General features: G+C 60.9%; 107 protein-coding genes (1 of these 107 cut by a window edge). 51 read left to right on the top strand and 56 right to left on the bottom strand.

Annotation, left to right across the window (positions count from 1 at the left end):
- Positions 1 to 19: 19 nt before the first annotated feature.
- From ATI14_RS21245 to ATI14_RS21225, 5 genes are read right to left on the bottom strand one after another with little or no spacing between them, the layout of a single operon-like run.
- Positions 20 to 814: a hypothetical protein gene (locus ATI14_RS21245; protein ID WP_016969113.1), complete on the bottom strand. Its 795-nt coding sequence runs from the start codon at positions 812 to 814 to the stop codon at positions 20 to 22.
- A gap of 14 nt (positions 815 to 828) precedes the next feature.
- Entirely contained in the window at positions 829 to 1,977 is a 1,149-nt protein-coding gene (locus ATI14_RS21240; RefSeq protein WP_016969112.1) for an MFS transporter, read from the bottom strand.
- A 57-nt stretch (positions 1,978 to 2,034) separates the two neighbouring features.
- On the bottom strand, positions 2,035 to 2,832 hold the full coding sequence (locus tag ATI14_RS21235) for a hypothetical protein (RefSeq protein ID WP_016969111.1): 798 nt from the start codon (positions 2,830 to 2,832) through the stop codon (positions 2,035 to 2,037).
- On the bottom strand, positions 2,832 to 4,280 hold the full coding sequence (locus tag ATI14_RS21230) for a radical SAM protein (RefSeq protein ID WP_080520686.1): 1,449 nt from the start codon (positions 4,278 to 4,280) through the stop codon (positions 2,832 to 2,834). The genes ATI14_RS21235 and ATI14_RS21230 overlap by 1 nt, the downstream gene beginning before the upstream one ends.
- Positions 4,280 to 6,934 carry a glycosyltransferase gene (locus ATI14_RS21225; RefSeq protein ID WP_016969109.1) on the bottom strand — a complete coding sequence of 885 codons (2,655 nt, stop codon included), beginning with the start codon at positions 6,932 to 6,934 and terminating at the stop codon, positions 4,280 to 4,282. The genes ATI14_RS21230 and ATI14_RS21225 overlap by 1 nt, the downstream gene beginning before the upstream one ends.
- Positions 6,935 to 7,569: 635 nt before the next feature.
- On the opposite strand from ATI14_RS21225, the gene ATI14_RS21220 reads away from it, so the two are divergent.
- Positions 7,570 to 8,058, top strand: coding sequence for a DUF1289 domain-containing protein (locus tag ATI14_RS21220; RefSeq protein ID WP_026083357.1), 489 nt, complete (start codon positions 7,570 to 7,572; stop codon positions 8,056 to 8,058).
- Positions 8,059 to 8,180: 122 nt separating this feature from the next.
- Here the strand turns inward: ATI14_RS21220 and mdeB are convergent, their stop codons facing one another.
- Positions 8,181 to 10,859 (bottom strand): alpha-ketoglutarate dehydrogenase, encoded by a 2,679-nt coding sequence (gene mdeB / locus ATI14_RS21215; protein WP_031319433.1) that lies wholly within the window; start codon positions 10,857 to 10,859, stop codon positions 8,181 to 8,183.
- Between the two features lie 191 nt (positions 10,860 to 11,050).
- Between mdeB and ATI14_RS21210 the strand changes: the two genes are divergently transcribed.
- The 3 genes from ATI14_RS21210 (at position 11,051) to ATI14_RS21200 (ending at position 13,802) form a co-directional block, all read left to right on the top strand.
- The gene (locus tag ATI14_RS21210; RefSeq protein ID WP_080520687.1) at positions 11,051 to 11,980 is read left to right on the top strand and encodes a class I SAM-dependent methyltransferase; all 930 of its coding nucleotides are present in this window, start codon (positions 11,051 to 11,053) and stop codon (positions 11,978 to 11,980) included.
- A gap of 135 nt (positions 11,981 to 12,115) precedes the next feature.
- On the top strand, positions 12,116 to 12,832 hold the full coding sequence (gene pcsA, locus ATI14_RS21205) for a phosphatidylcholine synthase (protein ID WP_016969134.1): 717 nt from the start codon (positions 12,116 to 12,118) through the stop codon (positions 12,830 to 12,832).
- Positions 12,833 to 13,022: 190 nt separating this feature from the next.
- Positions 13,023 to 13,802: a TSUP family transporter gene (locus ATI14_RS21200; RefSeq protein WP_016969135.1), complete on the top strand. Its 780-nt coding sequence runs from the start codon at positions 13,023 to 13,025 to the stop codon at positions 13,800 to 13,802.
- Here ATI14_RS21200 and nudC read toward each other — a convergent pair.
- Positions 13,770 to 14,603: an NAD(+) diphosphatase gene (nudC, locus tag ATI14_RS21195; RefSeq protein ID WP_016969136.1), complete on the bottom strand. Its 834-nt coding sequence runs from the start codon at positions 14,601 to 14,603 to the stop codon at positions 13,770 to 13,772. The genes ATI14_RS21200 and nudC overlap by 33 nt on opposite strands.
- A 5-nt stretch (positions 14,604 to 14,608) precedes the next feature.
- Positions 14,609 to 15,421: a crotonase/enoyl-CoA hydratase family protein gene (locus tag ATI14_RS21190; RefSeq protein WP_016969137.1), complete on the bottom strand. Its 813-nt coding sequence runs from the start codon at positions 15,419 to 15,421 to the stop codon at positions 14,609 to 14,611.
- A 192-nt stretch (positions 15,422 to 15,613) separates the two neighbouring features.
- Here ATI14_RS21190 and ATI14_RS21185 point away from each other — a divergent pair, with 192 nt between their 5' ends.
- The 4 genes from ATI14_RS21185 (at position 15,614) to ATI14_RS21170 (ending at position 19,553) form a co-directional block, all read left to right on the top strand.
- Positions 15,614 to 16,882 carry a chloride channel protein gene (locus tag ATI14_RS21185; protein ID WP_016969138.1) on the top strand — a complete coding sequence of 423 codons (1,269 nt, stop codon included), beginning with the start codon at positions 15,614 to 15,616 and terminating at the stop codon, positions 16,880 to 16,882.
- Positions 16,883 to 16,943: 61 nt separating this feature from the next.
- A complete protein-coding gene (locus ATI14_RS21180; RefSeq protein WP_016969139.1) occupies positions 16,944 to 17,498 on the top strand; it encodes a UPF0149 family protein in 555 nt (184 codons plus the stop codon).
- 376 nt (positions 17,499 to 17,874) lie between these two features.
- Positions 17,875 to 19,131, top strand: coding sequence for a 3-phosphoshikimate 1-carboxyvinyltransferase (gene aroA / locus ATI14_RS21175; RefSeq protein WP_016969140.1), 1,257 nt, complete (start codon positions 17,875 to 17,877; stop codon positions 19,129 to 19,131).
- A gap of 32 nt (positions 19,132 to 19,163) precedes the next feature.
- Positions 19,164 to 19,553: a hypothetical protein gene (locus ATI14_RS21170; RefSeq protein ID WP_016969141.1), complete on the top strand. Its 390-nt coding sequence runs from the start codon at positions 19,164 to 19,166 to the stop codon at positions 19,551 to 19,553.
- A gap of 1 nt (position 19,554) precedes the next feature.
- Here the strand turns inward: ATI14_RS21170 and ATI14_RS21165 are convergent, their stop codons facing one another.
- Positions 19,555 to 20,154 (bottom strand): NAD(P)H-dependent oxidoreductase, encoded by a 600-nt coding sequence (locus ATI14_RS21165; RefSeq protein ID WP_016969142.1) that lies wholly within the window; start codon positions 20,152 to 20,154, stop codon positions 19,555 to 19,557.
- 84 nt (positions 20,155 to 20,238) lie between these two features.
- Here ATI14_RS21165 and ATI14_RS21160 point away from each other — a divergent pair, with 84 nt between their 5' ends.
- Both ATI14_RS21160 and ATI14_RS21155 read left to right on the top strand, forming a co-directional pair.
- Positions 20,239 to 20,841 carry a TetR/AcrR family transcriptional regulator gene (locus ATI14_RS21160; protein WP_016969143.1) on the top strand — a complete coding sequence of 201 codons (603 nt, stop codon included), beginning with the start codon at positions 20,239 to 20,241 and terminating at the stop codon, positions 20,839 to 20,841.
- A 110-nt stretch (positions 20,842 to 20,951) separates the two neighbouring features.
- Positions 20,952 to 21,323 carry a COG4315 family predicted lipoprotein gene (locus ATI14_RS21155; protein WP_016969144.1) on the top strand — a complete coding sequence of 124 codons (372 nt, stop codon included), beginning with the start codon at positions 20,952 to 20,954 and terminating at the stop codon, positions 21,321 to 21,323.
- Between the two features lie 201 nt (positions 21,324 to 21,524).
- Here the strand turns inward: ATI14_RS21155 and ATI14_RS21150 are convergent, their stop codons facing one another.
- Positions 21,525 to 22,196, bottom strand: coding sequence for a GNAT family N-acetyltransferase (locus tag ATI14_RS21150; protein WP_016969044.1), 672 nt, complete (start codon positions 22,194 to 22,196; stop codon positions 21,525 to 21,527).
- Between the two features lie 21 nt (positions 22,197 to 22,217).
- Positions 22,218 to 23,123, bottom strand: coding sequence for a LysR family transcriptional regulator (locus ATI14_RS21145; RefSeq protein WP_016969045.1), 906 nt, complete (start codon positions 23,121 to 23,123; stop codon positions 22,218 to 22,220).
- Between the two features lie 114 nt (positions 23,124 to 23,237).
- On the opposite strand from ATI14_RS21145, the gene ATI14_RS21140 reads away from it, so the two are divergent.
- The 3 genes from ATI14_RS21140 (at position 23,238) to ATI14_RS21130 (ending at position 27,712) form a co-directional block, all read left to right on the top strand.
- Complete coding sequence (locus ATI14_RS21140) at positions 23,238 to 24,452, top strand: MFS transporter (protein ID WP_031319409.1); 1,215 nt, start codon at positions 23,238 to 23,240, stop codon at positions 24,450 to 24,452.
- 81 nt (positions 24,453 to 24,533) lie between these two features.
- Positions 24,534 to 25,385, top strand: coding sequence for a CAP domain-containing protein (locus ATI14_RS21135; RefSeq protein ID WP_016969046.1), 852 nt, complete (start codon positions 24,534 to 24,536; stop codon positions 25,383 to 25,385).
- 140 nt (positions 25,386 to 25,525) lie between these two features.
- Positions 25,526 to 27,712, top strand: coding sequence for a GAF domain-containing hybrid sensor histidine kinase/response regulator (locus ATI14_RS21130; RefSeq protein ID WP_016969047.1), 2,187 nt, complete (start codon positions 25,526 to 25,528; stop codon positions 27,710 to 27,712).
- A 3-nt stretch (positions 27,713 to 27,715) separates the two neighbouring features.
- Here ATI14_RS21130 and ATI14_RS21125 read toward each other — a convergent pair whose 3' ends face one another.
- The 4 genes from ATI14_RS21125 to ATI14_RS21110 all read right to left on the bottom strand — a co-directional run bounded on the left by ATI14_RS21125 (position 27,716) and on the right by ATI14_RS21110 (position 36,644).
- Positions 27,716 to 28,882, bottom strand: a complete 1,167-nt coding sequence (locus ATI14_RS21125) for a GGDEF domain-containing protein (RefSeq protein ID WP_080520096.1) — start codon at positions 28,880 to 28,882, stop codon at positions 27,716 to 27,718.
- 51 nt (positions 28,883 to 28,933) lie between these two features.
- Positions 28,934 to 31,171, bottom strand: a complete 2,238-nt coding sequence (gene glgB, locus ATI14_RS21120; RefSeq protein WP_080520097.1) for a 1,4-alpha-glucan branching protein GlgB — start codon at positions 31,169 to 31,171, stop codon at positions 28,934 to 28,936.
- Entirely contained in the window at positions 31,168 to 34,515 is a 3,348-nt protein-coding gene (treS, locus tag ATI14_RS21115) for a maltose alpha-D-glucosyltransferase (RefSeq protein WP_080520098.1), read from the bottom strand. Before treS ends, glgB begins: the two co-directional genes overlap by 4 nt.
- A gap of 140 nt (positions 34,516 to 34,655) precedes the next feature.
- Complete coding sequence (locus tag ATI14_RS21110) at positions 34,656 to 36,644, bottom strand: alpha-1,4-glucan--maltose-1-phosphate maltosyltransferase (protein ID WP_016969051.1); 1,989 nt, start codon at positions 36,642 to 36,644, stop codon at positions 34,656 to 34,658.
- A gap of 204 nt (positions 36,645 to 36,848) precedes the next feature.
- On the opposite strand from ATI14_RS21110, the gene ATI14_RS31445 reads away from it, so the two are divergent.
- The gene (locus tag ATI14_RS31445) at positions 36,849 to 37,007 is read left to right on the top strand and encodes a hypothetical protein (RefSeq protein WP_016969052.1); all 159 of its coding nucleotides are present in this window, start codon (positions 36,849 to 36,851) and stop codon (positions 37,005 to 37,007) included.
- Positions 37,008 to 37,191: 184 nt separating this feature from the next.
- Positions 37,192 to 38,196: a hypothetical protein gene (locus tag ATI14_RS21105; protein ID WP_231124413.1), complete on the top strand. Its 1,005-nt coding sequence runs from the start codon at positions 37,192 to 37,194 to the stop codon at positions 38,194 to 38,196.
- Between the two features lie 57 nt (positions 38,197 to 38,253).
- Here ATI14_RS21105 and ATI14_RS21100 read toward each other — a convergent pair whose 3' ends face one another.
- Complete coding sequence (locus ATI14_RS21100) at positions 38,254 to 38,748, bottom strand: MgtC/SapB family protein (RefSeq protein WP_080520099.1); 495 nt, start codon at positions 38,746 to 38,748, stop codon at positions 38,254 to 38,256.
- Between the two features lie 120 nt (positions 38,749 to 38,868).
- On the opposite strand from ATI14_RS21100, the gene ATI14_RS21095 reads away from it, so the two are divergent.
- The 4 genes from ATI14_RS21095 (at position 38,869) to ATI14_RS21080 (ending at position 42,800) form a co-directional block, all read left to right on the top strand.
- Entirely contained in the window at positions 38,869 to 39,108 is a 240-nt protein-coding gene (locus ATI14_RS21095; protein ID WP_016969055.1) for a DUF3203 family protein, read from the top strand.
- Between the two features lie 184 nt (positions 39,109 to 39,292).
- Positions 39,293 to 40,702, top strand: a complete 1,410-nt coding sequence (ccoG, locus tag ATI14_RS21090) for a cytochrome c oxidase accessory protein CcoG (RefSeq protein ID WP_016969056.1) — start codon at positions 39,293 to 39,295, stop codon at positions 40,700 to 40,702.
- Between the two features lie 146 nt (positions 40,703 to 40,848).
- A complete protein-coding gene (gene mapR / locus ATI14_RS21085) occupies positions 40,849 to 42,258 on the top strand; it encodes a GntR family transcriptional regulator MpaR (protein ID WP_016969057.1) in 1,410 nt (469 codons plus the stop codon).
- An 86-nt stretch (positions 42,259 to 42,344) separates the two neighbouring features.
- Complete coding sequence (locus ATI14_RS21080; RefSeq protein ID WP_016969058.1) at positions 42,345 to 42,800, top strand: hypothetical protein; 456 nt, start codon at positions 42,345 to 42,347, stop codon at positions 42,798 to 42,800.
- 10 nt (positions 42,801 to 42,810) lie between these two features.
- Here the strand turns inward: ATI14_RS21080 and ATI14_RS21075 are convergent, their stop codons facing one another.
- The 4 genes from ATI14_RS21075 to ATI14_RS21060 form a co-directional block, all read right to left on the bottom strand.
- Positions 42,811 to 43,557 (bottom strand): SDR family oxidoreductase, encoded by a 747-nt coding sequence (locus ATI14_RS21075; RefSeq protein WP_016969059.1) that lies wholly within the window; start codon positions 43,555 to 43,557, stop codon positions 42,811 to 42,813.
- Between the two features lie 54 nt (positions 43,558 to 43,611).
- Complete coding sequence (locus ATI14_RS21070) at positions 43,612 to 45,708, bottom strand: putative bifunctional diguanylate cyclase/phosphodiesterase (protein WP_016969060.1); 2,097 nt, start codon at positions 45,706 to 45,708, stop codon at positions 43,612 to 43,614.
- 195 nt (positions 45,709 to 45,903) lie between these two features.
- A complete protein-coding gene (locus ATI14_RS21065) occupies positions 45,904 to 47,070 on the bottom strand; it encodes a lipase family protein (RefSeq protein WP_370590078.1) in 1,167 nt (388 codons plus the stop codon).
- A 3-nt stretch (positions 47,071 to 47,073) separates the two neighbouring features.
- Positions 47,074 to 47,661: an NUDIX domain-containing protein gene (locus ATI14_RS21060; protein WP_026083225.1), complete on the bottom strand. Its 588-nt coding sequence runs from the start codon at positions 47,659 to 47,661 to the stop codon at positions 47,074 to 47,076.
- A gap of 171 nt (positions 47,662 to 47,832) precedes the next feature.
- On the opposite strand from ATI14_RS21060, the gene ATI14_RS21055 reads away from it, so the two are divergent.
- Entirely contained in the window at positions 47,833 to 48,759 is a 927-nt protein-coding gene (locus ATI14_RS21055; RefSeq protein ID WP_016969063.1) for an alpha/beta hydrolase, read from the top strand.
- Positions 48,760 to 48,951: 192 nt separating this feature from the next.
- Here ATI14_RS21055 and ATI14_RS21050 read toward each other — a convergent pair whose 3' ends face one another.
- The gene (locus ATI14_RS21050) at positions 48,952 to 50,112 is read right to left on the bottom strand and encodes an alpha-hydroxy acid oxidase (RefSeq protein ID WP_016969064.1); all 1,161 of its coding nucleotides are present in this window, start codon (positions 50,110 to 50,112) and stop codon (positions 48,952 to 48,954) included.
- Positions 50,113 to 50,232: 120 nt separating this feature from the next.
- Here ATI14_RS21050 and ATI14_RS21045 point away from each other — a divergent pair, with 120 nt between their 5' ends.
- A complete protein-coding gene (locus tag ATI14_RS21045) occupies positions 50,233 to 51,015 on the top strand; it encodes a DeoR/GlpR family DNA-binding transcription regulator (RefSeq protein ID WP_016969065.1) in 783 nt (260 codons plus the stop codon).
- Here the strand turns inward: ATI14_RS21045 and ATI14_RS21040 are convergent.
- Genes ATI14_RS21040 through ATI14_RS21030 form a run of 3 tightly spaced genes read right to left on the bottom strand, consistent with a single transcriptional unit; the run spans position 50,983 to position 52,375 of the window.
- Positions 50,983 to 51,681: a DUF72 domain-containing protein gene (locus tag ATI14_RS21040; protein WP_016969066.1), complete on the bottom strand. Its 699-nt coding sequence runs from the start codon at positions 51,679 to 51,681 to the stop codon at positions 50,983 to 50,985. The two genes, ATI14_RS21045 and ATI14_RS21040, sit on opposite strands and share 33 nt — an antisense overlap.
- A gap of 35 nt (positions 51,682 to 51,716) precedes the next feature.
- Positions 51,717 to 52,148 carry a hypothetical protein gene (locus tag ATI14_RS21035; RefSeq protein ID WP_016969067.1) on the bottom strand — a complete coding sequence of 144 codons (432 nt, stop codon included), beginning with the start codon at positions 52,146 to 52,148 and terminating at the stop codon, positions 51,717 to 51,719.
- A gap of 2 nt (positions 52,149 to 52,150) precedes the next feature.
- Complete coding sequence (locus ATI14_RS21030) at positions 52,151 to 52,375, bottom strand: hypothetical protein (RefSeq protein ID WP_016969068.1); 225 nt, start codon at positions 52,373 to 52,375, stop codon at positions 52,151 to 52,153.
- 197 nt (positions 52,376 to 52,572) lie between these two features.
- Here ATI14_RS21030 and ATI14_RS21025 point away from each other — a divergent pair, with 197 nt between their 5' ends.
- Complete coding sequence (locus ATI14_RS21025; RefSeq protein ID WP_016969069.1) at positions 52,573 to 53,076, top strand: DUF4142 domain-containing protein; 504 nt, start codon at positions 52,573 to 52,575, stop codon at positions 53,074 to 53,076.
- Positions 53,077 to 53,105: 29 nt separating this feature from the next.
- Complete coding sequence (locus tag ATI14_RS21020; protein ID WP_016969070.1) at positions 53,106 to 53,666, top strand: type 1 glutamine amidotransferase domain-containing protein; 561 nt, start codon at positions 53,106 to 53,108, stop codon at positions 53,664 to 53,666.
- A 58-nt stretch (positions 53,667 to 53,724) separates the two neighbouring features.
- On the opposite strand, the gene ATI14_RS21015 is transcribed toward ATI14_RS21020, so the two are convergent.
- Positions 53,725 to 53,931 carry a PLDc N-terminal domain-containing protein gene (locus tag ATI14_RS21015; protein ID WP_016969071.1) on the bottom strand — a complete coding sequence of 69 codons (207 nt, stop codon included), beginning with the start codon at positions 53,929 to 53,931 and terminating at the stop codon, positions 53,725 to 53,727.
- 192 nt (positions 53,932 to 54,123) lie between these two features.
- Here ATI14_RS21015 and ATI14_RS21010 point away from each other — a divergent pair, with 192 nt between their 5' ends.
- Positions 54,124 to 54,411 (top strand): hypothetical protein, encoded by a 288-nt coding sequence (locus ATI14_RS21010; RefSeq protein WP_016969072.1) that lies wholly within the window; start codon positions 54,124 to 54,126, stop codon positions 54,409 to 54,411.
- A gap of 4 nt (positions 54,412 to 54,415) precedes the next feature.
- Here the strand turns inward: ATI14_RS21010 and ATI14_RS21005 are convergent, their stop codons facing one another.
- Positions 54,416 to 54,820: a winged helix-turn-helix transcriptional regulator gene (locus tag ATI14_RS21005; protein WP_016969073.1), complete on the bottom strand. Its 405-nt coding sequence runs from the start codon at positions 54,818 to 54,820 to the stop codon at positions 54,416 to 54,418.
- Positions 54,821 to 54,911: 91 nt separating this feature from the next.
- Here ATI14_RS21005 and ATI14_RS21000 point away from each other — a divergent pair, with 91 nt between their 5' ends.
- Positions 54,912 to 55,826 (top strand): aromatic alcohol reductase, encoded by a 915-nt coding sequence (locus ATI14_RS21000; RefSeq protein ID WP_016969074.1) that lies wholly within the window; start codon positions 54,912 to 54,914, stop codon positions 55,824 to 55,826.
- On the opposite strand, the gene ATI14_RS20995 is transcribed toward ATI14_RS21000, so the two are convergent.
- Together ATI14_RS20995 and ATI14_RS20990 are read right to left on the bottom strand one after the other, a co-directional pair.
- Positions 55,801 to 56,340 carry a putative natural product biosynthesis protein gene (locus ATI14_RS20995; RefSeq protein WP_016969075.1) on the bottom strand — a complete coding sequence of 180 codons (540 nt, stop codon included), beginning with the start codon at positions 56,338 to 56,340 and terminating at the stop codon, positions 55,801 to 55,803. The genes ATI14_RS21000 and ATI14_RS20995 overlap by 26 nt on opposite strands.
- A 63-nt stretch (positions 56,341 to 56,403) precedes the next feature.
- On the bottom strand, positions 56,404 to 56,787 hold the full coding sequence (locus ATI14_RS20990; protein ID WP_016969076.1) for a DUF2946 domain-containing protein: 384 nt from the start codon (positions 56,785 to 56,787) through the stop codon (positions 56,404 to 56,406).
- Positions 56,788 to 56,966: 179 nt separating this feature from the next.
- On the opposite strand from ATI14_RS20990, the gene ATI14_RS20985 reads away from it, so the two are divergent.
- Positions 56,967 to 57,575 (top strand): SCO family protein, encoded by a 609-nt coding sequence (locus ATI14_RS20985; RefSeq protein WP_016969077.1) that lies wholly within the window; start codon positions 56,967 to 56,969, stop codon positions 57,573 to 57,575.
- Complete coding sequence (locus tag ATI14_RS20980; protein ID WP_016969078.1) at positions 57,575 to 58,042, top strand: copper chaperone PCu(A)C; 468 nt, start codon at positions 57,575 to 57,577, stop codon at positions 58,040 to 58,042. Before ATI14_RS20985 ends, ATI14_RS20980 begins: the two co-directional genes overlap by 1 nt.
- A gap of 68 nt (positions 58,043 to 58,110) precedes the next feature.
- On the opposite strand, the gene ATI14_RS20975 is transcribed toward ATI14_RS20980, so the two are convergent.
- The gene (locus ATI14_RS20975) at positions 58,111 to 59,031 is read right to left on the bottom strand and encodes a LysR family transcriptional regulator (protein ID WP_016969079.1); all 921 of its coding nucleotides are present in this window, start codon (positions 59,029 to 59,031) and stop codon (positions 58,111 to 58,113) included.
- A gap of 203 nt (positions 59,032 to 59,234) precedes the next feature.
- Between ATI14_RS20975 and ATI14_RS20970 the strand changes: the two genes are divergently transcribed.
- On the top strand, positions 59,235 to 60,857 hold the full coding sequence (locus ATI14_RS20970) for an argininosuccinate lyase (protein WP_020372570.1): 1,623 nt from the start codon (positions 59,235 to 59,237) through the stop codon (positions 60,855 to 60,857).
- 136 nt (positions 60,858 to 60,993) lie between these two features.
- Here the strand turns inward: ATI14_RS20970 and ATI14_RS20965 are convergent, their stop codons facing one another.
- Positions 60,994 to 62,205, bottom strand: coding sequence for a cation:dicarboxylate symporter family transporter (locus ATI14_RS20965; protein ID WP_016969081.1), 1,212 nt, complete (start codon positions 62,203 to 62,205; stop codon positions 60,994 to 60,996).
- Positions 62,206 to 62,322: 117 nt separating this feature from the next.
- Here ATI14_RS20965 and ATI14_RS20960 point away from each other — a divergent pair, with 117 nt between their 5' ends.
- Positions 62,323 to 63,231, top strand: a complete 909-nt coding sequence (locus ATI14_RS20960) for a LysR family transcriptional regulator (protein ID WP_016969082.1) — start codon at positions 62,323 to 62,325, stop codon at positions 63,229 to 63,231.
- Between the two features lie 137 nt (positions 63,232 to 63,368).
- Here the strand turns inward: ATI14_RS20960 and ATI14_RS20955 are convergent, their stop codons facing one another.
- The gene (locus tag ATI14_RS20955; protein ID WP_016969083.1) at positions 63,369 to 63,803 is read right to left on the bottom strand and encodes a GNAT family N-acetyltransferase; all 435 of its coding nucleotides are present in this window, start codon (positions 63,801 to 63,803) and stop codon (positions 63,369 to 63,371) included.
- Between the two features lie 226 nt (positions 63,804 to 64,029).
- Here ATI14_RS20955 and ATI14_RS20950 point away from each other — a divergent pair, with 226 nt between their 5' ends.
- From ATI14_RS20950 to argE, 4 genes are read left to right on the top strand one after another with little or no spacing between them, the layout of a single operon-like run.
- Positions 64,030 to 65,319 (top strand): flavin-containing monooxygenase, encoded by a 1,290-nt coding sequence (locus ATI14_RS20950; RefSeq protein ID WP_016969084.1) that lies wholly within the window; start codon positions 64,030 to 64,032, stop codon positions 65,317 to 65,319.
- Between the two features lie 25 nt (positions 65,320 to 65,344).
- The gene (locus ATI14_RS20945) at positions 65,345 to 65,755 is read left to right on the top strand and encodes a RidA family protein (protein WP_016969085.1); all 411 of its coding nucleotides are present in this window, start codon (positions 65,345 to 65,347) and stop codon (positions 65,753 to 65,755) included.
- Between the two features lie 11 nt (positions 65,756 to 65,766).
- The gene (locus tag ATI14_RS20940) at positions 65,767 to 66,444 is read left to right on the top strand and encodes a DUF1028 domain-containing protein (RefSeq protein WP_016969086.1); all 678 of its coding nucleotides are present in this window, start codon (positions 65,767 to 65,769) and stop codon (positions 66,442 to 66,444) included.
- The gene (gene argE, locus ATI14_RS20935) at positions 66,441 to 67,586 is read left to right on the top strand and encodes an acetylornithine deacetylase (RefSeq protein ID WP_080520100.1); all 1,146 of its coding nucleotides are present in this window, start codon (positions 66,441 to 66,443) and stop codon (positions 67,584 to 67,586) included. The genes ATI14_RS20940 and argE overlap by 4 nt, the downstream gene beginning before the upstream one ends.
- A 125-nt stretch (positions 67,587 to 67,711) precedes the next feature.
- On the opposite strand, the gene ATI14_RS20930 is transcribed toward argE, so the two are convergent.
- A complete protein-coding gene (locus ATI14_RS20930) occupies positions 67,712 to 68,623 on the bottom strand; it encodes a LysR substrate-binding domain-containing protein (protein ID WP_016969088.1) in 912 nt (303 codons plus the stop codon).
- A 251-nt stretch (positions 68,624 to 68,874) separates the two neighbouring features.
- On the opposite strand from ATI14_RS20930, the gene ATI14_RS20925 reads away from it, so the two are divergent.
- From ATI14_RS20925 to ATI14_RS20915, 3 genes are all read left to right on the top strand, one after another.
- Positions 68,875 to 70,290, top strand: a complete 1,416-nt coding sequence (locus ATI14_RS20925) for a purine-cytosine permease family protein (protein WP_016969089.1) — start codon at positions 68,875 to 68,877, stop codon at positions 70,288 to 70,290.
- A 219-nt stretch (positions 70,291 to 70,509) separates the two neighbouring features.
- On the top strand, positions 70,510 to 71,250 hold the full coding sequence (locus tag ATI14_RS20920; RefSeq protein WP_016969090.1) for an SDR family NAD(P)-dependent oxidoreductase: 741 nt from the start codon (positions 70,510 to 70,512) through the stop codon (positions 71,248 to 71,250).
- 284 nt (positions 71,251 to 71,534) lie between these two features.
- Positions 71,535 to 72,155: a hypothetical protein gene (locus ATI14_RS20915; RefSeq protein WP_016969091.1), complete on the top strand. Its 621-nt coding sequence runs from the start codon at positions 71,535 to 71,537 to the stop codon at positions 72,153 to 72,155.
- Positions 72,156 to 72,222: 67 nt separating this feature from the next.
- Here the strand turns inward: ATI14_RS20915 and ATI14_RS20910 are convergent, their stop codons facing one another.
- Positions 72,223 to 73,116 (bottom strand): LysR family transcriptional regulator, encoded by an 894-nt coding sequence (locus ATI14_RS20910; RefSeq protein WP_177006185.1) that lies wholly within the window; start codon positions 73,114 to 73,116, stop codon positions 72,223 to 72,225.
- Positions 73,117 to 73,210: 94 nt separating this feature from the next.
- Between ATI14_RS20910 and ATI14_RS20905 the strand changes: the two genes are divergently transcribed.
- The gene (locus ATI14_RS20905; RefSeq protein WP_016969093.1) at positions 73,211 to 74,377 is read left to right on the top strand and encodes an MFS transporter; all 1,167 of its coding nucleotides are present in this window, start codon (positions 73,211 to 73,213) and stop codon (positions 74,375 to 74,377) included.
- A gap of 108 nt (positions 74,378 to 74,485) precedes the next feature.
- Here ATI14_RS20905 and ATI14_RS20900 read toward each other — a convergent pair whose 3' ends face one another.
- From ATI14_RS20900 to ATI14_RS20895, 3 genes are all read right to left on the bottom strand, one after another.
- The gene (locus ATI14_RS20900; protein WP_130886743.1) at positions 74,486 to 75,292 is read right to left on the bottom strand and encodes a hypothetical protein; all 807 of its coding nucleotides are present in this window, start codon (positions 75,290 to 75,292) and stop codon (positions 74,486 to 74,488) included.
- Between the two features lie 166 nt (positions 75,293 to 75,458).
- The gene (locus ATI14_RS31210; RefSeq protein ID WP_016969095.1) at positions 75,459 to 76,445 is read right to left on the bottom strand and encodes a hypothetical protein; all 987 of its coding nucleotides are present in this window, start codon (positions 76,443 to 76,445) and stop codon (positions 75,459 to 75,461) included.
- Positions 76,442 to 77,968 (bottom strand): AAA family ATPase, encoded by a 1,527-nt coding sequence (locus ATI14_RS20895; protein WP_031319415.1) that lies wholly within the window; start codon positions 77,966 to 77,968, stop codon positions 76,442 to 76,444. Before ATI14_RS20895 ends, ATI14_RS31210 begins: the two co-directional genes overlap by 4 nt.
- Before the next feature lie 403 nt (positions 77,969 to 78,371).
- On the opposite strand from ATI14_RS20895, the gene ATI14_RS20890 reads away from it, so the two are divergent.
- From ATI14_RS20890 to ATI14_RS20880, 3 genes are all read left to right on the top strand, one after another.
- Positions 78,372 to 78,665 (top strand): hypothetical protein, encoded by a 294-nt coding sequence (locus tag ATI14_RS20890; RefSeq protein ID WP_031319417.1) that lies wholly within the window; start codon positions 78,372 to 78,374, stop codon positions 78,663 to 78,665.
- 247 nt (positions 78,666 to 78,912) lie between these two features.
- Entirely contained in the window at positions 78,913 to 79,404 is a 492-nt protein-coding gene (locus tag ATI14_RS20885) for a GNAT family N-acetyltransferase (protein ID WP_031319419.1), read from the top strand.
- Positions 79,404 to 79,829: a GNAT family N-acetyltransferase gene (locus tag ATI14_RS20880; protein WP_016969100.1), complete on the top strand. Its 426-nt coding sequence runs from the start codon at positions 79,404 to 79,406 to the stop codon at positions 79,827 to 79,829. The genes ATI14_RS20885 and ATI14_RS20880 overlap by 1 nt, the downstream gene beginning before the upstream one ends.
- Here the strand turns inward: ATI14_RS20880 and ATI14_RS20875 are convergent.
- Complete coding sequence (locus ATI14_RS20875; protein WP_016969101.1) at positions 79,816 to 80,349, bottom strand: GNAT family N-acetyltransferase; 534 nt, start codon at positions 80,347 to 80,349, stop codon at positions 79,816 to 79,818. The genes ATI14_RS20880 and ATI14_RS20875 overlap by 14 nt on opposite strands.
- A 108-nt stretch (positions 80,350 to 80,457) precedes the next feature.
- On the opposite strand from ATI14_RS20875, the gene ATI14_RS20870 reads away from it, so the two are divergent.
- A complete protein-coding gene (locus tag ATI14_RS20870; protein ID WP_080520101.1) occupies positions 80,458 to 81,135 on the top strand; it encodes a class I SAM-dependent methyltransferase in 678 nt (225 codons plus the stop codon).
- Between the two features lie 50 nt (positions 81,136 to 81,185).
- Here ATI14_RS20870 and ATI14_RS20865 read toward each other — a convergent pair whose 3' ends face one another.
- Complete coding sequence (locus ATI14_RS20865; RefSeq protein ID WP_016969103.1) at positions 81,186 to 82,385, bottom strand: TPM domain-containing protein; 1,200 nt, start codon at positions 82,383 to 82,385, stop codon at positions 81,186 to 81,188.
- A 126-nt stretch (positions 82,386 to 82,511) separates the two neighbouring features.
- Between ATI14_RS20865 and ATI14_RS20860 the strand changes: the two genes are divergently transcribed.
- Positions 82,512 to 83,327: an alpha/beta fold hydrolase gene (locus ATI14_RS20860; protein ID WP_016969104.1), complete on the top strand. Its 816-nt coding sequence runs from the start codon at positions 82,512 to 82,514 to the stop codon at positions 83,325 to 83,327.
- On the top strand, positions 83,317 to 84,450 hold the full coding sequence (locus tag ATI14_RS20855; RefSeq protein ID WP_016969105.1) for a PAS domain-containing sensor histidine kinase: 1,134 nt from the start codon (positions 83,317 to 83,319) through the stop codon (positions 84,448 to 84,450). Before ATI14_RS20860 ends, ATI14_RS20855 begins: the two co-directional genes overlap by 11 nt.
- On the opposite strand, the gene dapF is transcribed toward ATI14_RS20855, so the two are convergent.
- Positions 84,447 to 85,250, bottom strand: coding sequence for a diaminopimelate epimerase (dapF, locus tag ATI14_RS20850; protein WP_016969106.1), 804 nt, complete (start codon positions 85,248 to 85,250; stop codon positions 84,447 to 84,449). The two genes, ATI14_RS20855 and dapF, sit on opposite strands and share 4 nt — an antisense overlap.
- A gap of 109 nt (positions 85,251 to 85,359) precedes the next feature.
- Here dapF and ATI14_RS20845 point away from each other — a divergent pair, with 109 nt between their 5' ends.
- A complete protein-coding gene (locus tag ATI14_RS20845; RefSeq protein WP_080520102.1) occupies positions 85,360 to 86,388 on the top strand; it encodes an alginate lyase family protein in 1,029 nt (342 codons plus the stop codon).
- A 153-nt stretch (positions 86,389 to 86,541) separates the two neighbouring features.
- Here the strand turns inward: ATI14_RS20845 and ATI14_RS20840 are convergent, their stop codons facing one another.
- The gene (locus ATI14_RS20840) at positions 86,542 to 88,122 is read right to left on the bottom strand and encodes a L,D-transpeptidase family protein (protein WP_016970325.1); all 1,581 of its coding nucleotides are present in this window, start codon (positions 88,120 to 88,122) and stop codon (positions 86,542 to 86,544) included.
- A 40-nt stretch (positions 88,123 to 88,162) separates the two neighbouring features.
- Between ATI14_RS20840 and ATI14_RS20835 the strand changes: the two genes are divergently transcribed.
- Both ATI14_RS20835 and ATI14_RS20830 read left to right on the top strand, forming a co-directional pair.
- Positions 88,163 to 88,876, top strand: a complete 714-nt coding sequence (locus ATI14_RS20835) for a murein L,D-transpeptidase catalytic domain family protein (protein WP_016970326.1) — start codon at positions 88,163 to 88,165, stop codon at positions 88,874 to 88,876.
- A 30-nt stretch (positions 88,877 to 88,906) separates the two neighbouring features.
- The gene (locus ATI14_RS20830) at positions 88,907 to 89,653 is read left to right on the top strand and encodes a creatininase family protein (RefSeq protein ID WP_016970327.1); all 747 of its coding nucleotides are present in this window, start codon (positions 88,907 to 88,909) and stop codon (positions 89,651 to 89,653) included.
- A gap of 132 nt (positions 89,654 to 89,785) precedes the next feature.
- Here the strand turns inward: ATI14_RS20830 and ATI14_RS20825 are convergent, their stop codons facing one another.
- Positions 89,786 to 90,127 (bottom strand): hypothetical protein, encoded by a 342-nt coding sequence (locus ATI14_RS20825; protein WP_016970328.1) that lies wholly within the window; start codon positions 90,125 to 90,127, stop codon positions 89,786 to 89,788.
- A 45-nt stretch (positions 90,128 to 90,172) separates the two neighbouring features.
- Entirely contained in the window at positions 90,173 to 90,817 is a 645-nt protein-coding gene (locus ATI14_RS20820; RefSeq protein ID WP_016970329.1) for a hypothetical protein, read from the bottom strand.
- 131 nt (positions 90,818 to 90,948) lie between these two features.
- On the opposite strand from ATI14_RS20820, the gene ATI14_RS20815 reads away from it, so the two are divergent.
- The gene (locus tag ATI14_RS20815) at positions 90,949 to 91,194 is read left to right on the top strand and encodes a hypothetical protein (RefSeq protein WP_016970330.1); all 246 of its coding nucleotides are present in this window, start codon (positions 90,949 to 90,951) and stop codon (positions 91,192 to 91,194) included.
- A 3-nt stretch (positions 91,195 to 91,197) separates the two neighbouring features.
- Here ATI14_RS20815 and yfcF read toward each other — a convergent pair whose 3' ends face one another.
- The 3 genes from yfcF to ATI14_RS20805 form a co-directional block, all read right to left on the bottom strand.
- On the bottom strand, positions 91,198 to 91,830 hold the full coding sequence (gene yfcF, locus ATI14_RS20810; protein WP_016970331.1) for a glutathione transferase: 633 nt from the start codon (positions 91,828 to 91,830) through the stop codon (positions 91,198 to 91,200).
- A gap of 204 nt (positions 91,831 to 92,034) precedes the next feature.
- Positions 92,035 to 92,925 carry a hypothetical protein gene (locus ATI14_RS31205; RefSeq protein ID WP_130886742.1) on the bottom strand — a complete coding sequence of 297 codons (891 nt, stop codon included), beginning with the start codon at positions 92,923 to 92,925 and terminating at the stop codon, positions 92,035 to 92,037.
- Between the two features lie 181 nt (positions 92,926 to 93,106).
- Entirely contained in the window at positions 93,107 to 93,649 is a 543-nt protein-coding gene (locus ATI14_RS20805) for a DUF924 family protein (RefSeq protein ID WP_042918283.1), read from the bottom strand.
- Between the two features lie 105 nt (positions 93,650 to 93,754).
- On the opposite strand from ATI14_RS20805, the gene ATI14_RS20800 reads away from it, so the two are divergent.
- Positions 93,755 to 94,816, top strand: a complete 1,062-nt coding sequence (locus ATI14_RS20800; protein ID WP_016970335.1) for a HoxN/HupN/NixA family nickel/cobalt transporter — start codon at positions 93,755 to 93,757, stop codon at positions 94,814 to 94,816.
- An 89-nt stretch (positions 94,817 to 94,905) separates the two neighbouring features.
- On the opposite strand, the gene ATI14_RS20795 is transcribed toward ATI14_RS20800, so the two are convergent.
- From ATI14_RS20795 to ATI14_RS20780, 4 genes are all read right to left on the bottom strand, one after another.
- Entirely contained in the window at positions 94,906 to 97,344 is a 2,439-nt protein-coding gene (locus ATI14_RS20795) for a TonB-dependent receptor (protein ID WP_016970336.1), read from the bottom strand.
- Between the two features lie 89 nt (positions 97,345 to 97,433).
- Positions 97,434 to 98,387 (bottom strand): FecR domain-containing protein, encoded by a 954-nt coding sequence (locus ATI14_RS20790; RefSeq protein ID WP_080520103.1) that lies wholly within the window; start codon positions 98,385 to 98,387, stop codon positions 97,434 to 97,436.
- Positions 98,384 to 98,881 carry a sigma-70 family RNA polymerase sigma factor gene (locus ATI14_RS20785; protein WP_016970341.1) on the bottom strand — a complete coding sequence of 166 codons (498 nt, stop codon included), beginning with the start codon at positions 98,879 to 98,881 and terminating at the stop codon, positions 98,384 to 98,386. The genes ATI14_RS20790 and ATI14_RS20785 overlap by 4 nt, the downstream gene beginning before the upstream one ends.
- A gap of 87 nt (positions 98,882 to 98,968) precedes the next feature.
- The gene (locus ATI14_RS20780) at positions 98,969 to 99,574 is read right to left on the bottom strand and encodes a LysE family translocator (protein ID WP_016970342.1); all 606 of its coding nucleotides are present in this window, start codon (positions 99,572 to 99,574) and stop codon (positions 98,969 to 98,971) included.
- A 142-nt stretch (positions 99,575 to 99,716) separates the two neighbouring features.
- Between ATI14_RS20780 and ATI14_RS20775 the strand changes: the two genes are divergently transcribed.
- The gene (locus tag ATI14_RS20775) at positions 99,717 to 101,360 is read left to right on the top strand and encodes a sensor domain-containing diguanylate cyclase (RefSeq protein ID WP_080520104.1); all 1,644 of its coding nucleotides are present in this window, start codon (positions 99,717 to 99,719) and stop codon (positions 101,358 to 101,360) included.
- A gap of 243 nt (positions 101,361 to 101,603) precedes the next feature.
- Here the strand turns inward: ATI14_RS20775 and ATI14_RS20770 are convergent, their stop codons facing one another.
- Genes ATI14_RS20770 through ATI14_RS20745 form a run of 6 tightly spaced genes read right to left on the bottom strand, consistent with a single transcriptional unit; the run spans position 101,604 to position 107,080 of the window.
- Positions 101,604 to 102,434, bottom strand: coding sequence for a phosphodiesterase (locus tag ATI14_RS20770; protein ID WP_031319659.1), 831 nt, complete (start codon positions 102,432 to 102,434; stop codon positions 101,604 to 101,606).
- A 9-nt stretch (positions 102,435 to 102,443) separates the two neighbouring features.
- Positions 102,444 to 103,475: an ABC transporter ATP-binding protein gene (locus ATI14_RS20765; RefSeq protein WP_016970346.1), complete on the bottom strand. Its 1,032-nt coding sequence runs from the start codon at positions 103,473 to 103,475 to the stop codon at positions 102,444 to 102,446.
- Positions 103,472 to 104,266, bottom strand: coding sequence for an ABC transporter permease (locus ATI14_RS20760; protein ID WP_016970347.1), 795 nt, complete (start codon positions 104,264 to 104,266; stop codon positions 103,472 to 103,474). Before ATI14_RS20760 ends, ATI14_RS20765 begins: the two co-directional genes overlap by 4 nt.
- Positions 104,263 to 105,072: an ABC transporter permease gene (locus tag ATI14_RS20755; RefSeq protein ID WP_016970348.1), complete on the bottom strand. Its 810-nt coding sequence runs from the start codon at positions 105,070 to 105,072 to the stop codon at positions 104,263 to 104,265. The genes ATI14_RS20760 and ATI14_RS20755 overlap by 4 nt, the downstream gene beginning before the upstream one ends.
- Positions 105,073 to 106,077, bottom strand: coding sequence for an ABC transporter substrate-binding protein (locus ATI14_RS20750; protein WP_016970349.1), 1,005 nt, complete (start codon positions 106,075 to 106,077; stop codon positions 105,073 to 105,075). It abuts the gene before it with no gap.
- Positions 106,061 to 107,080 (bottom strand): LacI family DNA-binding transcriptional regulator, encoded by a 1,020-nt coding sequence (locus ATI14_RS20745; RefSeq protein ID WP_016970350.1) that lies wholly within the window; start codon positions 107,078 to 107,080, stop codon positions 106,061 to 106,063. The genes ATI14_RS20750 and ATI14_RS20745 overlap by 17 nt, the downstream gene beginning before the upstream one ends.
- Positions 107,081 to 107,415: 335 nt before the next feature.
- Between ATI14_RS20745 and ATI14_RS20740 the strand changes: the two genes are divergently transcribed.
- Both ATI14_RS20740 and ATI14_RS20735 read left to right on the top strand, forming a co-directional pair.
- Positions 107,416 to 108,513, top strand: coding sequence for a carboxynorspermidine decarboxylase (locus tag ATI14_RS20740; RefSeq protein WP_016970508.1), 1,098 nt, complete (start codon positions 107,416 to 107,418; stop codon positions 108,511 to 108,513).
- Positions 108,514 to 108,541: 28 nt separating this feature from the next.
- Positions 108,542 to 109,786: a saccharopine dehydrogenase family protein gene (locus tag ATI14_RS20735; protein ID WP_016970507.1), complete on the top strand. Its 1,245-nt coding sequence runs from the start codon at positions 108,542 to 108,544 to the stop codon at positions 109,784 to 109,786.
- A 48-nt stretch (positions 109,787 to 109,834) separates the two neighbouring features.
- Here ATI14_RS20735 and ATI14_RS20730 read toward each other — a convergent pair whose 3' ends face one another.
- On the bottom strand, positions 109,835 to 112,517 hold the 3' portion of the coding sequence (locus tag ATI14_RS20730; protein WP_080520695.1) for an ATP-binding protein. Its footprint extends 623 nt past the window's final position; 2,683 of the gene's 3,306 nt are visible here — the last part of the coding sequence; its start codon lies beyond the right edge, outside the window — the gene reads right to left on this strand; it ends in the stop codon at positions 109,835 to 109,837.

Here is a 112,517-nt window from a genome sequence, read left to right as displayed (position 1 = left end):
CCCGCCTTCAGCAAAGCGATTACCCGTTGCCCGCAATGGTGATGTAGTCGGTGTAGATCTGCGGCGCCCCGGAAAACGACGCCAGCTCACGCCACTCGGCGTACATGCGCTCACTTTCCTGGTGCTCGCGCACAAACGTCACGGCTCTTTCGGTCGACACATCCAGCTCGGGGTGAAACGAGTTGAGCGACGCCAGGCTTTCGATTTCCAGCATGACCGCGTATTGGTCCAGACGGCTGCCGCCCAGGCCTTTAAGCATGTGGAATTTCCAACCCGGGTAATCGTCTATGCGGTGGACATTGTCGGTGATGAAGCGTTCAAAGGTTTGCGGCGTCACGCCCGAACGCAAGGCCAGGTTATGAATGCCCACCAGCCGCGCCACGGGCGCCTGGCCAGGCACGGCCCGGTAGTTGGGACCTTCCGGCAAGGAGCTGCGGGTGTTTTCGGCGACCAGCCCGTAATACGAAAAAATCGTCGGCCGCTCGGCATACGTCGAGTAGGTTTTCCATTCTTCGATCAACGCCTGCGCCTGTTGGTGTTCGTGCCAGAACACCTGCGCGTGGGCGGTCAGGTCGCCATTGTGGTCGATATACCGCGCGTAATCCTCTGCACTGGGGGCCTCGAACAGCATCAGGTATTGGTCCACGCGTTCGCCGCGCAGCCCCTTGAGCAAGGTCCACTGCCACCCCGGATACGCCGGAATACCCACGCCTTTTTCCCGCACGAAGTGTTCGAAGTCTTGCGCCGTGACGCCTTTTTTCAAGTTGAGACCAATGTAATTCAGGCTGAACACCGGACCGGATAATTGACTCATAAAAACTCCATTGATTAAGCACCGTACCGCGCAATACGGCGGGCGCAGGAAGCGATAAGCAGCATGATCACCACGCCGGCGCCAAACACGGCGCCCAGGCTTGAATGGTGAGCGATGAAACCGATCAGGGCCGGGCCACTCAACAGGCCCGTGTAACCGATCAGCGTGACGCCGGCCAGGGCGTAATCCGAGCGCACACCGGGCTGGTTGCCCGCGGCGGTAAACAGGATCGGCACGATGTTGGACAAGCCCGCGCCCGCCAGGATGAACCCGCCCAGTGCTACGCCCGGGCGGTCGACACTGACCAGCAGCAGAATGCCCGCCGCCGCGCACAGGCTACCGAGCACCAGCACGCGCTGGCGGCCCACGGCGTTGACCAGGCGGTCGCCGTACAAGCGGCCGAGGGCGACGGCAATGGAATACAAGGTGTAGCCAAAGCCTGCGTGGCTTTTTTCCATGTTGCGTTCGGCGTGCAAAAACACCGCAGACCAGTCGAGCATCGCGCCTTCAATCATGAAGATGAAAAAGCACAGCGCCGCCAGAAACAGCACGCCCGGGTGTGCCAGCGCCTGCAGCGTGCCTCCCGACTCACCGGCCACCGCCGCCCGTCTGGTCAGCAAGTGCGGGCTGGCCTGAAACACCACCAGCGCGATCAGCAACGCCACCAGCGAAATGGCCGGCAACGGCATCAAGCCGGCCCACAACAGCAGGCTCACGCCCCCTGCGCCGGCAACCCCGCCAATGCTGTAGAAGCCATGAAACCCGGACATCCGCGCCTGCCCGCTTTCGCGTTCGACAATCACCGCCTGGGCATTCATCGACACATCCAGCAGCCCGTTGACCGCCCCAAACACCAGCAAGGCCGCGGCAATCGCCACCGGTGAGGCGGCGTACATCATGAACGGCAGCACCAGGCAAAACACCACAGAGCACACCAGGATCAGCGTGCGGCAACCGAACCGGGCAATCGCTCGCCCGGTAAACGGCATGACCAGCATCGACCCGGCGGCGATGCAAAACAGCAGCAGGCCCAGGGTTGCATCGCTCACCTCCAGCCGGGTTTTGACAAACGGGATCAACGGCGCCCAGGACGCCATGCCCAACCCGGCGATGAAAAAGATGCTGCGTGTGGCGCGTTGCTGGCGAACATTTGAATCAAGCATTGCGGCAGATACATTCACAGGGCATTCACCTCCTTTGGCACCGAGCGCAGGGCCGGCTCAGCTCAGACTTTGCGCCACCGCCAGGTAGTCGGTGTAGATCTGCGGCGAGCCGGAAAACGACGCCAGTTGCTTCCACTCCTCGTACATCTGTTTGGTGTCGCGGTGGGCCCGGGCAAAGATCGCCGCCTCGTCGGTGGCGATATCCGGTTCGGGGTAAAACACGTCCAGCGCCGCCTGGCTGGCGATCTCCATGAACACTACATATTGGTCCAGGCGGTTGCCCCGCTCGCCCTTGAGCAAGCGGAATTTCCAGTCCGGGTAATCCTCGATGCGGTGGTGGTTTTGCGCGATGAACGTCTCGAACGTCTGCGGCTGCACGTCGGCGCGCAATGCCAGGTTATGCAAGCCGACCACCCGCGCCACCGGTTCCTTGCCGGGCCGGCCTTCATAACGCGGCCCGTCAGGCACCGTGCTTTTGGTGTTTTCCGCCAGCAGCCGATAGTCGGTGAACAACGTGGGCAGTTCGCTGTACGTGCCGTAGCGCTTCCATTCGCCGAGAATGTCCAGTGCCTCGGGGTGCTCGCGCCAGAACTGGCGAGCCAGCTCGGTCTTGTTCCCGTCGGCTTCCACGTAGCGATCCCGCTGCTCGGCGCTGTCGATCTCGAACAGCATCAGAAACTGCCCGGCCCGCTCACCGCGCAGGCCACGCAGCAAGGTCCAGCGCCAGCCGGGGTAGCACGGCAGGTATACGCCCTTGTGACGGACAAACTGCTCGAACTGCTCGGGCGTCACCCCCGCCTCATGGTCGATGGCCACGTAGTGCAGGCTGAACACCGGGGCTTTGGGTTGAGCCATCAGTGGCCTCCAGCGGCTTGGGTGTCGAATTGGGTATTGATGACCGCTTCGACCAGCGTCACGCCGTTGGGCTTCAGGTGCACGCGGTCGCCCTCCACGGTGACCAGGTCTTTCTCCACCAGCTTGTCGAGGGTGCGGCTGATGACCGGGTTGTCGAAGAAGCTGTTGCCGCCAAAGCGCTGTTTGAACACGGCGTCATCCACCGGGATCAGCGTGGACAAGGCCATCTTGAACGCGTTGACTTCCCGCGCGAGCGCCGACATGCCCCGGCTGTTATCGATAGGCAGGCGGTCTTCGTCCAGCGCCTGTTTGTACTTGGCATAGCCGGTAATGTTGATGGCTTCGGCGCGGGTGCACTTGGAGCTGCCACCCAGGCCGATCGCGACTTCCGGGTACTGCTTGTCAAGGTCGGTGATCAGGCCTTTCCACTTTTCCGGCTCACGCTGCTTCTGGTGAAAGTACATGGTGGGGTGTTCGCCATACCCGCCGTTCAGGTGCTCTTCGACCACTTCGCGCATCTGGTACTGCTTGCCCAGGCCCGGAAAGGTCATGTTGTTGATGTTGATCAGCCCCTTGCGTTGCCAATGGCTCTGTTTCTCGCCCGACACGCCCGTGCGGCTTTTCATGAATTCTTCCATGTGCAGCTTGGCGATCACCACGTGGGACAGCTCCAGCTCCAGGGTGCGCTGCATGTCATATTTCACGTCGTCCACGCTTTGCCCCAGCATGCCGTAGATAAGGTCGACACTGACCCACTCAAGGCCCAGCTCACGGGCGAAGTAGATGGTGTCCACGCATTCTTCGGCCGAGTGCATACGCCCGCAGGCGGTGATGATGCGGTCATCGAACGACTGGGCGCCGAAGCTGATCTTGGTAAACCCCAGCTCCTTGAGCAGCAGCAGGTATTCCTTGTTCAACGTGCCCGGCTCACCTTCAAACCGCATGGTGGCGACCGAGAAATTGAAGTGGCTGCGGTAGAACGCCATCAGCCTGCGCAATTCGGGGTCCGGCAACAGCGAAGGCGTGCCGCCGAAGATGTTGAATTCGCCGACTTCGGCGTGGGCCAGGCTCGGGACTTTTTCCAGCCACATCATGGCTTCCTTGATGTTGTAGTCCACCAGGTCCTTGAACACGATTTGCGAGGAGGCGGCCTTGGGGTTCAGGATCACCGTGGGGTACTGACAGAAATGGCAGCGGTAACGGCACGTGGGAATGTACGCCCACAGATGGATCTGTTTGGCCTGCCTGATTTCGTTGTCCATGTCCTGGAAAAACGACGGCAGCGGGTAGTCGGGGATGTCGCCGGGAAACACGTGGCAACCGAACGGGTCGTTGTACACATACTCCAGAAACGCGCTGTTATCCGGGTGCGCGAGGAAGTCGTAGACCCGTGGCGTCGGGTAGTTCGGGTCGATGTCGTTAAGTGATACAAGCGCTTCACTGGTCATCAGAACACCCCGCCGTTGGCAAAATAGTTATGGGCTTCACCCGACTCGCGGTCTTCGGCGAAGTAGTACACAAAACGTTCGAAGTCCTCGTCCTTGACCGTTTCGAAGCATTCCGGCAAGGGCGGCGCATAGCCGATGTCTTCGCCCACCGCGCGACGCAGCGCGCTGAAAATCTCGTCGCGAAACTCGAAATACAGGCGGTAACTGGGGGTTTTGTAGGCATGGATCGGCTTGAAGTCGATCACCCGCGAGCTGTGCTTGATTTCATGAATGCGCTGGTACATGCGGTCAGCCACCGGGCCGCCGAAGAAGTCACGCACGGCGGGGTTCTCCAGCAAAATCTGCGGATTGAGCAGGGCCGGCAAAGCGATGTTTTTCGGCACGAAATCCTTGATCGAGTAATGCCAGGCCTGCACCGACTGTTCCGGCGTGGTGTCGCTCAGCGTGGGGATTTGCTGTTCCACGTCCGGGCGCACGTCTTTCATGATGATGATGCCGTCCTGACCGTAGGCGTTGCCCGTGATCACCTCGTCCAGAATCGTATCCACACGGCGGCTGTTGATTTCGATACGCGAGTTGTGGGCATAGACCGGCTTGCCACCCCAGGCGATCACGCGGATGCCGAAGTCCCAGTCATCGGACAGGTGCTCCACGAAGCGCCCCTTGTCCAACTGGTAAAAAATCTCGATCCCGCCGACCTTGTCGTACAAGCCCCGCTCCACCGCGAAACCCTTGCCATCCGGGAAACCGCCGAACAGCGAGAAGGACACTTCACGGCAGCGCAGGGTTTTCTGGATCTCGTTGTACAGGTTCGGTCGATTTACGAAGGCGCTTTCGTTGTAGTAGTAATTACAGGTGCCCAGGTCGCCGTTGTCCTCGATCATTTTCAGGATCAACGCATGCAGCCAATAAGGGTCTACGGTGCAATCGGCATCCGCCGAGACGATGTAGTGCTTGTTCTCTTCACCGAGCCGTATGTCGCGGTTTCGCGAGCGCACGGAGGCGTAATCCATGCCGCGTTTACGGGCGGATGAAACCCCCTGGGTGGTTTCCTCAATCACAAAAATATCAAGTGAGGGGTTATTGGCCTTGAATGCATTGATTTTCTGGATGGAGTCGTCCGTCGAGTTATTGTCGACGAAGATCAACTCATACGTGGCATGGCTTATCAGGCCCGCCTCTGTTTTTTGATTGAACAAAGAGTCCAGCACACTTTCTATGCGGTCGCTTTCGTTATAAAGCGGCAGCACCACCGAGACAAACACGGAATCACGCATACTTTCTCCGGAAGAATTCAAGTCCAACATGCCCATTACGTTATTGGCGAGTGCCCGCCGCCCGATCGAGAAGTTGCGGCGCGCCACTTTCTCCATCAGCAACCTGTTATTCAACAATTGGTAAACTTCGTCGATAAAACCATCATCCGGCAGCCCGTCCTGTTCTTCAGTAATCGACATGATGGGCGCTTCAAAACCGTGTTGGCCGTACACCTCCTGATAATATTCATACCGTGTTGCGATATAACAGCGACGACTACTGATGGCTTCACCGACGGGATTACCGTAACTGTCATACCCCCAGGATGTTAAAAAAGACACCAGGTCGCAGGAGTAATAAAGGTCTTCAATACTGATGTCGGATTTATTCGAGCGAATCAGGTCATGGGATAACGAACCGATAAACTTGACGTAGGCTTCGACGTGCAGTTCCTTAACCTGTGCGTTCAACGCAGCGAAGAACGCCGGGTGTTCTTCAGGATCACCTGCCACCGCCAGATACACCCGGCGCGGGCTGCCGCTGTTGGCGAAGCGCTGGTTAAGCTTCTGCACCAGGTAGATATCCCGGTCCTGGCGTTTTTGCGGAATGATCCGGGTGGTGCGGGCAATCAGGATATCGGTGTCCCGGATATCCAGACGCTCCTTGATGTTGGTGTAGTGCTTCTGCCCACTGAAGTCATAGGTGTTTTTGCGCACCTTGACTTCCACTTCATGGTCGCACCAGGCTTCGAGCCGGTTTTTCAAATCGTTATTGAGTGTCACATAGGAGATGTGCCGCGAGCGCACCGGTTTGACCGCGTGGGTATAGGGCTCCGGCCCGTATTTCATGGCACTTTTTTCGCTGCTCCACATTAAATCGTGGTCACGCCAGATCACGAAGTTACCCAGACCCTGCTGGTTGCCGTAGGCCTCGATCGCCAGATAAAGCGCCTGGGTATAAATGATGTTTTCGGGCAGCGTGCCGTTTTCGACGATGACGTAGCGGATATTCAAGGCATCCCATTGCTGGATGATGCGCTGGGCCAGGGCCTGCGCCGAAACACGTATGGCACTGGCAAGCCGGTCTTTTTCGTCGGCGGAGGCGGGTGTTTTCTCGGCGATCAGCACCGCGTGGGAATGCTCGATGAAGTCGACGTTGTAATGAGGCGTGGCGTCGATATTCTCGATTCGCACCAACGTGAAGAGGTCTTTGTACAGGTCTATTTCGTAACTATAAGGCTTGTTGAAGTTGCCCTTGTCCAACTTGATGTCATACCCCAGATCGAGATAAAGCCGGACACCCTTCTGATCAAAACCCTTGGCGATCTTCAGTGCCTCAACAGTAATTCCCGATACCGCGACAGCATCAAATGATATAAATATCGCTCCGGCAGGCATAGCAATACTCTCCAAACCAATGTAGATGCATGGATGATCACGTATTCAAAAAGACTACTTGGACGACGCTAAACGTTCGCCATAAATAACAGAGCGCTGAATAACGCAGACGCCGAGCATGTTAATGCGGCGACCCAATACTTTTTTGCACTTGAAGACGCGCAAGCCAACGCTTGCGTATCGCGTCTTTCAACCGTTTGAGGTCATATGTCGATGTGTGCTTTTAGTCTTGTCATATTTATTGTTTAAAAGCCTCCCTGGTAACAATCTGTAGGAAAAAATACTCGTCTGTACCAGTGAAATCAAGGCTCTTGTCGTACAAGTTTTTTATTTTTTTAAGGGCTAATCAAAAGGGCGACATTTGCGACAGTTCCTGCGGTTATGCCCTTTAACTGCTAGCCTCAGGCCATTAATGGCATTGCGCCTAATAACCATAAGTTCGGTTTTTATTTCAGTATCCAATCAATAAACGCGTACGGCCCGGCGGCTCGGCCTGGCAGCATTGCTCTGCACGCAATCGTGCCGGCACGGGTGACACCCGGGTCAAAAAAACTCAGACTAGCGCTTCAGGAATGTGTCAAAGCCTTCGAAAAGCCCCCACCGGGGCCGTGTTGTTTCACCTGACGATGCTTTTTATGCCTAATCAAACCATCAAGACCCCCTGCGTCGGCCTGTGCTCCACCGTTTACGGTGACCTGGTGTGCCGCGGTTGCAAGCGCTATCACCATGAAGTGATCCAGTGGAATGGCTACAACGCCGAAGAGAAACAAGCCGTGTGGCTGCGCCTGGAGCAATTGCTGGTACAGGTGATGGCGAGCAAGCTGGAAGTGTTTGATCCGCACCTGCTACGCCAGCAACTGGAAGCCCGCAAAATTCGCTTTGTGCCGCATCAGTCGCCGTACTGCTGGGCTTATCAGTTGATCGCACGGGGTGCACGGGTGATATCCAAACTGGATGCTTATGGCCTGGCGTTGCTGCCCGAGTTTCGCGAGCGCCACCTGGCGGAGTTGCGCGATGCGATTGACCGGGAGTTTTTCCTGTTGTCGGAGGCGCATTACGAGCGGTACATCGCCCCGGGTTTCCTCAAGGAAGCTTTCGGCCCTGCCCTGATTGCCACCTTCTAAGCCACACCACAAAACCCATGTGGGAGCTGGCTTGCCGGCGATGGCGGTCTGTCATCCGATGCATCTGTAGCTGACCCACCGCTATCGCAGGCAAGCCAGCTCCCACCTTTGATCTCTGTTGCTCAGAAGATCCAGGACGGTTCACGCTCGGCCTGCAAGCCGTACTTCTCTACTGCCTGCTGGCACACCTCCCGCGCCAAACTCCCCTGCTCCACCAACGCCGTCAGCGCCGCCAGTACGATGTGATGGCGGTCCACCTCGAAGAAATCGCGCAACGCCGCCCGTGTATCACTGCGACCGAAGCCGTCGGTGCCGAGCACGGTGTAGCGGGAATCAATGTACGAACCAATCATCTGCGGCACCGCGCGCACGTAGTCAGACACCGCGATCACCGGCGCGCCCAGGGGCAGACAGGCGTTCACATGGCTCACGCGCGCCGCCTCCTGCGGGTGCAGGCGATTCCAGCGCTCCACCTCCCGCGCATCCCGCGCCAGTTCGCTGAAGCTGGTAACGCTGAACACCTCGCTCGCCACCTGCCAATCGTCGGCGAGCAACTGCGCTGCCGCTTGCGCTTCGCGCACCAGGGTGCCGGAGCCGAGCAGACGTACCCTGGCGTCGGCGACGCCTTCGAGGCGATACATACCCTTGATGACCGCCGCTTCAACGCCCGCGGGCAGGCTTGGCTGCGGGTAGTTTTCGTTCATCAGGGTCACGTAGTAGAACTCATCCACATCGTGTTCAAGCATCTGGCGCATGCCGTGGTCGAGGATCACCGCAAACTCGCCGGCGAATGCCGGATCGTAGGCGCGGCAATTGGGCACGGTGGCGGCCGTGAGGTGGCTGCTGCCGTCCTGATGCTGCAAGCCCTCGCCGCCCAGCGTGGTGCGCCCCGCCGTCGCGCCCAGCAGGAAACCCCGGGCGCGCTGGTCGGCGGCGGCCCAGATCAGGTCGCCGATCCGCTGGAAGCCAAACATCGAGTAATAGATGTAGAACGGCAACATGCGCAGGCCGTGCACCGAATAACTGGTGGCCGCCGCGACCCAGGAACTGATGGCGCTGGCCTCACTGATGCCTTCTTCAAGAATCTGCCCATCGGTGGCTTCGCGATAGCTGAGAATCGAGCCGATGTCTTCCGGCTCATAGCGCTGGCCGACGCTGGAATAGATGCCGATCTGCTTGAACAGGTTGGCCATGCCGAAAGTCCGCGCCTCGTCCGCCACAATCGGCACGATGCGCGGGCCCAGCGCCTTGTCCTTGAGCAGGTTGGTCAGCATGCGCACAAAGGCCATGGTGGTGGACATTTCCTTGCCGTCAGCGGCGGTGGCGAAACCGGCGTAGCCCGTGACAGGCGGCACGCTCACCGTTGCGGCGACCTGGCTGCGGCTCGGCACATAACCGCCCAGCGCGTTACGCCTTTTATGCAGGTAACGCAGCTCCTGGCTGTCGTCGGCGGGTTTGAAGAAGCTCAGGGATTCGGTCTGCTCATCGCTCAGCGGCAACTGGAAGCGGTTGCGGAAGGCAATCAGCGCTTCACGGTCGAGCTTCTTTTGCTGGTGCGTGGTCATCTTGCCCTGCCCGGCCTCACCCATGCCAAAGCCCTTCTTGGTCTGGGCCAGGATCACCGTGGGCTTGCCCTTGACCCGCCGCGCCGCGTGGTAGGCGGCGTGGATCTTGATCATGTCGTGGCCGCCACGCTTGAGGCGGTCGATTTGCTCATCGCTCATGCCTTCGACCAGCTTGGCCAGCGCCGCGTTTTGGCCGAAGAAATGCTCACGGTTATAGGCTCCGTCCTTGGCGGCAAAGGTCTGGAACTGACCGTCCACGGTGTTCGACAGGGTGTTGACCAGCGAGCCGTCGGCGTCTTTGGCCAGCAACGCATCCCAGTCCGAACCCCACACCAGCTTGATCACGTTCCAGCCGGCCCCGGCGAACAGCGCTTCCAGTTCGTCGATGATCCGCCCGTTGCCCCGTACCGGGCCGTCGAGACGTTGCAGGTTACAGTTGACCACCCAGGTCAGGTTGTCCAGGCCCTCACGGGCGGCCAGGGTCAGGGCCGACATGCTTTCCGGCTCGTCCATTTCACCGTCGCCGAACACACCCCAGACGTGGCGGTCGGCAGTGTCCAGCAGGTTGCGATGTTGCAGGTAACGCATGAAGCGCGCCTGGAAAATCGAGCTGATCGGGCCAATGCCCATGGAGCCGGTGGGGAACTGCCAGAAGTCCGGCATCAACCACGGGTGCGGGTAGCTGGAGAGACCGCGTGCGCCCACCTGAGGCCCGCCGATTTCCTGGCGATAATGGGAAAGGTCCTGCTCGCTCAGACGCCCTTCGAGGAACGCCCGTGCATAAATACCGGGCGCGGAATGCGGCTGATAGAACACCAGGTCACCGCCGAAGCTGTCATTGCGGGCGCGGAAAAAGTGGTTAAAGCCCACTTCGAACAAATCCGCCGCACTGGCGTAACTGGCGATATGCCCACCGAGCTCGCCATACGCCTGATTGGCGCGCACCACCATGGCCAGGGCATTCCAGCGCACCAGCGAGGCCAGACGCTCTTCGGTGGCCAGGTCACCGGGAAACGCCGGTTGCTGCTCGACGCTGATGCTATTGATATAAGGCGTGCCGTGGCGGGGTTTCCAGTCGATGTGCGGCGCGCTACCTTCGCGGGCCAGCAGGTCGAGGATTTGCCGCGCCCTGGCTGGCCCGGCGTTGGCCACCAGCGATGCCAGGGCGTCGCGCCACTCGTCCAGCTCTGCCTGGTCCATTGCTGTTTGATTCACTGCACTCGCGAAACCGTTCATGGGCACCTCCGGGCTTTTTTTCCAGTTTATGGCGGTGCCAAAGGATTTTTTGCCTGATATCAGGCGCAGTTTTCATGAATTTGAGCATGAATCACTGCAAAAGGTCTTTTCGCCAGCACGTTGTGCTTCGATGCCCACACAGTGCGCAACTGTGTTTAAAATGCCGCCCGCTCAATGACTGACGTTTAACGATGAACCCGGACGCCCTCGCCACCCTGCACGCCCACTTGCTCACCGTTCTGGCCAACCCGCCGGCCGAAACCCGCCGCCTGTTTCACGGCCGTGGTCGCTGCTGGCCGGGGCTGGAGCAGTTGACCGTAGACTGGTTGCAAGGCGTGGTGCTGGTCTCGCTCTTCAAGGAGCCCGAGCCTGCGCCGCTCGACGCCCTGAAACACCTGTTGCAAACCGGGTTCGGCGCTTACACCGTCGCCTTGCAACACCGCTACCTGCCGCAAAGCACCACCGAATGGCTGTGCGGTGAAGCCGTGGATGAGCTGACCATCACCGAAGGCGGCCTGCGTTACCTGATCGACCTGGGTAAAAAACAGAACAGCGGGCTGTTCCTCGACATGCGCTACGGCCGCAACTGGGTGCGTGAGCAGGCCGAGGGGCAACGCGTGCTTAACCTGTTCGCCTACACTTGCGGGTTCTCGGTGGCGGCGATTGAAGGCGGTGCCGACCACGTCGTGAACCTCGACATGGCCCGTGGCGCCCTGAGCCGGGGCCGCGACAACCATCGCCTGAACGGTCACGACCTGAGCAAGGTCAGCTTTCTGGGCCATGACCTGTTCAAGTCCTGGGCAAAAGTCACCAACAGCGGCCCTTATGATCTGGTGATCATCGACCCGCCGTCCTTCCAGAAAGGCAGTTTTTTGCTGACCAAGGACTATCAGCGCGTGCTGCGTCGCCTGCCGGATTTGCTCACCGCGCACGGCACAGTATTGGCCTGCATGAACGACCCGGCCTTCGGTGAAGACTTCCTGATTGACGGCGTCACCCGCGAAGCACCGGGCCTGCACTTTGTGGAGCGGCTGGAAAACCCGCCGGAATTTCCTGATATTGACCCGCAAAGCGGTTTGAAAGCCTTGGTGTTCCGTCAGGGCAGATGCCGAAACGCCTGACGCTTGCTACGCTAAGTGATACACCGGGGCGGTGAACCTTATTACCCCCTTCCCGGTCGATACCTGCATTCCCCGGCCAGACTCGACGGCGTTACGTTGTCGGCTGCCCCGTTTCACCTTTTTGGAGAACCGCCCGTGATATCGACCCTGCATGTAGCCAGACTCAAAGCCTGGGGCGCCCACGGCTTCACCGCCACCGGTGTGGTGCTGGCCTTCCTGGCCACCCTGGCGCTGCTGGAAAACTCGCCCAAGGCCTGCCTGTTGTGGCTGGGCCTGGCGCTGGTGGTCGATGGCGTCGACGGTTCCCTCGCGCGGCGGGTCAATGTCAGCACGGTCTTGCCCAGCTTCGACGGCTCGGTGCTGGACCTGGTGATCGACTACCTGACCTACGTGTTCATCCCTGCGCTGTTTATCTACCGCTATATCGACCTGCCGGACTTTACCCACCTGTTTACCGTGTCGGTGATCCTGGTGTCCTCGCTGTTCTGCTTCTGCAATGTGAACATGAAGAGCAAGGACAACTACTTCGTCGGCTTTCCGGCGGCATGGAATGTGGTCGCCTTGTGCGTGTACATCATCCAGCCTGAAGCCTGGGTAACGTTGGCAACCGTGATCGGCCTGGCGCTGCTGACCGTCACGCCAATGAAGTTTTTACACCCGTTTCGGGTCAAGCGCTTCATGCCGATCAACATCGCGGTGACCACCATCTGGTTGCTGTGCAGCTTTTTGATGGTGGTGGATTACCCGAATACCAACCCGTGGACATTTGGATTGTGGTCGCTGATGTCGGCGTATTTCCTGGGGATTTGTGTGTGGCGTACGGCGCTGGAGTGGCTGGGCACCCATAAATAAAATGTGGGAGCTGGCTTGCCTGCGATGCAGACAGCTCGGTATGTCAGTTGCACCGCAGTGATGCTATCGCAGGCAAGCCAGCTCCCACACAAGCCAGCTCCCACATTGGAACTCCATACAGCTGGCGAGTAAGATGGCGGCCTTTGGCGCAGCCCCTTCGCTGCGCACTCTGCCAATAATAAGCCTGCCCATGCCCTTCGAACTCAGCGTTGACCTCACCACCCTGGCCATCCTGGCCTTTGTCGCCTTTATCGCCGGTTTCATCGACGCCATCGCCGGCGGCGGCGGCCTGCTGACCACCCCGGCCCTGCTCACCGCAGGCATGCCACCGCACCTGGTACTGGGCACCAACAAACTGAGTTCCACCTTCGGCTCGGCCACCGCCAGTTTCACCTTCTATCGGCGCAAGCTGTTCCACCCGCGCCAATGGGTGCACGCCATCGTCGGCACGCTGATTGGTGCACTGAGTGGCGCAATCGTCGCCCATTACCTGCCCGCCGAAACCCTCAACAAAATGCTCCCGGTGATTGTCTTCGCCTGTGGCGTCTATCTGCTGTTCGGCGGCACGCCCAAGGCGCCGCTGGACGCCGAGGCACCGATCAAGAAGAAATGGCAATCCACCCAGGGCTTTGGCCTGGGCTTCTACGACGGCGTGGCGGGCCCCGGCACGGGCGCGTTCTGGACCGTCAGCACGATGCTGCTGCACCCCATCGACCTGGTCAAAGCCAGCGGCGTGGCGCGCAGCATGAACTTCGTCAGCAACGCGGGCGCGCTGACGGTGTTCATCATCAATGGTTCGGTGGACTGGATCGTCGGCCTGGCGATGGGCGTTTCGGTGATGTGTGGCGCGTTTTTTGGCGCACGCAGCGCTATCAGCGGCGGCGCCAAATTCATTCGCCCGGTGTTTATCACCGTAGTCCTCGGCCTGACCGTGCGCCTAGCCTGGCAGCACTGGTTCAGCGTGGCCTAAGCGGCGCGCCAAGTAGAGGTCGATCAGGTAACGCGCAATCGAACGTGACGCCGGCAACGGCGGCAGGTCGTGGATGTTGAACCACTGCGCGTCCTCGATCTCGTCGGCCTGGGGCACGATGTCGCCGCCGGCATATTCGGCGTGGAAGCCCAGCATCATCGAATGCGGGAACGGCCAGCACTGACTGCCCATGTACTGGATGTTCTTGACCTCCACCTGCACTTCTTCGCGCACTTCGCGAATCAGGCAGTCTTCGGCCGACTCACCCGGCTCGGCGAACCCGGCCAGGGTGCTGTAGACGCCAGTGACAAAACGCGGCGAGCGCGCCAGCAGGATTTCGTCGCCACGGGTCACCAGCACGATCATGCTCGGTGAAATCCGTGGGTAGCTGCGCAGGTCGCACGCCTGGCAATACATCGCACGCTCGCGCGGCACCTGGACCATGGCCTGGCCGCAACTGCCGCAGAACCGGTGTTCCCGCGCCCAGGTGCCGATCTGCGCCGCGTAGCCCAGCACTTTGTACAGCGTGTGGTCGCCTTGCAGCATGAAGGCGCGCAGGCCCTGCCAGCTGCAGCCTTCCACATGGGCGGCGGCGTCCAACTCCAGCAGGTACACCGGCTCGCCGTCGAGGTGGCCGATACCGTGCTCGGCGAACACCGGCAGGTCCTGGCGCTTGAGCCACTCCCTGGGGAACAGCGGGCCATTGGTGTCATGCAAAAAGCCTTCGCGGCTGCGGGCCACGGCCCAGCCGCCGGGGGCGTCGTTGTCCAGCAGCGTTGTGGTAATCCAGCCTGGGGTCATGTCAGTCAATCCACGAATTCGGGTTTCTGCTTGCTCATATGGGCCGCGATGGCCACGCGCAGGTCGTTGGATTGCAACATAGCCGAGTTCCAGGTGGCAACGTATTCCAGACCATCTTTGACCGTATGGTCACGCATGTAGCTGACCATGGCCTTGGTGCCGGTCACGGCAATCGGCGATTTGGCGGCGATTTCATGGGCGATTTCCATCACCCCGGCCAACAGGCTTTCCTGATCGGCATACACGCGATTGACCAGGCCGATGTTGCGCGCTTCCTCGGCACCAAATTGGCGGCCCGTGTAAGCCAGCTCACGCAGCATGCCGTCGCCGATAATGCGCGGCAGGCGTTGCAGGGTGCCGACGTCGGCGGCCATGCCGATATCGATTTCCTTGATCGAAAACTGCGCACCCTCGGCGGCGTAGCGCATGTCGCAGGCGCTGATCAGGTCGATGGCGCCGCCGATGCAATAGCCCTGAATCGCCGCCAGTACAGGTTTGCGGCAGCTGTCCACGGCGTTGAACGAAGCTTGCAGCTCAAGGATTTTGCGCCGCAGCAGGCGCGCGTTGCGGCCCACGTCCTTGCCGAACTCGTTGGCCACCGAAGCCAGCATCATCAGGTCAATGCCGGAAGAAAAATGCTTGCCGGCCCCGCTGAGCACCACGGCGCGTACGGCATCGGTGTCTTCGACCCACTGGAAGATGTCGATGATTTCGGTCCAGAACGCCGCGTTCATGGCGTTGATCTTTTCCGGGCGGTTGATCTGCACATGGGCAACGTTTCCGGTGAGTTCGACGACGAAGGCTTGGTATTCGGACATGGCAGTGTTCCCTGACTGGCGAGTGATAAGGCCAGAACTATAACAAGGGAGTGTGACGGCGCATCGGCCAAAAACGGGACTGGCAAACGTAATGAAATGTTGTGGGCGAAGGCTTCATGGGGCGCCGATACATTTCACGCCGGAGCCGCAACTTATCGGCTATACAATCAGGGCCATTGCCTGGAGCCGTTTATGCCGTCCACGTTTCGTTCATCGTTGATTCTGGCCCTGGTGGTCGTGCTGACCGGCGTCGGCGCAGGCCTGGGCGGGATGCTGCTGGCGTTGCTGCTGCATGGCATACAACATTTGGCTTACGGCTACAGCCTCGACAGCCTGGTCAGCCACGAAACCTTCCTGCTGGGTGTGACGGCGGCCGCGCCCGAACGGCGCTTGCTGGTGCTGGTGATCTGCGGGCTGGTGGCCGGGCTCGGCTGGTGGACGATTTATCGCTATGGGCGCCCGCTGGTGAGCATCAAGCAGGCGGTGTCGGAAAAGATGCCGATCATGCCGCCCAAGACCACCCTCGCCCACGCTGTGCTGCAAATCATCACCGTGGCCCTTGGCTCGCCACTGGGGCGTGAAGTGGCGCCACGGGAAGTCGGCGCGCTGGCCGCTACGTGGCTGTCGCAGCGCGCACGGCTGACGCCGCCGATGCATCGCCTGATCGTCGCCTGCGGCGCCGGTGCGGGCCTGGCTGCTGTTTATAATGTGCCCCTGGGCGGCGCGGTGTTTGTGCTGGAAGTGCTGGTGGGCGCGTTCAGTTGGCCGGCGGCGGTCATTGCCCTGGCGACGTCGGCGATCGGAGCGTCAGTGGCATGGATCGGCTTGGGCGCGGAATCGCAATACGTGGTGCCGCACTTTGTACTGAGCCCCAGGCTGATCGCCTGGGCCGTGGTGTGCGGGCCGGTGTTCGGCCTGGCGGCGTACGGGTTTACCCGCCTGATGGGTGCCGCCCGGGCAAATGCAGCGCGCGGCTGGCGCTTGCCGGTGCTGTCGTTGATCAACTTCACGCTCATCGGCGGGCTGGCCATGCTGCTGCCGCAAATCCTCGGCAACGGCAAAGGCCCGGCGCAATTGGGTTTCGACAATGAACTGACCATTGGCCTGGCCGCGTTGCTGCTGGTGGTGAAGGTGCTGATCACCGCCAGCAGCCTGCGTGCGGGGGCCGAGGGCGGCCTGCTCACGCCCGGGCTGGCCAACGGCGCACTGCTGGCGATCATCCTCGGCGGCGCCTGGAGCCTGGTGTGGCCGGGCATTCCGCTGGGCGCCTTTGCGATCATCGGCGCGGCGGCGTTCCTGGCCGCCAGCATGAGCATGCCGTTGACGGCGATTGTGCTGGTGGCCGAATTCACGCGTATCGACCATGACTTTCTGGTGCCGATCATCCTGGCGGTGGTGGGCTCGATGTGCGTGAGCAAGTGGTGCCAGAACCGGGAAAGTGCTGGAAAAAAACCGGCCTAAGTACCATCCTTCGCGCTTTAAGCCGCCCCACCAGCGGCGCTCGACGTTCAAAGGAACCGCCATGCACGCCCAACCCCTCGCCCCCGCCGATTACGAATTCATCGAAGACACCCTGCTCAAGTACGGCGACGACCATTCCGTGCTGAACCTGGCCGAACTCGACGGCTACTTCACCGCACTGGTCTCAAGCCCCGCGCAAGTGGATGTCGGCGAGTGGTTCCCGGGGATTTTCGGCGGGCAGAACCCGAACTGGGAAAGCGCCGACGAAGCCCAGCGCTTCCTGGAACTGTGCGTGCGCCACATGAACACCCTCGCCGCGCAACTGGCCACCGACGCGCAAGGCTTCAAGGCACGCTTCGATGACACCGAGCATCAGGGCCAGGTCGTCACACTCGCCGAAGAATGGTGCTTCGGCTACATCCGTGGCGCCGCCATCGGCAACTGGCCAGAGATGCCCACCGAACAGGCCGCGCAACTGGAGAAAATCTCCTGGTGCGCCGAACAGGACAACTTCGAACTGCCCACCGACCTGGATGTAAACGCCCATCAACAACGCGTCAGCGAAATCGAACCGGCAGCGCGAGCGCTGCATGATTACTGGTTGGCAAAACGATAATTAGGCTTTTGCCCTGGCTTTTGATCTTGATCTTGATCTCAGGCGCCCCGTTAAAACACGCTGGCCGGAATTCGGCAGGGATTTGGGGGCACACCGAGCGTGAGCGAGGTGCCGAGTGTTGGGGCAAGAGCGTTTTGGTTACTTTGCCGCTTTTGCAAAGTGACCCGCCGTAAGGGCGGAATCAATCTCAGCCATCACCAAAAAAACGGATATGTACCCCGACAGACCGCCATCGCAGGCAAGCCAGCTCCCACAATCAGGCCGGTGTACACCCAATAACCCACGCATTACCACCCCACGCTCGACAAGCACCGCCGCTTTGCCCGATTATTCGGGTCCGCCCGCCGATCGTGCCTTGAATCAGGAGCCCTGTACCTTGAGTTCGCAGAAAACCGTGACCGTTACACCGCCCAATTTCCCCCTCACAGGCAAGGTCGCACCCCCCGGCTCCAAATCCATTACCAACCGCGCCCTGTTGCTGGCGGCCCTGGCCAAGGGCACCAGCCGTTTGAGCGGTGCGCTGAAAAGCGACGACACCCGCCACATGTCAGTAGCCCTGCGCCAAATGGGCGTGACCATCGACGAGCCGGACGACACCACCTTCGTCGTGACCGGCTCCGGCAAGCTGCAACTGCCCGCACAGCCGCTGTTTCTCGGCAACGCCGGCACGGCCATGCGCTTTCTCACTGCGGCCGTGGCCACCGTGCAAGGCACCGTGGTGCTGACCGGCGACGACTACATGCAAAAGCGCCCGATCGGCCCGCTGCTGACCACCCTCGGCCAGAACGGCATTCAGGTCGACAGCCCGACCGGCTGCCCGCCCGTGACCGTACATGGCGTGGGCAAGGTGCAGGCCAAGCGTTTCGAGATTGACGGTGGCTTGTCCAGCCAGTACGTATCGGCCCTGCTGATGCTCGCTGCCTGCGGCGAGGCGCCGATTGAAGTGGCGCTGACCGGCAAGGACATCGGCGCCCGTGGCTACGTGGACCTGACCCTGGACTGCATGCGCGCCTTCGGTGCGCAGGTCGAAGCGGTTGACGACACCACCTGGCGCGTGGCGGCCACCGGCTACACCGCCCATGACTACCTGATCGAACCCGACGCCTCGGCCGCCACCTACCTGTGGGCCGCTGAAGTGCTGACCGGCGGGCACATCGACATCGGCGTCGCCGCGCAAGACTTCACCCAACCGGACGCCAAGGCCCAGGCCGTGATCGCGCAGTTCCCGAACATGCAAGCCACGGTGGTCGGCTCGCAGATGCAGGACGCCATCCCGACCCTGGCGGTACTCGCCGCGTTCAACAACACGCCGGTGCGTTTCACTGAGCTGGCGAACCTGCGCGTCAAGGAATGTGACCGCGTGCAAGCGCTGCATGACGGCCTCAATGAAATCCGCCCGGGCCTGGCAACCATTGAAGGCGATGACCTGCTGGTGGCAAGCGACCCGGCGCTGGCCGGCACCTCGTGCAGCGCGCTGATCGACACCCATGCCGATCATCGCATCGCCATGTGCTTTGCCCTGGCGGGGCTGAAAGTCTCGGGTATCCGCATTCAGGACCCGGACTGCGTAGCCAAGACCTACCCTGAGTACTGGAACGCCCTGGGCAGCCTCGGGGTTGCACTGAGCTACTGAACCACCAGCGCCGCGATGGGGAGGGAAAGCACATGACACTTCGCCAACCCTGCCCGCCCGGCGCTTGCGTCTGCGAACGCGAGCAACTGCTTGAAGCGCCTGGCGCGGATGTGCGCATCCTCGGGCTGACACGTCAGGAAGAAAAGCGCCTGCTCGACCGCCTTGAAGACCTCAAAAGCCTGCAAGACCTGGAACATATGCAACAGCGGATGTTCGACCAGTTGGGCATCCGCGTGCATATCGCGCCAGGCCACACCGAAGTCAGAAGCATGCGCGGCATTCAGATAGTGATCGACGAACTGCCAGGCATGTGCCGCAAGACCCGGCAATCGATCCCGGCCGCAATTCGCCGAGGCCTGGAAAAACGCCCGGAAATTGCCTACCGCCTGCTGGACGCCCACGACCTGTTTGGCCAGGGATGAACTATCCGGCCACCGCTTCGCTTTCAAACAGGCCCTGACCCAAGGCGTGCGCCGTGTGCAGATGCGCCTGCGCCGTGCCGCTTTCCGAATCCAGCAGCAACTCGGACGTCACCACCTGCGCCCCGCAGTAATCAAAAACCCCGTAGTCGATCTGCGTGCGCATGGCCTTGGCGTAACCGTGGCGGTCAAACGCGCTGTCATCCGCCGCGCCGAGGGCCAGCAGGTGCACCTGCAGATGCCGCAGTTTCTTCACCACCGGCATGTCCGGGCCGTAGTCGATGGCCCAACCGTTGACGAACACGCGGTCAACCCAGCCTTTGAGCAGGGCCGGCATGGACCACCAGTAAATCGGGAAAGCCAGCACCAATGCGTCGGCACGCTCGATGCGCGCCTGCTCGGCCAGCACGTCGGCTGGCGGCGTGGCGCGCTCACGATGTACACGGTGGTCGGCAGCGCCGTAGCGCGGGTCAAATCCTTCGGCGGCGAGGTCGGCGATTTCAAAGGTGTGGCCGGCCGCCGTGAGGCCGGCGGCGACCTGTGCGGCCACGCTGTGGGTCAGGGATTTGGGGTCGTGATGGGCAACGACGATTAGAGCGTGCATGACATTGACTCCCTTTCGGTTTACGCTTGGGTTTAAGTTACCTTTGGTAACCTACCCACAGTAAGTTACTTTTGGTATATAAGCATGTCAAGCCATGAATCCCCCGCCCCGCGTCGCCGTTTATCCCGTGAAGATCGCTTGCGCCAATTGCTCGACGTGGCCTGGCAACTGGTGCGCGAAGAAGGCACCGAGGCCCTGACGCTGGGCCGCCTGGCTGAACTGGCCGGCGTGACGAAGCCGGTGGTCTATGACCATTTCGTCACCCGCGCCGGCTTGCTGGCCGCGCTGTATGAAGATTTCGACGGGCGCCAGGACCAGGTGTTTACCCAGGCCATTGCAGCCAGTGCTGCGACCCTGGACGACCGCGCCTGGGTGATTGCCGCGTCCTATGTCGACTGTGTGCTGCTGCAGGGCCGGGAAATTCCGGGGGTGATCGCCGCACTCAGCAGTTCGCCGGAGCTGGAAACCCTCAAGCGCCGTTACGAGGCGGTGTTTCTCGCCAAATGCCGCGATGCGCTGTCGCCCTTCGCGCTGGATGGCCAGGTGCCCCAGGCTGGACTGCGCGCCATGCTGGGCGCCGCCGAAGCCTTGTCCCACGCGGCGGCCAGCGGCGAGCTCAGCCGCGAAGAGGCGCAGCAGGAGCTGTTGGCGACGATTCTGGCGATGGTCAACCGCGGGCGCGGTTGAAAGAAGTTTCATGGAACACGGAATAAAGACTGACGACGGGTGTTTACCTGAGTACACCTTGTGACTCTCGCACAGGGCACTTAAAACCAAGAAAACCCCAGGAGCTCGTCATGCTGAAAAAACTCACCCTCGCCGCCGCCGTCATGCTCGCCTCGTCCATGGCCTTCGCCGCCCCTGCCGGCGTGGCCGACAGCGCCAAAGGCAAAGTGCTGGTCGACAGCAAGGGGATGACCCTCTACACCTTCGCCAAAGACAGCGCGGGCAAATCGGTGTGCACCGGCCAATGCCTGGCCAACTGGCCGGCGTTCACGGCCAAGGCCGACGCGAAAGATGCCGACGGCTACACCGTGATCAGCCGTGACGACGGCAGCAAGCAATGGGCCTACAAGGGCCAGGCGCTGTACACCTGGGTCAAGGACAGCAAGCCGGGTGACATCACCGGTGACGGCGTTGGCGGCAACTGGAACCTGGCCAAGCCATAACGCTTGAACCGCCCCTCCCCCTGTGGCGAGCGGGCTTGTTGTGGCGAGCGGGCTTGCCCCGCGTTGGGCCGCGTAGCGGCCCTAAAATCAGACACCGCGTCCTGCCAGGCAGAACGCGGTGTTTTTTATAGGGGCCGCTTCGCGGCCCAACGCGGGGCAAGCCCGCTCGCCACAAGAAGCCTGCTCACCACAAATGCTGAGTCAGCCTTGGCGCTCGCTCACAAACAACCGGGCCTTGCGCGTCAGTTGATCCAGGTGGCGGTCGCGCTGTTTCTCGGCATCGACCATCGCACGCTTGCCATGCTTGTTCAGCAGGTAGGTATGAATTTGCTGCACTTCCAATGAACGGTAGATTGGCGCCACCTCGAGCACGCCCATCAGGCCGTCGGTGCCGTAGTCGCGGGTGTTCATCAGTACCTGAGTGCCCCGCGCACCGCGCACTTGAAAGCCCATGGCCTCGAACACCGGCACTTTCTCCACCGCACAGGCCAGCTCGGCATGGGGATAGCGCGCCAGCACGTCCTGCAGCATCGCCCGCGCAACGCCCTGGCGCCGACGCGCGGCCTGCACCGCCATAAACGCGATGCCGCAGGCTTCAGGATCATCCTTCACCGGCAGGTACAGGCAAAACCCGATGACCTGTTCGTCTTCCACCGCCACCACCAATTCCACGGCAATGCCTTTGGCACCGTCCAACGCGTCGAGGTACAGGTGCACCTCAAAGCCAATGGCATATTGGTAAATGTTGTACAGCAGGTTGCTCGGCGGCAGCGCCACGCTGCTGATGTCGGTGAGGTTGTCCACCACCATCTGCAGGATCTGGCCATTGATGGGCTCGGGGCACGGCGTGGTGTAACGGGTAAGGCTGAACATGCAGATTCCTGGGGTTTCGCGTCAAGGCAGCGGCGATTGTACCTGTTGCGCGCAGACCTCGCGCAAACAGCCGCGCAGCCAGCGGTGGGCCAGGTCGGCGTCCAGGCGCGGGTGCCAGAGCATGGCCACGGTGAACGTGGGTATCGCTACCGGAAGCACGAAGCTGTGGAGGCCTTCCCGTTGGTGGGCGGTGTAGCGTTCGGGCACGCTGGCGATCAGGTCGGTGTCGCGGGCCAGCGCGATGGCGGTGGCAAACCCGGCGACGATGGTGCTGATGTCGCGCGTAAGGCCCTTTGCCTCCAGCGCCTCGTCGATCTGGCCACGGTCGAGCCCGCGCCTTGACACGTAGACGTGCCGGCCCTGGGCAAAACGCTGTGCAGTGACGGCGCCCCGACTCAACGAGTGACCGCTGCGCACGACACCCACCAGGCGATCCCGAAACAGCGCCTGCGTCAGGATCTCGGGGCTGGCATCGGGGTCGACCACGCCGATCACCAGGTCAACGCTGCCCTCGCGCAACAGCGCGTAATCCTTGTCGGTCTTGTTGACGAAGCGCAGGCGCACACCGGGGGCCTCGACGGCAATGCGCGCCAGCAACGCAGGGCCGAGGTTTTCGACAAACTCCTCACTGGCGCGCAGCGTGAAGGTACGCGCCACCTGCCCCAGGTCCAGCGTTTGCGCGGGCCGCAGCACCGCCTGTGCCTCCTGCACCAACCGGCTGACCTGCTCGCGCAGCGCCAGCGCCCGTGGTGTCGGCACCAGGCCGCGTCCGGCGCGCACCAGCAATGGGTCGCCGGTGGTTTCGCGCAGGCGCGCCAGCGCACGGCTCATGGCTGACGGGCTCAGTTGCAGGCGCTGGGCGGCGCGGGCAACGCTGCCTTCGGTGAGCAACACGTCCAGGGTGATCAACAGGTTCAAGTCGGGCATTGGCGCTCCTGATCAGGCGTTATACGCAGGTATTAACTGCAATCCATGCGTCTTCCGCCATGTTAGTCGGCGCCGTAGATTTGTGACAACTGCGTTCACCCAAGGAGTTCTTCCATGCAAACGTCTTCACGAGGCGCGCTGTTGAGCCTGTCCCTGTCCATGCTGCTCGCGTCACTGGGCACCAGCATTGCCAACGTCGGCCTGCCCGCGCTGGCGCAGGTGTTCGATGCGTCATTTCACGCGGTGCAGTGGGTGGTATTGGCCTACCTGCTGGCGATTACTGCGGTGATTGTCAGTGCAGGCCGTTTGGGCGACCGGCTGGGCCGCCGCCGCTTGCTGCTGTGCGGCCTTCTGCTGTTTGCCGTTGCCTGCGCGTTGTGTGGCGCAGCGCCGTCGTTGCCAGGGTTGGTGGCGGCACGTGTCCTGCAAGGCCTGGGTGCAGCGAGCATGATGGCGATGACCCTGGGGCTGGTCGGCGACACGGTCACCCAAGAGCGCACGGGCCGTGTGATGGGATTGCTCGGCACCATGTCCGCCGTCGGCACCGCCATGGGTCCCAGCGTCGGCGGGTTGCTGCTCAGCCTGTGGGGCTGGCGCGCGCTGTTCCTGGCGGGGCTGCCGCTGGGTGTGTTGGGCGCGGCCCTCGCCTGGCGTTACTTGCCGGTAGACCGGCCGGCCGAGCGGGCTACCACCCGCCCTTCCTTCTGGCAACCACTGAAAGACCCGGCCTTGCGTGCGGGCCTGGCGATGAGCGCACTGGTGTCGGCGGTGATCATGGCGACCTTTGTCGTGGGGCCGTTTTACCTTTCCCGAGGCCTGGAGCTGGCGCCCGCATGGATGGGCCTGGCCATGGCCGTCGGCCCCTGCGTCGCGGCGCTCACCGGTGTACCGGCCGGGCGCCTGACTGACCGCCTCGGCAGCCAGCGCATGACCCTCGCCGGTTTGAGCGTCATGGCCACCGGCGCCCTGCTGCTGTCGCTGGCCTCGGGGCTGGTGGCCTACCTCGCGTCACTGGTCATCCTCACCGCGGGGTACAGCCTGTTTCAGGCGGCCAACAACACGGCGGTGATGAGCGATGTGCAACCGGCACGGCGCGGCACGATCTCCGGCCTGTTGAACCTCTCGCGCAATCTTGGGCTGATTGTCGGGGCCTCGGCCCTGGGCGCGGTGTTTGCCTGGGCCTGCCCGGACGTGACCCAGGCGACACCGCCAGACGTGGCGAATGGCCTGCACGTAACGTTCAGCGTGGCACTCGCCCTGATCCTCCTCGCCGGCACCTTCGCCTGGGGCCGCAACAGCGCCGCCAGTTGCCCGCAAAACACCCGTTGAGGCAAAAAAACAAAAAAGGCGTTGCGCCAGACCGGGTTACATCGCGCATCATGGGCACTTTCAAGCACAAGGGTAACGTCCATGCGCGTGCTGTCATTGATGATGGGTCTTACGACGCTGGCCGCCAGTATGGCGTTCTGCGCCAGCGCGATGGCGAATGAAGAAAGTCAGTTGGTGCAACAGATCAACCAATACCGCAGCCAGGTACAACGCTGCGGCGACCAGGGTTCCCAGGAGCTGCCGCCGCTGGCCAGCGACACACGGCTGGTGCTGCCGGCCACCAATGTCGGTGATTTGCAGCAGGCTCTGGCGCGGGCTGCGTACCCGATGGTCAACGTGCAGGCCATCAGCCTGTCGGGCCCCAAAGATGCCCAGGCTGCCATGAAAGCTGTGCGCGAAAGCTTCTGCCGCGTGGTGCTCGACCCGCAATTTGTCGACATCGGCGTGAGCAACAGCGGCCAGGACTGGCGCATCGTGCTCGCCCGCCCGCTCCTCACCAGCGGCCTCGGCGACTGGCAGACCGAAGGCAAGCAGCTGCTGACGCTGATTAACGCCGCCCGTGAACAACCGCGCCAGTGCGGCACCCAGGCGTTCGCCGCGACCACGCCGCTGTCGTGGAACGACGACCTTGCCAACGCCGCCAACAGCCACACGCGCAACATGGCCAACGGCAACTTTTTCGACCACCTCGACCACGACGGCCGCACCCCCGGCGACCGCGCCGAACTGGCCGGGTATATCGCGAAGAACATCGGCGAAAACATCGCCGCCGGCCTCGACACCCCGCGCAAGGTGGTGGACGGCTGGCTCGCCAGCCCCGGCCATTGCGCCAACCTGATGAACCCGCAATTTCGTGAATTGGGCGCCGCCTACGCGATGGACCCCAAGAGTGACGCGGGCATTTACTGGACGGGGGTTCTGGGTTCGCAATAGTGGCGCGGCTGTTGAATAGGCATCAAATTGCCATCTCGTGGATAATCCCACTGAACTGGCAACGGGCCTCCCTGTCTGTTGCTCAATGCCACGACAGATTCATGCGTGTTCAAGACCGCTGTAGATAAGGTGTTCACCCCATGATGAATTGGCTGCAAAGCAGCAGCGACATGGCCGAGCAGGTTCGCCTGCATGATTGGGCCAGCACGCCCCTGGGGCCCTTGGAACACTGGCCGGATGTGCTTAAAACCACCGTCGCACTGTGCTTTGCGTCGAGCTTCCCCCAGTCGATCATCTGGGGGCCGTCCATGACCCTGCTCTACAACGACGCCGCCATTCCGATCCTCGGCGACAAGCCCTACGCCCTGGGCCGCCCGTTCAACGAGGTGTGGCAGGAAGTCTGGGAGGAAGTGCGCCCCATCGCCCAGGCGGCTTTCGAAGGGCACGCCACTTACGTGGAAAACTACCCGCTGGTGATCGAGCGCGGTGCCGGCCCGGAACAAACCTACTTTACCTTTTGCTACAGCCCCATCCGCGACCCGCTGGGCAAAGTGGTGGGCATGCTCAATACCGTCACCGAAACCACCGCGACGGTATTCCTGGCACGGCGCCTGGCAGTGTTGGACGCGATCGGCAGCGGCGTGGCCAATGCCACCGATGCCGAAGCCATCATGACCATCACCACCCGCCTTTTGGCCGAGCACTTGAACGTCTCCAACTGCGCCTACGCCGACATGGACGCCGATGAAGACGGCTTCACCATTCGCGGCAATTGGGCGGCACCGGGTTCGCCGAGCATTGTGGGGCGCTACAGCCTGGCATCATTCGGCGCGCGGGCGGTTCGGCAATTGCACGCCGGCGAAGCGCTGGTGATCCGTGACAACCGCGTGGAGTTCGCCCCCAAAGAGTCCGCCAGCTACCAGGCATTGGGCGCTACCGCCACGGTGTGTTTCCCGCTGATCAAGGACGGCCGCCTGACTGCGCTGATGGCCGTGCACGACAAGGCCGCCCGCGCCTGGTCGCCCTATGACCTGGCGCTGGTGGGCGAAGTCACCGAGCGCTCCTGGGCGCATATCGAACGCGTGCGTGCCGATGCCGCCGTGCGTGAGGGCCTGGCGGCGATTACCGAGCTCAATGCCACGCTGGAGCAGCGCGTGGAAGAACGCACCACCGCGCTGACCCAGGCCGAGGCTGCGCTGCATCAGTCGCAAAAACTGGAAGCCATCGGCCAGTTGACCGGCGGCGTGGCCCACGACTTCAACAATTTCCTGACCATCATTCGTTCATCGATGGATTTTCTGCGCCAGCCTCACCTGTCCGAGGAACGCCGGCAACGCTATATGAGCGCGGTGTGCGACACCGTGGAGCGCGCCAGCAAACTCACCAGCCAGTTGCTTGCCTTCGCCCGGCGCCAGCCGCTGAACCCGGAAGTGTTCGATGTGTGCCTGCGGGTGCGCAATATCGGCGAAATGCTCGAAAGCCTGACGGGCGCGCGCATTCATGTGCAGATCGAGTTGCCCGAACAGCCCTGCCATGTGCGCGTCGATTCAAGCCAGTTCGAAACCGCGCTGATCAACATCGCCCTCAACGCACGAGACGCCATGGATGGCCAGGGCACCCTGTGCCTGAGGGTGGCGAACGTGGTGGCTCTGCCACGCATCCGCGGTGATGCCGAAGCGCGCCAGCCGTTTGTGGCGATTGCCTTGGCGGACACGGGCGTCGGCATTCCGCCCGACAGGTTCGAGCGCATTTTCGAGCCGTTCTTTACCACCAAAGCCGTGGGCAAAGGCACCGGCCTCGGGCTTTCGCAGGTATTCGGGTTTGCCAAGCAGTCCGGCGGCAACGTCGACGTGGCCAGCACCGTCGGCCAGGGCACCACCTTTACCCTTTACCTGCCCGCCGTGGAGTCGCCGGTCTCCGCGACCCTACCCGTCGCCGAAGAAAGCTGCCCGACAATCGACGCCGCGCTGCGCCACATTCTGGTGGTGGAAGACAACCTGGAAGTCGGCCGTTTCGCCAACCAGATTTTGCAGGACCTGGGCTACCAGACCACGTGGGCCACGGATGCCGAACAAGCGCTGGCCCTCGCCGGCGCGGACGTGGCAGGTTTCGATGCAGTGTTCTCGGACGTGGTGATGCCCGGCATGACCGGCGTGGCGCTGGCACGGCTGCTGCGCCAGCGCCGGGCCGATTTGCCGGTGGTGCTCACCTCGGGCTACAGCGAAGAGCTGGCAGACAGCGGCTACGAAGGCTTCGAGTTCCTCGCCAAGCCCTACTCCGCCGAACAGGTGGCGCGGGTGCTGGCCAAGTCAATGCAGCGCGACTGAGGGTTATTCCGCCACGGCAACCTGGTTGCGCCCCAGGGCCTTGGCGCGATACAGCGCCTTGTCGGCGGTGTTCATCAGGCTGTGCAGGTCTTGATCCAGGCTGCGGGTGGAGGCCACGCCCAGGCTGGCAGTGAGCCCCTGCACCGGCTCGGAGGCCAGCCCGGAAATCGCCTTGACCAGTTGCTCGGCGATGTCCCGCGCCGTTTCCAGCGAGGTATTGGGCAGCAACACCGCAAACTCTTCGCCGCCCAGACGCCCGTACACATCGGCCTGGCGAAACGACGCGCTGATCACCCCACCGATCTGGCGCAACACCTGGTCGCCGGCCTGGTGGCCGTAGGTGTCGTTGATGTCCTTGAAGTGGTCCATGTCCAGCATCAGTGCGCACAGGGGTTGGCGATTGTGACGGCATTGTGCGTACAACAGGTGGGCATGTTCGAAGAACGCGCGACGGTTCATTAACCCGGTCAGCTCGTCGGTCTGGGCGGCGCGCGTGGAAATATTGTGCGCACGCTCCATCTGGCGGGTCAGGCGGAAGGCTTTTTCCAGAGCATCGGACAATTTGCGCGTGGCGCTGACCACAAAGGTCGAGAACACCAGCACCGCCACGGCCACCCCCACTTGCATGGAGGATGGCTGAAACAGCAGCCACAGCGTACAGGGTAACAGCACTAGGGCTATGGAGCCGAGGGTCATGTAGCGGTAGGCCGAATAACAAGAGACCGCGCTGACCGACATGCCCACGGTAAACAGCATGACCAGCACCTGGGAAACGCGGTCGTCGGTTGGCATCACCGCCAGGGCGCCAATGCCCCACACACCGGCGGACAGCATCAAGGTGACCCAGTAACGGCGTTCCCAGCGGTCCGGCGTGCGGTCGATGTTCGGGCAGCGGAACCAGTCCATGAACATCTTGATGCGCAGCAGTGACGTCACCGCCAGCACCGACAGCCAGACCAGCATGACGTGGTGGTCGAAGCGGTCCCAGCACAGCCAGCACAGCATGACAGCGCCCAGGTAACTGCCGAAAATCGCGGCGAACGATTGGCGAAACAGCTGGTGCAAACGGTCGGTTCGCACCTGCTCCTCGATAAAGCCATCCTGGTCCTGCCCATGCCCAAGGCCGTTCATGAAATCCGCCTGTTTCAACTGCCACGACAAAGGCGCCATTGTGGCACCCTGCCAGTAGCGCGGACAACAGAATCCGCCACGGTAGAGCCCTTAATCGGCCTGCGGTCGAAGAATCAGCACGCCCAGCGGCGGCAAATTCAGTGACAGCGACACCGGTTGCCCATGGCGCGGTTCATCAACTGTAAACACCTCGCCGCCGTTGCCGTAGTTGGAACCGGCATACATATCGGCGTCACTGTTGATCACCTCGCTCCAGCGCCCGGCAAAGGGCACACCCACGGAATAAGCCTCACGCGGCACGGGGGTGAAGTTGGCCACCACCAGCACCGGCTTGCCGTCCTTGCTCCAGCGCAACCAAGCGTAGACGCTGTTGATCGCATCGTCGCCGATCAGCCACTGGAACCCCTGCGGCGCGTCGTCCTGCTCGTGCAGTGCGGGTTCGTCGCGGTACAGGCGGTTGAGGTCGCCGACCAGTTTCTGCACGCCCTGGTGTTCCGGGTATTGCAGCAGGTACCAGTCCAGTTGCTGGTCGTGGTTCCATTCGCGCCACTGGCCGAATTCGCAGCCCATGAACAGCAGCTTTTTGCCGGGGTGCATCCACATGAACGCCAGGTAAGCGCGCAGGTTGGCGAATTTCTGCCAGCGGTCGCCGGGCATCTTGTCGATCAGCGAATGTTTGCCGTGCACCACTTCGTCGTGGGAAATCGGCAGGATGAAGCGTTCCGACCAGGCATACACCAAACCGAAACTCAGCTCATTGTGATGATGGGCGCGGTACACCGGGTCCTGCTGGATGTAATGCAGCGAGTCGTGCATCCAGCCCATGTTCCACTTGTAATTGAAGCCCAGACCGCCCTGCTGCGTGCTCTGGCTGACCCCCGGCCACGCCGTGGACTCTTCGGCGATCACCAGCGCGCCCGGTGCCTCCAATGCCACCACATCGTTCAGATGCCGCAGGAAGTCGATGGCTTCCAGGTTCTCGCGCCCACCGTGGCGATTGGGCACCCACTCGCCCGCCTTGCGCGAATAGTCGCGGTACAACATCGACGCCACGGCATCCACCCGCAGGCCGTCGACATGGAAATGCTTGAGCCAGTGCAGTGCCGACGCCAGCATGAAACCGTGCACTTCGGTGCGGCCCAGGTTGTAGATCAGCGTGTCCCAGTCCTGATGAAAGCCTTCCAGCGGGTTGGCATATTCATACAGTGCCGTGCCATCGAACTGCGCCAGCCCGTGGGTATCGGTGGGGAAATGCGCCGGTACCCAATCCAGAATCACGCCGATATTGGCCTGGTGCAGGGCATTGACGAAAAACCCGAAGTCCTCAGGCGAACCGAAGCGCGCACTCGGGGCGAACTGCGACAACGCCTGGTAACCCCAGGAGCCGCCGAACGGGTGCTCCATGATCGGCATCAGTTCGATGTGGGTGAAACCCAACTGCTGCACATACGGAATCAGGCGCTCGGCCAGCTCGCGCCAGCCATATTGGCGGGACACTTCGCCCGCCTCATCCAGCTCGCACTGCCAGGAGCCTACGTGCAATTCATAAATGGACAGCGGCGCGGTGGTTTTTTGCCGTTCCGTGCGCGACTGCATCCATTCATGGTCCTGCCAGTCCACCTGCAACGGTGCAGCGACTTTGGACGCCGTGTCAGGCGGCAACTGGGTTGCCAGTGTCATGGGGTCGGCCTTGAGCGGCAGAATTCCGTGGGTACCGAGGATTTCGTATTTGTAGGCCGCGCCCGCCTGCAGGCGTGGGATAAAGATTTCCCACACGCCGGACGGATGCCGCAAACGCATCGGATGACGGCGACCGTCCCAGACATTGAAATCGCCCACCACTGACACGCGCCGGGCATTCGGCGCCCACACGGCAAAACGCACGCCGTCCACGCCATCGACGGTGGTCACTTGCGCCCCCAGACAGCTGCTGAGGTCGCGGTGGTTGCCTTCGGCAAACAGGTACAAATCCATCTCACCCAGCAACAGTTGGTTGAAACTGTAGGGGTCTTCGGTGATTTGCTCGCCACCGGCCCACTGGATTTTCAGCAGGTAGCGCTGGCGCGTGGTGAAATGCCCGACAAACAGGCCCGGCACTTGAGTCGCCTCGAGCGTGCCGATCGGCTCACCGCCGTCACGGGCGAGCACCTGAACGCTGAGCGCTTCAGGCAAAAACGCACGGATAAACTGGCCGCCCTGTTCATCATCATGCGGCCCGAGAATCGAGAACGGGTCGTGGTGTTCGGCGCGGACCAATGCTTCAACGTCTTTGGGCGCCGGCATTGCAGTCAGCTTCGCTTGCAGCGGTTCTTTATGTGTAAAGCTCATGACGTCTCCTCACCGCGTGCAGTCTTCGATATAGGTATGAGCCCGCGGAGCAGGCCGTGCAAACCTTGCAACGGCACCGGCAACCAGGTCGGGCGATTTTCCGCTTCGTAAGCCACTTCGTACGCGGCCTTCTCCAGGCTGAACAACGTCAGCGCTGCGTCCTGGCCTTTGGCATCCTGCCAGTCATGCGCCAGTGTAGACGTAGCCTGATGATAAGCCTGGATAAATGCCGCGCGCGCTTCACTCAAATAACGCTCGGTCACGCGTTTGCGGGCAGTGTCCGCCTCGGGCGATTGATCAACGCCTTGCACATTCAGGGCCATGGCCGCCGCGTAATCGAACGAGCGCAGCACGCCACTCACATCTTTATACGGGCTGTGCTTGCCGCGCCGTTCGTGCAGCGGCCGCGCCGGCTCGCCCTCAAAGTCGATCAAATAGGCATCACCCTTCACCACCAACACCTGGCCCAGGTGCAAGTCACCGTGGACACGAATCCGCAAGCCGCCCGCCGTGGCTTTCGCCAACGCCTGAACATGGCTGCCGATAACTTTTTTCTGCGCCAGCAGTTCACTGACCAACGCCTGATCAGCAGGGTTCAACCGGGTTTGATGAAGTTTCAGTAATTGCAGCGCGCGATCGATCTGTGCGCCCACATCCCTGGCCCAGGCTTGGGTGTCCCTGGCCGTGGTGACCTCGGGCTTGAAGTCTTTGTCTGTGGTCTTGGCCGCCAGCACGCCATGCATCTCACCCAGGCGCCGGCCCAGCAAACCGGCAAAGTCCTGCAGCTCGCCGAGGGCGTTGTAATGCTGTTCCTGCTCGGACATGGCCTCGGCCAGCTCATCGCGAATCGCCCGTTCCAGGCTGTTTTGCGTCCAGGCCCAGGCGTCACCCTGATTGCTCAAATAGCCTTGGGCGATCATCAGCAGGTTGTCCTGCCCTGCCCCGTCGCGGCGCACCATCGACCCCAGCAGCGGCGAGATATTCGGGTAGCCGGCGGCGGTCAGGTAAGCGCTCATTTCCAGCTCCGGGTGCACCCCGCTGCTGACTTTGCGGATCAGTTTGAGCACCAGGCTTTCACCCACCACCACCGAACTGTTGGACTGCTCGGCCGAGAGATAACGCACGTCCGATTCGTCCGTCAGTTGCAAGCCCGCCAAGTGCTGCGTGGCTTCAAACCGCAGCTCGCCATCATCCGACTGCAACACCGTACCGGCCTGCAGGCCCTGGATGACCGCGCGAATGAAGGGCTCAAGGCTGAAGGCATCGGTGACCAACCCCACCTGCCGCGTGCGACGTACGCGGGCCAACGCCAGCTGTTGCGGCAAGGCGCTGGTGAACTGATCTTCGCCGAGAAAGCCGAATGGCAGCTGATAACGGCTGACCTGCCCGCCACTGGTGACCTCGATTTCACTGAGCAGTACCGGGTGCTGGGGGTCACCAAACCTTACGCCATAGGCGATATGCACCTGTTCGATGGCCGCATCCTTGCCGGCGAACCAGCGCCGCTTGGGCAACCAGGCCGGCAGCGACGTGTGCTCCAGGCTGGTGCGACACGGTTCTTCAAGCAACTCTTCCATGCGTTTTTTCAAGACCAGGGTGGTGAAGTCCGGCATGCTTTGCGCCGGTTCCACATGCCAGCTGGGCATCTGGTTTTCCGCTGCCAGCACGAACCAATAAAAGCCATAGGGCGCGAGGGTCAGCAGAAAATTCAACTGGCCAATCGGCGGGAAGGCATTGCCGCCGAGCATCTCCACCGGAACCATGCCCGCAAACGCTGACAGGTCCAGCTCGGCCGCCTGGGCACTGCGCGACACGTTGGCCACGCACAGAATGATCTCGGTACGCCCGTCGTCTCCGGTAAATTCGCGGGTATAGGCCAGAATGCGCCGGTTGCTCGGCGAGAGCATTTTCAAGCTGCCCCGACCAAACGCCTTGGACTGCTTGCGCACGGCGAGCATGCGCCGGGTCCAGTTCAGCAACGAATGCGGGTCCTGGGTCTGGGTCTCGACATTGACCGATTGAAACCCGTAGAGCGGGTCCATGATCGGCGGCAACACCAGGCTGGCCGGGTCGGCGCGGGAGAAGCCGCCATTACGGTCGATGGACCACTGCATCGGCGTGCGCACCCCGTCGCGGTCGCCCAGATAAATGTTGTCGCCCATGCCAATTTCATCGCCGTAATACAGGGTCGGGGTGCCGGGCATCGACAATAGCAAGCTGTTGAGCAGCTCGACGCGGCGGCGGTCGCGCTCCATCAAGGGTGCGAGACGCCGCCGAATGCCCAGGTTGATGCGCGCGCGGCGGTCAGCGGCGTAGTAATTCCACAGGTAATCGCGCTCTTTGTCGGTGACCATTTCCAGGGTCAGCTCATCGTGGTTGCGCAGGAAAATGGCCCACTGGCAGTTGGCGGGAATCTCCGGGGTCTGGCGCAGAATGTCGGTGATGGGGAAGCGATCTTCCTGGGCCAGGGCCATGTACATGCGCGGCATCAGCGGAAAATGGAAGGCCATGTGGCACTCATCGCCGTCATCGCCTTTTTTATCGCCGAAATACAGCTGCGTGTCTTCGGGCCATTGGTTGGCTTCAGCCAGCAACATGCGGTCGGGGTAATGGGCATCGATCTCGGCGCGGATCTGTTTGAGCACATCGTGGGTTTCAGGCAGGTTCTCGTTGTTGGTGCCGTCGCGTTCGATCAGGTACGGAATGGCGTCCAGCCGCAGGCCGTCGATGCCCATGTCCAGCCAGTAGCGCATCACCGACAGCACAGCTTTCATGACTTGCGGGTTGTCGAAATTCAGGTCCGGCTGGTGGGAATAGAAGCGGTGCCAGAAGTACTGGCCGGCGACCGGGTCCCAGGTCCAGTTGGACTTCTCGGTGTCGAGGAAAATGATGCGGGTGCCGTCGTATTTCTGATCGTCGTCGGACCACACGTAAAAGTCCCGCGCCGCCGAGCCGGGTTTGGCCTTGCGCGCGCGCTGAAACCAGGGGTGCTGGTCGGAGGTGTGGTTGATCACCAGCTCGGTAATTACCCGCAGCCCGCGCTTGTGGGCCTCGGCGATAAAGCGTTTGGCGTCGGCCAGGGTGCCGTAGTCGCTGTGCACGCCACGGTATTCGGCAATGTCATAGCCGTCGTCGCGCCTTGGCGAGGGGTAGAACGGCAGCAGCCAGATCGTGTTCACACCCAGGTCGGCGATGTAGTCGAGCTTGGCGATCAGGCCGGGAAAGTCGCCGATACCGTCGTTATTGGAGTCGAAATAGGATTTGACATGCACCTGGTAGATCACCGCGTCCTTGTACCAGAGCGGGTCTTTGATAAAGGTGGAGGGGCTGGGTTTCTTCGCCATTGGAAACTCCTGAAGAATTCATGGAGATCGTTCCCACGCTCTGCGTGGGAACGCCTCTTGTGACGCTCTGCGTCAGGCTTTGGGACGCGGAGCGTCCCGGGCTGCATTCCCACGCAGAGCGTGGGAACGATCAACCAGGCTTAAGGAAGGGTGATACGCCAGATGCCAAACGGGGTATGGGGCTCAAGCCGCATCCACTGGGTCTTGCCGTACCAGGTCCAGCGATGGCCGTTCATCAAATCTTCGCCCTGGGTCTGGGCATCGTCCGGCAGGCCCAGCTCCCACAGCGGCAGTTCGAAGTGGGCTTCCTGCGCATTGAACGGGTCGAGGTTGACCGCCACCAGAATGAAGTTGCTGCCATCGGCACTGCGCTTGCCGAAGTACAGGATGTTGTCGTTCCAGGCGTTGTAGAGCTTCAAGCCCAAGTGCGTCTGCAGGGCCGGGTTTTGCCGGCGGATGCGGTTGAGCTGGGCGATTTCGGCAATGATGTTGCCCGGCGCGGTGAAATCCCTGACGCGGATCTCGTATTTTTCCGAGTCGAGATATTCCTCTTTCCCCGGTACCGGCGCGGCTTCGCACAACTCAAAGCCTGAATACATGCCCCACAGGCCCGAGCCCATGGTGGCCAGCGCGGCGCGGATCAGAAAGCCCGGGCGACCTGACTGGTGCAGGAAACCAGGGTTGATATCCGGGGTATTCACAAAAAAGTTCGGCCGGTAGCACTCGCGCCACGGCGATTGATTCAATTGCGTCAGGTATTCACTCAGCTCCGCCTTGGTATTGCGCCAGGTGAAGTATGTGTAGCTCTGGGAATAGCCCACCTTTCCAAGGCGCGCCATCATCGCCGGCGTGGTAAAGGCTTCCGCGAGAAACACCACATCGGGGTGCCTAGCGCGTACGTCACTGATCAACCATTGCCAGAATGGCAGCGGCTTGGTGTGCGGGTTGTCGACGCGAAAGGTCTTCACGCCCTCCTCCACCCAGGCCACCACGATGTCACGCAGTTCAGTCCACAGGCTCGGGATGGCATCGGCCGCATAAAAGTCGACGTTCACGATGTCCTGGTACTTTTTCGGCGGGTTTTCCGCGTATTTGATCGTGCCGTCCGGGCGCCAGTTGAACCAGCCGGGGTGCTGTTTGAGCCACGGGTGGTCCTGGGAGCACTGGATAGCAAAGTCCAGGGCGATTTCCAGCCCGTGGTCGGCAGCGGCCTTGACCAGGCGGCGGAAGTCATCGCGACTGCCCAGTTGCGGGTGAATGGCTTCGTGGCCACCGTCTTCGCTGCCAATGGCATAGGGGCTGCCGGGATCATCCGGACCGGCCGTCAGGGAGTTGTTGGGACCTTTACGATGGCTGCGCCCGATGGGGTGGATCGGCGGAAAGTACAGCACGTCAAAGCCCATGTCGTGGATCATCGACAGCCGCGAGTGCACGTCATTGAAAGTACCGTGGCGCGCAGGATCGTCGGTGATCGAGCGCGGAAACAGCTCATACCAGCTGGCAAACTGCGCAGCGGTGCGTTCCACATCGATCGGGTAGACCGTGCTGATACTCAAATAGGCGCGATGGTCGGCCTGGGTCATCAGGTGTGCACTGTCATCGTGCAGAAACAGCGCGACCTGCTCGGTTTCCAGCAATCCCGAGAGCTCGTGGTGCAGCAGCATCAAGCGGTCACGCAGTTCGTTATCGCTGCGCTCGGCGGCCTGCAGCACCAGGCTGCGGCCCTCCTGCAATTCCAGGCTGACCGGCACACCGGCCTCGTGTTTTTTGCGCAGCTCATAACAGAAACTGGCGAAGGTATCGATCCACGCTTCAATGCAAAACTCGTGGGGGCCCTGAGTGGTCACGGTGAACGTGCCCTCCCAGCCATTGTTGCCCACGTCGGCCATCACCACGCTGTGCCAGCTTTCGTCCTGCAAGGGGCGCCAGCGAATCAGCACGGCCAGCTTGTCATGACCATCGGCGAACACTTTGCTGGTGACGTTGACGGGCTGGCCGACCACGGCCTTGACGGCGAATTCACCGCCGTCGATCACCGGCATGGTGCTTTCAATCGCGATCCTGGGCAGCAATAGCGCCTGGGACAATGGCAAAACGGAATCTTCTGGAGTCAGTGTTTCAGCTGTCATCGAGCATCTTCCCCTTACGCCCTGTGGACGCTCTCTGCTTGATCCGAATTCTGAGGCGGCAGTGCTCTCCCTGAGCAAGGCCGTAATAGGTCCGAGCCTGCACGCGGTTTAAAAGTTCAGGTGAATATGCCGCCATCCGGCGGGGAATCAATTGGCCTGCACGGATGTCCACCGCTAGAGCAAAGCACAAAGGAGGCCACACCGATGAATATCCCGATCCCGGCGGAAACCCCTGACCCGAATATCGACAATCCGACCCTGCCGCCCAGCGAGCCCGAACCGGTTCCGGAGAAGGAACCGCCTGAAAACGAGCCGCCACCAGTGGAGGAGCCACCGACGACCATGCCGCCGGTGATTGTTTGAAATAAGCCTGACTTTCCCGCAAGCCTCTGGTTTGCGGGCAAGTACTACGGAAACGTCCTACTTGCGCAAAAGAGAGCTCTTAGATCTAGGCAGGGGCTTGCTATCAGAGAATCAACTCGCGTGGACCCAAGGCCGGCATTTGACTTGACAGGGTCCTTATTCAATCACCATGCGAGTATTGATCATGCCGATAACCCCGTTGTCCCCTCCTCCCTTCATTGCGCAATCGCCCGCCACCCCTGCAAAAAAACAGCCCGACGCGCGGCCCCATGTGAGTCCGCCGCTCAGGAATCCGGCGCCCTCTGAACCCGCAAACAGCGAACCGCTGAGCGCTCCCTCCAGTGCCGAGCCCTCGGCAGAGGCTCAGGAAAAAATTGATCGAATTTCCACACTGCTTGAGCGTAGTCACCTCATCCAGATGATGAGCACGCCGAACGCGCGGGGAACCCGTGAAGATCTGAAGGAGATCCGTGAGTTGCTGAGTGAGGACTCGCTGCGCACCCTGACCTCCGATTCCGGGGAACTGACGAAGCTGAAGCGGGACATCGGCCAGGGGTTGAGCGAGAAAAACCTGCGCAATCTGCAACGTGAGGCGGCCGTGGGGCCGAACCCCGAACAGTTCCACCACCACCTGTCCAACACCGATCACGACGTGCCATGGCGCGGCGCTCTACAGATGCGGGCCGAGCAACGCAAGGAAGACCACCGGATCAACCAGCGCTCCCGACTGTGTGAGTCACTGTGCCAGCGCCTGATTGCCATTGGCCAGCCCTATCGGCCGCCCGAGCCTGAAACCACACCGGACCAGCGCGCGGGAACAGATGATAAAAAACCTGAAAACACCCACGGGGTGCGCCCCAAAACGGCCCCTCAGGTTCAAACCGTCCATCGCGAACGGGCACCCGGCGAAATCAACCCGACGCTCAAACGCATTGATGAACTGCTCAGCCGGCAGAGTCTCGTGAATATCCTGCGCGCCCCGGACTCTGCGCAAAGCGTACAAAGCATTGAGGAACTCACCGGGTTGTTGAGTGAAGCCTCTCTCAATGCCTGGAACCAAGACACGCGCGTACAGGAACGACTCAAGGACCGGGTCCGCCAAGTCATTTCCAGGGAGAATCTCGACACGTTGCGGCGCGAAGAAAACATTGCTGTCGAGCCGCAGTTACAGGCAGGCGCGGCAAGTTAATCGGAGCCAAGCCATTGCCTGAAAAACGCGGGATAACCCCGCGAGAGGGCCGCAGGCTCAGCCCTCCTTATCCAGCCGTTTTACGATCCACGGCATCACGCTGAACACCGCCAGCGCCAGCAAGGTGCTGAGCACCGCCGTCGATTCACGCCCCATGCCCGCCACCCCGATGGCGGCGGTCATCCACAGACCGGCCGCGGTGGTCAGGCCTTTGACGTGCTGCCCCTCCTCGTCCTCCTTGCCCTTGAGAATCGTCCCCGCGCCCAGAAAACCGATGCCTGCAATCACCCCTTGCAGCACACGGCTCATGGCATCGGCCTGGCTGCCGGACATCTGCGGCACCAGCACGAACAAGGCTGCGCCCAACGCCACCAGCATATGGGTACGCACCCCGGCAGCCTTGCCTTTGTGCTCTCGCTCAAACCCCAGAATACCGCCCAGGGTTGCCGCGATCAGCAAGCGCACGGTGATTTGGGTGAGTTGTTTGGCATCACCGATGTCGGCGAACTCGGCTTGCAGGGTTTGCCAGACTTCATGCCACCAGGCGTCCATGGAAACAGTCCTTTTTCAGTACGGTTAAAGCATGGACAGCAGCGACCGTCAGTCAGTTGCCTGGAACCCCTGCACCTCACCCTCCCCTAACCTTCATAGCCCATGAACAAGGAGAACGGCATGCCTCTGCGTATTGAAAACCAACTGTGTTACTTCACGCTCGACGACAATGGCCAGGAACAGAGCGTGCCGGCGACCCGGGTCAATATCGTGACCGACCTCGACAAATCCATGTCCTACGTGGAGTTGGCGGCAAAACGGATCTACATCACTGAAGCCGAAGCTGACGCGCTGACGGTCGCCGGCGCCCACGACGGCCGCCAGCATGTAAAGGCCGAAGAACCTGGTTCGCTGATTTGATTGATCTGCATCAGCCGCTCTGAATTAGCGCTGTGCCCCTGCTGCCGCGGGGTGCAGCACACTGTCGCAGGCGGGTGCCCCGGCGTTATCTGATCTGCTTTTTATAGCCCTAGCTGAGTCTGTTATGAGATCAGCACGGCGCTCATAGTGCATTGGCCTGATGGAGGCTGATGAGCGAACGACCATGAGCGAAAGAATCCCAACCGTGGACACCTTTGAGCCCATTCATTCAAAGAAAATGAAGGCCAAAGGCAGCGACCACCTGATCCATACCCGCAGTTTCACCGGGCTGTTTCGCACCCTGCGTGTCAGCGGCGCCGGTGTACTGTTCCTGGCTTTTTTCGGCACCGTGTGGCTGAACTGGGGCGGGCGCCAAGCCGTGCTGTGGGACTTGGCCGAGAGCAAATTCCATATCTTCGGCGCCACCTTCTGGCCCCAGGATTTCATTCTGCTCTCGGCACTGTTGATCATCTGCGCTTTCGGCTTGTTCGCCATGACCGTATTCGCCGGCCGTGTCTGGTGTGGCTACACCTGCCCGCAAAGCGCCTTCACCTGGCTGTTCATGTGGTGTGAAAAGGTCACGGAAGGCGAACGCAACCAACGCATCAAACTGCACGCGGCACCCTGGAACCTGAACAAACTGCTGCGGCGCTCGGCCAAACACACGTTGTGGCTGGGCATCAGCGTGCTGACCGGGCTGACCTTTGTCGGCTACTTCACGCCTATCCGCCCACTCGCCGCTGAACTCCTGACCTGGCAGTTGGGCGGCGTCAGCCTGTTCTGGGTGCTGTTTTTCACCGCCGCCACTTACCTCAACGCCGGCTGGCTGCGTGAAGCGGTGTGCATGCATATGTGCCCGTACGCACGGTTCCAAAGCGTGATGTTCGACAAAGACACCCTGACCATTTCCTACGACGCCGCACGCGGCGAGCACCGTGGCCCGCGCAAGCGCGAGGTCAACCCTGCAAACGTCGGTCTGGGGGATTGCATCGACTGCCAACTCTGCGTGCAGGTCTGCCCCACCGGTATCGACATCCGCGACGGCCTGCAAATGGAATGCATCGGCTGCGCCGCCTGCATCGATGCCTGTGATTCAATCATGGACAAAATGGGCTACGCCCGTGGCCTGGTCAGCTACACCAGTGAACATCAACTGCAGGGCGGCAAAACCCGGCTGCTCAGGCCGCGCCTGATCGGCTACAGTGCCGTGTTGCTGGTGATGATTGCAGCGCTGGTGGTGGCCTTGATCGAACGGCCGATGGTTTCGCTGGACGTCACCAAGGACAGGGGGCTGTTCCGCGAGAACAGCCTGGGGCAGATCGAAAACATCTACAGCCTGAAAGTCATCAACAAAACCCAGCAACACCAGGACTACCGCGTGGCACTGGTGGACGCCGACGGCTTTCAGTTGCAGGGCAAAACCGCCATCAGCCTGGCGCCCGGAGAAATCAGCGATGTACCGGTGTCGGTGGTGTTGCTGGCCGACAAACCTGCGAGCAGCTCGCAGACCCTGCGGTTCAAGGTCACCGACGTGGACGAACCCTGGATCTTCAGCGCCGCCGACAGCCGTTTTGTGGCACCGATGATTCACTGACCAATGAAGTTCAACTGTGGGAGCTGGCTTGCCTGCGATAGCGGTGGGCCAGTTGATAAACCCGCAAGCTGACACACCGCTATCGCAGGCAAGCCAGCTCCCACAGTGTGTTGTGCGTCCATTCTAAAAACGTTAATCAGGCCACCATGAAACGCTACGAAAAATTTGCCGATGACATTGCAGAACTGATCCGCTCCGGCGTACTCGGGCCGGGCGAGCGCGTGCCGTCGGTGCGCTATGCCAGCCAGACCTATGGCGTCAGCCCGTCCACCGTGTTCCAGGCGTATTACCTGCTGGAGCGACGCGGCCTGATCCGCGCCAGGCCGCGCTCGGGCTACTTCGTCAACAGCCACGCACCCAGTCCGTTTTCAGAGCCGGTGGCCAGCGAACAGGTGCATGAGTCCACGGAAGTCGACGTAAGCGAGCTGGTGTTTTCGGTCCTCGACTCCATCAAGGACCCCAACACTGTGCCATTCGGCTCGGCGTTCCCCAGCCCCATGCTGTTTCCGTTGCCGCGCCTGGCCCGTTCGCTGGCCAGTGCCAGTCGCGACATGGACCCGCGCCTGGTGGTCACCGACATGTCGCCGGGAAACCCGCAACTGCGCCGGCAAATCGCCCTGCGTTACATGGTCGGCGGACTGATGCTGCCCATGGAAGAATTGCTGATTACCAACGGCGCCCTCGAGGCGTTGAACCTGTGCCTGCAAGCGGTGACCGAGCCCGGCGACCTGGTGGCCATCGAAGCCCCGGCGTTTTATGCCTGCCTGCAAGTGCTGGAGCGCCTGAAACTCAAGGCCGTGGAAATACCCGTGCACCCGCGCGAAGGAATCGACCTCAACGCACTGGCGCAAAGCCTTGAGCGCTACCCGATCAAAGCCTGCTGGACCATGACCAGCTTCCAGAACCCCATGGGGGCCACGCTGCCGGAAGCGAAGAAACAGGCGCTGGTAGAATTGCTGCGCAGCCATCAGGTGCCCCTGATCGAGGACGACGTTTACGCCGAACTGTATTACGGCCAACAAGCGCCCAAACCGGCCAAGGCCTTTGATACCGAGGGGCTGGTGATGCATTGCGGGTCGTTTGCCAAGAGCCTGGCGCCGGGTTATCGCGTGGGCTGGGTGGCCGCCGGGCGGTTCGCGCAAAAGGTCGAGCGCTTGAAGCTGATGACCTCGTTGTGCCCGTCCATGCCGGCCCAGGCGGCGATTGCCGACTACCTGCAGCACGGTGGTTACGACCGCCACCTGCGTAGATTGCGCTATGCGCTGGAAGAGCAGCAAAGCGCGATGCTGGCCGCGATTGCCCGTTACTTCCCGGCGCAAACGCGCGTCAGTCAGCCCGCTGGCGGGTATTTCCTGTGGCTGGAGTTGCCCGAGCAAACTGACTCGTTGAAGGTGTTCCAGATGGCCCTGGCCCAAGGCATCAGCATCGCGCCGGGGCCGATTTTCTCGGCGACCCGGCGTTTCAGAAACTGCATGCGTCTGAACTATGGCAGCCCGTGGACGGAGGCATCCGAGAAAGCGATGGAAACGTTGGGGCGGATTGTGCGGTCGTTCTAGGCGTGGCGGTTTCTTGATACATAACGGGCGGAACAGTGGTGCCCTGCGCACCACTCATACGCACCTTGTATCGAGTCGAACACCCTATGCACATTCACCCGCTCCCCGTACCGCCCCACTACTTCACAGGCGAGGACCGCACCGAAAACAACTGGCTTCAGGCACCCACTGCGCAACAAGGACGCCCGCCGGGTGACCAGCGCAACGCCCGGCAAATCATCAACGCCAACCCGGCTCTGAAAAACCTGCTGAAGCGGCGCGACAGTTACCCGACAACTGATTTGCTCAAGCGACAAGTGGGCGATTGGACATCCGCCAACCCCAATGCACAAAAACGCGCCGATGCGGCCTACGACCTCGCCCGCGTACTCAACTACATCGACAATGTGAATGACCGCAAAGTCGGCAACAGCGAAAGCCGTGACGGCAAAATCAATGGCTTTCACAACGCCGGCCATTCCACCCGAAAAAACTCCGAAGCCCGCCTTCTGGTCGCGTTTGCTGAAAAAGGCTACGAAGTACTCGCAAACCTCGGACGTTAATCAGCACACCTCATCGCCCGCCACCCAAATCCAGGAACGTCCCGGTGGTGTAGGAGGCCCTGTCGGACAATAGCCAGATAATCGCTTCCGCCACTTCATCGGGGCGCCCGCCACGGGCCATCGGGATGCCGGATTCCAGCTTGCTGACCCGGTCCGGGTCGCCGCTCAGGGCATGGAAATCGGTAAAAATGTAACCAGGGCGCACCGCGTTGACGCGAATCCCCTCGCCCGCCACTTCTTTCGACAGGCCAATGGTGAAGGTGTCCAGCGCGCCCTTGGAGGCGGCGTAGTCAACGTACTCACCCGGCGAGCCCAGGCGTGCCGCCACCGACGATACATTGACGATACTGCCGCCCTGCCCGCCGTGCCTTGGCGACATGCGCAGCACCGCGTGCTTGGCACACAGGATCGGGCCCAGCACGTTGGTCTTCATGATCTTCAGGATGCGGAATTCAGACATCTCGTCCACCCGCGACTTGTGCCCCACCGTCCCGGCATTGTTAACCAGCGCAGTGACGCGGCCCAGCTCGGCGTCGACCCGATTGAACAGGGTGATCACTTCATCTTCGATACTGACATCGGCGCGCACTGCAATGGCCTGCGCACCCAGCGCACGCACCTGCTCGAGCACGCTGTGGGCAGCGTTTTCGTCGGACTGGTAATTGATGCAGATCCGATAGCCCTGACGCGCGGCCAGCAACGCCGTTTCGGCGCCAATCCCACGGCTGCCCCCGGTGATGATGACGACTTTGTCCATGCGTGCGGTCTCCTGATTCAACCTGATGTTTATGGCTGGATCCAAGAATACCCGTCACCTGCGGTTTTTGTCAGGCACCGCGGCGAATTCGGCGCGCTGAATGTCGGCCATGAAGCCGTCGGCCGGCAGCGGGTGCCCCAGCAGATAGCCTTGCAGGGAATTGCATCCCAGCCGGGTCAGAAAATGCTGCTGCACATTGGTTTCCACCCCTTCGGCGACGATGCGCAACCCCAGCGCCTGGCCGAGGGCCACAATCGCCGAAACAATCGCGGCGTCGTCACTGTCGTGTTCCAGGTCGCGAACAAACCCGCGGTCAATCTTCAGCTCATTGGCCGGCAGGCGCTTGAGGTACATCAGGCTCGAATACCCGGTGCCGAAGTCATCGATGGACAGGTCCACGCCCATGTCAGACAGCTGCTGCAGCACCGTCATGCTCGCGTCGGCATCGCTCATGGCTGTGGTTTCGGTGATCTCCAGCGTCAGGTTATTGGCCGGCAACCGATGGCGCTCCAACGCCGCCGCAACACTGTTGACCAACCCCGCGTGGCAGAACTGCAACGCCGACAAATTCACCGCGATGCGCCACTCTTCATAACCCTGTGCGTACCACAGGGCCATCTGGCGGCAGGCTTCGTTGAGTACCCATTCGCCAATCGGGATGATCAGCCCGGTTTTTTCCGCCAGCTCGATAAACGTCGCGGGCAATAACAGCCCCTGTTGTGGATGCTCCCAGCGCAACAAGGCTTCGGCGCCGACCGCAATGCCACTGGCTGCGTCGAACTTGGGCTGGTAATACAAACGCAGTTGCCCCTGCTCCACCGCGTTGCGCAAGTCCTGCAGCAGTTGCAGTTGTTTGCGCGCATTGGTGTTCATCGACACATCAAAGAAGCTGTAACCGTTCTTGCCCATGCCCTTGGCGTGATACATCGCCGCGTCAGCATTCATCAGCAGGTCCTGAGGGTTGCTGCCGTTGCCGGGAAACATCGCGATACCAATGCTCGCGGAAATCTTCAGCTCATGCTCGGCCACCTTGAACGCCCGGTTGATCAGGCCGACCTGACGCTCGGCCAGGCCCATGGCATCGTCTGGCTGACTCAACTGCACCAGCAACACGAATTCGTCGCCGCCGATACGCGCCAGGGTGTCCTGGCTGCGCAAATCCTCGCGCAGGCGCAGGCCGACTTCGCGCAGCAATTGGTCGCCCATATGGTGCCCGAAGGCATCGTTGACCGGTTTGAAACCATCCAGGTCGATAAACATCAGGGCGAAGCAACCGCCCTGCTCCATCACCGCCTGAATCGCCTGTTGAATGCGGTCGGCCAGCAAGGTGCGATTCGGCAGGCCGGTGAGCATGTCGTGCAGGGCCAGATGGGTCAGTTCCTGGTTGGCCAGGGTCAGGGAGTCGGCCAGTACGGCGGTGCGCGCTTCCAGGCGGGCGTCGAGCAACGAGGTCAATAATGCAATGACCAGCACCGCCAGCGAGGTCACCAGCACCAGGTTGTCCAGGCCCTTGCCGCTCAGGCCGGTCAGCGCCGCGCCGCAAAAGCTGTCATCGGCAAACTGCGCCGCCGCCATGCCGGTGTAGTGCATACCGACGATGGCAATGCCCATCACCACCGCCGCGCCGCCCCGTGCCAGGCGCACGTAAGGGGTATTGCGCCGCAGGTTGAAAGCGATCCATAGCGCCGCGCCCGAGGCCACCACGGCGATCAACAACGAGGCGCCAAACAGCGTCGGGTCATAGTCGATGCCCGGCGTCATGCGCATCGCCGCCATGCCTGTGTAATGCATGCTGCTGATGCCCGCGCCCATGATCAGCGCGCCAACCCCCAGTTGCCACACCGGCAGGCGCGGCTGGTTCACCAGCCACAACGCAAAGCCGCAGGACAACACCGCGATCAACAGCGACAGCGCGGTAATGCCCAGGTCAAACCCCAGGGCAAACGGCAGCCGCAGGGCCAGCATGCCGATAAAGTGCATGGACCACACGCCCACGCCCATCGCCAATGCGCCGCCGGTCATCCACATATAGACCGCACGACCTTTGGCGGTCGCGATGCGGCCGGCCAGGTCGAGGGCGGTGTAGGATGCCAGTATCGCGACACACAGGGAGATCACGACAAGCGAGGGAGAATAGCTACCGATCAGCATGGGACTTCTCAAAACCGACGGGCCTGAAAAGCCCGTGTCAGGTGGCAAAGCGGGCGATTGTAGCGAGAATAATTCTTGGGCAGTTGATTAATTATCAAGGGGCCATTAGTGGCGTTTTGACGTCAAATTGCCGACTGTCAATGCTGTCGTTTTCAACGGTTTTAACCTGGTCCGCGACGACGTGGGTCGCGCACATTAATGCTCACAATTTCCCGCGATCACTTCGCCGGCAAACGCCCGGCGCACAAAGCCGGTTGAATCTGCGAGAGAGCCGTTGACCGTGCCGGAATGATCCAGCTCCGGGTAAAAATGCCATTCGATCCTGTCCCCCGCTTTGCAGGCATCGCGCACCAGCGCTTTTTGCCCCGGCACGAACACGTCGCGGTCCTTGCCGCCGGTACCCAGAAATACGGGAATATCGGTTTTCAACGTGGGATACGCCGACTGCTGATTGACTTGATCCAGCGCGGCCCTGGGCGAACGTTTGAAGCTGGTGTTGAAGGTCAGCCTGTCGGCCACCACGCGCTGCTCGATGGCGTGCAGGCAGTCTTCCTGGCTGGCCTTGAAGGCTGGCAGTGCCTGTTCAGTGAGGTAATCGGCCGGTACAAAAGAAGGATCGAGCAGGCTCGCGGTGCTCAGACGCAGCAGGTTGTAGGCAAAGGTCGGCACCACTGAGCGCCGGGCGTTGTCCAGTTCCGTGCTTTGACCTTGCGGGCGCGTCGACGCATAGGGCGTGCCCGTGGCCACCACGCCGACAAGGTTCACCTGCGGCGCATACGCCTTGGCCGAAACCGCCGTGGCGAATGCCGCGCGGCCGCCCTGGGACTGGCCGAATACCACCACGCGTTTGGACAGATTGAAACGCGGGTCACTCACGGCGCGAATGCTGTCCAGCACACCGTACGCCAGTGGCCGGGTGAGCCCGTAAGGGTGCAAGCCGGGAGTACCAAGGCCCTGATAGTCGGTTGCAACAATCGCATAGCCCTGGTTCAGCCAGTAGTTGAGGTAGCGCGTGTCTCGCGGGCTGCGTGCGTTCAATGACGGTGCGCACCGGTCGGCGCTGCCCACCGTGCCATGGGCCCACGCCATCAAAGGCCAACCACCCTGTGGTGCTGTGCCCCTGGGCAGGAACAACGCGCCGGACACGATGATCGGCGTGCGGTTATCGAGCCCGTCGGTGGAGCTGTAGAGGATTCGCAAGTTCTGCGCCGCCTCGGCCAGGCTTTGCTGCACGGTCAGGGCTTCGCTGCGCAACAAAACGCCGGGCTGGGCGGGCACGGGGCCGGTCCAGGTGTAAAAGCCGTCGGCAGCGCTGCTACTGCCTGCAATCAGTACACACAGCAATGCCCAACCGCGCCTCAACAATCACCACCCTTCCTTCAACATGCGCAGCTCGAGGTGCTGCAACAGCATGATGGTTTTACCGTCGGCAATCTCGCCGCTGTGCACCATGGCCAGCGCCTGTTCGAAGCCAAGCTCCAGCACTTCAATATCTTCGCCCTCTTCCTCCAGGCCACCGCCGGCGCTGACCCTGTCGCCCGGTTGGTATTCGCCGATAAAGAAGTGAATGCGCTCGGTCACCGAGCCCGGGCTCATGAACGCGGCGTAGATTTTTTCCACATGGCCAACGCGGTAACCGGTTTCTTCTTCGGCTTCCAGGCGGATGCGTTCTTCGGGGCTGGCGTTGTCCAGCAAACCGGCGGCAGTTTCGATCAGGTAGCCGGGGTAATCATTGACGAACGTGGGCATGCGGAACTGGCGGATCAACAACACGGTGCGTTGAACGCGGTTGTACAGCAGGATGGTCGCACCGTTGCCGCGGTCATACACCTCGCGGGTCTGGGCTTGCCAGCTGCCGTCCCGGCGGCGCAGGTCGAAGCTGTATTTTTTCAGCAGGTACCAATTGTCCGAGAGTGTTTCCTCGGCAGTGATGCGAACGGGGCTGGTGTCCATGATCGGGCCTTTGCTCAAAGGAGCGCGAGCATGTCGCGCCCGCGAGCCAGGCGTCAAGGGCGTAACGCTGCAACACTTTGCAAGAGATACCCGTGAACGGCTGTCGAATTAATTCCTGCCCGCGCAGGCCATCTGGTAAAACCCCTGCTTCGCTTTTGTTCCGGAACCTTCATGTCCTCTCGTTTTCTGTCCCGCCTGGGCCTGCGCTGGTTTCCCCTGCTGTGCATGGCCATTCTGGTTGTCGGCCTGCCGGTGGGTTGCGCCGTGCTGCAGCACAAAGAGCGCGAGCTGGTGTTTCGCATCGAGCCGGGCACGGCCAGTTGGTACAACGGCTTGCCGAAAGCCGTGCAGGAATTCGACCTCAAGCCCGCCACGTTCAAATCCGGGCAGAACATCCATGCCTGGTGGTACCCCGCAGACAAGAAAGACGCGCCCGCCATCCTTTACCTGCATGGCGTGCGCTGGAACCTCACCGGGCAGTTTTTCCGTATCGAGCAATTACACGCGCTGGGCTATTCGGTACTGGCGATTGACTATCGCGGCTTCGGCCAAAGCCACGGCGACTTGCCTTCCGAAGCCACGGTGTATGAAGACGCGCGCGTGGCCTGGGAACGCTTTCAGGTGCTGCAACCCGACCCGGAAAAACGCCTGATCTACGGGCATTCTCTGGGCGGCGCCGTGGCCATCGACCTCGCCGCCGAACTGAGCCGGCAGACGCCCGTTCCCGTGCGCGGGCTGGTGATCGAGTCCACGTTCACTACACTCGGCGATGCCGCCGCCGCGGTGGCCAACACGTCATTGCCGGTGCGCTGGTTGCTGTCGCAGAAATTCGATTCCATCGACAAGATGGCCGAGGTGCACATGCCGCTGCTGGTGGTCCACGGCCTGGCCGACCAGTACATTCCGCCGCGTTTCAGCCAGCAACTGTTTGAAGCCGCCAGGGAACCCAAACGGCTGTTACTCGTGCCCGGCGCCACCCACAACAACAGCATGAGCCTGGCCGGTCGCAGTTATGGCCAGGCACTCGACAATTTGCTGCGCGCCAGGCTGCCGGCCCGGGTTGTCACGCACTCCACAGGCCGTGACGGCGCCTCATAAAACTACTTTTCGGCACCGGGTTCGCGCTTGGCTGTCAAGCGCAAACCCTGCCCATACTGGCCCGCGCCGAAAGTTGATCAAATATTAACCTTTGGTTAAATCGCCATACCTGCCGGGGTCCAGCAAAGTTATCCACAGAGATACCCACGGTTTTCGTGGACAACTCTTTTTACTTTTTTACGATTTTTTTGCTCAGCAAACCCCTGTTGGAAAGGTGCCCGGCAGCAAAATATCGCGATTCACATCGCGTATATCGTTATACCCACACAACGCCATCGACACGTCCAGTTCGCGGGCAATGATGTCCAGCGCCCTGGTCACTCCCGCCTCGCCCATGGCCCCCAGCCCATACAAATGCGGGCGGCCGATCATGGTGCCTTTGGCGCCCAGCGCCATTGCCTTGAGCACGTCCTGGCCGGAGCGAATGCCGCCGTCGAGCCACACTTCTATCCTGTCGCCCACTGCCTCAACAATCGCCGGCAGTTGGCTGATGCTCGAAGGGGCCCCATCGAGCTGACGGCCACCGTGGTTGCTCACCACCAGGGCATCGGCGCCGGAATCGGCTGCCAGGCGCGCGTCTTCCACATCCAGAATGCCCTTGATGATCAGCTTGCCCCCCCAGCATTGCTTGATCCATTGCACATCGTCCCAACTCAGGCGCGGGTCGAACTGCTGCGCGATCCACGACGACAACGAACTCATGTCCGCCACGCCGCTGACGTGCCCCACGATATTGCCGAAACCACGGCGCCGGGTGCCGAGCATGCCCATCACCCAGCGCGGTTTGGTGGCCATGTTGAGGATATTCGGCAGGGTCAGTTTGGGCGGCGCCGACAGGCCGTTGATCAAGTCCTTGTGACGCTGCCCGAGAATCTGCAAGTCCAGGGTCAACACCAGCGCATCCACCCCCGCGACTTTTGCGCGTTCGATCAATCGTTCCATAAACGGGCGATCGCGCATCACATACAGCTGGAACCAGAACGGCTGGCCGACCTGTTCGGCGATGTCTTCCAGAGAGCAGATGCTCATGGTCGACAAGGTGTAGCGCAGGCCAAACGCGGCGGCGGCGCGGGCGGTAAGAATCTCGCCATCGGCGTGTTGCATGCCGGCCAGGCCAGTCGGTGCCAGGGCCACAGGCATGGCCATGTCCTGGCCGATCATGCTCGCGCGGAGGGAGCGTTGATCGATGTTGCGCGCCACACGCTGGCGGAATTTGATACCGGCGAAATCACTTTCGTTGGCCCGGTAGGTGCTTTCAGTCCAGGAGCCGGAATCGGCATAGTCGTAAAACATCCGTGGGACACGTTTTTGCGCGAGTTTGCGTAAATCTTCGATGGTTGTGATCAACGTCATCGGGTCACCTCTCCCTGAACTGAAAACAGAGAGTAACCGCCCATCGGGCGCGCAACCAGCCATTGCGTTTAGTTTGATTGCGGCATAACCTCGCACAAACCCGCAAAAAGACGCACAACCATGCATAACACTCATCAAGCCGTTGACCTGCCTTCGCTGCGCAAACAGAAAATCCTGTTGCTGCTGGAGCGTGACGGCAAAGTCACCGCATCGGAGCTGGTCGAGCATTTTGCCGTGTCCCAGGACACCATCCGCCGTGACCTCGGCGAACTGGCCGCCGCTGGCTTACTGCAGCGCGTACACGGCGGCGCCCTGCCCCGGCCCAAAGACACCGGCAAGGATTTCTTCACCCGCGTCGGCGAAACCGACGACGCCAAGCGCCGCCTCGCGCAACTGGCTGCCGATCGCGTGGAAGACGGCCAGATCGTGTTGTTCGACTCCGGCTCCACCACGCTGCGAATCGCCCAGTCGTTGCCCCGGGAGATCCGCCTGACGGTGGTGACCGCGTCGCCGATGATCGCCATCGCCCTGGCCGACCACACCCATGTGAAAGTGATTCTGGCCGGTGGCCAGCTCAACCCGGCCACCTTGTCCACGGGCGGCCAGGAGGCCATCCGCTTGATCCAGAGCGTCAAGGCCGACCTGCTGTTCACCGGCGTGTGCGCCTTGCACCCGCAAATCGGCATTACTTCGCTGCACTTCGACGAGGTCGCAGTCAAGCAAGCCTTGCTCGAGAGTGCTTCCCACGTAGTAGCGGTGACCATGGCCGACAAGCTGGGGGCGGTGGAGCCTTTTGTGGTGGCGCCGTGCGAGCGCATTCACACGCTGATCACCGAGTGGCATGTGCCGAGTGTCGAACGGTATGAGCAGTTAGGCCTGGAGGTGCTGCGGGTCGAGGTTTAATAACGACAGGGCATCGGCGACTGCATGGCCACTGGCCGTGTTGTCAAACACGCACCAGGTTGTGACGCCTTCGCCAGCGGACGACTGAAGCCGTTGCGCCAACGCCTGCACGCGGTCGGGGCCGTAGGCACTGTGGTAAATACGCGGCGATCCATGCAGGCGCCAATAGCGCACACCTTGCCAACCAGCGGGCACATCAGCGCCTTCGAACACGGGCGGATCCGCCGCCACGCGGCCTATCTGGAAGTCTTGCAAAACAGCATCGGCCTTCAACCAACTGGCATGGCGCGGCTCAATGACCACTGCGCCCACAAAGCGTTGGCGTAACTCGGCAAAGAAAGATGCAGCCACAGCGGGCTCGAAACCAGAGGAAGGTGGCAGCTGGACCAGCAAGCAGCCCAGTTTTTCCTTAAGTGGCAGGCATTGCTCCAGGAACTCACGCAGTGCCGTTTCACACGCCTGCAAACGCAGTTCGTGAGTGATGAGCCGGGGCAACTTGACCGAAAAACGAAACGCCGACGGTACCGACTGCGCCCAGCGTTGGTAGGTTTTCGGCTGATGCGGGCGATAGAACGAGGTGTTGATTTCAACCGCATTGAATCGCGAAGCGTAGCGCTGCAAGTGAGTGCCTTCCCGGGTGAATGCCGGCCATTGTTCACGCGGCAAACTCCAACCCGCACACCCGACATACAACAACCCACTCAAAACAGCACCGCAGCCGCATCACGCATGAAAATCTCGATGGTTTTGGGGCCTATACCGTCAAATTCGCCAAGACGTTTTTCGAAATCCTGACGGTCTTCGCTGGCATCACGCATGTGCGTAATCTTGCCCGCGTACTCGGCGTTCAACTTGGCGCTCAGGTCAAGCAGGCGTTGCGCTGTAGTTTCGTCATAGCGCACGTAGTGCGCGCGCCCGAGCATCGCCACCAGTTCGCGCGCGGTGCAATGTTGCAGCTTGCGCGCGGTGTCTCGGCCTTCTTCTTCCACAATGACGCGGTACGCCTGGGCAGCGATCGGCGCCTGAATTCGCTTGCCCATCAGGAAGCTCGCGAGGAACCACTTGAACAGGCTGGCGTCATCCAGAGGCTTGAGTGCAATACCCAATTCAGACGCCGTAATGGACCGGGCCATGCTCAATGCCCCAACTTGCGCTCAGCCTTGGCGGCCTGCTCGTTGATCGCGTCTGTCTCGCGCTGCGTCTCCTTGATTGACGTGGGTGTCAGCACTTTGTCGACGGTTTCCGTCTTGGGGTTCGCATGCTCAAGGGTTTGGCCTCTGGAAGCTTTCCCTGTGCCTTTCTGCGCCTCTTCAGAGCTGATGGGGTCCGGGGTTTTGTCAGGTTTTTTGTGGGACGTCATGGTGTGGCTCCAGTCAGTTAAAAGCCTGCAAAAAATGGCAGGCGCCTATGCAGCAGAGCCCGCGGGATTTGGATAGTTCAAGGAAATTGCACCGTGTACCCGCCGGAGAAATAAGCACGAATTAATTTAAACCTTTTGCATCGGCGCCCCCTCAACACTCAGGTAACGGCATCACGCCTCTTTCAAGGAGCGACACCATGAAGACTCTGCTGATCAAACAAATGGGCCTGACCTTCGTACTGGTTGCAGGCTCGATTTCCACGGCGATGGCGGCCACGTCCAACGCCTTCGTAGACGATGCGGCTCAGGGCGGCATCACTGAGGTTGAAGCGGGCAAACTCGCACTGGAAAAAAGCAGCTCGGCTGACGTGAAAACGTTTGCCCAGCACATGGTCACCGACCACACCAAGGCCAATGAGGAATTGGCGGCCCTGGCAAAAAAACTCGACATTGAAGTACCGGACGACGCCGCGCTGACGGACAAGGCCAAAAAGGCCATCCTCGAAATGCGGGATGAATCGTTCGACAAGGCCTATGCCAATAACCAGGTGGTCGCCCACGAAAAAACCGTTGAATTGTTCAAGAAAGAAGCCGCCTCCTCGGACAACGCCGAGCTGAAAGCTTTCGCCACCAAAACCCTGCCGACCCTTGAAGCCCACTTGAAAATGGCCAAGGAGCTGCAAGCCAAATACGCCCATTAATTCAATCCGCCCCAAGGAGACATTCGACCATGAGTTCGCAACTCGACGGCAAGAAAATCCTCATCATCACGTCCAATACCGGTATTGAACGCGACGAACTGGTCAAACCGCTGGAAGCGCTGCGCGCCCTGGGCGCGAGCGTGACCCATGCTTCCAGCAAAGGCGGCACCACCCAGACCTTCGTCGGCGACACCGAGAAGGACAAGACGGTAGAATCCGACGCCATAGTGTCAGACATATCCGGTGCCGACTTCGACGCGTTGGTGATCCCCGGCGGCACCGTCAATGCCGACACCTTGCGTCAGGACGCGGCGGCCCTGAAGTTGATCAATGAGTTCGTCAAGGCGGGCAAAACCGTGGCCGCCATTTGCCACGGCCCCTGGGCATTGATCGATGCGGGCGTGATTGAGGGCAAGACCCTGACCTCATACAAGAGCGTGCGTACTGACCTGGTCAATGCCGGCGCGGCCGCGTGGGTCGATGCCGAGGTCAAGGAGTGCAAGGCCAATGGCTGGACCCTCATCACCTCTCGCACACCGGACGATTTGCCGGCGTTCAATGCGGCGCTTGCAAAGGCTGTCGCTGGCTGAGTTGATGACGCAAAACGTAAACAGGCGCCCTTGGGCGCCTGTTTTTTTATCCTGGCTTTTAGCCTCTGCGGCTATCCGCCATCTCGCGTTTGGGCCCGAACATCGCCCACGCGATCAGCCCGAACAGCGGCACAAAAATCAGAATGATCAGCCACAGTCCTTTGGTCTCCCAGCCACCGGTGCTGCGTAACACAATGTTGATCGCCCACAATTCCAAGAGCAGCAAAATTACCGCCAAACCGATCCAGACATATTCTATTTGCATGCTTCACCTCCTGAGGTCTTACGAGTTAGGTCAAGAGATTGGCGCGAGGGTTCATTAAAAATTTTCGCCCTCACCGCTCGTCGTGTCGGGGCGAGGCTTTTCAAACTTTGATCTGCAGGGCGCACTCACAATTAAGCGGGGCCACGGTTTGGCCCTGCTTGATCATCCGTCCCCGCGACAGGAGATTGCGTCATGAAGACCAAAATGACCCGAAGGATTGTGCTCGTCATCGGCCTGTCAGCCCTGCTGACCGGCCCCGCCCTCGCCGCGTTCGGCGACGCCGTAGCTCCCAGTTCCTTGAGTGGCAACAGCGTGCCAGGCTCGGCCTTGCCACCCGGCACCTACCCCAGCAGCCCCGCTGATGGCGATAAAAAGGCCGACACTGCGCCCAAGGAAAAGGCCGCCACGTCAGGCGCTTCCGGCAAGCAGCAGGCGACCCCGAAAAAGCCAAAGAAAGCCAAACCGCGCTCCGACAGCTAAGGACTCAAGGGGGTGTGATTGCGTCGAAACGTGCTCGCGCCTCGCGGAAACCGTCGGCGTTTTCCACCACCCAGTTCCACAGCGGAAACATGTTGACCAGCAGCTGAGTGCCCAACGCCGACAGTTCGTATTCGACTTTGGGCGGCACTTCGGCGAAGTCATGGCGCAGCACCAGGCCGTCGCGTTCGAGCTGGCGCAAGGTGCGGGTCAGCATGCGTTGCGTCACGCCCTGCATGCGTCGGCCGATCTCGGCGTGACGCAGGCGCCCGTTCACTCCCAGCACATGCACGATACCCAATGACCAGCGGTTGCCGGCGTGGGTCAGCACGTCGCGTTTGAGGCCGTCATCGTCCGCGCTCAGCGCATCGCAGGCGGCTTGCGAACGGCGGATGATTTCGTGGTTATCCATGGTCTGCTCCCGGTATCACGGGTGTGCCTTCTTATGCGCACCGATTAATTCTGCAAGCATGCCACGACTTTCAACACAGACGGAAAAGCCAATGACAACCCCTTCCATTCTGGTACTCGGCGCGGGTGAACTGGGCATGGCCGTGCTGCAGGAACTCGCGGCGCAGGCAGCACCGGGCACCATGCGCATTGCCGTGATGCTGCGCCCCGCCCGCCTGCAATCCTCCACCGCTCACAGCTTGCGCGAGCTGGGCATCGACGTGGTGCCCGGCGACCTGCAGCACGACACACAAAGCACCCTCGCCCACCTCTTCGCACCCTTCGCCACCGTGATCTGTTGCACCGGTTTCGCCGCCGGCCCCGACACCCAGCGCAAACTCGCACGCGCCGCCATCGAAGGCGGCGTGCAGCGTTATGTGCCGTGGCAATTTGGTGTGGACTACGACGTCATCGGCCGTGGCAGCCCGCAGGATTCATTCGATGAACAATTGGACGTGCGCGACCTGCTGCGCAGCCAGCAAGGCACGCAGTGGCTGATCATCTCCACGGGGATGTTCACCAGCTTTCTGTTCGAGCCGTCATTCGGCGTGGTGGACCTGGCGCAAAACACCGTGCACGCGTTGGGCAGTTGGGACACCGCCGTCACGGTGACCACGCCTGAAGACATTGGCCGGCTGACGGCGCGCATTGTGCTGGCTCAACCCGCCATCACGAATCAGGTGGTGTTCACCGCCGGCGACACCCTGACCTACGGGCAACTGGCGGATACCGTCGACGAAACCCTCGGCATCACGCTCAAGCGTGAGCCCTGGCCAGTGCCGACCCTGCTGGCGGACCTGGCGGATAACCCGGATGACAACCTGCTGAAATACCGGGCGGTGTTCGCCCAAGGCAACGGCGTGGCCTGGGACCCCGCCATCACCTTCAACGCTCAGCAGCAGATTGCCGTGACCGACGTCAGAAGCTGGATCGCCCGGCACCTCACGGCACCGGTAACCAGCCGCTGAAATCACCTCGGGCGTTCAAGGGGCACCAGGCGAAATCCCACGGGGAAATCGGCAGTGCCCCACGCTCATCAGCGCCGACGCCTTTCCAGTCGAACACCGTCGTGCCTTGCCAGGCCAGGACCACACCACGAGCCTGGCTGTCATCGCTGTTTACCCAAGACGCCGCGGCCGCCGCCATGAAGGCTTCGATGGGCTCGTCATCAATCTGTGTACGGTACGGCGACGCCAATAACCAGCGGCACACATTCAGGTGATAGGTCCAATCGAGTGGCGGCTGGTTGCGATAGGCCCACGTCATAAAGCTGCGAAACAGGTTCAACCCTTCAGGCGGGTCGAGCTTGAGCAACGCCGGGCAGATATCGAACAGGCTGTGCCAGTGGGGCAACAGGCGTGCATCCAGGTGCACGAAACAACGGGAGTTACTCGGGTACTCGGCCGGCACCGGCTCGGTGCGCAGGCGGCGAGAGGCCTTGCTGACCAGGCGACTGACGCCTGCAGGCACTGCATGATTCATGAAACGCACTCACAGTCATGACGATGGAATGCCTCCTGTAAACAGGAAGCTCAGGGGCACACGTCAGAATGCAGGGGATGCGCGGGGGTTGGCCGAGGGCCAGGAATAGCGCGGTGGCGCCTTGTTGCGTTGTTCATGGGCCGGGCGCGGGGTTTGCCCCACACCCAACAACCACGCGAGGCCAATCAGGAAGACGATGGCGAGCGTGACGGCGTTGCACACCGGGCAAGCAAAGTAGTTCGAGATGTTGCTGGAAGACGGGTTAGCCAACCCTTTGTCGGAAAGTGGCAACTGGCCGCCCTCCACGGAACAGAACTGGCCACCGATGCCATTGAGCTGCAACCCCATCATTTCGCCATGCCCCAAACCGCAGACAAACACGTTCATCAGCACGCAGAAGTACAGGGTCCAGGCGATCAGCGAACGGTCGGGAGGGCTCAATTTCATGGCGGCGACTCTACCACCGAAGCCCCGCCGGGATGAAGCACGGTGCGCGCCTGTGGCAGAACGTCGCAGATTACGCGCACCGGCCAGGGTTGGTAGACTTGCCGCCTTCCTCGCTACTCCTTTCAAAGCCTGGTGGGTTGAGCCGCAACCCTGCAGGCGTTTCACAGGATGCACAGTTGATGAGTACGTTATTCACCCGCCGCAAAGTGCTGACCGGCATGGGCCTGTTGGGCCTGGGCAGCCTGCTGGGCGGCTGTGACTACAGCCCCAAGCTGAACTTCAAGTACGGCAAGGACCTCAGTGACAAGATCATGGGCCGCACCTTCAAGCTCAAGAACACCGACGGCGAAACCGTCACCCTGAGCTCGTTCCGTGGCTTGATGCCGGTGGTGTTCTTCGGTTTTACCCAATGCCCGGCAGTGTGCCCCACCACGCTGGCGCGTGCCGCCCAGGCCAAGAAGCTGATGGGCCGCGACGGCGAAATCATGCAAGTGGTGTTCATCACCCTCGACCCCGAGCGCGACACCCCGGAAATTCTCGACAAGTACGTCAAGGCCTTCGACCCAAGCTTCGAAGCCCTGTACGGCACCCCGGAAGAAATCGCCGTGGCCGCCAAGGAATTCGGGATTTTCTATGAAAAAATCCCCGCCGGTGACACCTACACCCTGTCCCACACGGCCACCAGCTTCGTGTTCGACACCCGCGGCAACCTGCGCCTGGGCCTGTCGGCGTCCCTTACCGCTAAAGAGTGCGCAGAAGACCTGCTCACCGTCATGGAGGTCTGCTAATGACTGCCGTTCAACACTTCAAGCGCATCGCCCTCGGCCTGACCCTGCTGGGGCTCGCCGCCCACGCCAGTGCCCAGGTGCAAGTGACCGACGCCTGGGTGCGCGCCTCGGTGCCCGGCCAGCCGTCCAGCGGCGCGTTTATGACCGTCACCGCCGACACCGACAGCAAACTGCTGAGCGTGGCGTCACCGGTGGCCAAGGACGTGCAGATTCATGAAATGAGCATGAAGGACGACGTGATGCGCATGGGCCCGGTGGACTCGGTCGCCCTGCCCGCCGGCAAAGCCGTGACCCTCGACCCGAACGGCTACCACGTCATGCTGATGGGCCTGACCGGCCAGATCAAGGAAGGCGACCAGGTGCCGCTGACCCTGACCGTGGAAAACGCCAAGGGTGAGAAGCAGTCGATTGAAATCAAGGCCCCGGCCCGCGGGCTGGACGGGATGGACCATAGCAAGATGCATTGACGGCTGCAGGCTCACTCATTGTGGCTAGAGGGCTTGTTGTGGCAAGCCCGCTCGCCACAACAAGCCCATCACAGAACACGCAGTGCACTGCCTGAAACCACCGGCACCTCGCGCAGAAAATCAATCAACGCGCGCAACTTGCGGCTCACCCGCCGCCGATCCGGGTAATACAAGGTGTAACCCGGCAATTCCGGGCACCACGCCTCAAACAGGCTGACCAACTCCCCCCGCGCAATAAACGGGTCGATATGCCCGCTGATCATGTAGCCCACGCCCAAACCATCCAGCACGCTTTGCACCAGCGCCGATGAGTCATTGACGATCATCCGGCCGCCCACCGGCAATGCCAGCGTTTCCTGGCCCTTGACCAGATCCCAGCGCTCCACCACGCCACTCGAGGCGCGAAAGCCGATGCAATTGTGTTGCAGCAACTCGGCAGGATGCGCGGGCGTGCCATGCCGCGCCAGATAGCCGGGCGAGGCGATCATGCGCATGCGCAACGGCGGCCCGACCTTGACGGCCACCATGTCCTGCTCGACGAAATCACCAAAGCGGATACCTGCGTCAAAGCCCAGCCGCACGATGTCCACCAAGGCGTTTTCCAGGGTCAGTTCCAGGTCGATTTGCGGGTGGGCGGCCAGAAATGCCGACAGCAGCGGCTGCAACACCGTCAGGTAAGCCGCGCGCGGTACGTTCAGCCTCAGCAACCCGGACGGCAGGCCACTGCTGTCACCGACCTCCAGCGCCGCGGCGGTCAGTGTGTTCACGGCAGGCTGCACTTTGGCGAGAAACCCCACCCCCGCTTCGGTCAGGCTGACACTGCGGGTGGTGCGGTTGAACAGGGCCACACCAAGACGCCGCTCCAGGTTGCGAATCACCTGGCTGACCGCCGACGGCGACACGCCCAGGCGCACCGCGGCGGCCGAGAAACTGGCGTGTTCGGCGACACACACAAAGGTCACCAAGCCGTCGAGCTGATCCTGGCGCATGCCTGACTCCACAGAAAACCCACGGTATAGCACAGCCATTATGAAGATGGGCTTCAAAGCCCATGCATGCCATATGCATAAACTCTGCTATTGACACTTACTATATATTTTCAATCTGCAAACAGACCCGATAGCCTGAATCCGCCGCGCACGTCTCTCAACGACGACGGCTCACAACTCCAAAAATAAATCGGGTATCCCTTGTGAACACATCCCCTCGCGCGCTTAAAAGCCTGCTTCCTCTGGCCGTGGCCTTCGCCCTTTTCACCAGCTTTGGCGCCCGGGCGGCCAATACCGGCGAGCTGCCCTGCACCACCACCGAACAATGCGCCGCCCAGGCGGCGAAAGTCGGCGCCACGCCCGACAGTTCCCAAACCGAACACAAGGCCAAGGGCGACCCGACCCAGACTCAATTCGCCTGGCTGAACCGCATCAACAAAGCCTCGATCGTGATGCTCACCGAAGAAGGCATCGTCAAGCCGGAGATGGGCACCAAAATCGCCGGCGGCGTGCGCTACGCCATCGCCCAGGCCGACCAGCCCGGCGGAACGCGCCCCAGCGACGTGTTGCAGCTGGAAAAAATCATGACCGACAAAATCGGCCCGGAAGCTTCGCTGATCCACTCCGGCCGCAGTCGCCAGGACATGCTCGCCACTTACCGCCTCGCCGCGCTGCGCAGCCAGGTGCTGGCCTACAGCGAAGCGCTGAACGCCACGCGCCTGCGCCTGCTGAACATCGCCGACAAAAACGTCGACACCCTGGTGCCCGCCTACACCAATGGCGTGCAGGCCATGCCGATCAGCTACGCCCATTACCTGCTGGCCTTTGAAGCCGCGTTTGACCGCGACGGCCAGCGCATCCGCGAGCTGTACACGCGCCTGAACAAAAGCCCGATGGGCACCGCCGTACTGGCCAACTCGGCCTACCCGCTGAACCGCGAGCGCCTGGCCGAACTGCTGGGCTTTGATGGCGTGCGTGAGAACTCGCTGGATTCGAGCCAGGTCTCGACTTACGACATCCCGATCGAAGCCGCCAACCTGGCCTCCTCCTCGGCCATTCGCGTGGGCGCGATGATCGGCGACATCCACACCCAATATCACCAGATCCGCCCCTGGCTGCTGCTCGACGAAGAAGCCACCTACACCAGCAGCGCGATGCCGCAAAAGCGCAACCCTGGCTTGCTGATGCGTGCTCGTGAAAGCGCCTCCGACGTGGTCGGCCTGGCCCAGGCCGTGACCCTGCGCGCGCACAACGTCACCACCGGCATGACCGACTACAAGTTCGCCTTCGACTCCCTGGGCGTGTTCCGCTCCACCAAAGAAATGTTCGACGCCACCGACGCGGTGCTCGACGCCTTGCAGATCAACCCGCAGCGCGCGCTGGAAGAACTCGAATCGGAATGGACCACCTCCATGGAGCTGGCCGACACCCTGGAGCGCCAGTACAAAGTGCCGTTCCGCATCGGCCACAGCTTTGCCTCGCTGATCGTCACCGAAGCGCGCAGCAACGGCACCACGCCGAAGACCTTCCCCTACGCAGACGCGCAGAAGCTGTATAGCCAGGCGGCAGACAAGTACAAATGGACGCCGAACACCCTGCCGCTGGATGAGGCGGGTTTCCGTGCCTCGTTGTCGCCAACCATCATGGTGCAGACGCGCAAAGGCACCGGCGGCCCGCAGCCGCAGGAGGTCAAACGCATGCTGGTGGAAGCGCGCAAGACGCTGGAGGCGGATCAGCAGTGGCTCAAGGAACGGCGTGAAAAGCTGCAAAGCGCCGAGGGCAACCTGGACAAGGCGTTCGACAAGCTGGCCAATGCCAAAAACTGAAAAACAATTTAACGGTGGGAACCAGCTTGTGTGGGAGCTGGCTTGCCTGCGATGCCGGTGGTTCAGTCGATATCTTCGGCGGCTGTCACACTGCTATCGCAGGCAAGCCAGCTCCCACAGAGGATCTGTGTTCAATTCAAGTGACCAATTCCCGCCGCAACACCTCACGATCAATCGACCGCTGCCACCCGCAAATCGCCAGGCATGCCACACAATTGCCCAGCACATTGGTCAGCGACCGGCACTTCATCAAGCGCTCAACCCCCAACAACAACCCGACACCCTCAAGCGGCACCCACTGCAGGATGTTCAGCGTCGCAATCAGGGTGAACAGCGCCGAACCGGCCACACTGGTGGAACTCAGCGAGGTAATCAGGCACACCCCCAACACCGCGAGCAACTGCGTCGTGCTCATCTCAACGCCTGCCAAATGGGCGAGAAACATAATGGCCGTGGTCAGATAGAGGTTGGTGCCCGCCAGGTTGAAGGTGTAGCCAGTGGTCAGTACCAGGCGCACTAATTGCCGGTCACAACCCAGCGCCTCAAGTTTATTCACGCAGCCTGGAAGTGCGGCAACGGAAGAGCCGGTGAAGGTCACCAATAACAGCTCTTCTTTTAAATAAACAATAAGCCGGGACAACTTCACCCCTGACCATCGCGTGATAACTGCCAAGACCATCACCACAAATAAACCACTGACCAGGTAAATAACCAGTACAAACTTCAACAAGGGCAGTACAGAACTAACCCCGTATTTACCGACCACAAATGCCATCGCGCCAAACGCGGCCAAGGGCGCAAACTTCAAGATAATCCGCAACAGGTAAAAAGACCCTTGAACCCCTGCCTCCAGCCAGCTCAGACAGCGATTGCCCAACCGGCTCCCACGCCCCAGCAGCACGCCGCAAACCACCGCGACACACATCACCTGCAACACCAGGCTTTGGGCAAATACGTGATAAAGCGTCGAAGAGGCCGACAACAGCGACAATTCGTGCAGGAAACCTTCAGCCGGTAACGGCGGTGCAGGCAACGCGCTGTGCTCCAGGTTGAATAACCAGCCGGTCGCCATGCCCACTACCAGCGCCGCGCAGGACATCAGTTGAAAATAAAGGATAATGCGCCGCACCACATGCCGGTGATGGGGCTCTCGCTTGATACCGGCAACGCCGGTGGCCACCAGCACAAACAGCAGGAACGGCATTAATAAACCGACCAACTTTATAAACCCGTCGCTGAGCAGTTTCATCTCGATGGCCAGGTCCGGAGATGCCAAACCCAATGCCATGCCAAGTGCAATGGCAATCAAGATGGGCAGGGTTCCATGCTTGGCGAGTCGGCTCGGCATCGCTACTCCAGCGCGTTTTTATTTATTGTTATTGTCGTGATTCACGGCTTTGGGCATATTGACCGCCTGGCCGCCGCAGGCCGCAAATAATAAAGTCTTGTCACGGGATATACCACCATGGAACTTCGCCATTTACGCTATTTCATCATGGTGGCGGAAGAACGACATTTCACCCGTGCCGCCGCGCGCCTGAACATGCAACAACCGCCCCTGAGCCAACAGATTCGCGCCCTGGAAACCGAGCTGGGCTTTGACCTGTTCAAGCGTCACCCCAAGGGCGTGGACCTCACCGCCGGCGGCCTGGTGTTTCTCGAGGAAGCCCGAATCATCCTGGCCCGCGTCGAACAAGGCTCGCTCAAAGCCTCCCGCGCCGCCCAGGGTATCGAGGGCACGCTGGTCGTAGCCTTCACCAGCTCCGCCGCCGCCCACCCGTTGATCCCGCGCATCATCCGCGCCTACCGCGAACGCTTCCCGGGCGTTGAACTGTCGATCAATGAAGGCAGCGCCCGCGAAGTCACTGAAGATGCCATTGAAAAGCGCATCGACATCGGCATTCTGCGCGCCCCCGTCAGCACCCATCAAAGCCTGACCTTCCACCGCCTGCTCAACGAAGAAATGCTGCTGGCACTGCCCACCGGCCATCCGCTGCTTAACGGCGCCGCCGTTCCACTGGCCGCCCTCAAGGACGAACGCTTCATCCTCGTGCGCCGCCCCGGCGCGCCAGGCATGTACGCCAACCTGATCAAAGCGTGCCAGAACGCCGGCTTCGAGCCGAAAATCGCGTTTGAAGTGGAGCGCATGCTGACCAACGTCAGCCTGGTCGCCGCCGGGGAAGGCATCTCGGTGGTGCCCGCGTCGATGCGCGACGTACACCGTGAAAGCGTGGTGTATTGCCGAATCAAGGACGCCCGGCCCAGACTGCTCGCACCGATCACCCTGGTGCGGCGCACGTTCAACCCATCGGCGCCGTTGCAAAACTTCATTGCGCTGGCGCGGGAGCTGGGTGGGGTGTATCGCAAGGGGTGACCCGCTGTCCCGCCCAAATGGACCGGACAGCTGTCTTCTGTGGGAGCTGTCGAGCTATGGCGGTGGGTCAGGTGGCATCCTTTTCAACAGTGACGCCGCCTTCGCAGGCAAGCCAGCTCCCACAGGGGCCGGGGCGCTCATGCGTTTTCATTACCCTCGCGGGTAAATGAATAACGGTCGATATCCGTACGCAGCTTCCAGCCTTGGCCTTGCCAATAGCTGGCCGCGGTGGTGTTGGTTTTGAACACGTCGAGATGGCATTTGTGGATGCCCAGCCGCTCCAGCGCAGTGAGGCAACGCTTGACCAGCGCCTGGGCAATGCCTTGCCGGCGATAGTCCGGCAGCACCAGAACATGCTGCAAATACCCCCGCCGCCCATCATGGCCGCACATCACGCAGGCGATCAACCGGCCTTCGGCCTCGGCGACGAAACTCAGGTCAGGATTACGCACCAGATAGCGCTCGGTGGCTTCGCGCGAATCGGCGTCGCGCAGGGAAATGCCGGGGGTGCTGTGCATCAGGGCAATTACGGCGTCGTAGTCGGCGGGGGTCATGACCCGGATCGTCGGCATGGTGAACGTCCAAATGTGGGAGCGGGCTTGCCCGCGATGGCGGTGGGTCAGATAAGACTCCATCGGCTGTGAAATGGCAATCGCAGGCAAGCCAGCTCCCACAGGCTTTGCATCCGATATTTATGCTCAAGTCCCAGCTTAATAATATTTTATTAAAAACCGCCCTCCCCCTAGCCTTGACGTCATGCCTGAGCTGAATCCAACTGCATTACGCAAGGACTGAGACATGACTGAAGCCATAACAAAAACAGACACGCTGGTGGTCGGCGCCGGCCAGGCCGGGGTGGCCATGAGCGAGCACCTGAGCAAGCAAGGCGTGCCGCATCTGGTGCTGGAGCGCAGCCGTATTGCCGAGCGCTGGCGCACCGGGCGCTGGGACTCGCTGGTCGCCAACGGCCCGGCCTGGCATGACCGTTTCCCCGGCCTGGAATTCGATGACGTCGCCGCCGATGGCTTCGCGCCCAAAGAACGCGTCGCCGATTACTTCGAAGCCTACGCACGCAAGTTCAACGCCCCCATCCGCACCGGCGTGGACGTGACCTCCGTGGTGCGCAACGTCGGCCGCCCAGGCTTTACCGTGCACACCAGCGAAGGCGTGATCGAAGCCAACCGCGTGGTCGCCGCCACCGGGCCGTTCCAGAAACCGGTCATTCCGGCCATCGCCCCAAAAGACACCGCACTGCATCAACTCCACTCCGCCGACTACCGCAACCCGGCGCAACTGCCCGCCGGTGCCGTGCTGGTGGTGGGCGCCGGGTCTTCCGGCGTGCAAATTGCCGATGAACTGCAGCGTTCCGGGCGCCAGGTGTATTTGTCGGTCGGCGCCCACGACCGCCCGCCCCGCGCCTACCGCAACCGTGATTTCTGCTGGTGGCTGGGCGTGCTGGGCGAATGGGACCAGGCCGCGATGAAACCCGGTCGCGAACACGTGACCATCGCCGTCAGCGGCGCCCACGGCGGCAAGACCATCGACTTCCGTGAACTGGCCCAGCAAGGCATGACCCTGGTCGGCCTCACCCAGGCCTTCAACGGCACCACCGCCACCTTCCAGGCCAACCTGGTGGACAACCTGGCGCGCGGCGACGAGAACTACCTGGCCCTGCTGGACGCCGCCGACGCTTACATCGAGCGCAACGGCCTCGACCTGCCGCTCGAGCCCGAAGCCCGCCGCGTATTCCCTGACGCCGAGTGCATCAAGAACCCGATCCTGGAACTGGACCTCACAGCGACCGGCATCACCTCGATCATCTGGGCCACCGGCTTCTCTGTGGACTACAGCTGGCTCAAGGTCGACGCCTTCGACGCCGCCGGCAAGCCGCAGCACCAGCGCGGCGTGGCCAGCGAAGCGGGCATCTACTTCCTCGGCTTGCCATGGCAGTCGCGCCGGGGCTCGTCGTTTATCTGGGGCGTGTGGCACGACGCCAAATACGTGGCCGACCACATCGCCATCCAGCGCCAATACCTGGAATACCGTGAGCCCGCACCGGTTGCTCACTCGTCGCCTGTCATCGCCTGATCACTTATTGCCTGGAGCCTTTTTGATGCCTACCCACACTCGCATCCGCATGTTCAACACCAAGGAAACCTACCCCAACCAGAGCCTGGACAACGACCTGTGCCAGGCCGTGCGCGCCGGCAACACCGTGTATGTGCGCGGCCAGGTGGGGACTGATTTCGAGGGCAACCTGATTGGCCTAGGCGACCCACGCGCCCAGGCCGAGCAGGCGATGAAAAACGTCAAGCAACTGCTGGAAGAAGCCGGCTCCGACCTGAGCCACATCGTCAAAACCACCACCTACCTGATCGACCCGCGCTACCGCGAGCCGGTGTACCAGGAAGTCGGCAAGTGGCTCAAAGGCGTGTTCCCGATTTCCACCGGGCTGGTGGTGTCGGCGCTGGGCCAGCCACAATGGCTGATGGAAATTGACGTGATCGCCGTCATTCCCGAATAAGGAGCGCCACCATGACCTTTTCCATCGTCGCCCGTTGCGCCGAGACCGGCCAACTGGGCATCGCCATCAGCTCGTCGAGCATTGCCGTGGGCGCCCGCTGCCCCTGGCTGCGCCCCGGCGTGGGCGCGGTGTCGACCCAGAACATCACCCTGCCCGCCCTGGGCCCCGAGGTACTGGATTGGCTGGAACAAGGCCTGGCGCCGGCCGAGGCCGTCGACAAGGCCCTGACGAGCAATGGCTACAGCCAGTACCGGCAGCTCACGGCGATTGATCACCTGGGCCGCAGCGTGCATTTCAGCGGCAGCGAAACCCTCGGCACCCACAATGCGGTGTCGGGCGAGCAATGCGTGGCGGCGGGCAATATGCTCGCCGACCGCGCGGTGATCGAGGCGATGGTAGAGGCTTTCGAACAAGGCGAAGGCCAACTGGCCGACCGCCTTCTGGCCGCGATGCACGCCGCCATCGCCGCCGGTGGCGAAGCCGGCCCGGTGCACTCCGCCGCCTTGACGGTGGTGGGCGAGCTGACCTGGCCGATCATCAACCTGCGCGTGGATTGGGCCGATGAGCAGCCCATCGCCGAGCTGCAAAAACTCTGGGACGCCTACCGCCCGCAGGTGCAGGACTACATCGACCGCGCCCTCGCCCCCGACCGCTCCCCCGGCTACGGCGTGGCCGGAGACGACCGATGAGCACCAGCCGCGACCTGCTGCAAACGCTGGTGGGGTTTGACACCACCAGCCGCGAATCCAACCTGCAATTGATCGAATTCGTGCGCGAGTACCTGGCCGGTTTCGGTGTGAACAGCGAGCTGATCTACAACGACGAGCGCAGCAAGGCCAACCTGTTTGCCAGCATCGGCCCGGTGGACGTGCCGGGCATTGCCCTGTCGGGCCATACCGACGTGGTGCCGGTGGACGGCCAGCCGTGGACGCTGCCGCCGTTCGCGCTGACCGAGCGCGACGGCAAGCTGTTCGGGCGCGGCACGGCGGACATGAAAGGCTACATCGCCTGCGTGCTGGCGCTGGTGCCGGCGTTGGTCAAGGCTACCTTGCGCATGCCCGTGCACATTGCGCTGTCGTATGACGAAGAAGTGGGCTGCCTCGGCGTGCGCTCACTGCTGGCGGTGCTGGAACAACGGCCAGTCAAACCGATGCTGTGCATCATCGGCGAGCCCACTGAACTCAAGCCGGTGCTGGGCCACAAGGGCAAACTGGCGATGCGTTGCGACGTGCATGGCGAGGCGTGCCATTCGGCCTATGCGCCGTACGGCGTGAACGCCATCGAACACGCCGCCGACCTGATCGGTGAACTGGGCCGCATTGGCCAGCGCCTGCGCGAGACGCAGGACCCGAGATTTGATCCGCCGTTCAGTACGGTGCAGACCGGTGTGATCAGTGGCGGTAAAGCATTGAATATCGTGCCGGCGGATTGCCGGTTTGATTTTGAGGTGCGCGCGTTGCCATCGCAGGACCCGGCTGAAGTGGCCTCGGAGTTGGCGGCGTATGCCGAGCAACAGGTGCTGCCGCGTATGCAGGCTGTGAGCGCACAGAGTGCGATCACATTTACCGAGTTGTCAGCCTATCCCGGCTTGGTCACGGATGAACGCAGCCAGGCGGCCGAGTTGATCGCCGCGTTTTCCGGCTCGCGGGCGTTTGGCACCGTGGCGTTTGGGACCGAGGGCGGGTTGTTTGATGCGGTGGGCATTCCCACCGTGGTCTGCGGGCCAGGGAGCATGGACCAGGGGCACAAGCCGGATGAGTTTGTGAGTGTTGAACAGCTGGATGGCTGCGATCAAATGCTGCAGCGCATGCTCGACTCGATCAGCACCTGATTCGTTCAAACACCACACATCCTCTGTGGGAGCTGGCTTGCCTGCGATGGCATCAACTGGGTATACCTGATACACCGAGGTGTCTGTATCGCAGGCAAGCCAGCTCCCACATTTTGGCTGTGTGTTTAGCCGAGGAGCCTGGCGAGTTCTTCGCGGCAGTAGTCCACAAACAACTGCACCGGTTTGGTCAGCGGCGCGCGCCGCAGCCAGACGGCAGACAAACCTGAACCGGTGACGGTCTCCGCCAACGGCACACACACCACCTTCTGCCCATCATAGGTGTACTCGGTAAACGGCTTGGTCACCAAAATCGAAAACCCGAACCCGCGCCCCACCATCCCGCGCACCATTTCGATGGACGGTGAGCTGAACACAATATTCGGCGTCAGCCCGCGCTCTTCAAAGATGCTCACGAAGTACGTCCGGCTCGGCAGCACATCCAGCAAAATCATAGGCTCCAGCACCAGATCCGCCAGCGACACCTTGGCCTGCTGCGCAAACCGGTGATCCGCCGGCAACAGCGCATACGGCTGCTGCGGCGGCATCAGCGGGCTGGTTTCGATGGTGCCGCCCAGGTCGTGCTCAAACAGCATCGCCACATCAATGCTGCCCGCCGTCAGCGCCTGCACCAGTTCCTGCTGTTCGCCATCACGAATACGGATTTCCACCCCCGGCCACAGCGCCTTGAACCCCGCGATCAAGCGCGGCAGATACAACGGCGCCACCGTCTCAAAGCAGCCGATATCGATCTGCCCCGCCACCACGTCATTGTCCGCCAGGGCGTTTTGCTCGAACTCATGGGCCACCCGCAGCAGCTCCAGCGCCTTGCGATAAAACCGCGCGCCGCTGGGCGTAAGTGAAACCCCTTGGGCGTGATGGCGGATAAACAGCTGCACGCCAAAGCTGTCTTCCAGCTGCTTGATGGCGGTCGACACCGACGGCTGCGCGATGTACAGCTTGCGCGAGGCCTCGGCGACGCTGCCGCATTCGGCCGTGGTGACAAAATATCTGAGCTGGCGCAGGTTATAAGCAGCCATCGGGACCTCCAGAAACGTGGGATTTCGCCCCAAACATGTGCGTGAAAAACCGTTTTTTCACGTTGATTCAAGACCATGCAACATACCGGAGCAATAAATCCTTCGAGCTATATTTTTTAAGGTCTATAGCAACAAACTTACTAATTTACCTCCCTGCGCCCATTGCAGATGATCACTCCAACAACAAAGCGCCCGCCCGTGCGGCGCACAGCGAAGTACGTCAACGTACTCACCTTGCCTTGGAGCTCGTCATGGTTACCACTGCAACACCCTCCGCCCCGCTGATTGAAAAACACACGATCGGCTACGTGCCCCCCGAAGACCGCCATGGAAAGGTAAGAGACCTGTTCACCCTGTGGTTCGGCGGCAACATCGCGCCGTTGCCCATCGTGACCGGCGCGCTGGGCGTGCAACTGTTTCACCTCAACCTGCTGTGGGGCATCGTCGCCATCCTCGTCGGCCACCTGGTCGGCGGCGTGCTGATGGCGCTGCACTCGGCCCAGGGCCCGCAAATGGGCATCCCGCAAATGATCCAGAGCCGCGCCCAGTTCGGCTCCCTCGGCGCCCTGCTGGTGGTGGTGATCGCCGGCGTGATGTACATCGGCTTCTTCGCCTCCAACATCGTACTGGCGGGCAAATCCCTGCACGGCGTGGTCGACAGCGTGCCCGTACCGGTCGGCATCGTCATCGGTGCCATCGGGTCCGGCATCATCGGCATCATCGGCTACCGCTTCATCCACGTGCTCAACCGCATCGGCACCTGGGTGCTCGGCGCCGGCATCGTGCTGGGCTTCGGCTACATCTTTACCCACGTACAAACCACCGACTTCCTGACCCGCGGCGAATTCAACATCTCCGGCTGGCTGGCGACAGTTTCACTCGCGGCGCTTTGGCAGATCGCCTTCGCCCCCTACGTGTCCGACTACTCCCGCTACCTGCCCGCCGACGTACCGGTTGCGTCCACCTTCTGGACCACCTACCTCGGCTCGGCGCTGGGCTCCAGCCTGGCCTTCATCTTCGGCGCCGTGGCCGTGCTCGCCACCCCGGTCGGCATGGACACCATGGACGCCGTCAAGCTCGCCACCGGCGCCATCGGCCCGCTGATGCTCGTATTGTTCCTGCTCAGCGTGATCAGCCACAACGCCCTCAACCTCTACGGCGCCGTGCTCTCGATCATCACCCTGATCCAGACCTTCGCCTACCGCTGGATCCCCACCGCCAAAAGCCGCGCGGTGATCTCCACCCTGGTGTTGGCAGCCTGCGCGATTGCCGCCGTGTTCGCCTCCAAAGACTTCATCGGCCACTTCGTCGACATGGTGCTGGTGCTGCTGGTGGTCCTGGTGCCGTGGACGGCGATCAACCTGATCGACTTCTACGCGATTCACAAGGGCAAGTACGACATCGCCTCGATCTTCCGCGTGGACGGCGGCATCTACGGCAAATACAACCCGCAGGCCCTGCTGGCGTATGCGGTGGGGATTGTGGTGCAGATTCCGTTTATGAACACGCCGCTGTATGTGGGGCCGATTTCGGAACACATTAACGGGGCGGACCTGTCCTGGGTGGTGGGCCTGGTGGTGACGTCGCCGCTGTATTTTTGGTTGGCGAGTCGGGACAGTGCTTATAAACGCAGGATGGAAGGCGGGAAGTTGGTGGGTGGGGTTTGAGGTAACTGCCTGCAGTTAGTGATGGGGGAAACCATCCATGCCTTGGCTTTGCGGCCGGGGTATTGGTGGTTTTTTCGTTTTGGGTGAGAGGCAGTACAAACGCTCGTGTGTGATGAGTCGGCCGCTTTCGGCCAAAAACAGGCCTTCACAACCGTGGGCAGAACCGGTATCAGTGGTCAGGCAGTGTCGTAAAACCCTTAACCCCTAAAGGCTCACATGATGACTCAGGCTCCCGTCGCACTGGTTACCGGCTCGACTTCGGGCATCGGCGTGGCCATTGCCCGCCGGCTTGCCAGTGAAGGCTATTCAATCGTATTGCATTCACGTAATTCGGCAGAGGCCGGACAGCGCCTGGCGCTCGAACTCGGGTCGGCCATTTATGTGCAAGCTGATTTGGCTATTGATGAAGACAGAACACGCCTGATCCGCGAAGCCACAGGGGCCTGGGGGCGGTTGGATGTTCTGGTGAATAACGCCGGCATCAGCCGTGTTATTGCACACGAAGACTTGGCGGCTGCGACGCCCGATGTGTGGCATGAACTCTATGAAGTGAACGTCATTGCGCCCTTTCGTTTGATCGCCGAAGCGCAAGCCGCATTGCGCGATTCGGCACGCTCCGGCCGACCCGGCTGCGTCGTCAACATCAGCTCACATGCGGGTGTTCGCCCGAAAGGCGCATCGATCCCCTATTCCGCGACGAAGGCGGCCTTGAATCATATGACACGGCTACTCGCCGTTTCACTTGCGCCCGACATCCGAGTCAATGCCGTCGCCCCCGGGCTGGTTGATACACCGCTTACCGCAGAGTGGACTCAGGCGCAGCAACTGTGGAAAGAGCGTGCGCCGATGCGCCGGGCAGCCAGCCCGGAAGACATTGCCCAAGCCGTTGCGCTGTTGGTTGCGTCGGACTATCTCACTGGTGAAATTCTGTTGTCCGATGGTGGGTTGAATCTTACGTAACCGGGATGCCCGACCTTCCCGAAATGCCAAGCCCTTACGGTCTTTTGCTCACTCATGCCGCTATGGAAGCATTTCAAAGAGCGCTGACTCACGTCTTCACGCCCCTTGCCGACACACTGGCGATGACTGGAAGTCTGATAGACCTACACGGGCAACCGCTGGCTGCTTGACAGGGAACCTGCTCCTTCCACAACCGGCTTTACGCCGTCATCTTTCACACCAAGACTCGTTTGTACCCACTGTGCCGTATAGACGCTCATCGTTTTGACGCTAGGAGTAAATCTATGAAATGGAACCACCTGCTCATCCCTTTCGCCGCGCTGGTTACTTGCACCAGCAGCTTCGCTGTCACGCCTGCACTGCAAACATTTCTCGCCTGTGACGAAAACTCTTTCGCCGTGGTCAATCAGCCAGGTCTGAAGGAGCGCATTCCCAGTGCGCTGGACAAGGGGAAGATTACCTTGAGTGGCGGAACCAAAACCGATATGGGGCAGCGCTGGATGTTTGACACGCCAGTGACCCTCGACGGCGTTGCGTTGACCGGCTTTTTTGCCGAAGACCAGGACCTGATGGGCTCGCGCATCATTGGCTGGGGGTTCTATACACAGCAGGCACCCGATGAGCTTTACACAGCGTTGAACAAAATACCGGGCAGCAACCTGGAAAGCGCCAACGGGATTTACGCCCGCGCGCAAATCTGGTCGCACAAGCAGTCTGCCTGGGTGCCGGAAAACGGCGATGACAATGCAGGCAAATTGGTGACCGATACGGCAGAACGGGTATTGCTGGTAGAACCGGCTTCCCAAGAAGTGGCCAAGACGAGCAAAGGCATGATCACCTGCTCGGTTCAAGGCACGGTCAGCGCGGCGATGCTCAAGACCACCCGGCCCGACTTGATCAAGTGACCCGGTCAGTATGATTTCAGGCCTGCAGGCGCGAGCGCATACTCGCGCCTGCGGGTTGAACGCCCTCCTACATCCGATGATGCTCCACCAAAAAATCCACAAACAACCGCACCCGCGCCGGCATTGTGGGGCCACCCACAAACACCGCATGAATCGGCTCCCGGTCGCCGGGGTTGCAGGCTTGCAACAGCGGTATCAGCTCGCCCCGCCGCAAGTCCTCGCTGACGGTGAACTCGCCGATACGCGCTATCCCGGCGCCCAATCGCGCCAGCTGGGCCAGCGCTTCACCACTGCTGCATTCGATGTTGCCGCTGACCTTGAGGGAAAACTCTTCACCGTCGCGCGCAAACGGCCAGTTGGGTTCGGCGCGCCGGAAGTTGAAGCGAAGGCAGTTGTGCCGCAGCAGGTCTTCGGGTTCCTGCGGGGTGCCATGGCGCTGCAGGTACTCGGGCGATGCCACCACCACTTGGCCGGTGTCGCCGATTCTGCGCGCGGTCAGCGGGCTGTCGGGCAGGTAGCCAAAACGTATCGCCACGTCAGCCTGGCCGCTGAGGATGTCGACCACTTCGTCGCCCAGGGTGAGGTCGACGACGATGTTCGGGTAGCGCTCGCTGAAGGCCGCCACCAACGGCACGATGGACATGCGCCCATGGCCAAGGGCAGCGCTGACCCGCAATCGCCCCCGGGGTACGCCCTGGTCGGCGATGGCCTCTTCGACTTCATCCATGTCGGCCAAAATGCGCCGCGCGCCGCGCAAAAACGCTTCGCCCTCGGCGGTGAAGGTGATCGCCCGCGTGGTGCGCAACAGCAGCCGGGTGCCAAGGCGCTGCTCAGCACGCGCGATGATTCGACTGACCGCCGAGGGCGTGAGCCCCAACGCACGCGCGGCCGCCGACAGGCTGCCTTCCTGCGCCACGGTGGCGAACACAAACATTTCACCTGATCGACCGTTGAAGTCCACTTGTGCCCCTTACGCAAAGGTGATTGCCAAAAACACTGTCTACCGCCCTAAAAGGCCAGATCGTAGCATTGGCGGCATAGATAAGGAGCCTTCCATGCGTATCAATCCACCCCTTGTTGCACTCGCCATCGGTGCCTTCGGCATCGGCGTGACCGAATTCGCCCCCATGGGCATGTTGCCGGGCATTGCTGCGGACCTCGGCGTTTCGATTCCCGCTGCGGGCTTGCTGGTAAGCGCGTACGCCCTCGGCGTACTGCTCGGCGCACCGCTGATGACCCTGACCACCGGCAAAATCCCCCGACGCTATCTGCTGATCGGCCTCATGGCGATTTTCACCCTGGGCAACCTGATGTCCGCCCTGGCGACCGACTACTACAGCCTGATGATCGCCAGGGTGGTGACCTCACTCAACCACGGCGCCTTCTTTGGCGTCGGCTCCATCGTCGCCGCCAGCGTAGTCGCCCCGGAAAAACGTGCCGGTGCAGTGGCGGCCATGTTTATGGGCCTCACCCTCGCGACTATTGGCGGTGTGCCGCTGGCCGCCTGGTTTGGCGAACTGTTCGGCTGGCGCACCGCCTTCTGGGGCATCACTGGCCTCGGCGTGATGGCCATGGCCGCATTGTGGTTCGCCCTGCCCGACCTCAAGGCACCGCCAAGCGTCGGTGTGATGGCCGAAATCCGCGTACTCGGCCGGGGCCCGGTGCTGGGCGCACTGGCCCTCACCGTCGTCGGCTCCGGGGCGATGTTCACCGTCTTCACCTACATCGCCCCCATCCTCAGCAGCGAGACCCACGCCTCCACCGCCTTCATCACCGCCATGCTGGTGCTGTTCGGCGTAGGGCTGACATTGGGCAACCTGTGGGGCGGCAAAGCCGCCGACCGCTCCATAGACCGCACCCTGATCGTCTCGCTGAGCGTATTGATTGTGGTCCTGCTGGCGTTCACCGTCCTCATGCGCTGGCCGCTGCCGGCCGCCGTCGCCATCCTGATCTGGGGCATTGCCAGCTTCGCCCTGGTGCCGCCATTGCAGATGCGGGTTATGGAGGCGGCCAAGGACGCGCCGAATCTGGCTTCGGCGGTGAATATTGGGGCGTTTAATTTTGGCAACGCGATTGGGGCGGCGTTGGGGGGCGCGGTGATTAATGCGGGGTGGGGGTATCCGGCGATTTCGCTGGCGGGGGCGGCGATGGCTGGGTTGGGGTTGGTGATGGTGTTGGGGGGCGTTTGGCGGTCTAGGGGGGTGGAGGCGATGGGGGTGTGAGAAGGATGTGAGGGGGCTGCAGGTGCGGGCAGTGATAGAAAAATAAATCCGCCCCCTTTTCCTTTATATTTTAGACAACCGCACAAATAAGATTTATTCGATAGACTCTTAGCCGATCAACTGCTTGTGCACATGCCCCCACCAATCCCAAAAGCAGAGCTTGTTTAGTCGTTTGAGCTTCGCGGGATATTGTTTGCCGTCATGTTCGAACAATGGCCAAACAATCACCCAATAAGCAAACATGACTGCAACTCCAAGAAACTCACCATCTTCCGCAATTTCCGTCCAGGCAAAAGGCATTTCATCAACTTTATTTGTAATCGACTCTATAGTTCTTGGAGACCAATAATAGATAAACGCGTCATAAGTTGTTTGCAACGTGTGGTAGGGGTTTGGCAGTTCGTCATTATAAAATATATGTCGAACGACCGTATTGTTGATATTCATCCCCCGCGAAGAGCCTAAAAACGCTTTCGAAAACGTCTCACCACTTTTAGATATATCATGCAACGCGCGCCACGCTATGGAAAGTGCGAACTTTTCGAGTCTCCATAACTCATTAATCGGGTAATCATAAATCCCCAAGGTTAATGGCCCGTCAAAGATACCGTGTATGTCATGCGGTATAATAGGGAGCTTTTTCCACTCTTCATACACGTCGACGGAATTCGGCATGAGCAATGCCGCGATTTTATTTTCTACTCTCGCTCCAAGGTCGTTGTCACACTTTTCACACATGAGGTGTGGTTTAGGCAGATCCTGTTTTGGCAAGTCTTTTCGATCAACCCATCTGAAGGAGAATTTTTTTCCTCCATCTGCCTGAGCTTCGCCAGTAAGTCTTTTCCTGATGAAATTTGGTATCACGTGGCTCCTAGCAAGCGCCTCCTTTTCAACACCACATGCAATACAGATCATCATTTCCCCCTATGCAAACCGCATTAGCGACTCACAAACCAGACCACATCAAAAAGTCGTTCAAAAAATTGGGAGCAGATCCTATTTAAAATAGTTGTGGCCTGCCCCAAATCTATTATTGGCTTGCCTTTCGCAGAAAAAAATAGCACCGCGAAATAAATTAATACTAATCCGTCTCCGACCATAATTTAAAGACAGAAGTACTAGCAGATGCTTCTCGTGTTGCTAATTCTCCTAATATATCGAGCCTTGCGGCAAAGGTGCTCCTTGGCAATGGCGCGTCACCCAATACCCGCATACCATTACCGACCTGGCAAACATGTCGATCGAACCCAATAAAGCGGTCATGTGACTCCCTCTTAAAAAAATCTTCTGTTGAAGATATCAACGTAAGGCTCTCAAATGCCGCGGCAACTTTAGGGCTTTTCATTCTGGCTTTTTGAAAAACACTACTCACAGCGCAATGAAACTCACCATATCTTTCACCGCCATGTGAAATTATTTTCACATTGAATTTTTTGCCAAGAAGAGACAAAAACTTAAAAAAATTATTCAGCGCAGGATCTATTTTGTTAGATTGGGCAGATCGCCATATAGACTCAAAAAAATATCTGTCAACTATGGTTATTTTTTTTGAGAACCGCGCCAACCCTGCAAACCTATTTTCCCATACACTCTCAGCAGTATCGCTCTCCAATATGTCCGAACGAGAGAGATAAAGAGAGTTCCCTATATGCCATGACTCGCTACACACGCCAGCACCGAGCATTTCAAAACCGGTTTCCTTACATATTTTTTTGCTAGTTTCATCGCCTGAAAGAACAAAACCAACGCTCTCATCTGTAAAGGCAGTTTTAAAAACCGAATTCAATTCACATAATTTTTCGAAGCTTTCATAGCCACCAAACTCCCACCACTCCCGGTCAACCTCTGCCCTCTTCCCATAATAAAATGCATCAACCCAACGTTGCCTAAATTTTACTGGCAAGCTGTCTATCAATGCTAAAAATTCTTCCCCCCCATTCTTCGGTAAAATCAAAGCTCCAAAATCAACCCAAGACTTTGTCAAGTAATCATGAACAACACTGATAGACTCATCATTTAAAACTGCCGAAGCGAAGAAGTCTTTATCGAGGGAAAATTCAGAAATCATTTTCTGCCCCCCATTTTCTCTCTCAACCGCTCCTCAAAAAAACCTTCTGGCCACGCGTCAATAAAATCACCATCAGAGTCAAGCCTGATAGGGATGATTTCTCCGCCCGCCAACGTCGGCTCGACATAGTAAATTGCGATTGTCTCTTTGGGTATTTCTTTGCGGGCTATCATCGCCTGCAGCCTCAACAGCAACGATTCACTGTGAGTCTCAATAATCCACTGATTATTATCACATGTACTTACAAAAAAATTCGCCAAATGTGCTTGCAACCGGGGATGCAAGTGAATTTCAGGCTGCTCAACACATATTACACTGTCGTCCCTCACTAGTCCTTCAACAATTATCGGCAACATCTGCCCTATACCAAATCCGACATCCGAGGGCCCCACAACAACTCCAGTTCTCTTATCCTGCAGCTGAAGACAAATAACCGGACCAGAAACGTCGTCTCCAATACCAGCTGAGGATAAAGTATAGGGAACCTCAAACAAGGAAAACCAATTATTGATATCTTCCGTTATTTCAGGACGCTCATAAATGAAGCGAGCAACGTTTTCACCCTGCTTGCCTACAGATTCATTCTGGTCAGTCTTCGGTGAATAAATACGGCTAGGGTGAACTCGCAAAGGCCCCAGATAAGAAATAGAACCAAATTTATCCTTTAGATCTCTAGCCAGCCCTCCGACAGTGAAGTTCAGATAGGCAAACCCCTCTCTATCTTGAGTAGGGTTTAACTTTGAGTCCAACGTCACCATAGATGGCGTCGAGTAGTTCAAGTCACTTCTAAAACTTATATAGTCGAGAACCTTCGCTACTTCCGCATCCTTATTAACAAACCTAGGTCTACCGGTCAAATAATCACTCGCTGCCGCAAACGCATCTCGCCCAGAGAAAGAGAACGTTTTCGCCGCCGCAATCTTCATCGAGGGCGCTTTCTTTTTAAAATCATCCAATTGCTTTAAGGCTTTACCTTTTTCTTTCTCATTCGGATCATCCGCTCTCTTCTGCAGCTCGGACAAATCAGACTTCATCCCCCTAACCACCTGAGGCAATATAGAACTAACATCTGTATAAAATAAAACTGCCCGATCATCAGCATTACTTACAGAGACCGACATCGAATTCAGGTACGAAAAACCTTTATGCTCTTTTTCCCCATCAATGTATTTATAGACCAGCTCATACTCTCGTCGTCTAGTAGTCCCAAATACATCAAACTCCATACCTGCGAAAGCTTGTTTTTTTCTAGGCACGTAGGAAAACTTGAATGCAATTGGGCGTTCTGGATCATGCCCATGAACCATCGATGAAAAATCACCAAGATCAACATACTCACCGTTTGATACTAAGCCACCTTGAACATTCGGCCTAGTCAGAGATTGTTTAAGCAGCATTAAAGAATGAATTATGGAACTTTTCCCCGATGAATTAGGACCGTAAATCAAAGTAATCGGGGCAAGTTTTATTTTCTGCCAATCTGAAAAGGCTTTAAAATTTTTAATCGATAATATTTCTAACATAAATCTTCCCTGATTTTTAAAAGTCAATAATGGCACATCGCCTCAGACTTTAAAAGGTCCCCATAGAAATCCCCTCAAGCTAAGCTTTTCTTTGCGCATTCGTAAGCGGCGAGACCATTACGCCACTGTTGCAGTCACCAAAAGCACGCTTTATAGTTTCATATCGCTGCGGTATGTCAGCGACAGGGTTTCGCAGCCCTACCAAAATAGAATCAACCTGCACAGTCATCAGACCCTCAGGCGGAGCCCGCCTGCGTCTTGTTTATGGCGGCTGTGCGTGGGAGACCTTCGGGTCTGCCGGGGGTGATTCTTCCTGGTCTGCGAACCCGCGCACAGTTGCCACCCAGGCTGTTTCGCAGCAGCAAGGTGGCAGTTCTTTTTACTCAAAATAGAATCGAACCTTATGACTACAGAACACCCACCCCGCCGCTTCACCCCCATGTCCCAGTCCGCCACCGACTACCCCGTCCTGCTCATCGACAGCGACGCCCCGCTCAGCGAGCTCCACGCCTGCGCCAGCGAGCGCTTGAACGCGGCCCTCGCCTATCTGAACCTGATGGCCTGTTCCAGCGTGTCCGACTATGCCGAGCACGACATCAATACCGTCGCCAATACTGCCCGGATTATGGTGCAGGATGTGGCGGATGTGTTTTTGGTGATTGAGCGGCGGGGGTTTGAGGTGCCTGGGGTGGCTTGATGGGATTTGAGGTGTGAGAGAACCCGCTTTGGCGGGTTTTCTGGTTTTTGGTGGGTTGGAAATTGGCGGAAGGAGCTAGATTTTTGGTGTCTGGGCTGCCGTCATCGCTGCCTCGCCAAGGCTCGAGAGCTCCCACCTTTTGATTTTTGCGGGTCTTGGAACGGGGGTGATCGCGGCAACCGCTGTGGCGGTGTTCTCGGTGGATGCCTATCATGGTGCCTTTCGCTCAACGCCCCAGGAAATGCCCATGCCCGCCCTCACCTTCCGCAACGCCCTCCCCGCCGATGCCGACCGCTGCTTTGAAATCGAAACCACCGCCTACGAAGGCGATGAAGCCGCGACGCTGGAGAAGATTGCCACGCGCATTGCGCAGTACCCGCAGGGCTTTTTGATTCTGGAGGCGGATGGCGCGGTGGTGGGGTTTATCAATTGTGGTTGCGCCTATGACGTGGTGATGTCGGACGAGGCGTTCAAGGAGTTGGTGGGGCATTCGGCCGAGGCGCCGAATGTGGTGATCATGTCGGTGGTGGTCGACCCGGCGCAGCAGGGCAAGGGGTATTCGAAGCTGTTGATGACCGAGTTTGTGCAGCGCATGCGCGACCTGGGCAAGCAAACGATTCATTTGATGTGCAAGGAGCAGCATGTGCCGCTGTATGCGCGCATGGGCTATGCGTATGTGAAGCCGTCGCCGTCGGAGCATGGCGGGATGGCGTGGCATGAGATGGTGATGGAGTTGTGATGACGGCGCCGATTGTAGAGGTCAGCGACCAGCACAGCGCGGAGGCCGAGCGGGTTCTCGGCGACGCCCTTGCGGTGTTCAATGAGGCCGCCACCGGTTACAACGACCGGCGCCCGTTAACGGTGCTGATCAAGGACCCGGCCACCGGGCAGATTCTCGGCGGCATCAACGGCAAAACCACGCTGGGCATGGCGTTTCTCGACCTGTTTCACTTGCCCGAATCCCTGCGCGGTTCGGGGCTGGGCAGCCAGTTGTTGCACGCCTTTGAAGACGAAGCCCGGCGCCGGGGGTGTGCGAATGCGGTGTTGTATACCTTGAGTTTTCAGGCGCCGGGGTTTTACGAAAAGCATGGCTGGGTGCGGTTTGGCGAGGTGCCGTGTGAACCTCAGGGCAGCAGCCGGGTGTTTTTGTCTAAGCCGCTTTAGGGCTCAGGGCTTTGCCGAACAGGCGGTTGCCATGGGTTTCGCCCTGAAAGCTATAGGTCGGTTCGCCCAGCAGGTCATACCCGCGCCGGGGGTAAAACCCCAGGGCGCGCTCGTTGCGCACCCACACCGTCGCCCACAACAGCGCAGCGCCACCCGCCGCCGCGCGCTGTTCTGCCGCTTGCAGTAGTTGGAAGCCGATGCCCAGGCCGGTGAAGCGTTCCTGGATGTACAGGCGTTGCAGTTCGGCCACGCCCGGCGTTTTGATCATGGGGTGTGGCGCGTTGAGTTTGAGTTGGGCGAAGCCGACCAGGTGGCCGTCGGCTTCAGCCACCATTAGCGAGACGTCCGGCTGGGCCAGCAACCCGGCGATGGTGTCAGGGGCGAAGGCTTGCAGCACTTCGGTGGCAATCGAGGTGCGAATGCCTTGGGTCGCATAGGTGTCGAGGAAGACCTGCATGCCCAGCACGCCGACGCATTGGGCGTCGTCGGGCATGGCGAGGCGAAGGGTGATGGCCGGCATTGAGCGTCCTTACTCGGGGGGATGAAGGCCGACGTTTTACCATGAATGTTGCCACTGCGCAGGCGCCGCAGTAGGGTTTACGCCTCGCCAAATCCGCAGGAGCGTGCCATGAGCTTTTTTTCCGACCCCGATGCTGTCGCCCGTTATGCCGAAGGCCCCGTGCGCCTGGTGCCGGGCTTTGAAGGGTTGCAACGCATGACCACCCTGCTGCTGCGTGAACGCGTGCCGGCCACCGGCAATGTGCTGGTGCTGGGCGCGGGCGGCGGGCTGGAGTTGAAACGCTTTGCCGATGCCGAGCCGGAGTGGCGCTTTGTGGGGGTGGACCCGTCGGCGGAGATGCTGAAATTGGCGCAGGCGACGTTGGGGCCGTTGAATGAGCGCGTGCAGTTGCATGAGGGGTATATCGACAGCGCGCCATTGGGGCCGTTTGATGGGGCCACGTGTTTGCTGACGTTGCACTTCATTCCGGCGCAGGAGCGGCTGCAAACGCTGAAGGCGTTGTGGCAACGGCTGCGGCCGGGGGCACCGCTGGTGGTGGCGCATCACAGTTTTCCGCAGGCGCCAGAGGAAAAACTGCGTTGGTTGAAGCGCTATGCGGCGTTTGCGGTGGATTCGGGGGTGCCGGCGGCGGACGCCGAGCGGGCGATTGCGGCGATCAGCGAGAAGTTGCCGGTGCTGTCACCCGAGGCGGATGCAGCGTTGATGGCTGAGGCCGGGTTTGAAGGGGTTGAGTTGTTTTATGCGGGGTTCAGCTTCAAGGGGTGGGTTGGCTACAAACCCATCTGAAGCCACTTACCTGTGGCGAGGGAGCTTGCTCCCTCGCCACAAAAAGGCGGTTACCAACTGCCAGACGCCCCGCCACCACCGCTGGATCCCCCGCCGCCAGACGAGCTGCTGCTGGAGCTGGAACCGGAACCGCCCGAACTCGAACCCGACCCGCCGTCAGAACCCCCATCTGAAATACTCGCAACAAACAGAATAAACGCCACAATCGACGCCGCCGGTATCGCCACCAGCCAATCCTGGTAGCCATGCCCCAGCAGCAACCCCACCGCCCCATACACCGCCGCCACCGCCAGCACCCGTACGACGAAAAACCGCGGGCTCTTGCGCCATGACTCGCGCATCACGAAAAACAGCCCCGCGTATAACCCCAGCACCAATGCGCTGCCCAGCGGCCAGACCAGCCAGTGCACGAAGTTGACTTCGACAAAGTGGTCAACCACCAGCAGCCCGACGATGTACGCCAGCAACGCCACCACGCCGTAGAAGACCGCGCGCGCCAGCCATAGCGCGCCGAAGGTGGCGCCGCCGATCAGCATGGTCAGCGGCATCACCAGCAGAAACATCGGCCAGTCAGCCCCGCCGCCCAACAACGCCAGCAACACGGTCGCCAGCGCGGTGGCGATCAACCCCCGGCGCCAGTGCAGTTTGCCGGCAGCGATCAACACGCCGCCGATGGCACCGGCGATAAACGCCAGCAACACGGCGATGATCTGCGGGTTCACTTCCCGCGCGGCGGGCGGCGGCAGGTCGCCGCCGTCCACCAGCAGGGTCAGGTCAGTGACGGCCTGTTGCACGCCGCCGGCAAAGTCGCCCTGACGAAACGCCGGGGTGATGTGTTCTTCGATGATGCGATGGGCCAGCAGGTCGGTGACGGTGCCTTCCAGGCCGTAACCCACTTCGATGCGCACCTTGCGGTCTTCCTTGGCCACCACCAGCAGGATGCCGTCGTTGACGTCCTTGCGCCCCAGTTTCCAGGCGCGGAACAGTTGGTTGGCGTAGTCCTCGATGCCCGTGCCGCCAGTCGTCGGCACCAGTAACACGGCGACTTGCGCGCCTTTGCGCTGTTCAAGGGCGGCGAGTTGGTCTTTGAGGCGCGTGGTGGTGCCGGCATCCAGGGTGTTGGTGAGGTCGATCACCCGTTGGTCGAGGGCAACGCCGATGGGCGAAGTGTCCGCCAGGGCGGTGCCCAGCAGGCCGATAAACACCAGCGCCACCAGGCTCAAGACGGATTGCCGCACAGTCGCCATCATACTTTGTTACCTGAAGTTTCTTCCTGAAGGCGCCGACTCTACCTTATCGGCGTTTAATACGTGACCCCGCGCCGTTGACTATCTAAACTCCTCGTACGTAGCAAAACGCCATAAGTCGAGAAGCCCATGAACCTGCAGCACCGCAATAACGTCAGCGTAATGGGCAACGGCACCTCGACCCTAGTGTTTTCCCACGGTTTCGGCTGCAACCAAGCGATGTGGAACTACCTGGCGCCGCAATTTACCGACCGCTTTCGGGTGGTCATGTATGACCTGGTGGGCGCCGGATTGTCGGACCTCGCGGCCTTCGACAAAGCCAAATACAGCGCGCTGGACGGCTATGCCCGCGACTTGAACGAGCTGATCGGTGAGTTCGCCATCGGCCCGGTGATTCTGGTCAGCCACTCGGTCAGCGCGATGATCGGCACCCTCGCCGACCGCCTGGCGCCGGGGCGTATTGCCGCCCATGTGATGATCGGCCCGTCGCCGCGTTATATCGACGACGCGGGCTACGTCGGCGGCTTCACGCGCAGCGACATCGACGACCTGCTCGACACCCTCGACAGCAATTACCTCGGCTGGTCCAGCGCCATGGCACCGGCCATCATGGGCGCGCCAGCCCAACCGGCGTTGAGCGTGGAGCTTACCGACAGCTTCTGCCGCACCGAGCCGGAAATCGCCAAGCAGTTTGCGCGGGTGACGTTTATGTCCGACAACCGCCGGGACGTGGCCGGGCTGACCACGCCGGTGCTCATCCTGCAATCGAGCGACGACCTGATCGCGCCGGTGGCCGTGGGCGAATACCTGCACAGCGTGTTGCCCAACAGCACTTATTGCCTGGTGGACAACATCGGCCATTGCCCGCACATGAGCGCGCCACAGGCGTGCACGGCGGCGATGGAAGCGTTTTTGGCGCCGTGGGCGGTCGCCCATGCCGGCTGAACTGTTTGACAGCGCCGCCTGCGCCCTGGCCGTCACCGCCGAGGACGGTACGATCCTGCAAGCCAACACGCGCCTGAGTGAATGGCTGGGCTTCAGCAGCGCCGAGCTGTGTGGCCGGCGTTTTCAGGATTTGCTGACCATGGGCGGGCGGATTTTCCACCAGACGCATCTGGCGCCGATGCTGCGCATGGGCGGCAGCGTCACCGAGGTGAAGCTCGACATGCTGCACCGCGACGGCCACAAGGTGACGGTGCTGCTCAACGGCATCAGGCGCGACAATGCCGACAGTACGGTGTACGACCTGGCGCTGTTCGGCACCACCGACCGCGACAAGTACGAGCGCGAACTGCTCAACGCACGCAACCTCGCCGAAGCGTTGCTGCAGGAAAAATCCGCGACGGAACTCGCCCTCAAGCAGGCCCAGGCCGAACTGAGCGAGGCCTACGCCATCGCCCAGCGCCGTGCGCTGTTTGCCGAACAGATGGTGGCGATTGTCAGCCATGACCTGAAAAACCCGCTGACGGCGATCCGCATGGCGTCGGATTTTCTCGGTCGTGGCGAGCGTACGCCCAAGGAACGCCAGTTGCTCGGGCATATCGGCCAGTCGTCCGAGCGCGCCCAGCGCATGATCGCCGACCTGCTGGACTTTACCCAGGCCCGCGTCGGCCACGGCATCACCATCAAGGCCGCGCCACTGGATTTGCACGGGGTGATCCACCGCGCCGTGGACGAACTGCGCGTGGCCTTCCCCGCCGCCACGCTGGAACACACCGCCGAAGGCCATGGCGATGCATGCCTGGATGCCGACCGGGTGCAGCAGATCATCGGCAACCTGGTGGCGAACAGCGTGGCGTATGGCGACCTGCAACGGCCGATCACCATCACCTCGCGCCTCGGCGCCAGCGGCTGTGAAGTGTCGGTGCACAACCACGGCGCGGTGATTCCCGACACCCTGATCGCGGTGCTGTTCGAACCCATGACCCGTGGCACCGACAAGGGCAGCGACGTGCGCAGCGTCGGGTTGGGCCTGTACATCGTGCGCGAACTGGCCAAAGTGCACGGCGGCGATGTAGCAGTGAGCTCCTGCGCCATACGGGGCACGACGTTTACCGTGACGTTTTAGTTCACGTAGGCGTTGCCCTGCATCACCGGCTCGACGCTGCCGGTCAGTATCACGCCGCCCTTCCCGTCCCACTGCACCGTGACCGTGCCGCCGTCGCATTGCACGTCTACCCGCTCGTTCAGCAGCCCGCGCCGAATGCCATTGATCACCGCGCCGCAGCAGCATGAACCCGAGCCCAACGGCACGCCGCCGCCACGCTCCCAAATGCGCAGGCGAATATGGTCACGGCTCAGCACTTGCACGAAATGCACATTGGTCCTGGCTGGAAACAGCGGGTGAGTTTCCAGTGCGGAGCCTGCGGCGGCCACGTCGATGGCGGCGATGTCGTCCACAAAAAACGTGAGGTGCGGGTTGCCCATGCTGCACGCTGCCGGGTTGCCGTCGAGGGGCAACAAGCGCGTGTCCATGGCGCCGGCCAATGGCACGTCGGCCCAATCCAGCGACGGCACCCCCATGTACACCGACACCCGTCGCCCGTCCTCGCGCGTGCAGGCCAGCAAGCCACGGTCGGTGCGCAGTACGACCGAGTGGCTGCCGGCTTCACACATCAAGCGGTCGGCCACGCCCCGGGTGGCGCTGCCGCAGGTTTGCAGGGGCGTGCCGTTGGGGTTCCAGAATTTGATGCGGGCGGCGGCGTCTTCGCAGTCGAGTATCACCGCCAGCTGGTTGAAGCCGATGCCGGTATGGCGGTTGCCCAGCTTGCGGGCGATGGCCGCGGTGATCGGGTCGCTTTGGCCACGGCGATCAATGATGATGAAGTCGTCACCATGGGCGTGCATCTTCACGAACGGCAAGGTCATGGACGCTCCTGTAATCAAACTGAACGAAAGCCCAAGCATACGGGAGTTTCATGCGGGTGGTTTTAGCCGCGTGCTAGCGTGACGGTGTTCGAGCCCAGCAGAGCTGCCCATGAAAAAAACCACCCTCGCCTTGTCCGTACTGTTTGCCGCGTTTTCCCACACAATTTTGGCTGCCAACCTCTGTCAGCCCGTCGCCTCCAACCCGGCGAACACAGCCTTTTTGGCCGCTGCTCAACGCCACGTGGGCGATCAACCCCACCCGCTGGCGCACCTGCACACCGAAGGCACCCTGCCGAACCACGGCATTCGCGAGCAGAGCATCGCCGCCGAAAAAGACTGGCCCGTGATGCGCCAGGCGGCGCTGGCGTGGCGTTTGAGCGGCGACCCGCGTTATCTCAAGCAAGTCGACGACTTCCTCGCCGCCTGGGCCGATGTGTATCAGCCGGACTTCAACCCCATCGACGAAACCAACCTCGACATGCTGATCAACGCCTATGCCTTGACCGCCGACCATTTACGCCTGGAAACCCGCGACGCCAGCCGCCGTTTGATCAGCAGCCTGGGCAACGGCTACATCGCGCGCATCGAGCAATTCCACGGGCAGAAAAAAGGCACCCAGACCAACAACTGGCAGAGTCATCGCGTCAAACTGGTGACCGTGGCCGCCGCCGCGCTGGGCGACAAGGCGATGCTTGCGCAGGCCCATCAACTGTTCAAACAGCAAATCGCCGACAACGTGCTGCCCGACAGTTCGGTCACCGACTTTCAGGACCGCGACGCCCTGCATTACGTGGTCTACGACCTCGAACCGCTGGTGCAGGCCGCGCTGGCGGCGAAGGCGAATGGCGAAGACTGGTTGAACCTCAAAAGCAACGGCGCCTCACTCGCCGCCGCCCTCGATTGGCTGGTGCCCTACGCCAACGGCCAACGCAGCCATCAGGAGTTCGTGCACACCCACGTGCAATTCGACAAAGACCGCGCGGGCGTGGGCGAAGCGGGTTACAGCGGCACCTGGCAACCCAAAAGCAGCGCCACACTGTTCTGGCTCGCGGCGCAACTGGACGCGCGTTACCTGCCGGTGGCCAGGCAATTGGCGCAGCGTCCGGCGGATTGGATCAGTGCCTGTTATTTGAAATAGGTGTGGCGAGGGAGCTTGCTCCCGCTGGGCTGCGAAGCGGCCCCACTAGCTTGATCGAGTCCTTTCAGAAAGACCGCATGGGTTGTTCAAGGGGGCTGCTTCGCAGCCCAGCGGGAGCAAGCTCCCTCGCCACAATGGGTAATGGGGTGAGTGTCAGAGCACGCTGCCCATCGCTTTCATCAACACCAGATCGCGCCCGTAAATGTCCGGCGAATACACCAACCCGCCCTCGCGGTTGACCTCTACCGTCCAGTAGCTCAGCAGCACCGGCACGGGGGTGGCGAGGCGGAATTCGTGGGTTACGCCGGTGGCGAGCAGTTCGTCGGTGCGGGTGCGTTCGGCCGGGCTCACCAGCAGGTCGCGCAACAGCAGCGGCTGTTCCACCCTCACACAACCGGAGCTGAAGGCCCGCGGCCCTTTGGTAAACAGCGGTTGGCTCGGGGTGTCGTGCAGGTACACCGAATAAGGGTTGGGAAAGCGCATCACGATTTTGCCCAGCGGGTTGCGCGGGCCGGCTTCCTGGCGCAGCAGGATGTTGCCGGGGCGCGCCCAGTCGATTTGTTCGGGGGCCAGCGGGCGGCCTTCGGGGTCGAGTACTTGCAGGTTTTGCTGACGCAGGTATTCGGGGTTAAGGCGGATGGCCGGGAGTTTGTCCTCGCGCATGATGGTCGGCGGGATGGTCCAGGTGGGGTTGAGGGTCAGCCGGGTAATGCGGGATTTGAGCAACGGCGTCTGGCGTTCGGCGCGGCCGACTTGCAGGCGGGTTTGCCACACCGGAATGCCGCTTTGGTACACGCTGAGCTGTGCAGCGGCGACGTTGACCAGCACGCCTTCGGGTTCCAGGTCCTGGGCCAGCCAGCGGAAACGCTCCAGGTTGATGCGCAGCTGTTCGCGGCGCACCGCCGGGCTGATATTGAGTTCGGCCACTGTACCGGCACCGATTACTCCGTCAGCTTGCAGCGAGTGGCTGAGCTGGAAGGCCTTGACCGCCTTGACCAGTTCGTCACGGTATTGCCTGCCGCCGGGGGCCTTGGCCAGGTAGCCGCCACTGACCAGCCGCCGCGCCAGCTCCGGCACGCGCGGGTCTTCCATGCCGGGGCGCAGCAAGGGGCCGGTGGCGACCGGGTCCCAATGGGGCAAGGGTTGCAGGCGCAGCGTGGAATAGGCATTGCGCAGGCTGCGGTAGAGGTCGGCGCTGGGGCGGGCCTGGTCAAAGGCCTGGGCCATGTCTTGCAGGCCGATGGCGGCGAACGCCAGTACTTCGGTATTCGGGTCGCGGGCAGGCGGCTGCGAATGCCACAGCGGCTCGAAGCGCGATTGCTGCAGGCGCCCGAAGTGCAAATCCTGCAGGGCTTGCAGGTACTGGCGGCTGACGTCGATGTCGCTGCACAGCACGTTGGCCGTGGCGTCCGGCGTGGGCAGGCTATAGTGGGTGGGGTCCAGGCCGTCGTCGGCCAATAACTGCAACTGCGATTGCAAGGCCTGGCGGCGCTCGTCGGCGGACCACAGCGGCCCATCACCCTGCTGCTGGTAAAAGGCTTGCAGGCGCGCCAGGGCGGCGGGGTCTATGTGCGGAGCAAGGTGGGGGCACACGCCGGGCAACTGTGCCAACGCCTGTTGCACGGGGCTTGTGGCGATCACCGGGATGGGCGCCAGCGGCAGCTCGTCGGCTGTCGCGACCAGCGGCGCAACGAGCAGGCAAATGCTCAAGTAACATGCGTGTTTTTTGAACAATTGACTACGCTCCAATCCACAGTGGGGGGATGTACTGTAGATGCTGACGTTTAACTACCTGTTCGGCCTGTTGGCCGTAAGCCTGGCTACGCTGAGCAATTTTGCGCTCGCCGCCAATCAGACTTCTCCTACTTTGTATAGCAGCCTGGCGCGCTCGGCTCCAGAACTCAATCCCACTGTGTTGAAAAGCGCCCTGAGCGCGGTGCAGTGCGCGGTCAATAATGGTGAGGAACGCTCGGAGCGCCTGGCTGTGATTGACTACTCCCAACCTTCGACCGCTCGTCGGTTGTGGATCTTCGATCTGCGCAAAAAGACCCTGGTGCTGCGCGACCTGGTGGCCCACGGCGCCAAATCCGGGGAAAACTTCGCTACCCAGTTCTCCAACCTTGAAGGCAGCCACCAATCCAGCCTGGGTTTGTTCCGCACACAGGAAAGCTACCTGGGGGCCCATGGCTATTCGTTGCGCATGGACGGTCTGGAACCGGGTTTCAATGACCAGGCCCGCGACCGCGCGCTGGTGATCCACGCCGCCGACTATGTGAATCCGGCCTGGAGCAAGCGCGAAGGCCGCATCGGCCGCAGCCAGGGCTGCCCCGCCGTACGCCCGCAGGTGGCGCGCCAGGTGGTGGATAAGCTCAAGGACGGCCAATTCATGTTTTCCTGGTACCCGGACCAGCGCTGGCTGAAGTCGTCGACGTATCTGAACTGCAAGCCCCAACAAGTGGCGAGTAGTCGTACAATCCGTGGTGGTTAGCCTGTACCCACAGATAAAAGAGAGCGACGCATGCTTCTACACAAGTCCACCTGGATCGAGATCGGGCAGTTTCTGGAGCGCAGCCGCACGGTGGTGATCCCCATCGGTTCCAACGAACAGCACGGCCCCACCGGCCTGTTGGGCACGGACTGGATGTGCCCGGAAATCATCGCTGTTGAGGCGCAGAAAAACGCCGATATCCTGGTCGGCCCGACGTTCAATATCGGCATGGCCCAGCATCACCTGGGTTTTCCCGGCACCATTTCCCTGCGCCCTTCCACCTTTATCGCCGCGATTGGCGACTGGGTGCGCTCGCTGGCCGGGCATGGTTTCGAGAAAATCCTGTTCCTCAATGGCCACGGCGGCAACATCGCGACCATTGACGCGGCGTTTTCCGAGTTGTACGCCGAGGCGAGTTTTGCCCGCCGCCCGGCCGGTTTCGCGCTGAAACTGGTGAACTGGTGGGACCTGGAAGGTGTGAACGAGCTGGCCCACCGCCAATTCCCGGTCGGCCACGGCAGCCATGCCACGCCGTCGGAGATTGCGGTGACGCAGTGGGCGTATCCGGAGTCGATCAAGTCAGCCGACTACTCGCCGCAAATCGCCAACACCGGGCCGATCCGCGAAGCCCTGGACTTCCGCGCACGCTTCCCTGACGGCCGCATGGGCTCGGACCCGGCGCTGGCGACGGTGGAAAAAGGCGGGGAATTGGTGGCGTTGGCGGCTAAAGGGTTGGTCAGCACGGTGAACAGCTTCAGTAACGAAGCGAAACCTTAAAGCCAAACACAAAGCAAAATGTGGGAGCGGGCTTGCCCGCGATGACGGAGTGTCAGCCAATGATTCATTGACTGATTCACCGCAATCGCGGGCAAGCCCGCTCCCACATTTGGATCTGTGTGTGGCCTGGGGTTACTTGCAATCCTGCGCCGCCATCTCCAGCCGCGACGGCTTGATCGCCGAGGCCAGCGGCTTGCGCTCGTACAAAAATACCTTGCTGCCGTCCTGGGACTTGTAGGCTTCCAGCACGTCATCGGCGGCAATCTTGCTGGTCAGCACCACCTTGGCGTGGCGCGAGTTCTGGGTCACGGTCGAGGTGATGCCGTGTTTTTCAAGCTTGGGCAGCACGCACTGCAAGTAGCCTTCAGGCGTCTTGTCGGTTTGCAGGGTCAGGGTTGGAGCGTTTGGAGCAGTGATACAACCGGTCAGCAACAAAGGGGAAAAAGCCAGGGCCGGGACGAAAAAAGAGCGCATAAACATTCCTGAAGAGAGCAAATAGGGTTCACATCTGCCCGCGTGTCATCCTGCGCGGACCAGGGCCTTGAGCGATGCATCGAACTGTTTCAAGGCGTCGAGTTGTACATCACGTTGCTGTTCTATCTGAGCGGCAATTTCGGGGGCCGCCTTGTCGTGTACCCATACCGATGACACCTGCTTGCGCACCGAGCCTTGGGCCTTGGCGATGTACTGCAGGTCTGCGTCGTAGAACCGCGCGGTAAACCTGGCCTCGACCATGTCGTTACGCTGGGTCAACAACTGGTTATGGGTGTCGAGCATCACCACCACGTCCGGATGCGCCTGAACCAGTTCATCCAGGCTGCTATAGACCGTCACCGACAGAAAAGTGCCCTGCAGCGAACTCATTAACCAATCAATCGCCAGTTCAGGGTCGGAACTGTTGACGAACGCCTCGCGGATTCGCCCGTCGAGATCGCCCTTGGCGCCGTTCAAGGCCATGGCGTGGTAGCGCTCAAGGTAGTCGAGGTTGTCGCGGGTGTTTTCGCTGTACAACACCCCCACCGACTGCGCGCGCGCCAGGGAGTCTACGCTACCGGCCAGCGGCAGCAAATGGCTTGTACGCAGATCGCCGGCAACCGCCGGGTTGGCCAGCAGCACCGCGCCGAGCATCATGGTCATTAAGGCCAGCTGGATTATCGTCCTCATCGCGCATTTCCTTGAACAGCGTCTTGATGGTGCGATTTTGCGCCGTTGCCGGAAAAACAGAACTTGCATTGCTTGATGGTGACTATTATCTGAACCAATAGTGCTCACATAAAACTTATAAGGACCACGCCATGAAGCCCCACCAGAAAACCTTCGACCGCATCCGCGAAGCCGTACTGCCGGAATTTCGCGAGCGCGTCGCCGACTACCTGGTCGACTATGAAACCGTGCTGCAGGACGAAGCCGCCGACGCCGACCAGGCCTGTGCCAGCGCCCAGCAACTGCGCGGTTACCTGCGTGGCCTGAACACCACGCGAGTGCTCGGCATGGCCGACTGGGAAGACCTGGACCGGCGCGTGGCCCAGGAATGGCTGTAACGCCTAAAGCGCGGGGCGCGGTTGGTTGACCCACTCCTGCACCGACGGCCGTTGCCACTGGCGCTCGGCGTAGGCCACCAGTTCGGCTGGCACGTTGTCGCCATTAAGAATCAAGCGGTTGAGCATCACGGCCAAATCCACATCGGCAATCGACCACTCGCCGAACAGGTGGGTCGGGTTGCCCGCCAACAGCATCTGCGCCGCACCAATCAGCTTGCGCGCGGCCGCCTCGGCCACCGGTGACAGCGGCGGCATTTTCTGCCCGTAGAACACCACCAGCGTCGAGCGCTCCTGGCGAATCGGCAGCAAATCGCTGCGCAGCCAGGCCTGCACTTGCCGCGCCCTCGCCCGCAGTTTCGGGTCGGCCGGATTCACCGTTGTGCCGGGATACACCTCGTCCAGGTATTCGCTGATCGCAGAAGATTCCGACAGGGAGAAGTCGCCGTCCGCCAATGTCGGCACACGCTGGGTCAGGGACAGCCTGGCAAAGTCGGCCTGCCGATTGTGCGCGGCGTCCAGGTCCAGGGTCAGCGTGTCGAACGCCAGGCCTTTCTCGCGCAGGGTCACAAACACCGACATCGCATAGGGGCTGGTGAACTGGGCATCGACATACAGGCGCAGCGAGGAAGCGTTCATGGCGGGTCTCCTTGGGTGAAGGCCCACGCTACGAGATCTGCGGCCGGAAAGACAATGCACGGTTTTTATGGGGGCATTCCTGGCGGGAATGGCGAATTCAGGACACCACCGTTAAAAGCACTGATGTTATGTATGCCAACGATAAAAGTGATCGGTTTGCACGATCACTTTTATCGTTTTTCAAGCAACTGTGAAAGGCGGGTATCACTGGGTATTCATCAAGACTTTATCAATAAGGAAAGCGAACAAGTTCTGGAGAAACCTCTCCTGCGGGCTATCGACATTTGTCCCATCAATATTAATACTCAAAAGATCAGCATCCGCCGTCCAGACTACGCACTCTCCAGTGCCGCCCGGAAGCCACACAATTGGCTCAGGACCGGAAGTTGCCAGCACTCTGCTACCGGGAGGAGGTTGGGAAGACGCTATCACAAACTTTGCATTGCCGCTGAGCGGCACACCAGTAGAGTCACCAAAATAGCTGCTCGAAGTCTCGGTTGCAGAGGACACTCCACTGTAAGGAGCTGCAACGGTTCCCGCAAAGGAGCCGGTATGACCAAACTGCGTTAAAACATTCGCCGCCCCCGGGCTTGCCGCCTGATCGCTTGTAATCCACATGACGCCGCCAGCCTTGACATACTCCCGAAACCTTTGCGCTTCCGTTGGGTTAAAAGCACTGTTGTACAGCCCAATTGAAAGCATTGGGTATTTGGCCAATAATTGTTGAGCGGTTAACGATGAGCCAATGACATCCGTTGATGCATCGATAAACTTTATCGCCGCAACTTTATTGTAAATCCCAGTCGCCCCGTAGTTTGAAGGCGAGCCAATTTGGGGCAGCGGCTTGGGGTGACTAGGACTGCCGAGTGAGAGACCTACATACCCAATATTGATAGTCGGCAATACCTTCGGCTTTTCTTCAGGCACTACAGCGGGTTCAACCGGCGCAGGCCGACAGCAATGATGGTGGTGATGGACATGCACATGCACATGCACGTTTGCGCCGTCATCACCACAACCTTCAGGGCAGTGATCACACGCCACAGCATTTACGCAGCAACTGACATCACGCGGAGACTGGTTTGAATCAGACATCATCAAAACTCCCATGGACTCAGGCGTTTATTGATCGGCGGTCGGATTATAAACACCCGTAATCATCAGCCCTGAAATAGGCTGACTGACATCTACTACAAACCCCATCCGGCACTCTGTCTACTGTCAGAACTAACAGTTACTTCTACAGAATCCGTCGACACAAGCCGCCCACAAGCCATTAACCCGAAAACCCTCCCTCATCCAGAAAAGCCTGCTCTTGAGCGGTGGTCGCCCTGGCCAAGACCTTGTTACGGTGGGGAAACCGACCGAACCGCTCAATGATGCGTGCGTGCTCCTTGGCCCAGTGAAAGGTGTTGGCATCCAGATGCTGATTCAGCGCCAAGGAATGCTGTTGATCGGCCGAATCCTCCGAGTGTTCAAACGGCAAATAACAGAACGCGCGCAGCTCGGGTTCGATCAACTGGTCGAACCCGGCATCCAGCATGCGCCGGGCGTAAAGCCGGGCCAGCGGGTCGGTGGCGAACATATGCGCAGTGCCGCGAAACGCGTTGCGCGGGAACTGATCCAGCAAAATCAGCAACGCCAGACCGCCTTGGGCAGTCTCAAGCCAGCGCTCCAGCTCACGCCGTGCGGCTTGCAGGTGGGTGGCGTAAAAGGTGTCGCGAAAGGCCTCGTCAAAGCCTTCGTCCTTGGCGAACCAGCGTTTGGGGCCCGCCTGTTTCCAGAACGCGATCACGGCCTCGGCCGACTGTTCCTGCATGCTCATCGTCATTGCTCCTGTCAAACCCGCAGATTTCATCATCGACGCCCGAGTAATCCATTAAGTTTCCTCGATGTACCGCAAATTCAACAAAGGGTTTACCTGATGATCCACCGTCTCTTCCAGGTTTTCAGTGATTCGAACCACGAAGTCCGCAGCAAATTGTTTGGTATTTACGCGGTATTGATCGCGATCAATGTCGGTGCCTGGCTATGGGCGCTGGTGGCATTTCATGACCACCCGATATTGCTCGGCACCGCCCTGCTTGCCTACAGCTTCGGCTTGCGCCATGCGGTGGACGCGGACCATATCGCCGCCATCGACAACGCCACCCGCAAGCTGATGCAAGAGAAAAAGCGCCCGGTGGCCGTGGGGTTCTTTTTCTCGCTGGGGCACTCGTCGGTGGTGGTGCTGGCATCGATCGGCGTGGCTTTTGCCGCCGCCACCATGAAGGAGCATTTCGACGGTTTCAAGGCCATCGGCGGCGTGATCGGCACCAGCGTGTCGGCGCTGTTTTTGCTGGTGATCGCGCTGATGAACCTGGTGATCCTGCGCTCCATCTACAAGGCCTGGCGCCATGTACGCCAGGGCGGCGCCTACAAAGAGGACGATTTCGACCTGCTGCTGGCCGACCGTGGCTTCATGGCGCGCATCTTCCGCCCGCTGTTTCGCCTGATCAGCCGCAGCTGGCACCTGTACCCGCTGGGTTTTCTGTTTGGCCTGGGGTTTGACACCGCGACGGAAATCGCCCTTCTGGGCATCTCCGCGACGCAGGCGGCGCAAGGGTTGTCGCCATGGTCGATCATGGTGTTCCCGTTGCTGTTCAGCGCCGGCATGTCGCTGGTGGACACCCTCGATGGCCACCTGATGCTCGGTGCGTATGGCTGGGCGTACATGAAACCGATCCGCAAGATCTACTACAACATGAGCATCACCCTGGTGTCGGTGGTGGTGGCGGTGATCATCGGCAGCATCGAGGCGCTGGGGCTGATCGTGGACCAGCTGGAACTCAAGGGTGACTTCTGGGGTTTTATCGGCAGCCTGAATGACAGCTTCGGCATGCTGGGCTACATCATCATCGGCATTTTTGTCGCCAGCTGGGCGGCCTCGGTGTTGCTGTACCGCTTGCGCGGGTTTGACCGGTTGGAGGTCAACCGCCCGGCCTGACTTCTGTGACAAACAGGCTTGTTATAGCAAACCCGCTTGTTGTGGCGAGCAGGCTTGCCACAACAGCCCAGCTTGCCACAACGGCGGGTTTAGAAATCCACCGTCGCCGAAACCTTGACCGTGCGCGGTTCGCCCTGGGTCAGGTAGTTGTTGGACGTCGACGCCGAGGCCCAGTACGCCTTGTTGGCCACGTTTTCAACATTGGCGCGCAGGGTGATGTACTTGTCGTCGGCCTTGAAGCCATAACGCGCGCCCAGGTCAACGCGGGTCCAGGCCGGGATGTTCAAGGTGTTGGCCGCGTTGACGTATTCACCCCCGGTGCGCAGCACCCGCGCACTCAAGGCGGCGCCCTGAATACCCGGCACGTCCCAGTCGGCGCCCACGTTGTACTGGAAGCGCGGCACACCTGCGGCGCGGTTGCCATCGGTAAGGCCGTTGGAAGTCTTCTTCAGTTCGGTGTCCATCCAGGTCGCACCGGCCAGCAGGCGCAGGCCGTCGACAGGCTCGCCGAACACATTCAGCTCCACGCCTTTGTTGACCTGTTCACCATCGACGCTGAAGGTGTTGGTGCCGTTGGGGTTGCGGTTGGTTGCGCTGTTGGGCTGTTCGATGCGGTACACACCCAGCGTCGCGCCGTAGCTGTCCCAGTCCAGCTTCACACCGGCTTCGGTCTGCTTGCTGCGGTTGGGCGCAAACACTTCGCCGGGGTTGGTGACGTTGGTCAGCGGCGCCGTCGGCCCCTGGGCCAGGCCTTCAATGCGGTTGGCGTAGAACGACACGTGCTCCCACGGTTTGACCACCAGGCCATACACCGGCGTGGTGATGGTTTCGGCGTAATTGGCGTTGCGCGCGCCGGTGGTGGTGTTCCAGGCATCCACTTCGATGGTCTGGCGCCGCACGCCGAGGGTCAGCAGCACGCGGTCGTCAATAAAGCCCAGTGTGTCGGACACGGCGGCGCTCTTGATGCGGTTTTTGCCGACGATGCGCGGGTCGTGGATATCGCTGCCGAAATAGGTGACCGTCGGGCGCGGCACCTGGGTCGGGTTGTACAGGTTGCCCGGCACGCGGTTGGCCTGCAGGATCGCCTCGAACGCCGAGCGCTGCTCGCCCCAGATCCCCGACAAACCGAAGTTGACCTGATGGGTCACCGGCCCCGTAGTGAAATGCCCGTTCAACCCGGCCATGGCGCTTTTGTTGTCTTCGTCATGGGGCGAGTACAAAAAGCCCACGCGCCCGCTGCCGTCGTTGCCCACATACAACGAGGAGTACTGGCCATTTTCCCGGGTGTGCTTGGCGCCACCGCCCACGTAGGCGGTCCAGTGTTCGTTGAGGTCATACTCGGCATTGAACATGCCGTAGGTGTCTTCCAGCTCCGACCAGCTCCAGTCCTGCGCGTAGTTGTGGTTTGCCGACGGGGCTTTGGGCACCTGTGTGCCGTTGGGGTACACCACGGAGCGGCCATTGTTGATGCGTTCTTTCTGGTAGCCGACATCGGTGGACACCCGCAGGCGGTCGCCACGGTAATCCAGGGCCACGGCGATCATCTGCGAGCTTTTGTTTTCGTCATCGATGGCCGTGTCACCGCCGTGCCGGGCCAGGTTGACCCGTGCGCCAAAGCGGTTGTCTTCGCCAAAACGCTGGCCGAGGTCAATGTGGCCACCGGTCTGGCCGTCGCTGGCGTAGTCCAGCGTCACGCTGCGCGCAGGCACATCCTCGGCGCGCTTGGGCACCAGGTTGACGCTGCCACCAATGCCACTGCCGGCGGGCGACACACCGTTGACGAAGGCATTCGGGCCTTTGAACAGTTCCACGCGCTCCAGGGCTTCGGTGGTGATGATCTGCCGCGGCAACACGCCGTACAGGCCATTGAACGCGATGTCGTCAGTGTTCAGCGGCAGGCCGCGAATGATGAACATCTGCGCAAAGTTGCCGAACCCCGAAGACTGGCGCACCGACGCGTCGTTGAGCAACACATCACCCACGGTACGCGCCTGCTGGTCGGCGATGGTTTTGGCGGTGTAGCTGACCACGCTGAACGGCACGTCATTGATCGAGCGGTTGCCCAATACACCCAGGCGCGCCGAGCGCGCCACCTGGCCGCCGCCGTAGGTGTCCGCCTGCGCCCCGCTCGCCTCGCCGCTGATGGTGGTGGCGCCGAGTTCCACCGCCCCGTCGTTGGCTGCCGGCACCACGGTGTAACCACCGGCGCCGGTGCTTTGCAGGGTGTAGCCGCTGCCTTGCAGCAACTGCATGAAGCCGGCTTCTGCGGTGAAATCGCCGCGCAAGCCCGGGCTTTGCCGGTCATTGAGCAATCGGGAATCAAACGACAACGGCACGCCCGACAGCGCCGCGAACTGCGCCAACACATTGCCGAGCGGGCCCGCCGCAAGGGTGTAGCTGCGCGCTGAGCTGGAGGCAGCCGCATCCGCCGCCAACGCGCTGTGCAGCGGCGCGATGGCCGCGAGGGCGACGGCCAGGCTCAAGGCCTTCAACGGGCGGGGGCAGTATGGGAGCGGTCTGGCGGTCATGGGCATTCCTGTCGGCGCGGTGCAAAGTGAGGGGTTCTCCTCTACACCGCACGACAACGAAAAAGGTATCAGCGAAAAATGAAAAAGATTCAGCGCGGTTCCACGGTGACCCAATAACCGCTCAGGCTGCTGACCTTTACCGGCAGGGTTTCCTGCAACAGGCGCAGGCTGGCGTCGGTGTCACGCAGCGGGAACGCCCCGGAAACGCTCAACCCGGCCACGCTGTCGTGGCAACGCAACACGCCGGCACGGTAGCGGCCGAGCTCGTCGAGCAAGTCCGCCAGGCGCATTTGCTGGGCCAGCAACATGCCGTTTTCCCAGGTCTGGGCGCCCACATTCAAAGGTTCCACAGCAGCCACCCGGTCACTGTCGAACGCGCTTTGTTCGCCAGCCTTGAGAATCAGGCCCTGGGCGGCATGCCGCGGCAGCATTTCCACCGCGCCTTCGATCACCGCGACACGGCTGTTCTGCTCGCCCACCCGCACGCTGAAATGCGTGCCCAAGGCGCGGGCGGTGCCGTGGCGGGTCTGCACGATGAACGGGCGATGACTGGGCGCCGGGTCTTTAGCGGTGGTGATCATCACTTCGCCCTGCAGTAACTCCACACGCCGCACCTGCTCGGTAAACGCGATGTTCAATGAGCTGGCGGTGTTGATCAGCAAACGCGTGCCATCAGGCAGGGTCAGCTGACGCTGTTCGCCGATGGCCGTGTGCTGGTCGGCGGTCCACGGCTGCCAGGGTTTGTAGCGATAAGCCAGCCACGTCGCCGGGCCAGCCAGCAGCAGCAACCCCAATGCCTGACGGCGGCCGAGGGATTTTTTGCGGCCGATGCGCTTGAGGGTGTCGCCGGCAATGGCGCCGGGCACCGTGTTGAAATCCCCCAGAATCGCCTCGGCCCGCTGCCACGCCTGGGCGTGCTGGGCGCTGCGGCCCTGCCATTGGGCGATGGCGCGGCGGTCTTCGTCAGTGGCGCTGCCCGATTGCAGCTGCACCATCCAGTCGGCGGCTTCGCCGAGGATTTGCGGGTCAATTGAAGGAGTCATGCCACGCTCAGGCAGGCGAGAAAGGCGTCGCGCATGTAGCGCTTGACCGAAACCAGCGACACCTTCAATTCATCGGCAATCTGCGGGTAGGTCAAACCGTCGATTTGCGACATCAGAAAGGCCTGGCGTGTTTTCTCCGGCAAATCGCGCAGCATGGCTTCGATGCGATACAGCGCTTCCAGGATCAACCAGCGGGTTTCCGGTGACGGCACTTCCTGTTCGGGCAGGTGGGCAATGGTTTCAAGGTAGGCGCGTTCGACTTCCTGGCGGCGCCAACTGTCGATCATCAGGCCCTTGGCGATGTGGGTGAGCAAGGCGCGCGGCTCGCTGCCAAACCCTGCGCTGTTGTGGCGAGTCAGCAGACGCAGGAAAGTGTCATGGGCCAGGTCGGCAGCGTCGCTGGCATTGCCCAGCTTGCGGTCGAGCCAGCGGTACAACCATCCGTGGTGTTCGCAGTACAGGTCCCTGACAGGCAGATTTAGCGAAGACGACATGCAGATCACCGGCGCGAGGCCAAGAGTAATTAAGAATTGATCGCATTCTAATCTGCCACGAAGGACGCTGGCAATTTCACTGATCGCTCATGCTTGCACCACATGCAGATAGAACGCGTGGAACATGAAATACGCACACCCCGCCAGCGCCAACCCCATGCAACGGTTGAACACTACAAAGGCGGACGCCCCGGTAATCCGCTTGCCCAGCACCGCGCCGAGCAACCCATACACCCAGGGCGCACCGACCGCGCCAAGGCCCAGCAACGCAGAAACCCCGGCAATGGACGCGCCGGTGATATGCGCCGCCGGCAACATCACGCTGGTAATCGGCAGCACCGCCACAATGCCCTTGGGGTTGAGCAGCTGGATCACCAGGCCGTTCCAGAACGTAAGGGTCTTGGCCGGCGCGCTCGATGGCTCCTCCACCACCGGCCGTGCGGTGAACACCTGATAAGCGAGGTACACCGTGTACAGCCCGCCTGCCAACGAAATGTACGGTAACGCCGCCTGGGAAATGATCGCCTCACCGGTGTAGCCAAACAGCACGAACAACAACAGCATCGCGCACCCCACACCGATGAAGAACCCGGTGGAGCGGCGAAACTTGCCCGTGAGCCCGGCGTTGAGCCCCATGAAATTCACGGGACCGGGGCTGTACATGACGCTGAAGGCGTAGAGGAAGATGTCCATGGCGAACCTGCTTTAGAGAAAGGTTGGACGAGTCTACGGAAGGGGTTTGCGCAGAATCTTGTACGTTTGTGGTTGCCACGGCTGGCACCGCGCCTGAGATTACGCCTACCATGTAATGACTAGCCGCCTAAGACGTTGCCCCATGCTCAAAGCCAGTCTGCGTACTCACCTGACCTTGTGGTTTGCCGGTTTATCCTTACTCATCCTGATCATTGTGGGCGTCTACGTCGGGCATATCGCGACCGAGCAGGTCAAGCAGGCCAGCGGCAACGCCCTGCTGAGTACCGCGCGCTCAAGTGCCGCGTTGCTGGCTGTGCAGTTGCGCGAGCGCCAGCTGGAAGTGTCGCTGCTGAGCAAGGCGCCGCTGTTTCGCCGGGGTGACCTCGACGCGCCGGATGTGATGACCTTGATGGAACTGCGCACCCAATCGCGCGCCGAGTACGCGTGGATGGGCGTGGCCGACGCCGAAGGCCGTGTGCGCCAGGCGGTGAACGGCTTGCTGGTCAACCAGTCGGTGGCACAGCGCCCGTGGTTCCAGGCGGGCATGCGCGGCGAGTACACCGGCGACCCGCACGAAGCCGTGCTGCTGGCCAAGCTGTTGCCAGGCTCGGCCAATGGCGAGCCGATGCGTTTTATCGACTTCGCCGCACCCATCCGCAATGCCAATGGCGAGACGATTGGCGTGCTCGGTGCCCACGCACACTGGAGCTGGGTCACGCAGATCGTTGATGCGGCCGTGATGCAAAAAGACGCTGTTCCCGAGATTCAGGCGCTGATCATCGACTTCGACGGCAAGGTGCTGTACCCCGAAATTCTCGCCGGCCAACAGATGCAAAAAAGCAGTCTGAACCCGCCTTCCGGCTGGACCACCGGCAACGGCTACGTGACCGCCTCGGTCGCGGTGCCGAGCCCGTCCAACGCCAGCCTGTCGTGGTACATCGTGGTGCGCCAGCCGCTGGACATCGCCCTGCAACCGGCGCGGGTGCTGCTGTATAAATTGCTGATCCTGGGCGTGCTGGCGGCCATTCTGATTACCGTGGTGGCTTACTACCTGTCGCTGACCCTGAGCAAACCGATTGAGCGGCTGGCGCGCTCGGCCAAGCAGGTGCAGGAACAAAAGCCCGGCGCAGTGTTTGCCCAGGAACATTCGGTGCTGGAAATCGCCCAGCTGGGCCAGTCCATCAGCCGCATGACCCAATCGCTGCTCACCAAGGAGCGCGAGCTGCAAGAGGCCAACGCCTCGCTGGAGGCCACCGTGGTGCAGCGCACCGCCGCCCTCACCCAGGCCAACGCCGACCTGCTGAAACTGGCCACCCACGACGCGCTCACCGGCGTCTACAACCGTCGCCGCTTCGACGAAAAACTCGCCGAGAACAGCCTGCTGTTCCAGCGCACCGGGCGCACTTTTGCCCTGCTGTTGATCGACGCCGACTATTTCAAGCGCGTCAACGACACCTACGGCCACGCGGTCGGCGATGACGTGCTGTGCCAACTGGCCGCGCTGATCGAAAGCACCACCCGCGCCACCGACTTTGTGGCGCGTTATGGCGGTGAAGAGTTCGCGGTGTTGCTGCCGGAAGTCAAAGAGCCGGACACCCCGGAAGTGGTCGCCGAAAAAATCCGCGTCGCCGTGGCGGCGGCACGTTTCCCCACCGTGGGCCAGGTGACCGTGAGTATCGGCGTGGGTGTGGCCGAACCCTCGGACCGCGACTCATCGGCGCTGCTCAAACGCGCGGACAGCCGGCTGTATGAGGCCAAGGGCGCGGGCAGGAACCGGGTGGCGTGAACCGTGCGGTTTGCTTATCACTGAAATAACCGGCAGCGTCTGTATCCGCGCCCCGCCGCTTTTCATAATCGTGCCTCCCGGATGGTTCAGGAAGCACACCCATGCAACCGCTGACAGTTCTGCTGGCCCACGCGGCCGCGCTGGTTTTCACCCTGCTCGGCATTGCCGGGCTGGCGCTGTTACTGGCCTGCCTCGGTCACCTGATTTTCTGATCCGGTGATCATCTGTGGCGAGGGTGAAGCCTCAGTCAATCAACCCGTTCGCGTCATAAAACGGGTACGGCCCCGGATATTCACCGAACACGCCGGTATGGCTGACCACGCCCTGACCGTCCCAGCGATGCAGCAGATAACCCGCAGGTTCCAGGTTGAAGTGCGCGGGCGCAGTTTCTTGCAGGTCGAGCACGATCTGGTGGGAGGTGCCGGGGCACACGCAACTCAGGCTACCGCCGAAGCGGCGCTGCAAGGGGCGGTGCAGATGCCCGCACAGCAGGCGCTCTACGTGCGGGTGGCGCGCGACCACCCGTTCAAGGCCGGCGGCGTTGATGAAGGGTTCGCGGTCCATATGGCCGATGCCGCTGATGAACGGCGGGTGGTGCAGGATCAGCAAGGTCGGCTTGTCGGGTTGCAGCGCCAATTGCGCGTCGAGCCACTGCAATTGGCTGTCGAGCAACTGCCCGCCATGGCCGCCGGGGATGGTCGAGTCCAGGCCGATCAGGCGCAGCGGGTATTCGTCCACAACCCAATCGAGTGGCGCATCTGCCGACTTTGGCAAATAACGATGATCCGAGAATGCTTCCAGCAACGGCCCGCGCGCGTCGTGGTTGCCCGGCACCAGGTAGTACGGCATGTGCAGGCGTGCGAGTTCGGGGTGCAGCACGGCGTATTCATCCGCGCGGCCGAAATCCACCAGGTCGCCGCTGATGACCACGATGTCGGGGCGCGGGTGGCTGGCATTCAGGTGGTCGACGGCACGGCGCAGCGCACCGAGGGTATCCACAACGCCATAAGTAAGGCGCTGGCCGGCTTTGAGGTGCAGGTCGCTGATCTGCGCGACAAGGAAAGGACGATTCAACATAAGTTCTCAGGCGTTCAGGGTGAACAACATGTGCGGCGCAATCGCCAGGGCGATGGGGGCGCCGACGCGGTGCAGTTGGTTGTCGCTGCTGTCCACCAGCAGCGGTTGCGGGGCGCCGACATCCACCAGCAGACGGCTCTGCGCGCCCTGGAAAAACTGCGCGAGCAAATGGCCGTGCAGGTGCCCTTCGCCCTCCATCACCCGCAGGTGCTCGGGGCGGCAATACAGGGTGTTCGGCAAATCGACCCCGTGCCACGGCAAATCACCGCCGCAGACTTTCAGGCCATTGGCTGACGGCTCGATCACCGTGAACGCATTGAGGTTGCCGACGAAGCCTGCGACAAACGCATTGGCCGGTTGCTGATAAATCTCGCGCGGGCTGGCCAGCTGCGCCACACGCCCCTGCTCCATCACCAGAATGCGGTCGCCCAGGGCCATGGCTTCGCCCTGATCATGGGTGACAAAAATCGAGGTGATCCCCAGGCTGCGCAGCAACGCGTCCAACTCACTGCGCAGGCGCTCGCGCAGTTGCGCATCTAGGGCGGCCAGCGGTTCATCCAGCAACAATACTTTGGGCCGTGGCGCCAGTGCGCGGGCCAGTGCCACACGTTGCCGCTGGCCGCCCGACAGTTCGTGGATGCTGCGCTTGCCGTGGTGTTGCAGCCCGACCAGCTCCAGCAGTTCTTCGCAGCGCTTGTTGCGCTCGGGCGCGGGAATGCCACGAATCTTCAGGCCATAGACGATGTTCCCCGCCACATCCAGGTTGGGAAACAGCGCGTAATTCTGGAACACCATGCCCACATCGCGGCGCTCGATGGGCAGGCGCGTCACGTTCTGATCGCCGAAAAATACCTGGCCCGCATCCGGGCGTTCCAGGCCGGCGATCAAACGCAAAGTGGTGGTTTTGCCGCAACCCGACGGGCCAAGAATGGCAAGGGTTTCACCGCCTTCGACGGTCAGGTTCAAATCATGCACGGCCACGGTGCCGTCGGCGAACGCCTTGCGACAGCCGTCAAGGCGAATGGTGATGGCGGTCATCGACGCTCTCCACGGGACAAACGGGCACTGATGGCCTGCAACGCAATCAGCAGCGGTACAATCATCAGCAAAAATATAAGGGTGTAGGCGCTGGCAATTTCCAGGCGCGCTGAGGCATAGCTGTCCGCCAGACCGACCGGCAGGGTTTTGGTTAGCGGCGTGTGCAGCATCCAGGTCAGGTTGAACTCACCCAGGCTCAGGGTGACCACCATCAGCACGCCCGCCAGAATCCCCGCGCGACAGTTGGGCACCACCACGCTGAAAAAGCGCTTGAACGGCCCGGCACCGAGGCTGGCCGCCGCCTCTTCCAGCACCGGCAGTTGCTGACGCTGCATCACCGCCATCACGGGGCGCACCAGGAACGGCAAGGTGAACAGTACGTGGCCGACAAGAATGAATAGCCAACTGCTGCGAAACGCGCCGAACTGGCCGTAGGTCAGCAACAAGGCCAAGGCACTGGCCAACCCCGGCATGGCCACCGGCAGCACCATCAGTTCCTCGAAGGCGCGGCTGAAGCGGTTGTTCATCCGCACCAGCGCATAGGCCGCCGGCACACCGACCACGCAGACGCACACCGCGCAGGCCAATGCCAATTGCAGCGACAGCCACACGGTGGGCGCATAGGCCTGCCACACCTGAACCAGCCAATCGAACGTCACGCCACTGGACAGGCCGACAAAGAAATTGCGCGTCAACCCGGCCAGCAGCGACATCACCACCGGCACCAGCATGAAGGCGCACACCAACAAGGTGAACAGCAGTTGAATCACAAACAGTGATGAGCGCTTCACAGGACTGTCCCCGCGTTTTTCACCAGCCGGCGCGTGAGCAACAACACGGCCCAGGTCACGGCGCCGAGCACCACTGACAGCGCGGCTGCGACGGCAAAATTGGCGTAGTTGGTGAACACGTTGTAGATCGCCACCGGCGTGACGTTGAGCCGCGTGCCCAAGGTGAAGGCCGTGCCGAAGGCGCCCATGGACGTGGCAAAGCAGATCGCCCCGCACGATGCCAGGGCCGGCGCCAGGCCCGGCACGATCACGTCGCAGACCACACGCCAATGCCCGGCGCCGAGCGAATGGGCGGCCTCTTCAAGGCTGCGATCAAGGCTTTCGCACGCGGCCATGACGGTGAGGATTACCCGTGGAATCGAGAAGTACAAATAGCCCACGAACAGGCCTGCCAGCGAGTAGGCGAAGATCCAGCGTTCACCCGCCAATTGCAGGCCGAGTGAAGCCAACAAACCCTGGCGCCCGGCCAACAGGATCACCAAAAAGCCCACCACCACGCCGGGAAACGCCAGCGGGAATGTCAGCAACGCCACCAGCACCGAGCGCCCGAAGAACTGCTGACGGGCGAGGAACACGCCGCTGATGCCGCCGATCAATAACGCGACCAGCGTCACCACCACGGCCAGCACCAGGGTTTGCCCCAGGCTGCCCAGGTATTGCGCGCTGCTCAGCACCTGCCAGTAGCCGCTGCCGTTGCTGTCGCGGCTCTCGGTGCCGAGCACGATCAGATGCGCCAACGGCAACAGCCAGAACGCGAGCAGCACGGCGAACGCGGGGGCCAGGGCCCAGCCTGCGTGTTTGCCCACTTACTTGACCTCGTTCAGGTAACGAGCGGCGAAGGCTTCCTGCACGGCGGCCATTTTTTCGTAGTCCACCACCCCGGCGCGGGCGTAGTCGCTGTCGGGCAGGAACTGCGCGGCCACCTCGGCCGGCATCTTCATCGGGCGCACCGGGCGCAGGTAAGCCTTGGCCCAGAGTGCCTGGCCTTCGTCGGACAGCACGAAGTCGAGGACTTTCTCGGCACTCGCGCGGTGCGGCGCGTTGGCCACCAGGCTCATGACGTACGGCACGCTGATGCTGCCTTCCTGCGGGATCACGAAGGCGACGTTGGCGTTGTCTTTGTAGCGGGCGCGGTAGGCGTTGAAATCGTAGTCCACCAGAATCGGCAGTTCGCCGGACAGCACCCGCGCATACGCGGTCTGCTTGGGCACGATGGGCGCGTTTTTCGCCAGTTTCTGGAAGTAATCGATGGCCGGGGCGAAGTTGTCGAGATCACCACCCAACGCGCGGTTGATCGCCACTGCCGAGACGTAGCCGACGAAGGCGCTGGACGGGTCGAGGTAGCCGACCATGCCTTTGTATTCAGGTTTGAGCAGGTCGGCCCAGCTTTGCGGCACCGGCAAGCCGCCCAAGGCATCCACATTGACCATGATGCCCAGGGTGCCGGAGTGGATCGCGAACCAGTGACCGGCCGGGTCTTTCAAACCGGCAGGAATCCGGTCCCAGGCCTTGGGTTTGTAGGTGGCGACGACGTCGGCTTTTTGCGCCTGCAAGCCGAAGGTCACGCCGTAGTAAACGACATCGGCCACGGGGGCGGCTTTCTCGGCAACCAACTGCGCGAGGGATTGGCCGGAGTTTTTGTTGTCCAGCGGCACTTGCACGCCGGTGCTGGCGGCGATGGCTTTGAGCTGCGTGCCCCAGTCGGCCCAGTCCGGCGGGCAGTTGTAGCAAATCGCAGTCTCGGCGGCCTGGGCCAGGCTGGCCACGCCGCACAGCAGCAAGGCGGACAGGGTTTTACTGAATGCGCGCATCAAGCGTCTCCTGATGGGGTTGAGTGCTTTCGCCGGGCCGGATGTGGCAAGGCAGGCAGTGGGAAATCGGGGCGTCGCCGGCGATCTGCGCCAGCAGTTGGTCAATCACCGTGCTGGCGAGCAGCGCGATAGGCTGCACCACGCTGCACAGGGTCGGGTGCATCTGAGTGCCAAGGGCAATGCCGTCGAAGCCCATCACAGAGAGTTGTTCGGGCACGTTCCAGGCGTTGCGGCGCAGCTCGGCGATCAGGCTGATCGCCAGGAAGTCGTTGGAACACACCAGCGCGGTGGGCGCCTCAATGCCCTGCAGGAAGGGTTCGATGGCGGCGAACTCAGCCTGAGTGTGGGCCGGCATTTCGATCACCGCACGGGGTTCAAGGCCGTACGCGTGCATGGCATCGCAATAACCGGCGTAGCGCAGGCGCGCGCGGTCAGACTGCAAGGCGGGCCCGGCGACCATGCCGATGCGCCGGTGCCCGGCCTCCAGCAGGTAACGTGTGGCCATGGCCATGCCCGCGCGGTTGTCGACCGACACGGCGCTGTAATTGGGGTTGCCGGGTTGGTGATACGCCAGCACGAAGGGGGTTTTCTCGGTGTTCAGGCTGCTGAGTACGCTGTTGCTTTCTGCGTCGGTGACCGTCAACACCAGGCCGTCGACGCGCTGGCGCAACAGTTCTTCCACCACACTGTATTCGCGCTCGCTGCTGTAATCGGTGGTGGCCAGCAACAGGCTGTAGCCCCGCACCCGCGCGGAGCGCTCCATGGCCTGGAACTGTTCGGCGAACACCGGGTTGAGCAGGTTGGGCACCACCACGCCGATCAACTGGGTGGTTTGCAGGCGCAACTGACGGCCGAGCAAGTTGGGGCGAAAGCCCAGCTCGCGGGCGGCGGAAAACACCTGCTCGCGGGTGGTGGGCCTCACTTGGTCGGGGGAAGCAAAGGTGCGCGCGGCAGTGGCACGGGATACACCAGCCAGCCGGGCGACGTCTTTCAAATCAGTCATTGTGTCTCGCTTGAGATCGATCTCATTGACGAGGACAGTAGCGGGGAAATATGGCAATTCGGCGGTGAGGAGATGACAGTTTGATGGCAATCAAATGTGGGAGCTGGCTTGCCTGCGATAGCGGTGGATCAGCCAATACAACTGGCACTGACAGACCGCTATCGCAGGCAAGCCAGCTCCCACATTGGGCCGGGGTATGCCTATAGATAGTCATACTTCGCCGCTACGCTTGAAAAACCGGGGCAGCAAAATCCGCCCACTAACCTTTCGATCTGATCCAAGTGCGGGCACAATGCGTGTCCTTTTTTGGCAGGCACCGCCGCAGGCTCTCAAAAATGATCAAAACGCCGTATTACCTCATCGATAAACAGAAGCTTCTGGTCAACATGCAGAAGATTGCTTACGTGCGCGAGCAGTCCGGCGCCAAGGCGTTGCTGGCACTCAAGTGCTTTGCCACCTGGTCGGTGTTCGACCTGATGCAGCAATACATGGACGGCACCACCTCGTCTTCCCTGTATGAGCTCAAGCTCGGTCGCCAGAAGTTCGAAGGCGAGGCGCACGCCTACAGCGTGGCCTGGGCCGACGATGAAATCGAAGAGATGCTGGATAACTGCGACAAGATCATCTTCAACTCCATCAGCCAATTGCAGCGTTTTGCCGAACGCAGCGAAGGCAAGACCCGCGGCCTGCGCGTCAACCCGCAGGTGAGCAGCTCCGACTACCTGCTGGCCGACCCGGCGCGTCCGTTCAGCCGCCTGGGCGAATGGGACCCGGTGAAGATCGAAGGCGTGATCGATCAAATCTCCGGCTTCATGTTCCACAACAACTGCGAGAACGGCGATTTCAGCCTGTTCGACAAAATGCTGGGTGTGATTGAAGAACGCTTCGGCGCGCTGCTGCACAAGGTCGAGTGGGTCAGCCTCGGCGGCGGCATCCACTTCACCGGCGAAGACTACGCGGTGGACGCATTCTGCGCCCGCTTGAAGGCGTTCTCCGAGAAGTACGGCGTGCAGGTGTACCTGGAGCCGGGTGAAGCGGCGATCACCAACAGCGCTTCCCTGGAAGTCACCGTGCTCGACACCCTCTACAACGGCAAGAACCTCGCCGTGGTAGACAGCTCCATCGAAGCCCACCTGCTGGACCTGCTGATCTATCGCCTGAACGCCAAGCTGGCGCCAAGCGAGGGCGAACACACCTATATGGTGTGCGGCAAATCCTGCCTGGCCGGGGACATCTTCGGCGAATACCCATTTGATCGTCCGCTGGCCATCGGCGATCGGCTGTCGTTCATCGACACCGCAGGCTACACCATGGTCAAGAAAAACTGGTTCAACGGCCTGAAAATGCCGTCCATCGTAGTGAAACAACTCGACGGTACCGTCGAGGTGGTTCGTGAATTTGGTTACGACGACTACCTGTCCAGCCTTTCGTAAGCTGGCGGATAAAGGAGAGATAAAGCAATTGAAAAAGAACGTTCTTATCATTGGTGCAGGAGGTGTCGCCAAGGTGGTGGCCCACAAGTGCGCGCAGCACAACGACGAACTCGGTCGTATTGCTATCGCGTCGCGCAACATCTCCAAATGCCAGGCCATCATCGACAGCGTCAAGGCCAAGGGTAGCCTCAAGGTACCTGCGGACATCAAAGCCTTCGCGCTGAACGCCCTGGACGTGGAAGCGACCAAGGCCCTGATCCGCGAGACCGAATCGCAGATCGTCATCAACGTGGGTTCCGCGTTCCTGAACATGTCGGTACTGCGTGCCTGCATCGACACGGGCGTTGCCTACCTCGACACCGCCATCCACGAAGAGCCGGGCAAGGTCTGCGAGACCCCGCCGTGGTACGGCAACTACGAATGGAACCACCTGGAAGAGTGCAAACAGAAGAACATCACGGCCATTCTTGGCGTGGGCTTCGACCCGGGTGTGGTCAACGCGTATGCCGCGCTGGCAGCACAACAGCATTTTGACCGCATTGATTCGATCGACATTCTCGACGTCAATGCCGGCTCCCATGGCAAATACTTCGCCACCAATTTCGACCCGGAAATCAATTTCCGCGAGTTCACCGGGCAGGTGTGGAGCTGGCAGAACAGCCAGTGGACCAGCAACACCATGTTCGAAGTCAAACGCACCGACGACCTGCCGGTGGTCGGTTCGCAGAACCTTTACCTCACCGGCCACGATGAAGTGCACTCGCTGTCGAAAAACCTCGACGTGCCCAACGTGCGTTTCTGGATGAGCTTCGGCGAACACTACATCAACGTGTTCACCGTGCTGAAAAACCTCGGCCTGCTCTCCGAGAAGCCGGTCACTACCGCCGAAGGCCTGGAAGTCGTGCCGTTGAAACTGGTCAAGGCCGTGCTGCCCGACCCGTCTTCGCTGGCACCGGGCTACACCGGCAAGACCTGCATCGGCGACCTGGTCAAAGGCACCAAGGATGGCCAGTCGCGCGAGTTGTTCATCTACAACGTGGCGTGCCATGAAGAAGCCTTTGCCGAAACCGACAGCCAGGGCATTTCCTACACCGCAGGCGTGCCACCGGTGGCCGCTGCGCTGCTGGTCGCCCGTGGCGAATGGGATGTGATGCACATGGCCAACGTCGAGGAGCTGCCGGCCGAGCCGTTCCTCAAGGCACTGGACGTAATGGGCTTGCCGACCCGGATCAAGGATGAGCACGGTGATCGTGCGTGGGATGCGACTGCCTGAACAGGCGCTCGCTGACCTAAAAAATGCGCCCTCAGGGGCGCATTTTTTTCAGGTTGTTAAGGGTCGACCGACAGAAGCTTTCCACTGCAGGATTGAGTTCTCCAAACGCTCGATGGCTAGCAACGCGGATACCCTGTCATGCTCTGAGCACTCTTCACTTTGCGCATACGCACAGGCTTGTTCGAGAACGTTGGTGAGAGTACCCCTCATGAAAAATCCTGCTGATTTATTCCCCTTGAAGAGCTCAAGCACCTGTGCGAGCCATTGAAGCCAACGCACGATAAGCTGCAGATGCTCTATACCGAGCCCCCCGATAGCCAGAAGCGCAGCGCCAGCCGGTTGAAAGGCACGCGTCTCGTAGCTCAGCCCGTTAAGTGTCTGCTCAAGAACTTCCGGCAACGAGTTGTGTGCATGCTGGTGCAAACACTTGAGCAACGCTGAACGTACGTTGGTGTCGTCAGAATGATGAGCCAGCCATTCGTCATACTCACTGAGAATAAGCGCCTGTTTTTCCTCGCTGAACTTGTGGACATGACCTAGAAAAGCGGCACGTACATTCGTGTCTTCAGGATGGTCAGCCAACCATTCCCAATAAGCATCGAGTACCGATATCTGCTCCGTCACACTGAGCTTGTCGATGTGCTTGAGAAAACCGTTACGTACATTGGAATCGTCAGGGTGAACAGCAAGCCAGCTCACGTAGTCGCCAATAATGGCACCCTGCTCAATCTCACTGAATTTGCCAAGATGGGCCAGAAAACCATTGCGTACACCCATGTCCTCAGGATGCTCGGCTAACCATTGACGCAAATCATTGAGCGCCGCTGTGCAATCGGCCGGCGTAAGACGCTCAAGATGCATCATAAAGGCGACACGCACGTGAGTGTCACCAGGGTGTTGTGCGAGCCAGGCGCGAATGACATCTTTGCGAGAGACTACCGACCAGGCGCCACCATGAATCATCATCCAGTTGAGAAAAATGCTGCTGATTCTCGCGCCCTTGGTGTCGTCGAAGGCACGCCATATGTGATCCAGCATCCTGGCCTGCAACGAAGGCTGGTCCACAAGTGCGCTGCATAGACCCATTGCGCGACTCTGCTCGATGAAAAAATCGGCTGACTCCAGCAACTGCCGATAGGGCAACGACTGGGACAAACTGCGTACCTGTGTCGTAGAGCCCAGATAAAGGACATGGTAAGCCGCTAGCCAACTCTGCTCATCATTCAACGCTATTCGTTGCTGTAATGCCCCATTGATACACGGGGGTATTGGCACCGCACTACGTTTCCATATCCAGACAAGCTCACAGAGGTAACGCGTTTCCAGCGTGACAACATCGGCTGCACACCAGGCATTGGCCACGGCAGTGAGCAACGGTTCAGCCTCCGCTGCAGAAAATTCAAAAAGCGCTACCAGCGCTTGCGCCAGAGGTCGAGCCGCCATTGGAAAGCGCAAGCTGGCCTGCGCGATAGACCCGGTCACCGACCAATCGGCGGCAGGCCGTCGATCCCAGGCAGCCTGTGCAACCAGTGTATGCATCGTACGAACCACTCCGCCTTGGGAGGCGAAACCGGCAGGTGATTCCTCGATCTGAAACACCCCCCAGCCGTGAGCACTTTTCATTTGTGCCAGCCGCTCACCCACTTCTTCGTCATCACGAAACCACGGTGCCAGAAATGCCTTCAGTAGAAGTAGCGGGCACGCGCCATAGGCACGATTAAAGAACACCACGAGCCAAAGTGCTGCCACCTGCCACGGCAGCTCACGCCCCAGGACTGTCCGCGGCAATCGAACACCTTCTGCCAGGTTGTCCCATAACCCATCGATGATCTCGTCGAACGGGGTATTAGTGGCGGCAAGCATCGTCAACACCAGCAGTTCTTCATTACCCGATGACAGTTCCGTCATGTCCGACTTTGGATAAAAGCGAGCCAGAGTCAGGCGCTCGGTACCGTCAGGACGCTCCACTCGCCTGAGCGGCAACAACCGCAGACTGCTCAGTTGCTGACTGTATCGGTGCAGCAAGAACTCGGGTGTCGCAGCCAACACCACCATTCTCGGTCGCAACTTGGACAATTTATCCAGCACACGCGGCCAAAGGCTGGCAACCCCTAGCGGGTCATCCAGTACCAGCAACAAAGCCCGCTTGGGATCCTGCCGCCCTTGCAACGTGGCGACCACCGCAAGTACTTCTTCTTCGTCATTGACTGCAAAACGAGCGTCGATAGCAGTACAGATGCCTTCGTCCACCAACTGTGCCGCCACACGAAGTGCCAACGTGCTTTTGCCGCAACCTGGAGCACCTACCAGCAGCTGCAAGCGCAGTTTCTCTTGGAACTGGAGGCAATCGTTCAATGCGTTGCGCAGACCATCAACAACATCGCGTGTAATGCTGCGCTCGAAAAACCCTATGGTTGCGTCACTGCCATGCACAACATCCTGCCATTGCGGCCGACGTGCGACATAGCGCCTTTGGGGGAGTGTTCGCGATTGCTGCAGCACGGTGCGGTCAATTAATGGCAGGAACAGGCTTGAGCTCGCCTGTTCTCGACGGAAAGGATCGAGCCGATCATTCACATCGATTGGCCTTATCCCCAGTGGGGTAGCTGTCAATCGATCAATCTGCCCGCCCACGTAAGTGCTTGAAGGTGCAAGCCCCAGCAATGCATGTAAGCAGTGGATAATGTCCTGAGAGTTTTTGTCCGGTGCCAGCCAGTGCGCCCTGGCCAAT

Source organism: Pseudomonas tolaasii NCPPB 2192, assembly GCF_002813445.1.
Taxonomy (GTDB): Bacteria; Pseudomonadota; Gammaproteobacteria; order Pseudomonadales; family Pseudomonadaceae; genus Aquipseudomonas; species Aquipseudomonas tolaasii.
The sequence above is the reverse complement of the archived record's forward strand: the minus strand, read 5'-3'. Positions and strand labels throughout refer to the sequence as shown.

Bases quoted from the DNA above. Each gene is read 5' to 3' on its own strand.
- ATI14_RS21245 (WP_016969113.1), bottom strand. From the start codon at position 814: ATGAGTCAATTATCCGGTCCGGTGTTCAGCCTGAATTACATTGGTCTC.
- ATI14_RS21240 (WP_016969112.1), bottom strand. From the start codon at position 1,977: ATGCTTGATTCAAATGTTCGCCAGCAACGCGCCACACGCAGCATCTTT.
- ATI14_RS21235 (WP_016969111.1), bottom strand. From the start codon at position 2,832: ATGGCTCAACCCAAAGCCCCGGTGTTCAGCCTGCACTACGTGGCCATC.
- ATI14_RS21230 (WP_080520686.1), bottom strand. From the start codon at position 4,280: ATGACCAGTGAAGCGCTTGTATCACTTAACGACATCGACCCGAACTAC.
- ATI14_RS21225 (WP_016969109.1), bottom strand. From the start codon at position 6,934: ATGCCTGCCGGAGCGATATTTATATCATTTGATGCTGTCGCGGTATCG.
- ATI14_RS21220 (WP_026083357.1), top strand. From the start codon at position 7,570: ATGCCTAATCAAACCATCAAGACCCCCTGCGTCGGCCTGTGCTCCACC.
- mdeB (WP_031319433.1), bottom strand. From the start codon at position 10,859: ATGAACGGTTTCGCGAGTGCAGTGAATCAAACAGCAATGGACCAGGCA.
- ATI14_RS21210 (WP_080520687.1), top strand. From the start codon at position 11,051: ATGAACCCGGACGCCCTCGCCACCCTGCACGCCCACTTGCTCACCGTT.
- ATI14_RS21200 (WP_016969135.1), top strand. From the start codon at position 13,023: ATGCCCTTCGAACTCAGCGTTGACCTCACCACCCTGGCCATCCTGGCC.
- nudC (WP_016969136.1), bottom strand. From the start codon at position 14,603: ATGACCCCAGGCTGGATTACCACAACGCTGCTGGACAACGACGCCCCC.
- ATI14_RS21190 (WP_016969137.1), bottom strand. From the start codon at position 15,421: ATGTCCGAATACCAAGCCTTCGTCGTCGAACTCACCGGAAACGTTGCC.
- ATI14_RS21185 (WP_016969138.1), top strand. From the start codon at position 15,614: ATGCCGTCCACGTTTCGTTCATCGTTGATTCTGGCCCTGGTGGTCGTG.
- ATI14_RS21180 (WP_016969139.1), top strand. From the start codon at position 16,944: ATGCACGCCCAACCCCTCGCCCCCGCCGATTACGAATTCATCGAAGAC.
- ATI14_RS21170 (WP_016969141.1), top strand. From the start codon at position 19,164: ATGACACTTCGCCAACCCTGCCCGCCCGGCGCTTGCGTCTGCGAACGC.
- ATI14_RS21165 (WP_016969142.1), bottom strand. From the start codon at position 20,154: ATGCACGCTCTAATCGTCGTTGCCCATCACGACCCCAAATCCCTGACC.
- ATI14_RS21160 (WP_016969143.1), top strand. From the start codon at position 20,239: ATGTCAAGCCATGAATCCCCCGCCCCGCGTCGCCGTTTATCCCGTGAA.
- ATI14_RS21155 (WP_016969144.1), top strand. From the start codon at position 20,952: ATGCTGAAAAAACTCACCCTCGCCGCCGCCGTCATGCTCGCCTCGTCC.
- ATI14_RS21150 (WP_016969044.1), bottom strand. From the start codon at position 22,196: ATGTTCAGCCTTACCCGTTACACCACGCCGTGCCCCGAGCCCATCAAT.
- ATI14_RS21145 (WP_016969045.1), bottom strand. From the start codon at position 23,123: ATGCCCGACTTGAACCTGTTGATCACCCTGGACGTGTTGCTCACCGAA.
- ATI14_RS21140 (WP_031319409.1), top strand. From the start codon at position 23,238: ATGCAAACGTCTTCACGAGGCGCGCTGTTGAGCCTGTCCCTGTCCATG.
- ATI14_RS21135 (WP_016969046.1), top strand. From the start codon at position 24,534: ATGCGCGTGCTGTCATTGATGATGGGTCTTACGACGCTGGCCGCCAGT.
- ATI14_RS21130 (WP_016969047.1), top strand. From the start codon at position 25,526: ATGATGAATTGGCTGCAAAGCAGCAGCGACATGGCCGAGCAGGTTCGC.
- ATI14_RS21125 (WP_080520096.1), bottom strand. From the start codon at position 28,882: ATGGCGCCTTTGTCGTGGCAGTTGAAACAGGCGGATTTCATGAACGGC.
- glgB (WP_080520097.1), bottom strand. From the start codon at position 31,171: ATGAGCTTTACACATAAAGAACCGCTGCAAGCGAAGCTGACTGCAATG.
- treS (WP_080520098.1), bottom strand. From the start codon at position 34,515: ATGGCGAAGAAACCCAGCCCCTCCACCTTTATCAAAGACCCGCTCTGG.
- ATI14_RS21110 (WP_016969051.1), bottom strand. From the start codon at position 36,644: ATGACAGCTGAAACACTGACTCCAGAAGATTCCGTTTTGCCATTGTCC.
- ATI14_RS31445 (WP_016969052.1), top strand. From the start codon at position 36,849: ATGAATATCCCGATCCCGGCGGAAACCCCTGACCCGAATATCGACAAT.
- ATI14_RS21105 (WP_231124413.1), top strand. From the start codon at position 37,192: ATGCCGATAACCCCGTTGTCCCCTCCTCCCTTCATTGCGCAATCGCCC.
- ATI14_RS21100 (WP_080520099.1), bottom strand. From the start codon at position 38,748: ATGGACGCCTGGTGGCATGAAGTCTGGCAAACCCTGCAAGCCGAGTTC.
- ATI14_RS21095 (WP_016969055.1), top strand. From the start codon at position 38,869: ATGCCTCTGCGTATTGAAAACCAACTGTGTTACTTCACGCTCGACGAC.
- ccoG (WP_016969056.1), top strand. From the start codon at position 39,293: ATGAGCGAAAGAATCCCAACCGTGGACACCTTTGAGCCCATTCATTCA.
- mapR (WP_016969057.1), top strand. From the start codon at position 40,849: ATGAAACGCTACGAAAAATTTGCCGATGACATTGCAGAACTGATCCGC.
- ATI14_RS21080 (WP_016969058.1), top strand. From the start codon at position 42,345: ATGCACATTCACCCGCTCCCCGTACCGCCCCACTACTTCACAGGCGAG.
- ATI14_RS21075 (WP_016969059.1), bottom strand. From the start codon at position 43,557: ATGGACAAAGTCGTCATCATCACCGGGGGCAGCCGTGGGATTGGCGCC.
- ATI14_RS21070 (WP_016969060.1), bottom strand. From the start codon at position 45,708: ATGCTGATCGGTAGCTATTCTCCCTCGCTTGTCGTGATCTCCCTGTGT.
- ATI14_RS21060 (WP_026083225.1), bottom strand. From the start codon at position 47,661: ATGGACACCAGCCCCGTTCGCATCACTGCCGAGGAAACACTCTCGGAC.
- ATI14_RS21055 (WP_016969063.1), top strand. From the start codon at position 47,833: ATGTCCTCTCGTTTTCTGTCCCGCCTGGGCCTGCGCTGGTTTCCCCTG.
- ATI14_RS21050 (WP_016969064.1), bottom strand. From the start codon at position 50,112: ATGACGTTGATCACAACCATCGAAGATTTACGCAAACTCGCGCAAAAA.
- ATI14_RS21045 (WP_016969065.1), top strand. From the start codon at position 50,233: ATGCATAACACTCATCAAGCCGTTGACCTGCCTTCGCTGCGCAAACAG.
- ATI14_RS21035 (WP_016969067.1), bottom strand. From the start codon at position 52,148: ATGGCCCGGTCCATTACGGCGTCTGAATTGGGTATTGCACTCAAGCCT.
- ATI14_RS21030 (WP_016969068.1), bottom strand. From the start codon at position 52,375: ATGACGTCCCACAAAAAACCTGACAAAACCCCGGACCCCATCAGCTCT.
- ATI14_RS21025 (WP_016969069.1), top strand. From the start codon at position 52,573: ATGAAGACTCTGCTGATCAAACAAATGGGCCTGACCTTCGTACTGGTT.
- ATI14_RS21020 (WP_016969070.1), top strand. From the start codon at position 53,106: ATGAGTTCGCAACTCGACGGCAAGAAAATCCTCATCATCACGTCCAAT.
- ATI14_RS21015 (WP_016969071.1), bottom strand. From the start codon at position 53,931: ATGCAAATAGAATATGTCTGGATCGGTTTGGCGGTAATTTTGCTGCTC.
- ATI14_RS21010 (WP_016969072.1), top strand. From the start codon at position 54,124: ATGAAGACCAAAATGACCCGAAGGATTGTGCTCGTCATCGGCCTGTCA.
- ATI14_RS21005 (WP_016969073.1), bottom strand. From the start codon at position 54,820: ATGGATAACCACGAAATCATCCGCCGTTCGCAAGCCGCCTGCGATGCG.
- ATI14_RS21000 (WP_016969074.1), top strand. From the start codon at position 54,912: ATGACAACCCCTTCCATTCTGGTACTCGGCGCGGGTGAACTGGGCATG.
- ATI14_RS20995 (WP_016969075.1), bottom strand. From the start codon at position 56,340: ATGAATCATGCAGTGCCTGCAGGCGTCAGTCGCCTGGTCAGCAAGGCC.
- ATI14_RS20990 (WP_016969076.1), bottom strand. From the start codon at position 56,787: ATGAAATTGAGCCCTCCCGACCGTTCGCTGATCGCCTGGACCCTGTAC.
- ATI14_RS20985 (WP_016969077.1), top strand. From the start codon at position 56,967: ATGAGTACGTTATTCACCCGCCGCAAAGTGCTGACCGGCATGGGCCTG.
- ATI14_RS20980 (WP_016969078.1), top strand. From the start codon at position 57,575: ATGACTGCCGTTCAACACTTCAAGCGCATCGCCCTCGGCCTGACCCTG.
- ATI14_RS20975 (WP_016969079.1), bottom strand. From the start codon at position 59,031: ATGCGCCAGGATCAGCTCGACGGCTTGGTGACCTTTGTGTGTGTCGCC.
- ATI14_RS20965 (WP_016969081.1), bottom strand. From the start codon at position 62,205: ATGCCGAGCCGACTCGCCAAGCATGGAACCCTGCCCATCTTGATTGCC.
- ATI14_RS20960 (WP_016969082.1), top strand. From the start codon at position 62,323: ATGGAACTTCGCCATTTACGCTATTTCATCATGGTGGCGGAAGAACGA.
- ATI14_RS20955 (WP_016969083.1), bottom strand. From the start codon at position 63,803: ATGCCGACGATCCGGGTCATGACCCCCGCCGACTACGACGCCGTAATT.
- ATI14_RS20950 (WP_016969084.1), top strand. From the start codon at position 64,030: ATGACTGAAGCCATAACAAAAACAGACACGCTGGTGGTCGGCGCCGGC.
- ATI14_RS20945 (WP_016969085.1), top strand. From the start codon at position 65,345: ATGCCTACCCACACTCGCATCCGCATGTTCAACACCAAGGAAACCTAC.
- ATI14_RS20940 (WP_016969086.1), top strand. From the start codon at position 65,767: ATGACCTTTTCCATCGTCGCCCGTTGCGCCGAGACCGGCCAACTGGGC.
- argE (WP_080520100.1), top strand. From the start codon at position 66,441: ATGAGCACCAGCCGCGACCTGCTGCAAACGCTGGTGGGGTTTGACACC.
- ATI14_RS20930 (WP_016969088.1), bottom strand. From the start codon at position 68,623: ATGGCTGCTTATAACCTGCGCCAGCTCAGATATTTTGTCACCACGGCC.
- ATI14_RS20925 (WP_016969089.1), top strand. From the start codon at position 68,875: ATGGTTACCACTGCAACACCCTCCGCCCCGCTGATTGAAAAACACACG.
- ATI14_RS20920 (WP_016969090.1), top strand. From the start codon at position 70,510: ATGACTCAGGCTCCCGTCGCACTGGTTACCGGCTCGACTTCGGGCATC.
- ATI14_RS20915 (WP_016969091.1), top strand. From the start codon at position 71,535: ATGAAATGGAACCACCTGCTCATCCCTTTCGCCGCGCTGGTTACTTGC.
- ATI14_RS20905 (WP_016969093.1), top strand. From the start codon at position 73,211: ATGCGTATCAATCCACCCCTTGTTGCACTCGCCATCGGTGCCTTCGGC.
- ATI14_RS20900 (WP_130886743.1), bottom strand. From the start codon at position 75,292: ATGATCTGTATTGCATGTGGTGTTGAAAAGGAGGCGCTTGCTAGGAGC.
- ATI14_RS31210 (WP_016969095.1), bottom strand. From the start codon at position 76,445: ATGATTTCTGAATTTTCCCTCGATAAAGACTTCTTCGCTTCGGCAGTT.
- ATI14_RS20895 (WP_031319415.1), bottom strand. From the start codon at position 77,968: ATGTTAGAAATATTATCGATTAAAAATTTTAAAGCCTTTTCAGATTGG.
- ATI14_RS20890 (WP_031319417.1), top strand. From the start codon at position 78,372: ATGACTACAGAACACCCACCCCGCCGCTTCACCCCCATGTCCCAGTCC.
- ATI14_RS20885 (WP_031319419.1), top strand. From the start codon at position 78,913: ATGCCCGCCCTCACCTTCCGCAACGCCCTCCCCGCCGATGCCGACCGC.
- ATI14_RS20880 (WP_016969100.1), top strand. From the start codon at position 79,404: ATGACGGCGCCGATTGTAGAGGTCAGCGACCAGCACAGCGCGGAGGCC.
- ATI14_RS20875 (WP_016969101.1), bottom strand. From the start codon at position 80,349: ATGCCGGCCATCACCCTTCGCCTCGCCATGCCCGACGACGCCCAATGC.
- ATI14_RS20870 (WP_080520101.1), top strand. From the start codon at position 80,458: ATGAGCTTTTTTTCCGACCCCGATGCTGTCGCCCGTTATGCCGAAGGC.
- ATI14_RS20865 (WP_016969103.1), bottom strand. From the start codon at position 82,385: ATGATGGCGACTGTGCGGCAATCCGTCTTGAGCCTGGTGGCGCTGGTG.
- ATI14_RS20860 (WP_016969104.1), top strand. From the start codon at position 82,512: ATGAACCTGCAGCACCGCAATAACGTCAGCGTAATGGGCAACGGCACC.
- ATI14_RS20855 (WP_016969105.1), top strand. From the start codon at position 83,317: ATGCCGGCTGAACTGTTTGACAGCGCCGCCTGCGCCCTGGCCGTCACC.
- dapF (WP_016969106.1), bottom strand. From the start codon at position 85,250: ATGACCTTGCCGTTCGTGAAGATGCACGCCCATGGTGACGACTTCATC.
- ATI14_RS20845 (WP_080520102.1), top strand. From the start codon at position 85,360: ATGAAAAAAACCACCCTCGCCTTGTCCGTACTGTTTGCCGCGTTTTCC.
- ATI14_RS20835 (WP_016970326.1), top strand. From the start codon at position 88,163: ATGCTGACGTTTAACTACCTGTTCGGCCTGTTGGCCGTAAGCCTGGCT.
- ATI14_RS20830 (WP_016970327.1), top strand. From the start codon at position 88,907: ATGCTTCTACACAAGTCCACCTGGATCGAGATCGGGCAGTTTCTGGAG.
- ATI14_RS20825 (WP_016970328.1), bottom strand. From the start codon at position 90,127: ATGCGCTCTTTTTTCGTCCCGGCCCTGGCTTTTTCCCCTTTGTTGCTG.
- ATI14_RS20820 (WP_016970329.1), bottom strand. From the start codon at position 90,817: ATGAGGACGATAATCCAGCTGGCCTTAATGACCATGATGCTCGGCGCG.
- ATI14_RS20815 (WP_016970330.1), top strand. From the start codon at position 90,949: ATGAAGCCCCACCAGAAAACCTTCGACCGCATCCGCGAAGCCGTACTG.
- yfcF (WP_016970331.1), bottom strand. From the start codon at position 91,830: ATGAACGCTTCCTCGCTGCGCCTGTATGTCGATGCCCAGTTCACCAGC.
- ATI14_RS31205 (WP_130886742.1), bottom strand. From the start codon at position 92,925: ATGTCTGATTCAAACCAGTCTCCGCGTGATGTCAGTTGCTGCGTAAAT.
- ATI14_RS20805 (WP_042918283.1), bottom strand. From the start codon at position 93,649: ATGCAGGAACAGTCGGCCGAGGCCGTGATCGCGTTCTGGAAACAGGCG.
- ATI14_RS20800 (WP_016970335.1), top strand. From the start codon at position 93,755: ATGATCCACCGTCTCTTCCAGGTTTTCAGTGATTCGAACCACGAAGTC.
- ATI14_RS20795 (WP_016970336.1), bottom strand. From the start codon at position 97,344: ATGACCGCCAGACCGCTCCCATACTGCCCCCGCCCGTTGAAGGCCTTG.
- ATI14_RS20790 (WP_080520103.1), bottom strand. From the start codon at position 98,387: ATGACTCCTTCAATTGACCCGCAAATCCTCGGCGAAGCCGCCGACTGG.
- ATI14_RS20785 (WP_016970341.1), bottom strand. From the start codon at position 98,881: ATGTCGTCTTCGCTAAATCTGCCTGTCAGGGACCTGTACTGCGAACAC.
- ATI14_RS20780 (WP_016970342.1), bottom strand. From the start codon at position 99,574: ATGGACATCTTCCTCTACGCCTTCAGCGTCATGTACAGCCCCGGTCCC.
- ATI14_RS20775 (WP_080520104.1), top strand. From the start codon at position 99,717: ATGCTCAAAGCCAGTCTGCGTACTCACCTGACCTTGTGGTTTGCCGGT.
- ATI14_RS20765 (WP_016970346.1), bottom strand. From the start codon at position 103,475: ATGACCGCCATCACCATTCGCCTTGACGGCTGTCGCAAGGCGTTCGCC.
- ATI14_RS20750 (WP_016970349.1), bottom strand. From the start codon at position 106,077: ATGCGCGCATTCAGTAAAACCCTGTCCGCCTTGCTGCTGTGCGGCGTG.
- ATI14_RS20745 (WP_016970350.1), bottom strand. From the start codon at position 107,080: ATGACTGATTTGAAAGACGTCGCCCGGCTGGCTGGTGTATCCCGTGCC.
- ATI14_RS20740 (WP_016970508.1), top strand. From the start codon at position 107,416: ATGATCAAAACGCCGTATTACCTCATCGATAAACAGAAGCTTCTGGTC.